Here is a 114,464-nt window from a genome sequence, read left to right on the forward strand (position 1 = left end):
AGGCGGTGGACATCCTCGAGAGTGCCGCGCAGGCCTTGCAGCGCTGGCTCAGTGCACCCGACAGCCTGGCGCCGCTGCCGGTACGCGGACCGTTCTGACGGCCACCGGTACGACCCGCTGGCGCAGCGCCAGTGCCTGCGCCCTGGGCCGGAGCCCCCGGACGACGGCCACGGCTCTAGTTGTTCTTGTTCTGGTACGGGCTGACGTAATCAGCGCGGTTACCAAAGTTATCCACATCGTCATCACGGAACTCGTCCGGCGCACGATTGGCGTCGGCACGCGGAGCAGGCTGACGCTGTTCACGGGCAGGCTGAGCTTCGCGCGGCTTTTGCTCACGAGCTGGACGCTCGCTGCGAGCAGCTGCCGGCTTTTCTTTGCTCTTTTCCTTGCCCTTGTCTTTACGACCGCCGCCACCGCCCGGGTTACCCGGACCGTCGCCCCGCGGGCCGCGCGGCGGGTTGCGCGGGTTACGCACATCCGGACGCTCGCGTACTTCAGGCTTTTCAGCTTCAACCGTGCTCGAGTCAAAACCCATCAGGTCGCCATCGGCGATTTTCTGTTTGGTCATGCGCTCGATGCTTTTCAGCAGTTTTTCTTCGTCCGGCGCTACCAGCGAGATCGCCTCGCCCGAACGACCGGCACGGCCAGTACGGCCGATACGGTGAACGTAATCTTCGTCGACGTTTGGCAGCTCGAAGTTGACCACATGCGGCAGCTGGTCGATGTCCAGGCCACGCGCGGCAATGTCGGTCGCTACCAGAATGCGTACGGTACCGGCCTTGAAGTCGGCCAGGGCTTTGGTGCGCGCGTTCTGGCTCTTGTTACCGTGGATGGCCACAGCGCTGAGGCCGTGCTTGTCCAGGTACTCGGCCAGGCGGTTTGCACCGTGCTTGGTACGGGTGAAGACCAGAACCTGTTCCCAGGCGCCAGCGGTGATCAGGTGCGCCAGCAAGGCACGCTTGTGCGTGGCAGGCAGACGGAACACGCGTTGCTCGATACGCTCGACCGTGGTGTTAGGTGGCGTTACTTCGATGCGTTCCGGGTTGCGCAGCAGCTTGCCGGCCAGATCGGTGATGTCCTTGGAGAACGTCGCCGAAAACAGCAGGTTTTGACGCTTGGCCGGCAGACGAGCGAGGACTTTTTTCACGTCATGGACAAAGCCCATGTCGAGCATACGGTCGGCTTCGTCGAGTACCAGGATTTCAACGTGGGACAGGTCAACACTGCCTTGACCGGCCAGGTCGAGCAAACGACCGGGGCAGGCAACCAGTACGTCAACACCACGGGCCAGGGCCTGAACCTGCGGGTTGGTGCCCACACCGCCAAAAACACAGGCGCTCACGAACTTCAGGTCGCGGGCATAGAGCTTGAAGCTCTCATGCACCTGGGCGGCGAGTTCGCGGGTAGGCGTCAGGACCAGCACGCGTGGTTGGCGTGGGCCGTGGCGCTGGGATTTGTCCGGGTGGCCATTGGGAAACAGCTTTTCCAGAATCGGAAGAGCGAAGCCACCGGTTTTACCAGTACCTGTCTGTGCCGCAACCATCAGGTCGCGACCTTGCAACACGGCGGGAATGGCCCGCTGTTGCACCGGAGTAGGCTCGGTATAGCCCGCAGCTTCAATGGCGCGGACTAAAGCCTCGGAGAGACCGAGGGAAGCAAAGGACATGAGAAATCCTGTTCTAGTTAGGGCTTGGCCCAAAGGGATAGTCTTGCCTGGCGTGAATGGCGTTTAAGATGACGCAATCCCGTCCGGTCCTGCTCCAGTCCTGAAGGCCCATTCATGCCGCTCGCGCTGGCTGAGAGCTGCGCCGTAACGGGAGGTTGAATGCCTTGTACAAGGACGAGCGGCCGGGCGTAAGCCTGGCGGAAAAACCGGAGTATAACAGAGCAATCACGACGCGCCGATTTCATGCTGCCCAACGGCTTTAAACCCATGTGGGAGCGGGCTTGCTCGCGATGCATACGACGCGCATCCCTTGACGGACCGCAGCGATGCCATCGCGGGCAAGCCCGCTCTTACAAAGGCAGATCAGCGCGGCAGCTTGAGGTTGTTCCAGATCGCCAGGCTCGGATCAGCCTGGTTCAGGGTGTAGAAGTGCAACCCCGGGGCGCCGCCGTCGAGCAGGCGTTCGCACATTTCGCTGATGACCTGCTCACCAAATGCCTGGATGCTCTGCGTGTCGTCGCCGTAGGCTTCAAGTTGCTTGCGGATCCAGCGCGGGATTTCAGCGCCACAGGCGTCAGAGAACCGCGCCAGCTTGCTGTAATTGGTGATCGGCATGATGCCCGGCACCACAGGAATCATCACTCCCGCTGCTTGTACGCGCTCGACAAAACGGAAGTAACTGTCGGCGTTGAAGAAGTACTGGGTGATGGCACTGTCAGCGCCAGCATGGGCCTTGCGCACGAAGTTGTTGATATCGTCTTCGAAGTTGCGCGCTTGCGGGTGCATTTCCGGGTAAGCCGCCACTTCGATATGGAAGTGGTCACCGGTTTCTTCACGAATGAAGCTCACCAGGTCATTGGCATAGCGCAGTTCGCCGCTGGCCATGCCCATGCCCGAAGGCAGGTCGCCACGCAGCGCAACGATGCGCTTGATGCCCGCGGCCTTGTACTGGGCCAGCAGGCCGCGCAAATCGGCCTTGCTGTCACCCACGCAGGACAGGTGCGGAGCAGCAGGTACTTTTACTTCGCTCTCCAGTTGCAGCACGGTATTGATCGTGCGGTCACGGGTCGAGCCACCGGCACCGTAGGTGCAGGAGAAGAAATCCGGGTTGTAGGTCGCCAGCTGGCGAGCCGTGTTCATCAGTTTTTCATGTCCAGCATCGGTCTTGGTCGGGAAGAACTCGAAGCTGTAACGACGGTCTTGAGACATGGGAATACCCTGGCGTGCGCGAGGGGGGCATGGACAACCCCTGACGCTGAACTTTCACACAAAAAAAAGGCGGTCAGTGCAAGCCTGACCGCCTTTCTTTAATCAGTAACGGTAGGTTTCTGGCTTGAACGGGCCTTCGACGGTGACGCCGATGTAGTCAGCCTGTTGCTTGGTCAGTTGCGTTACAACGCCACCGAAACCACGAACCATTTCCAGGGCCACTTCTTCGTCCAGCTTCTTCGGCAGCACTTCTACGGTCAGACGCTCGGCTTGAAGCTCGGCTGGCAGGTCAGCGTACTTCTGGGCGAACAGGAAGATCTGCGCCAGCACCTGGTTGGCGAACGAACCGTCCATGATGCGGCTTGGGTGACCTGTGGCGTTGCCCAGGTTAACCAGACGGCCTTCAGCCAGCAGGATCAGGTAGTCATCGTTCTGTGGGTCGAATTCGCCCAGGCCAGTACGGTGAACCTTGTGAACCTGTGGCTTCACTTCTTCCCATGCCCAGTTTTTGCGCATGAAAGCGGTGTCGATTTCGTTGTCGAAGTGACCGATGTTGCACACCACAGCGCGTTTTTTCAGCGCGGCCAGCATGTTCTTGTCGCACACGTTGACGTTACCGGTGGTGGTCACGATCAGGTCGATCTTGCCCAGCAGCGCAGCGTCGATGCTGGCAGCGGTGCCATCGTTCTGGCCGTTGATGAACGGCGAAACCACTTCAAAACCGTCCATGCAGGCTTGCATGGCGCAGATCGGGTCAACTTCGGACACTTTAACGATCATGCCTTCCTGACGCAGGGACTGGGACGAACCCTTGCCCACGTCACCGTAGCCGATAACCAGTGCCTGCTTGCCGGACAGCAGGTGGTCAGTACCACGCTTGATGGCATCGTTCAGGCTGTGACGGCAGCCGTACTTGTTGTCGTTTTTGCTTTTGGTGACCGAGTCGTTCACGTTGATCGCAGGGATCATCAGCTCGCCTTTGGCCAGCATGTCCAGCAGACGGTGAACACCGGTGGTGGTTTCTTCAGTCACGCCGTGGATCTTTTTCAGCATGGCCGGGTATTTCTTGTGCAGCAGCTCGGTCAGGTCGCCGCCGTCGTCGAGGATCATGTTGGCATCCCATGGCTCGCCATCTTTAAGGATGGTTTGCTCCAGGCACCACTCGTACTCTTCTTCGGTTTCGCCTTTCCAGGCGAAGACCGGGATACCGGCAGCAGCGATAGCGGCAGCAGCCTGATCCTGAGTCGAGAAGATGTTGCACGACGACCAACGCACTTCGGCACCCAGGGCAACCAGGGTTTCGATCAGTACGGCAGTCTGGATAGTCATGTGGATGCAACCCAGAATCTTCGCGCCCTTGAGCGGTTGTTCTGCTGCATAACGGCGACGCAGGCCCATCAGGGCAGGCATTTCGGACTCGGCGATAAAGGTTTCGCGGCGGCCCCATTGGGCGAGGGACATATCGGCGACTTTAAAGTCGTTAAAACCTGCAGGCGTGTTTACAGCGCTCATCAAGAGCCTCCATTCGTTTAATCGCGAATGGGCGCCGTTGTGCGTTTAGTGCCTGCCCAGGGAGCCCTGAACAAACAACGCCCCATCCGAGCCTGACAGGTTGAACCTGCTGCAGCGCCCCTCGGACAGGTGGCGGGAACGGTACCGGGTAAAAATGACCGTTTTGAAGCGAGGGGCATTATAGCCATCCGCGCCGATGTTCCCAAGGATTTATCCACGGCATTTTGATTTGCCTAATCGAGACCATAGTCGAAGCTTAATAGAGCTGAGTGCCGTGGTCTGACATCATGGTCGGCATCTAAGGCAAGACGGTCAGGAGCGAATATGAATTTTCACACCCGCAAATGGGTTAAACCCGAAGACCTCAACCCCAACGGCACCCTGTTCGGTGGCAGCCTGCTGCGCTGGATCGACGAAGAAGCCGCGATTTACGCCATCGTCCAGCTGGGCAACCAGCGTGTGGTGACCAAGTACATCTCCGAAATCAACTTCGTCAGTGCCTCGCGCCAGGGCGACATCATCGAACTGGGCATCACCGCCACCGAGTTCGGCCGCACCTCGATCACCCTGACCTGCGAAGTGCGCAACAAGATCACCCGCAAAAGCATCCTGACTGTGGACAAGATGGTTTTCGTCAACCTGGGTGAAGACGGCCTGCCGGCGCCGCACGGGCGTACCGAGATCAAATACGTCAAGGACCAGTTCCAGGATGACAGCCAGGCTTGATTAGCCGCGTTGTTGCACGGTACCTGTAGCAGCTGCCGAAGGTCTGAAGGGAATTTTAACTGTGGGAGCGAGCCTGCTCGCGAACGACTTTCGCGAGCAGGCTCGCTCCCACAGGGAGGGTTGACCGGCAACAGAGTATCTACAGGTCAAGAGTGAACAGCTACAGTCCATGCGTGTCGTACCTTCACACGCCCACGGTTCTGGAGCCTTATGGACACTCAAAATTCAGGCAAAACCCCCAACCTGACGGCTGAAGAAAAGCACGAGGTCAGCAAAAACCAGCCACCGCGCGCCGCGGTGCTGCACGAAATCATCCGCCAGCAGGGCGATCTGGAACTGGAGCGCAGCATCGCCGCCCTGTTCTGGTCGGCACTGGCCGCCGGGTTGACCATGGGCCTGTCCCTTATGGCCATGGGCCTGCTCAACTCACGCCTGCCCGACGGCGACGGGTTCAAGGTCATCGCCAGCTTCGGTTATTGCGCAGGCTTTCTGGCGGTCATTCTCTCCCGCCAGCAACTGTTCACCGAAAACACCCTGACTGCCGTTCTGCCGATCATGAGCAAACCCACACTCAACAATTTCGGGCGGCTGCTGCGGCTGTGGGCGGTGGTGCTGGTGGGCAACCTGATGGGCACCCTGCTGGTGGCCTATGTGATGCTGCATTTGCCGATTTTCGACACGCAGACCGACAAGGCCTTTCTGGAAATCGGCCGCAAGGTCATGGAAAACGACGCCAGCCAGATGTTCGCCAAAGGCATTATCTCGGGCTGGATGATTGCCACCATGGTGTGGATGATCCCGTCCATGGAAAGCGCCAAGATGTGGATCATCATCCTCATCACCTACCTGATGGCCCTGGGTGACTTCACCCATATCGTGGTCGGTACGGCCGAGGTGTCGTATCTGGTGTTTGCTGGCGAGTTGCCCTGGAAGGACTTCTGGCTGATCTTTGCCGGCCCCACCCTGGCCGGCAATATCATTGGTGGCAGCTTTATCTTCGCCCTGATCAGCCACGCGCAGATCCGCAGCGACACCCAGAAGCCCAAGCAGGAGGTTCAGTAGCCCCGAGTCAGATCACATAATGGGCGATGGCCACAAAGTGCAGCAGGCTGCCGGCGATCACAAACAGGTGCCAGATGCCGTGGGCATGGCGCAGACGGTGGTCGAGGGCAAAAAAGATGATCCCCACGGTGTACATCACCCCGCCGGTGGCCAGCCATACAAAGCCTGCGGTACCCAGCGCTGCCAGCAAGGGCTTGACGGCCACCAGTACAATCCAGCCCATGACCGCGTAGATAACGATGGACAGGATGCGGGCTTCGGAGCGCGGTTTGATCTCTTGCAGCATGCCGATCACCGCCATTCCCCACACGATGCCAAACAACGACCAGCCCCAGGGGCCGTGCAGCGTGACCAGGCAAAACGGCGTGTAACTGCCGGCGATCAGCAGGTAAATGGAGAGATGATCGAACTTCTGCATGATCACCTTGGAGCGCCCGCGCACGCTGTGGTACACGGTGGATACGCTGTACAACAGCACCAGCGTGACACCATAAATGGCCACACTGACAATCTTCTGCGGACTACCGTCCAGGCAGGCCATTACCAACAACCAGATACTGCCTATTGCTGCCGCCACGGCACCCACCAGATGGGTCCAGGCGTTGAGTTTTTCCCCGTGATACATGTGCAAGATCCTCAAGAGCCGATAGTGCGACTGTGTCACCTGGTTATGAGATAAGGGTCAAGGTTGCGAGGTTAAAGGGCAATGCGGCGTTCGTCGAGCAGGGCAACCTGCACCCACAGGTTTTGCAGTGTTCACCGAATTCGGGGCCTGCCACTGAACTCTGTGGGAGCGGGCTTGCTCGCGATAGCAGCACCGCGGTTTATCTGACTGAGCGCATCGCCTGCATCGCAGGCAAGCCAGCTCCCACACGTTTTGCAGTGTTCCCAGAATTCGGGGCCTGCCACGAAACTCTGTGGGAGCGGGCTTGCTCGCGATAGCAGCACCGCGGTTTAACTGACTGACCGCATCGCCTGCATCGCAGGCAAGCCAGCTCCCACAGGTTTTGCAGTGTTCCCAGAATTCGGGGCCTGCCACGAAACTCTGTGGGAGCGGGCTTGCTCGCGATAGCAGCACCGCGGTTTAACTGACTGACCGCATCGCCTGCTCGCGAGCAAGCCAGCTCCCACAGGTTTTGCAGTGTTCACCGAATTCGGGGCCTGCCACTGAGCTCTGTGGGAGCGGGCTTGCTCGCGATAGCAGCACCGCGGTTTAACCGACTGACCGCGTCGCCTGCTCGCGAGCAAGCCAGCTCCCACAAGTGCTGCTTAATCCGCGCTGCCCCGCACCAACCGTTCCAGCGCCAGCAAGTCCGGGATTTTCGCCACATGATCGCCCACCTGTACCGCCGCGCGCTCCAGCGGGCACAGCGGCACGTCGACAAAGCTCAACTGGCTGTCGACCTTGTAGGAGCGCGGGATGCCCTGAATCACCATGGCCATGAATTTGAAATCCGGGTCACCACCCAGCGTGTTGAGGATGACGATCCGCGCCCGCTCACCGATCACCAGTGGCCCGCCGCATGCCGCTTCAAAGCTGATCAACGGCAGTTGGTGGTCGCGCCAGGTAATCTGGCGCAGGTGCCAGGGCGGGGAGTCGCTGCTGGGCTCGCCGCGCTGCCAGCCGATAAGCTCGGCAATGGCCACATTGGGCAGCAATAGATAGCGATCTGCTAGCGGCAGCAGCAAGCCGGTCAGGCTGCCCACGCGATGGTCAAGCATGGAAGTTGCTCCAGTAGGCAATGCGCTCCAGCAGCACGGACTCTTGATAAGGTTTGCCCAGGTAGTCGTTGACGCCAATGGCCATCGCCCGGTTCTGGTGTTTTTGCCCGGTGCGCGAGGTGATCATGATGATCGGCAGGTCCTTGAGGCGCGGGTCGTTACGCACGCGGGTAGCCACTTCGAAGCCGTCCATGCGCGGCATTTCAATGTCCAGCAGCATCAGGTCAGGGGTGTGCTCTTCCAGTACGCTCATGGCGTCGACCCCGTCCTTGGCCGTGATGACGTTCATGCCGTTGCGCTCCAGCAGGCGGCTGGTGACTTTGCGCACGGTGACCGAGTCGTCCACCACCAGTACCAGCGGCGGGCGCACGGCCGGGGTGAATTCCAGGGCGCCCACCGCCTCGTGCTGCGCCCGCTGCAACGGCTGACGCGCCTGATGGGCACGGATATAGGCCGGCAGGTCGAGGATCAGCACCACCCGCCCGTCCCCCAGAATGGTCGCGCCCGACAGGCCCTGTACCCCGGTAAATTGCGGGCCGAGGCTCTTGACCACAATCTCCCGCGAACCCAACAGCGCATCCACCTGCAACGCCACGCGCTGGTCCTGGCAATGCACCAGCAGCACCGGCAGCGAATGGCTTTCGCCCACCAGCTTGGGTTTGCCCACGGTTTGCAGCAACTCGCCCAGGTAACGCAGCTCGTAGGTTTGCCCACCGTAGTGATAAAGCGGCGGGTTGAGCTGGTAGTAGCCTTCCAGCTCGTTGGGCATGACGCGCACCACACCTTCAACGGTGTCGAGGGCAATGGCGTATTGTTCGTCTGCGCACTGCACCATCAGAGCCCGGTTGAGCGACACGCTGAAGGGCAGGCGAATCTGAAAATGCACGCCCTGGCCCGCCACCGAATCGATGGTCATGCTGCCGCCCAACTGGCGCACCTCTTCATGTACCACGTCCATGCCGACGCCACGCCCGGAGATCTGGGTGATTTTTTCGGCCGTGGAAAACCCGGGCTGCAGGATGAACTGCAGCACCTCACGATCGCTGATGCTTGCTTCAGGGTTCAGCAAGCCACGCAGGATGGCTTTGCGGCGCACGGCTTCCAGCGGCACTCCCGCGCCATCGTCGTGCATGTCGAATACTACGTCGCCGCCTTCATAGGACAGTTCCAGGCTGATCAGCCCCTGCTCCGGTTTGCCGCTGGCATGGCGCACGTCGGCCGGTTCCAGGCCATGGTCGACGGCATTGCGCAGCATATGCTCCAGGGGCGCAACCATACGTTCCAGAACGTTGCGATCGATCTCGGCTTCGGCATTGATCACGCTGAATTCAACCTGCTTGCCCAGCTCGCTGGCAACCTGGCGCACCACCCGCTTGAGGCGCGGCAATACGCGCTCGAACGGCACCATGCGCGTGCCCATCAGGCCTTCTTGCAATTGCGTGTTCACCCGCGCCTGTTTTTGCAGCAGCCCGTGGGCGTCCTGGTAGCGGGCCGTCAGGGTCGCCTTGAGGTCTAGCAGATCGGAAGCTGATTCGAACAGGGCTCGGGACAGCTGCTGCAGCAGGGAATGGCGGTCCATTTCCAGCGGGTCGAATTCGTCGTAGGCCACGCCATCGGCTTCGGTGTGCGCGCGGTTGTGCAGGCGACCCTGGGTTTCGATGTCGAGGCGCCGCAGTTGATCCTGCATCCGCTCAAGGGTGGTCTGCATCTCGTTGAGGGCGACCTGACCGTCGTTGACCTGCTGTTCCACACGCCCCCGAATGATCGAGGCTTCACCCGCCAGGTTGACCAGGTCTTCGAGCAGCTCGGCCGGAACCTTGAGGGTGTCCAGCCCGGTGCGCTCACCTTCGGGCACCGGTGCAGGCGCAGGCTCGGGCTTGACCGGGGTGGCAGGTGTCGGCCGGGCGTTACGCTCAATCTGGCGGATTTTCTCGATCAGCACCTGGGGCGAAGGCAGCGCCTGACCACTGCGCAGCGCGTCAAGCATTTGCGCAAGCTGGTCGTGGCAACGCTGCAGCAACACAAAGAGCCCATCACTGGGCGTGATGGCACCTACCGAAATATCCTCGAAAAGGGTTTCAAGCTCATGGGAAAAATCGCCAATCGCGGCGACCTCCACCATCCGCGCCCCACCCTTGAGGGTATGCAGGTCGCGCAGCAGGTTTTCCACTTCAAGGTGGCTTTGCGGCTCGGCTTGCCAACGCGCCAGGGCCGCACCCGAGCTTTCGAGAATATCGAAGGCTTCTTCGAGGAAGATTTCCTGTAACTGCGGATCTTCATTGCTCGGTGGCGCTTGCGGGGCAACGCTGCCAGCATCAGGCAGGGCTGCACTGTAAAGACGAAAGCCGCGAATCGCCTCGATCAGTTCATAAGGCTCGCTCAACGTTTGCTTGTGCAGCAATTTCTCAAGCATCAGCGCCAGTTGCTCGTGGCTGCGCTCCAGCAGGCGAGCCAGTGCCGGACTGTCACTCAGGCGCCGGTCCAGCAAGCCTTCATACAAGTGTTCAAGCTCATGGGCCAGTTCAGCGATCGGTTCAATACCGGCCATGCGCGCCCCACCCTTGAGGGTGTGCAAATCGCGCTGCAAGGACGACAGCGGCGCCAGGCTGTCGGGTGCACTGAGCCAGCGCTGCAAGGCCTGCGCGGCACTCTCGAGGATGTCCACCGCCTCTTCGAGAAAAATCTCGACGATTTCATCATCGATGTCCTCGTCCTGGCCTCCACCCAATTGCCTGGTGGCGGCCCCCAGCTCGGTAACCCGCCCGCCATCACCGCGAATCAGCCCTGTGGCGTCAGGCGCGAGCCCTTCGTGCAGCAGCGCGTGCAGGGTCTGGACCAACTGCGGCTGCGGGGTGATTTCCTGCCCTGCCGCCAACTGGTCGAGCATGTTGATCAGGGCTTCCTGGGCATCATCGGCCGCTTCGAAAAAACGCTCGCTGGGTGCCAGGCTGCTTTCTTCGACCGCGCCATAGAGGTCAAGCAGGGCTTCGCACAGCGCATCCATGGGCTGCAAGTCCAGCAGGTGGGCAGACTCACCCAGGGTGGTCAGCTGATCCAGCAGGCTGTCCAGGCCATCGCGTTCATGGGGGTTCTGATGCCAGGTTTTAAGCAGCTCCTGGGCATCGAACAGAATGTCCATGCTCTCGGCCAGAAACTCGGCAATGCGCTGCGGGTCACGCCTGGCCACCCAACTGCTTGCAGGGCTATTGAGCAGGGTATCCAGGCGGCTGGCGATCAGTTGCTCGGTGCGCTCGATCAGTGAGCGCGCACCCTGGATCTCGGCCAGCGGGTCGCTATCCAGTTGCTTGAGCCCCGCATGCAGCAGGGTGTCAGCTTCCAGCAGCAGGTCGATTTCATCCTCCCCCAGGGCAAGCGTGTGCGCCTTGTATTCACGCACCAGATGGTCCAACGGCGCGGCCAGTTCAGCCATGGGCATCACGCCTGCCATATGTGCGCTGCCTTTGAGGGTGTGCACGGCCAGTTGCAAATCGTCACTGGCCTGCAGCGGCATGTGTGCACGGGCCTGGCCCAGAAAACGGTCAAGGCGCTCAAGGTGGGCTTGTGCTTCCTGACGGAAGATATCCAGCAACTGTGGATCGAAACTGCCGGCGTCCTGGGCAATCAACAGTGGTTGCGGCTCGCCTTGGGCCAGGTGCTGCGCGCGTGCGGCCAGTTGGTCGACGTCTTCGCGTTGACGCTGGCTTTGTTCGGCAAAGGCCTGAATCAGTTCGGGCAGCATGGCCATAACGTCTTCAAGCAGTTGGAAGATCTGCACAGACGGCGCCACGCTACGCTCAATCACCCGGTTGAGCAGGTTTTCGACCGCCCACGCCAGCTCTGCCAGCACCAGCGCACGCACCATGCGCCCGCTGCCCTTGAGGGTATGGAAGCCGCGCCGCAACTCGGCCAGCGCAACACTGTCCGCCGGGTTGGCGACCCATTGCGGCAGGCTGTCGTGCAGGCTGATCAGGACTTCGTCCGTTTCTTCGAGAAAGACTTCCAGCAGTTCTTCGTCCAGCGGCGCTTCATCCACGGGTGGCGGTAGCAAACTGGCAGGCATGTGTTGCGCCGGAGGATTGAGCGCCGACAGCGGGCTGGCCAGTACATCGGCCAGGCCAGGCGCCTGCAGGTCCGGCATCAGCGATTGCTCTTGGCCGCCAGGCCTATCATCGGACAATGGCACGGGATGCGTCGCCGGCGCGTAACCCAGTGCAGCCAGGCTGTTTTCGGCCCGATCCAGCACCTGCTCGCTCGAAGCACCAGGGTCCTGGGCCAGGCGTTCCAGGTAATACTCAATGCTGATCAACGCATCGGCCAAGTGATCAAGTTGCTCGTGCGCGGGGTGATCAGACCCTTGCAGCACGCGCTCACGCAAATATTCATTGCAGGCTTGCAGCAAACTGGCCGCGCGATTCAGGGGAATCATCGCCAGCGCCCCGCGGATTTGCGTCAACAGCGCAGGCACGGACTGCAAGTGCTGGCGGTCGTACTCGGCCGCCAGATAATCGCCGATCAGGTCTTTGACTTCTTCAAGGCCGATGCGGGCTTCCTTGATTACCAACTGGTGAATCTGCATCAGGTCAGTGGTGGGCAACCGGCTTTCTTCACGCAGCGAGGGCTCGACGCTGCCGACCATACCGGCCAGGGTGGCCTCGACATAAAGCAGGGCCGAAGCCACATCCATCAACACCGCATCGGTGGGTTCGCGCTGGCCCTGGGCCAGGCTTTGCAACACCGCCAGTTGATCAATGATGACTTTACGCGGTTGCCCGAACCCCAGTACGGCCAGGGTGTCAGCGATCTGACGCAGTGGCGCCATCAGGCTGCTCAGTTCCGAGACATGCAGGCGATCACTGCGCACAAACAGGTCGAGGCGTTCCTTGACCCGCACCAGTTCTTCGCACAACGCCGCCACCACCGAGCGCATGGCATCCCGGTCAGGGCCGGCCAACCGCGCCCGCTCCTCGTCGACCATCGCCGCATCGGGCATGGCCTGATCCAGTTCGTAGTGGTTTTTCAGCGCGAGCATTTTCGTGGTCGGATGCTCGGCCTTGGCAATATAAAACAGCAGGCTGGTCAGCAGTTCTTCGGGGGCAGGATGGTTGATGGCCTCGATGCCCTGTGCCAGCAGGCGCTTGAGTTCCTTGTCGGATTTTTTCAGCAGGCTGCGCAGGGCCGGGCTGTTGGGCACCCGACCTTTAAGCATGCCGTCGACCAGTGCAGCGGCAATTTTCCACAAGGCGTTGAGCGGTGCTCCCTGGCAAATGCCTTGCAGTTGCGCGAACACCGCGGCCATTTTTTCCAGGTTGGCCTGCACCGCTTCACCGCGGCGCAAAGCCAGGAACGCGGCCTGCAGGGTGTGGCGCATCACGCGCAGCTGGCTCGGCAAGTCAGCAGGTGCCAGCCGGGCCAGGGCGGCCTCATCCAGGGCGGGCAACACCTGCAAGGGCGGGCTGAACAGGCTGGTTTCCGAGAGCAGGGCCTGGCCACGGGCGCTGCGCAAATCGTTGAGCAACGGCAACACCACCAGGGGCCAGTCGCGCCGGGCACTGTGGACGCGGTCCAGATACAACGGCAATTGGCTGAACGCTTGCTGCAGCAGGCGCAGGGCTTCATCGAGCTGGCTGACGCGGTCCTCCTGCAGGGAAATCACCAGTTGCTCCATCTCTTCGGCCAGCAAAGCCGCGCCATAGAATTCCACCATCAGCAAACTGCCATGCACCTGATGAATGCAATCCAGGCACTGTTCCAGCACGTCGGCGGCTGGCCGCTGGGCATAGGCGTCCAGCGCCACTCGGGCCTGTTTCAGGGTATGGGCAATTTCGCCTTTGACCCATTCAAGGGCCACATAGTCGTGCCGGTCAACCATAACGACTCCAGTCAGAATTGCAGCGCATTACTGTGGCTCATGGTCTTTGGACGGAGCAGGCAAAGTAAAACCGGACACCGAGCGCCGCAGCTGGCTGGCCATTTTGGCCAGATTGCCGATGCTTTCGGCGGTCGCCGTGGAGCCGGACGAGGTCTGATTGGTGATTTGCTGAATGACACTCATGGTCAGGGAAATCTGCGCCGCCGAAGTGGTCTGCTTTTGTGCGGCATTGGAGATACTTTGAATCAGGTCTGCCAGGTTTTGCGACACCCCTTCGATCTCTTCCAGCGCCACGCCAGCGTCATGGGCCAGACGGGCACCGCGCACCACTTCGGTAGTGGTTTGCTCCATCGAAATCACGGCCTCGTTGGTATCGGCCTGAATGGCCCGCACCAGGGTTTCGATTTGCCGCGTCGCCGCCGATGAGCGCTCGGCCAGGCGCTGCACTTCGTCGGCCACCACGGCAAAGCCGCGCCCGGCATCACCGGCCATCGAGGCCTGAATGGCAGCGTTGAGCGCCAAAATATTGGTCTGATCGGCAATATCATCAATCAGGCTGACGATATCGCCGATTTCCTGTGAGGACTCGCCAAGGCGCTTGATTCGCTTGGCGGTGTCCTGGATCTGATCGCGAATATTGTCCATGCCGCGAATGGTGTTATGAACCACTTCATTGCCCTTGTTGGCAATCGCTACGGAACGCTCGGCAACCGCCGAAGATTCGGAAGCGTTGGCCGATACCTCGTCGATCGAATGGGCCATTTCCTGGATCGCCCCGGAGGCCTCGGCAATCTGCTGGGCCTGATGCTCGGAAGCTTCGGCAAGCTGCATGGCGGTGGCCTGGGTTTCCTGTACCGCTGCCGCCACCTGGCCTGCTGTGAGGTTGATGGTGGCCACCAGTTCACGCAGCTGGTCGATGGAGTAATTGATCGAGTCGGCGATGGCACCGGTGAAATCTTCGGTCACCGAGGCGGTCACCGTCAGGTCGCCGTCCGCCAGATCGGCAATCTCGTCAAGCAAGCGCATGATCGCGTTCTGGTTTCGCTCGTTCTTTTCCGCCGTCTCGCGCAATTGGCGATTGGTTTCGCGCACCATCACCAGGCCGATCAAGATAATCGATGCCAGTGCCAGCAAGCCCAGAACATAACCGCCGATGATATCCAGCGAGCGCCCGCTGGCGAGGTTTTCAAAACCATTGGCCAGGGTCGAGGCTTCATCGAGGAGGGTTTGCGACAGGCTGAAAATGTTGTTTGCCGCTTCGCGCACATGGAACAGTTGCGGCGAGGTTTCAAGGATTTCATCCACCGTACCGGACACAAACTGGAACAGCTCGGAAATCTCCTGCAAGCGGGCGCGGGCATCCTTGTCTTCAACCTGGGTAATTCTCATCCCTTCGTTGCCTTCGAGCATGCCGTTGAGCACCAGCCCGAAGCGGTTGGCATCACGGCCAAAGGCACCGGCGGCCTGGGCAGCGTTTTCGTCACCGGCCAGCACGGTATTGACCGCACCCAGAATACGCTCGGCCAACAAGGACTGGCGCTGGGCCAGGGCCACCTGGCTGGCTGGGGCGCCACGTTGCAAAAGGATTTCGACGACTTTTTCGTATTCGACCTGCAACTGCGGCACGGTCTCGGCCAGGGTTGCAGCCACCTGATGCAGCGACAGCACGGTTTGTTCGCTGGCCAGAATGGCGTTGACGTTGTTGAGCAGCAGCTCCCAGTCACGTTGCACCGCCTGCATTTCTTTATGTACGGCTGCAGGAGCAGGAGGCAGGCCGGTGGCCGGGTCGCCTTTTCTCAGATAACCCCAGCGCTGGCTGAAATCATTGCGCGCATCAATCAGCAACTTGAATGCGGCGGCTTTGCCGGCAGCGGCCTCGGTGGCGTTTTTGGCGATACGCTGGGACAGCACCCGCAACTCACCTGCGTGGCTGATGTACTGCTTGTCGTAGTTGGACTGGGTATTGAGGTAAGCAAAGTTGGCGAATAACAGCATGATGAACACGATCAGGGCGATAAAAAGCACGATGATCTGCGAACGACTGCGCGACCCTTCCAGTGGTTTAGCGGTATTGGCTGTGGTCATCGATCAGGTCCCGAAATCCCGTTTTAAAGCTGAAAGCCTGCTCATACGGCCACCGCCCAGAACTGTGGCGCCCGGGCCAGGGCAAACGGGCTGAACACCCACCACAGGTGCTCAGCGGCAAAGTGCCCTTGCACATAAGGTGCAAATACCGGGTGGGGCAAGGTTTGCGTATCCGTATTGAGGTCGGCATGGGCGAAGTGCTGCATGCCCTGCACTTCATCGACCTGCAAGCCGACAAACACGTCTTTGTATTCCAGCACCAATACACGGCGCTGTTTACGCAAGGGTGACAGCTCGACCCCGAAAAAACCGCACAGATCCATGATCGGCAGCAGTTGCCCACGCAAATTGGCCACGCCCTTGACCCAGGGTTTTACCCCGGGCAGCAGGGTGAACCGTGGTTCATGCAGGATCTCGGCAATTTCGCCCATCGGCGCCACAAAACAATGCTCGCCGATGCGAAAACCAATACCGCTCCAGGTGTCGAGCTGCGCCTGTGCAGGCGCCAGACCCGCCGCCAGCGAGCGACAACGCTGGTCGATCTCAAGCAGCAGTTCGAAGGCTGTCAGTGCGCCGGGCATAGGGTGACCGTCATTTAGGAGGGTTTTCTTCCAGGATTTGTTTCACCTTGAGGATCAGTTGCTCTTCATCCACCGGTTTGGTCAGGTAGCCCTTGGCACCCTGGCGCTGGGCCCAGACCATGTCGGTTTCCTGATCCTTGGTCGTCACGACGATCACCGGGATGTTGCCGGTTTCCGGATCTTTTGTGAGCTGACGCGTCGCCTGAAAGCCGTTGAGGCCCGGCATCACAATGTCCATCAAGACCACATCGGGCTTTTCCTGACGCGCCAGGGCAACACCGTCTGCGCCGTTTTCGGCCTTGAGCACTACATGGCCGTGCTTTTCGAGCATGCCGGTCAATTTGTACATTTCAGTCGGCGAATCATCGACGATCAGAATGCGAGCCATGGTGTTCCCCATTTATCAGGTGGTTGGCCGGCTGGCCGGTGTTATTGGGCACTTTGGGTGATAGTGAAGGCTGGCACATGTGCCTTGATTGCGCTCAGCAGTTCGTCGCGACTGAAGGGCTTGGTCAAAAATTGATCAGAGCCAACAATCCGCCCCTTGGCCTTGTCGAACAGACCGTCCTTGGACGACAACATGATCACCGGGATCGACTTGAAAGCCCGGTTGCTCTTGATCAGGGCGCAGGTCTGATAGCCATCCAGGCGCGGCATCATGATGTCGACAAAGATAATGTGCGGGTGGTGGTCGACAATCTTGGCCAGCGCATCAAAGCCATCGATGGCGGTAATCACCTCGCAGCCCACGTTTTTCAACAGTGTTTCGGCGGTGCGGCGAATGGTTTTCGAATCGTCGATCACCATCACCTTCAAGGCGCTGGAATGCTTTTCCATATCTGCTCTACCATCGCCAAGGCGACCCGTTTTGTTACAACTGTACGGCCTGAAACCCCAACTCCTTGATGGACAAGGGCTGCAAGCACTGTGCGAGCCTTTTTAGCACAGTCACGACCTTCAATCTATCGAAGGGCTGCGGGCTGACTGGAGCAGGCGGTTTTTCCTTGACCGGGGCCACACTCAGCGCCACTCTGGCGCCACTTTTCAAAGCCTTTGCGCCCACTATTTATTTGAGGAATTTGCCATGAGCGTTCGAGTCGGGATTGTCATGGACCCCATTGCGGGCATCTCCTATAAAAAGGACAGCTCGCTGGCCATGTTGCTGGCAGCCCAGGACCGTGGCTGGACCCTGTTCTACATGGAGCAGCAAGACCTTTACCTGAATGAAGGCAAGGCCCGGGCCCGCATGAAGCCGCTGAAGGTGTTCGCCAACCCGCAAAAGTGGTTTGAGCTGGACGCCGAGACCGACACGGCCCTGAGCGATCTGGACGTGATCCTGATGCGCAAGGACCCGCCCTTCGACATGGAGTTTGTGTACTCCACCTACCTGCTGGAACAGGCCGAGCGCGATGGCGTACTGATCGTCAACAAACCGCAGAGCCTGCGCGACTGTAACGAAAAACTGTTCGCCACCCAGTTCACCCAATGCACGCCGCCAACCGTGGTCAGCCGCCGCGCCGACGTGCTGCGTGAATTTGCTGCCTTGCACGGTGACGTGATCCTCAAACCGCTGGACGGCATGGGCGGCACCTCGATTTTCCGCCACCGAGTGGGCGACCCTAACCTGTCGGTGATTCTCGAAACCCTGACCAACAACGGCACCCAGCAGATCATGGCGCAGGGCTATTTGCCGGCGATCAAGGATGGCGACAAACGCATCCTGATGATTGACGGCGAGCCGGTAGATTACTGCCTGGCGCGTATTCCGGCGCAAGGTGAGACCCGCGGCAACCTCGCCGCAGGCGGTCGTGGCGAAGCCCGCCCGCTGAGCGAAAAGGACCGCTGGATTGCAGCTCAGGTCGGCCCGACGCTGCGTGAAAAGGGTCTGCTATTTGTAGGTCTGGACGTAATCGGTGAGCACCTGACTGAAATCAACGTTACCAGCCCGACCTGCATCCGCGAGATCGATAATGCGTTCGGCACCAATATCGGCGCCCTGTTGATGGATGCGATAGAGCGCAAGCTCGCTGCACGCTGATCTGCAAGCCCTATAAAAGACCAACATTGCGCTATCATGGGCACCCCGTGAAACCCGCGATGTTGGTCTTTTTGCCATGACACTTCCCAACGACCTGCCCCCCGAACTCGGCCATAAAGGCGTGCGTGCGGCCGATCGCCTCGGATTTACCCTGTTTGTCGCGGCACTGCTGCATATTGCAGTGATCGTCGGCGTGGGGTTCAACATGGAAGCGCCCAAACAGATCAGCAAAACCCTGGAAATCACCCTGTCCACGTTCAAAAGCGAAAAAGCGCCGGAAAAAGCCGATTTTTTAGCCCAGGACAACCAGCAGGGCAGCGGCACGCTGGACAAGAAAGCGGTGCCCAAGACGACGGAAATCGCCCCTTTCCAGGACAACAGCGTCAAGAAGGTCACCCCGCCGCCTGCCGCCAAACCCGAACAGACCCAGGCCGCACCCAAGGCCGCCGTGACTACCGTGGCGCCCACGGCAAAAAAAGCCCCGAGCCAGCCGCAGAAGGTCAAGACCCAAGCGGCACCCAAGGCCAGCATTCCAACGTTCGACAGTTCCCAGCTGTCCAGCGAGATTTCCAGCCTCGAAGCCGAACTGGCCAACGAGCAGCAGCTGTACGCCAAGCGCCCGAAGATCTACCGCATGAGCGCGGCTTCGACCATGCGCGACAAGGGCGCCTGGTATAAAGAAGACTGGCGTAAGAAGATTGAACGCATCGGCAACCTCAACTACCCCGAGCAGGCACGCCGGGAAAAGATCTACGGCAAACTGCGCCTGCTGGTGTCGATCAACCGCGACGGTTCGCTGCATGAAGTGCTGGTGCTTGAATCGTCGGGCCAACCGCTGCTGGACCAGGCGGCACAACGCATCGTGCGCCTGGCGGCACCTTTTGCCCCCTTTACCGGTGATCTGGCGGACATCGACCGGCTGGAGATCATCCGCACCTGGAAATTCGCCGAAGGCGACCGCCTGTCCAGCAACTGAAGCACTGTGGGAGCGGGCTTGCTCGCGATTGGATCGCTGCGTTTTAACGTTAAACCGCGCCGCCTGTATCGCGAGCAAGCCCGCTCCCACAAAGACCCAGGAATCTTGAGCTGCAAACTTGTCAGTTCACGCTGCCAGCGCCACACTAAGACTCATGAAAAAACACGCGCCGACTTACCTCAAGCATCAATTCCTGATCGCCATGCCCCATATGGCCGACCCGAACTTTGCCCACTCCTTGACCTACATCGTCGAGCACACGGCCAATGGTGCCATGGGGTTGATGATCAACCGTCCGCTGGAACTGAACCTGGCGGATGTTCTTGAGCAGTTGCGCCCGGAAAAACTTTCTTCACCCCTGTGCCAGCACGTGCCGGTCTTCGGTGGCGGGCCTGTCATGATCGACCGTGGCTTTGTCCTGCATCCGGCCAGCATGAACTTTGACGCTACAGTCGAACTCGACGACGGGCTGGCCCTGAGTACCTCTGCCGATGTGTTGTTCAGCATTGCCGACGGCCGCGGCCCGAACCGCAGCCTGATCTGCCTGGGCTATGCCGGCTGGGATGCTGGCCAGCTGGAGGCCGAATTGGCCGACAACGCCTGGCTGACCTGCCCCTATTCCGCTCATATCCTGTTTGATACCCCAAGCGAGCTGCGCCTCGACGCAGCCGCCAAACACCTCGGAGTGAACCTCAATTTGTTAAGCACCCAAGCAGGCCATTGCTGATGGCCAGCCTTCGTTTACTGCTGGGCTTCGACTACGGCACCCGCTCCATCGGCGTGGCTGTGGGCCAGATGATTACTGGCCAGGCCCGCGAACTGTGCAACCTGAAAGCCGAGAATGGCATCCCCAAGTGGGAAGAAATCGAAAAGCTGATCAAGGAGTGGCAGCCCGACGCAATGGTGGTCGGCATGCCCCTGAACATGGACGGCACCCCGAGCGACTTCTGCGCCCGGGCGCAGAAATTTGCCAATCGTCTGAATGGCCGCTTCAATTTGCCGGTTTTTACCCATGATGAACGCCTGACCACCTTCGAGGCCAAGGGCGAGCGCCGGGCCCAGGGCGGCCAGCGCGGCAGCTACCGCGACAACCCCGTTGATGCCATCGCCGCCAAACTGGTGCTGCAAGGCTGGCTCGACGAAAACCCGGCGCACTCTCAAGACTGACCCGGCGCTTGTACAATTGACCCGCCTCATTGTTTGCGCCCGCCGCCGCACGTTCTGCTGCGCGGGCCTTTTAAGGAGCCACCATGATCCTGCCTGTTCCCGCTGAACTGATCTCCCAGATGGCCCTTGATCTCAAGGCCCACCTGGCCCGTCGCGGTATCACCGAACCACGTTACATCGGTATCCGCACCGGCGGCATCTGGGTTGCCCAGGCGCTGCTCAAGGCGCTGAACAGCGAGGCCCCGCTGGGCACGCTGGACGTGTCGTTCTACCGCGATGATTTCAGCCAGAACGGCCTGCACCCGCAAGTGCGGCCTTCCGAATTGCCATTCGAAATTGAAGGCCAGCACCTGGTGCTGATCGACGATGTGCTGATGAGCGGTCGGACCATTCGCGCAGCGCTGAACGAGCTGTTCGACTATGGTCGTCCGGCCAGCGTGACCCTGGTCAGCCTGCTGGACCTGGACGCCGCCGAGCTGCCGATCCGTCCGGATGTGGTGGGCGCGACCTTGTCGCTCAAGCCGAGCGAGCGGGTAAAATTGTCCGGCCCCGCGCCACTGACACTCGAACTTCAAGACCTAGCCCTCTAAGAGACCATTGCGATGACGCCTACAGACGCCAAGCGCCCGCTGCAGCTCAATGATCAGGGCCAGCTGCGCCACTTTCTGTCGCTCGACGGTTTGCCCCGTGAACTGCTGACAGAAATCCTCGACACCGCCGACTCGTTCCTTGAAGTCGGCGCCCGAGCCGTGAAAAAAGTCCCGTTGTTGCGCGGCAAGACCGTGTGCAACGTGTTCTTCGAAAACTCCACCCGCACCCGCACCACCTTTGAAATGGCCGCCCAGCGCCTGTCGGCCGACGTGATCACGCTGAACGTGTCGACCTCGTCGGCGAGCAAGGGCGAAACCCTGCTCGACACCCTGCGCAACCTAGAAGCCATGGCCGCCGACATGTTTGTGGTGCGCCACGGTGACTCCGGCGCCGCGCACTTCATTGCCGAGCACGTGTGCCCGCAGGTGGCAATCATCAACGGCGGCGACGGCCGCCATGCCCACCCGACCCAGGGCATGCTCGACATGCTGACCATCCGTCGGCACAAGGGCGGCTTCGAAAACCTGTCGGTGGCCATCGTCGGTGACATCCTGCACTCGCGGGTGGCACGTTCGAACATGATCGCCCTCAAGACCCTGGGTTGTAAGGACATTCGCGTTATCGCGCCGAAGACCCTGTTGCCGATCGGCATCGAGCAGTACGGCGTGAAGGTCTACACCGACATGACCGAAGGCCTGAAAGACGTGGATGTGGTGATCATGCTGCGCCTGCAGCGCGAGCGCATGTCCGGTGGCCTGCTGCCGAGCGAAGGCGAGTTCTACCGCCTGTTCGGCCTGACCACTGCCCGCCTGGCCGGGGCCAAGCCTGATTGCATCGTGATGCATCCGGGGCCGATCAACCGGGGGGTCGAGATTGAATCCGCGGTGGCCGATGGCCCGCACTCGGTGATCCTCAACCAGGTGACCTACGGCATTGCCGTGCGCATGGCGGTGTTGTCCATGACCATGAGCGGGCAAACCGCCCAGCGCCAATTCGAACAGGAGAACGCCCAGTGAAGCTCAGCATTCTCGGCGCCCGTGTAATTGATCCGACCAGCCAGCTGGATCAAGTGACTGACCTGCACCTGGAGGCCGGCAAGATCGTTGCCATTGGCGCAGCGCCAGCCGGTTTCACCCCGACGCAAACCATCGAAGCCAAAGGCCTGGTGGCCGCCCCCGGGCTGGTTGACCTCAACGTTGCCCTGCGTGAACCGGGCTACAGCCGCAAAGGCACCATCGCCAGCGAGACCCGCGCGGCTGCGGCCGGTGGCGTCACCAGCCTGTGCTGCCCACCGCACACCAAGCCGGTGCTGGACACCTCGGCCGTTGCCGAGCTGATCCTTGACCGCGCCCGCGAAGCCGGTAACTGCAAGGTGTTCCCGATCGGTGCATTGAGCAAAGGCCTGGACGGCGAGCAACTGGCCGAACTGATCGCCCTGCGTGACGCGGGCTGCGTGGCATTTGGCAACGGCCTCAACAGTTTCAGCAACACCCGCACCCTGTGCCGGGCACTGGAGTACGCCGCCACGTTCGACCTGACGGTGATCTTCCACTCCCAGGACCGTGATCTGGCCGAAGGCGGGATTGCCCACGACGGTGCAATGGCTGCGTTCCGAGGCTTGCCGGGCATTCCGGAAACCGCCGAAACCGTAGCCCTGGCCCGCGATCTGCTGCTGGTTGAGCAAAGTGGCGTGCGCGCACACTTCAGCCAGCTGACCAGCGCCCGTGGCGTGGCCCTGATCGCTCAGGCCCAGGCTCGTGGCCTGAAAGTCACTGCGGATGTGGCGTTGTATCAGCTGATTCTGACTGACGAAGCACTGGTGGATTTTTCCAGCGTTTACCATGTGCAACCGCCACTGCGCACCCGCGCCGACCGTGACGGCCTGCGCGAAGCTGTGAAGTCGGGCGTGGTGCAAGCCATCTCCAGCCATCACCAGCCCCACGAACGCGATGCCAAACTGGCACCGTTCGGCGCGACCGAACCGGGCATGAGCAGCGTTGAAGTGCTTCTGCCGCTGGCGATGACACTGGTAGAAGACGGTTTGCTCGACCTGCCGACGCTGCTCAACCGCCTGAGCGCTGGCCCGGCTGACGCCTTGCGCCTGCCAGCCGGCAAACTGGCAGTGGGTTCGGCGGCGGACCTGGTGCTGTTTGACCCCGCGGCCTCGACCCTGGTCGGTGAACAATGGCACTCCAAAGGCGACAACTGCCCGTTCCTCGGCCATTGCCTGCCGAGTGCCGTGCGTTACACGCTGGTGGATGGGCGGATCAGTTACGAAGGCTAACGCGCTACCAATAACCTGTAGTCGTGGGAGCGAGCCTGCTCGCGAAGATCATTCGCGAGCAGGCTCGCTCCCACAGAGGCAGGATTTGTGTCTTAACGACGCTCTGCGTTCTTGATCGAAATCTGATCGTTCAGAGTCCAGAAGTCATACAGGACGCCGATCAGGAAAAAACCGCCGGTGAACAGGTAAATGATCCCTGTGATCCATTTGCCCATGTACATCCGATGTACGCCCAAGACGCCCAGAAACGTCAGCAGAATCCAGGCCACGCTGTAGTCAGTATTACCTGCGGTAAACCGCAAGTCGGCTTCACGGTCCATGCTCGGGATCAGGAACAAGTCGATCAACCAGCCAATACCCAACAAGCCCAGGGTGAAAAACCAGATCGTCCCGGTTACCGGCTTGCCGTAATAAAAGCGGTGCGCGCCCAGGAAACCAAAAATCCACAGCAAATAGCCCAGCACTTTGCTGTGAGTATCGCGCTGAACATCGTCTCGATAGCCGCTCATAAATGCCCTCTTTGCTGCTGATAGAAAAATATTGTGAAGTTTTTTGTGACTTTTTTACTGTCGTGCAAAAGGTAAAAGTGTCTTACAGAAATTGGCGCAAAGCCTTGTGTTACCTGACCTGCACCCTCGCCATGCGACAATTTGCCATCATCGTTACGGAAATTGACCCTACAGTCCACCTGACAAATGGCCTGAGAAAGGACAAAAAAGCTGTTATAAAGTTTCGCGTTTATAACCATTGAGCCCTGCCGAATGCGTCCTATATTCAAGACATGGCTAACCATTTGCCTATTATTGCCACTGGCCGCCCACGCCACCAATCGTGAGCAACACCTTCCTTCGGGCTTCACTGGCTACACCGCAAAGTCATCTGCGAGTGCGCCTTATGTTGCCTCTACCAGCAAGACCGTAGCACGTCCTGCCTCCAGTAAAGCCCACCGCAAGGCCCCGGGCAAAATTGCGGCCGCTTCCCTGGCCGCCGCCAACAAGCAGAGCAGCACGGTGCTGAGCCGCGCCGTCAACGTGCTGGGCACCCCTTATCGTTGGGGCGGCAGCAGCCCAAGTAAAGGGTTCGACTGCAGCGGGCTGGTCAAATACGCCTTTAATGACGTGGCCGCCGTTGATTTGCCACGCACCTCCAGCGAAATGGCCAGCGGCCATGGCCAAAAGGTCGAGCGCAAGGACTTGAAGCCTGGCGACTTGCTGTTTTTCAACATCAAGAGCCGCAAGGTCAACCACGTTGCCATCTACCTGGGCAACGACCGCTTTATCCACGCTCCGCGTCGCGGCAAGTCGGTGACTATCGACACGCTGCAAAAGCCTTACTGGCAGAACCACTATGTGGTTGCCAAGCGTGTGCTGCCTAAAGAGAAAGGCGCGCTGCAGGTTGTGCAACGCTAAGCGCAGGCAAATCATGCAGCCGCTTCCAGCGGCTGCATGCCAACCAGGTCAGCGATATCCATCCCCCCTCCCAATTCCAGTAGAATGCCGCTGACTTTCACAACAGCGGGCTTACACGAATGTCCACGATAGCAGGCAACATTGCCCGGGTTGAGGCGCGCATCCGTGCAGCCGCACTGGCTGTGCAACGTGATGTAACGAGCATTCATCTACTCGCTGTCAGCAAGACCAAACCTGCTGGCGCGCTGCGTGAAGCCCATGCCGCGGGCATTCGCGACTTTGGCGAAAACTACCTGCAGGAAGCCCGCGCCAAACAGCTCGAATTAGCCGACCTGCCCTTGTGTTGGCACTTCATCGGCCCCATTCAATCGAACAAGACGCGCGACATCGCCGAGCATTTTGCGTGGGTGCATTCCGTTGACCGGCTCAAAATTGCCCAGCGCCTGTCTGAACAGCGCCCGGCAAACCTGCCGCCGCTCAATATCTGCATTCAGGTCAATGTCAGCGGTGAGGCCAGCAAGTCGGGCTGTACCCCGGCAGACCTTCCTGCGCTGGCGGCCGCCATCAGCGCCCTGCCACGCTTGAAACTGCGCGGCCTGATGGCGATACCCGAGCCCACGGAGGACCGCGCCGAGCAGGACGCAGCCTTTGCGACAGTACGCACATTGCAAGAAAGCCTGAACATGGGCCTTGATACGCTTTCAATGGGCATGAGCCATGACCTGGAGTCTGCGATTGCCCAAGGCGCCACCTGGGTACGCATCGGCACTGCATTATTTGGCGCCCGCGACTACGGCCAGGCCTGAAACGGCCTGTCTCATTTTTTATAAGGATCGGTTATGAGCAAAATGCGTATTGCCTTTATCGGCGCCGGCAACATGGCTTCCAGCTTGATCGGCGGCCTGTTGGCCAAAGGCCTGGATGCAGCACAGATCCGCGCCAGCGATCCGGGTGCCGAGACGCGGGCCAAAGTGGCCGCCGAGCATGGCATCGAACTGTTTGCCGATAACGCGCAAGCCATTCAGGACGCCGATGTGATCGTGATCGCGGTCAAGCCACAGGCCATGAAAGCCGTGTGCCAGGACCTGCGCCCGCACCTCAAGCCCCATCAACTGCTGGTATCCATTGCCGCCGGCATTACCTGCGCCAGCCTGCTTGACTGGCTGGGCAACCAGCCGCTGGTACGCTGCATGCCCAACACCCCGGCCCTGCTGGGCAAGGGCGTAAGTGGCCTGTTTGCCACCGCCGATGTTACCGCCGAGCAACGCCAGCAGGCTGAACAACTGCTAAGCGCCGTGGGCATTGTGGTGTGGGTGGACAGCGAAGCGCAGATCGATGCCGTGACTGCCGTGTCCGGCAGCGGCCCGGCGTACTTCTTCCTGTTGATCGAAGCCATGACCGATGCCGGCGTCAAGCTCGGCCTGCCCCGTGACGTGGCCAAGCAGCTTGCCGAGCAGACTGCACTGGGTGCCGCGCACATGGCCGTGGCCAGCGATGTCGATGCTGCCGAGCTGCGCCGCCGCGTGACCTCGCCTGCCGGTACTACTGAAGCAGCGATCAAGTCATTCCAGGCCGACGGCTTTGCCGCCACGGTCGAAAAAGCATTGAGTGCCGCCGCGCACCGCTCGGCCGAAATGGCCGAACAACTAGGTCAATAAAGGAGCACATGATGTCCGGACTTAATGGCGCTGCCATTTTCGTGATTCAAACCCTGGGTAGCCTCTACCTGCTGATCGTACTGCTGCGGTTTATCCTGCAACTGGTGCGGGCGAACTTCTACAACCCGCTGTGCCAGTTCATCGTCAAGGCCACCCAGCCGCTGCTCAAGCCGCTGCGCCGGGTGATCCCGAGCCTGTTCGGCCTGGACATGTCATCGCTGGTACTGGCGATCATCGTGCAGATGGTGATCTTCGCCGTGGTCCTGACGCTCAGCTACATGTCGTTCAACGTCTTTGGCCTGCTGCTCTGGGCGATCATTGGCGTGACTGCGCTGTTTTTGAAAGTGTTCTTCTTCGCCATGATCATCAGCGTGATCCTGTCGTGGGTGGCACCCGGCAGCACCAGCCCTGGTGCTGAACTGGTCAACCAGATCACCGAACCTGCCCTGGCCCCGTTCCGCCGCTTCCTGCCAAGCATGGGCGGCCTGGATATCTCGCCCATCCTGGCGTTTATGGTGATCCAGCTGATCCAGAGCTTCGTGATCCCGCCATTGGCCATGTACGTCGGCATGCCGGTCATCTTGTTCGGCCTGATCTGATGAGCTACTACCGTTGGGACGGCGAGGACCTGATTCTCGACTGTCACCTGCAACCCAAGGCCAGCAGCGACGAGTTCGCCGGCCTGCACGGTGACCGCCTGAAAATCCGTCTCACCGCCCCACCGGTAGAGGGCAAGGCCAACGCCCACCTGATGGCCTTTCTGGCCAAGGCGTTCGGCATAGCCAAAAGTCAGGTCAGCCTGGTGAGCGGCGAGCTTAACCGGCAGAAACGCGTGCGCTTGCATGCACCCAAAAAACTGCCGGACTTGCCGGGGCTGGCCAGGCCCTGAACCTGTGGGAGCGGGCTTGCTCGCGATACTGGCACCGCGCTCGGTCGACAAACTGCGGTGATGCAATCGCGAGCAAGCCCGCTCCCACAGAGTTTGGCTACAGGTCATAAAATCAGCCCAGACCATTGCTTGCTGCTACGCCCCCCGCTCATTAGACTTACGCCTCATTTAAATGAGAGCAGGGTCGATGCCAGCTGCCTTTCCCCCCGATTCCGTTGGTCTGGTCGTGCCGCAAACAGCGCACTTCAACGAGCCCCTGGCGCTAGCCTGCGGTCGCTCACTGCCTGCCTATGATCTGATCTACGAAACCTACGGCCAGCTCAATGCCTCGGCCAGCAACGCCGTACTCATCTGTCACGCACTGTCAGGGCACCATCACGCGGCGGGCTACCACAGCGCCGATGATCGCAAGCCCGGCTGGTGGGACAGTTGCATCGGTCCCGGCAAGCCAATCGACACCAACAAGTTCTTCGTCGTCAGCCTCAACAACCTGGGCGGCTGCAACGGTTCTACCGGCCCAAGCAGCATGAACCCTGAAACCGGCCGGCCGTTTGGCGCCGAGTTCCCGGTGTTGACCGTTGAAGATTGGGTCCACAGTCAGGCTCGCCTGGCGGACCGGCTGGGCATCAGCCAATGGGCCGCCGTGATCGGCGGCAGCCTGGGTGGCATGCAGGCGCTGCAGTGGAGCATCAGTTACCCTGATCGCCTGCGCCATTGCCTGGCGATTGCCTCGGCGCCCAAATTGTCCGCGCAAAATATCGCGTTCAACGAAGTCGCTCGTCAGGCCATCCTTACCGACCCCGAGTTCCACGGCGGTTCGTTCCAGGAAAAAGGCGTGATTCCCAAGCGCGGCCTGATGCTGGCACGCATGGTCGGGCATATCACCTACCTGTCCGATGACTCGATGGGCGAAAAATTCGGCCGTGGCCTGAAGAACGAAAACCTCAACTACGACTTCCACAGCGTCGAGTTCCAGGTCGAAAGCTACCTGCGTTATCAGGGCGAAGAGTTCTCCGGGCGTTTCGACGCCAACACTTACCTGTTGATGACCAAGGCGCTGGACTACTTCGACCCGGCAGCCAACTTTGACGACGACCTGGCCAAAACCTTTGCCGGGGCCAAGGCACGCTTCTGCGTGATGTCGTTCACCACCGACTGGCGCTTCTCGCCGGCCCGCTCGCGGGAGCTGGTGGATGCATTGATGGCCGCGAAAAAAGACGTCTGCTACCTGGAAATCGACGCTCCGCAAGGCCATGACGCCTTTCTGATCCCGATTCCGCGCTACCTGCAAGCCTTCAGCAATTACATGAACCGCATAGAACTGTGAGAACGCCATGAGAGCCGACCTGGAAATCATCCAAGACTGGATCCCCGCCGGCAGCCGCGTGCTCGACCTTGGTTGTGGTGATGGCGAACTGCTGAGCTGGCTGCGCGACAACAAGCAAGTCACCGGTTACGGCCTGGAAAACGACCCGGACAACATTGCCGAATGTGTGGCCAAGGGCATCAACGTCATCGAGCAGGACCTCGACAAGGGCCTGGGCAACTTCGCCAGCAACAGCTTTGATATCGTGGTCATGACCCAGGCGCTGCAAGCCGTGCACTACCCCGACCGGATCCTCGATGAAATGCTGCGCGTCGGTCGCCAGTGCATCATCACCTTTCCGAACTTCGGCCACTGGCGTTGCCGCTGGTACCTGGCCAGCAAGGGGCGGATGCCGGTCTCCGAATTCCTGCCTTACACCTGGTACAACACGCCGAACATTCACTTCTGTACTTTCGAAGACTTCGAGGCGCTGTGCCGCGAGCGCGAAGCACAAGTGATCAACCGCCTTGCCGTAGATCAACAACACCGACACGGGTGGGCGAGCAAGATATGGCCTAACCTGTTGGGCGAGATTGGCATTTATCGTGTCAGCAGTCCCGGCCTTCAGGATCATCAGGTCGCGGTCTAAACCAGCAAGTTCTAAGGAGAGTGACAATGGGTCGTATTGGATTACTACTGCTTTCGATGTGTTTTGGCATGCAGGCTTTTGCCGGTGACGGCACATCTGCCCAGCGTCAACAGACGTTTGGCGACACAACGGTGTATTACAACGCGTTCCCGTCGACTTTCCTGACGCCGGAAATCGCCAACGAATTTGAAGTCACCCGCAGCAAAACCAATGCGGTGCTCAACATCACCCTGAACAAGGGCGGCAAGAACATTGCCGCCAACGTTCAAGGCACGGTCCGGACGGGCGATGCCAAGCCGATACCCTTGACCTTCCGTCAGGTGGGCAAGAACGGCGAAATCAATTATCTGGCCCAGTTCCCGGTGGCCGGGCCGCAGACCTTCACCTTCAAAGTGGATGTGAAGGCAGGCGGCGCTACCTCTGAAACCATCCAATTTTCTCAAATGGTCGCTCCAATCGAATGATGAACCTCACGCAACTGGTACTGGCTAGCCACAACGCCGGCAAACTCAAAGAACTTCAGGCCATGCTCGGCGAGTCGGTGCAGTTGCGCTCGATTGGAGAATTCAGCAGCGTTGAGCCGGAAGAAACCGGCTTGTCGTTTGTTGAGAACGCAATTCTTAAAGCCCGCAATGCCGCACGCCTCTCGGGCTTGCCGGCACTGGCCGACGACTCGGGGCTGGCCGTGGACTTTCTCGGCGGCGCGCCGGGCATTTATTCGGCACGTTATGCAGACGGCAAAGGCGACGCGGCCAACAACGCCAAGCTGCTCGACGCCCTCAAAGACGTGCCCGAGGCAGAGCGCGGTGCACAGTTTGTCTGCGTGCTGGCACTGGTACGCCACGCCGACGACCCGCTGCCGATCATCTGTGAAGGCCTGTGGCACGGGCGCATCCTGCCTGCAGCCAGCGGCGAACACGGTTTCGGCTATGACCCGCTGTTCTGGGTACCGGAGCGCAACTGCTCCAGCGCCGAACTCAGCCCCACGGAGAAAAACCAGCTGAGCCACCGTGCGCGCGCCATGGTTTTGCTGCGTCAGCGTTTGGGCCTGAAATGACCCACGACACACCTCCACAGCCGCTCTATCTGGGCGCGGCTGGCTTTACCCAGCAGGCGCCGCGCGCGCCGCTGAACCAATTGCCCCCTCTGTCGCTGTATATCCATATTCCGTGGTGCGTGCGCAAATGCCCGTATTGCGACTTCAACTCCCACACCGCCAGCCCGGTGCTGCCCGAAGACGAATACGTCGACGCGCTGCTGGCCGACCTCGATCAGGACCTGCACGCTGTTTATGGTCGCGAGCTCAGCTCGATCTTCTTCGGCGGCGGCACACCGAGCCTGTTCAGCGCACACGCTCTGGGGCGCCTGCTAAAAGGCGTTGAAGCGCGCATCCCGTTTGCCAGTGATATCGAAATCACCCTGGAAGCCAACCCGGGCACATTCGAGCAGGAAAAGTTCGTGGCTTACCGCAAGCTGGGCATCAATCGCCTGTCGATCGGTATCCAGAGCTTCCAGCAAGAGAAGCTGCAGGCCCTGGGTCGCATCCACAACGGCGATGAAGCTGTGCGTGCAGCCTCAATGGCGCGACTGGCGGGCTTTGACAACTTCAACCTGGACCTGATGCACGGCTTGCCCGATCAGTCCCTGGAGGACGCCCTGAGCGACCTGCGCCAGGCTATTGCGCTCAAGCCGACGCATCTGTCGTGGTATCAGCTGACCCTGGAGCCCAACACGGTGTTCTGGAACCAGCCCCCCGTGCTGCCGGAAGACGACACCCTGTGGGACATTCAGGAAGCCGGTCAAGCGCTGCTCGCCGAGCACGGCTACACCCAGTACGAAGTGTCGGCCTACGCCCAGCCCGGCCGGCCGGCGCGGCACAATCTCAATTACTGGAGTTTCGGCGACTTTATCGGCATCGGCGCTGGCGCCCACGGCAAACTGAGCCATCCTGATGGCCGTATCGTGCGCACCTGGAAAACTCGTCTGCCAAAGGACTACCTGAATCCAGCGAAATCCTTTCAAGCAGGAGAGAAAGCTCTTACAGCAGAAGAGCTGCCATTTGAGTTTCTAATGAACGCCTTGCGCCTGACCGACGGCGTTGACTCGGCGCTCTACCCTCAGCGCACGGGGTTACCACTGGACAGCTTGAGCACTGGACGCAAAGCAGCCGAACAAAGTGGCTTATTGCAGGTCGAACCGTCACGCCTGGCGGCAACTGCCCGGGGCCAGCTGTTTCTCAATGACCTGTTGCAGCACTTTTTGACCTAAGGAAATCGAATGGACTTGGTACTCGACCTGCTTGCCAACGTATCGCGCTGGAGCCGCAGTCACCTCTCGGAGATCGCTCTGGCCTTGATTGGCTGTGTACTGGTGCTGTTCGGTGCCGACTTCAAGGGCTGGGTCGAACAACGTCTGGGCAGCATTGCGGGCGCCCTGCGCGTGCCGCTGATGGCCCTGCTTTGCCTGATCGGCAGCGGTGCGGCCCTGATCTACGCCACGCCCTGGGTCGAACGCGGGTTGAGCCAGTTCAACAACTACAGCCTGGCACCGGTGCTGTTGGTGGTGCTGGTATTGATCGGGGTGGTGGCGGATCGGCGCTGAAGAACACCCAGGATATCGTGTGGGAGCGGGCTTGCTCGCGATACAGGCTACGCGGTGCATCTGATTCACCGCTGTGATGCCATCGCGAGCAAGCCCGCTCCCACAGATTTCGTACGAACTTCACCGACCCCAAAGCAGGGTGGGGCCGGTGATTGAAAAACCGCTTAAGCCAGTTTTTCGAACTTCAAATCCCACACGCCGTGCCCAAGACGTTCGCCGCGGCGTTCGAACTTGGTCACCGGGCGCTCAGGCGGACGTGGCACGCACTTGCCGTCTTCAGCCAGGTTGCGATAACCAGGCGCGACGTTCATCACTTCCAGCATGTATTCAGCATACGGTTCCCAGTCGGTAGCCATGTGCAACACGCCGCCAACCTTGAGCTTGGAGCGCACCAGTTCGGCGAAGGACGCTTGCACGATCCGGCGCTTGTGGTGACGGCTCTTGTGCCAAGGGTCCGGGAAGAACAGCAGCAGGCGATCAAGGCTGTTGTCTGCCACGCAACGGGTCAGGACTTCGATTGCATCGCAATCGTATACCCGCAAGTTGGTCAGGCCCTGGGTCAACACGCCGTTAAGCAGCGCGCCCACACCCGGACGGTGAACCTCTACGCCGATAAAGTCCTGCTCAGGCGAAGCCGCTGCCATTTCCAGCAGGGAATGGCCCATGCCAAAACCGATTTCCAGGGTGCGCGGCGCAGAGCGACCGAACACCTGGTCGAAATCGACCGGCGCGTCAGCCAGTGGCAGTACATACAGCGGCGTGCCTTGGTCGAGGCCGCGTTGCTGGCCTTCGGTCATGCGCCCGGCGCGCATCACAAAACTCTTGATGCGACGGTGTTGGCGATCGTCGCCTTCTTCCGGGATTGGGGTGTCTAGTGATTCAGTCATCAGTGGCTCTTACTTGATCAGACCATCCAGCGGCGAAGAGGCGCTGGCATAGAGTTTTTTCGGCATGCGCCCGGCCAGGTACGCCAGGCGGCCCGCCACAATGGCGTGTTTCATGGCTTCGGCCATGATGATCGGATGCTGGGCATTGGCGATGGCCGAGTTCATCAGCACCGCTTCGCAGCCCATTTCCATGGCGATGGTCGCGTCGGAGGCAGTGCCCACACCCGCATCGACCAGTACCGGAATTTTCGCTTCTTCAAGAATGATGCGCAGGTTGTAGGGATTGCAGATCCCCAGACCGGTGCCAATCAGGCCAGCCAGCGGCATCACGGCAATACAGCCCATGGCTTCCAGCTCGCGGGCAATGATCGGATCATCGCTGGTGTACACCATTACGTCGAAACCGTCCTTGACCAGAATCTCGGCGGCCTTGAGGGTTTCGATCACGTTGGGGAACAGGGTTTTCTGGTCGGCCAGCACTTCAAGCTTGACCAGCTTGTGGCCATCGAGCAGTTCACGGGCCAGGCGGCAGGTACGTACGGCTTCAACCGCGTCATAGCAGCCTGCAGTGTTGGGCAGGATGGTGTAGCGATCCGGCGGCAACACATCGAGCAGGTTCGGCTCGCCCGGGTTCTGACCGATGTTGGTGCGGCGTACGGCGACGGTGACGATCTCGGCACCCGAGGCTTCAATGGCCAGGCGGGTTTCTTCAAGGTCACGGTACTTGCCGGTGCCCACCAGCAGGCGCGACTGGTAAGTACGGCCGGCCAGGGTAAAAGGCTTGTCGCTGCGAACGTTGCTCATCGGGAATCCTCTTTAATTATGTGCACTTGCGGGTCGAGCATGATGGGCAGGGCAAAAACCTAGCCGCCACCGATGGCATGCACCACTTCGACCTGGTCACCGGCTTTGAGTACCGTCTCGGCATGCTGGCTGCGCGGGACAATGTCCAGGTTCAGCTCGACCGCAACCCTGCGGCCGGTCAGTTCCTGACGGGCCAGCAAGTCGGCGACGGTCTCGCCGTCGGGTAGTTCAAAGGATTCACCGTTCAACTGAATGAGCATGCGCGACGCTGCCTTCATTTTAAGGGGCCAGCATTCTAGCCCGATCAGTCAGGCCGACCCAAGCCATTCATCTTGCAGGCTCAGCTCAGGCGCCAGGCGGCCAGCCCCAAACACAGCCAGCCGGCCAGAAATGCCAGGCCGCCGAAGGGCGTGATGATCCCCAGCTTGCTGATGCCGGTCATGGTCAGCACATACAGGCTGCCGGAAAACAGCACAATGCCGACAGCAAAACAGACACCTGCCCAGGTCACCAGGCGCCCGGGCAGATGAGTGGCCAGCAAGGCCACGCCAAACAGGGCCAGGGTGTGGACCAACTGGTAGGTCACGCCTGTATGAAAAATAGCCAGATACTGTTCAGTCAGGCGGCCTTTAAGGCCATGGGCCGCGAAAGCACCCAAAGCAACACCGGTAAAGCCGAAGAATGCGGCCAGCATCAAAAAAACGCGCAGCATGGGGTTACTCCAGTCAGGATCATGGAATGGCGCAGGGTCTGTATAATGGCCCGCTCAACGGGTTCGGCCAAGTCATCCATGCTGCGTTTTCTTGTTCATCGCTTTCTCAAGGTCCTGCTCTGGTTCGCAGTGGGCAGCGCATTGCTGGTGCTGGTTTTTCGCTGGGTACCGCTTCCCGGCACGGCGCTGATGGTCGAACGCAAGGTCGAGTCATGGCTTGACGGCCAGCCGATTGACCTGCAGCGCAGTTGGCGGCCGTGGGATGAAATATCCGACGAACTGAAAGTTGCGGTCATGGCAGGTGAGGATCAGAAATTCCCCGAGCACTGGGGTTTTGACTTCGGGGCGATCAGGGCTGCGCTGATCCACAACGAACAAGGCGGAACGCTGCGCGGTGCCAGTACGCTGAGCCAGCAAGTGTCGAAGAACCTGTTTTTGTGGTCCGGTCGCAGCTGGCTGCGCAAAGGCCTGGAAGCCTGGTTTACCGCGTTGATCGAGGTGTTGTGGCCCAAGCAGCGGATTCTTGAGGTGTACCTCAATAGTGCGGAGTGGGATGAAGGCGTGTTCGGCGCCGAGGCCGCAGCGCAGCATCACTTTGGCGTGAGTGCCAAAAACCTTACGCGCCAGCAGGCCAGTTATCTGGCGGCCGTGCTGCCCAGCCCGCTGAACTGGAGTGCAAGCCACCCCAGCACCTATGTCAGCCGCCGCGCCGGGTGGATTCGTCAGCAGATGAGCCAGTTGGGGGGCGACAGCTATCTCACCACACTGAACAACTCACGCAAGGCGCCTTGGGCGGGCTAACCTGAAAATCTGCAAGCCCCTCACCCCAGCCCTCTCCCAAAGGGAGAGGGGGCCGATCTCCAGCGAATTCAAAATCCACGTCAACCCCGATCAAGCGGCTGGGGTGAGGGCCAAGCACTCACTCAGCAATCCGGTTTGTCCGCTGTATAGCGCCGCGCCGGGTTTACCGCCGCACCAAACTCACGCAGTGCCTTGGCGCCAATCAACAGCGGGTAGTTGAAGCTGCTCCGGTCGGTGAGGTTGACCTCCACCGTGCGTTTGACATCACCCAGGCACATTTCCAGATCGACCACCGGGCGCTTGGCGCTTTCGGGGGTTTCCCGGTCTTCATCTTCATCGGCGCGGCTTTTGATCTTGCTGATGCGCGCCACCTTATGTTCATACACTTTGCTGCTGGCACCTTCGGTGGCCAGCTGGAAGCGCACCCACTCTTCACCGTCACGGGTAAAGGTCTGGATATTTTTGGCCGACAGCGACGCGGTCAAGGCACCCGTGTCCATCTTGGCTTTAAGGGTCTCGCCGATTTCCGGCAATTTGATGTACTCGTAACGCCCGTAAAGGGTCGGCTCGGCGGCCATCACCGGCAGCGCCAATACAGACAGCAACGCAAGAACAGACTTCATGCAGGCATTTCCTTTGAAAAAGTAAGAGTTAGACCACTTATCCACAGTAGGTTCACACTGGGTGTGTGGGAGCGAGCCTGCTCGCGATACTGGCGACCTGGTGAGTCTGCTTCACCGCGTTGAGGCTATCGCGAGCAGGCTCGCTCCCACAAGGTCCATGGATTTGGCGTTCAGCACCAGTCTGCTTATCATGGCCAGTCCTTAAACGTTCAAGAGTTGCTTATGCGCCGCCTGCTCACCGGCTGTCTGGTTACCCTGCTGTTGCTGTGCAACACCCTGATCCTGTTCGGGCCGTTGATGCTATTTGCCCTGCTCAAACTGGCATCATCGGGGCGCCTGCGCGATTACAATTCGCGGGCGGTGATGTGGATTGCCGAAACCTGGTCCGAAATCGACAAACGCATTTTTGCCCTGTGCCTGCCCACCCAATGGGATATTCGCGGCGCCGAAGGTCTGAGCCGCGATACCTCGTATCTGGTGATCAGCAACCACCAGTCGTGGGTCGATATCCCCGCGTTAATGCAGGGCCTGAACCGGCGCACGCCATTCTTCAAATTCTTCCTGAAAAAAGAACTGATCTGGGTCCCCTTTCTGGGCCTGGCCTGGTGGGCGCTCGACTACCCGTTCATGAAGCGCTATTCCAAGGCCTTTCTGGCCAAACATCCGCAGCTCAAAGGCGAAGACCTGAAGATCACCCGGGCTGCCTGCGAACTGTTCAAGCGCCAGCCGGTGACGATCGTCAATTACCTCGAGGGCACGCGCTTTACCCCGGCCAAACACGCGCAACAACATTCACCCTATACCTGGCTGCTCAAGCCCAAGGCAGGCGGGGTGGCGTTTGTGCTGGCGGCGATGGGCGAACAGCTGGATGCCGTGCTCGACGTGACTGTGGTGTATCCACAGGCAAAGATTCCGGGCTTTTGGCAGTTGATCAGCGGGCAGGTGCCCAAGGTGATTGTCGATATACAGACCCGCGAACTGGATCCGGCATTGTGGCAGGGGGATTACGAAAACGACCCGGTGTTTCGTGAGCAGGTCCAGAGCTGGGTCAACCAGCTCTGGACCCTGAAAGACCAGCGTATCAGCACCTTGCGTGCCGAGCGCGGCTAGCCTTTAAACGCCCCAGGCGCTGCCCAGCTTGCTCAGCAGCGAAGTGCTGACGTTCTGGCCCTTGAAGTAGTCCAGCAGTACCGGAGCAAACTTGGCAACCATACCGTCCTGCATGCCCAGCGCCGTGAATGCGGCGTTCAGCTGGTCAGTGTTGGCCACGTTGCTGACAGCGCTGGTCGCGGTCTCGGAAACACCGCTGGATTTGCCCAGCAGGCCGCCCAACTGGCTCAACTGACCCAGGGCACCGGCGCCAGCCAGCTTGTTCACGCCCGGCACTTGCTGAGTCAGTTCGGAGTAGTCGCTGGAGGTCAGCTGGTTTTTCGCCAGGCTCAACATCGCGCCAATACCGCCCGCTGCCTGCTCAGGCTTGACGCCCAGCTCGTTGACCTTGGTCAGCATCTGCACGGCCTGGGCCGATTTGTCCGTGGTGGCGCCATTACCGTTGCCACCCTGAACCTGCGCGGCCACGTTGGCTACGTCGCTCAGGCTGAAACCTGCGAACACCGGGCTCGCTGCCACGGTCATCAATGTTGCCAGTGCCACGCCGCTCAACTTTTTCATCGCTTCAACCTCTAGAACCAAAAAGCCGCCCGCCAGGGAGCGGTAAAACTATGGGTAAGACCCAAAAACCGGGCAGATGTTCCCAAGTGCCACTATCGGGTCAAACGGTCTGTAATCTTAATTGAAAACGAGTGCATCCGCTGAGCCCTTGCCTGCGTATACAGAGCAGCGAGGTAACTCACATGATTGGAACAACCCTATACCCTGAACTACCCTCAACCGACAACTGGTCTGAAGTCCTGGCTTTTTTTGAGGGGAGAACAGCTATTTTAACCGCCAATACCGATTACCTTGAAAAGCTGTTGGCCCAATGTTCATTGGGTAATCGACGCGCCTTTGAAACCCTCTACCGCAGCGTGGCCCCGCGCTTGTACAGCGTGGCCTTGCGCTGCATGGGCCGACGCGACCTGGCAGAGGATGTGGTGCAGGAAAGTTTTGTGCGTATCTGGCACAGCGCCTCACGTTACGAAGCCCATTTGTCGGCACCGCTGACCTGGATGATCACCATCACCCGCAACCAGGCCATCGACCAGTTGCGCAAACACCGTGAATTGCCCTTGAGTGACCAGCAGCAAGACAACGTGGCCGATGACAGTCCCAGCGCCCTCGACCAACTGGGCAGCGCCCGTGAAGCCTGCGCCCTCAACCAGTGCCTGGAACAACTCGAAGGCATGCAACTCCAGAGCATCACCAGCGCCTACTTCCATGGGCTGAGCGCCAGCGAGCTGGCACAGCAACTGGCGGCACCCCTCGGTTCGGTCAAATCCTGGATTCGCCGGGGTATGCAGCGACTGCGCAGGTGCCTCGAATCATGAACTATCAAACACCCGAGTTACGCCGTGCGCTGACCGCCGATTACGCCATCGGGCTGATGCCGCCCACGGCCCGCAGGCGTTTTGAGCAACTGCTGCAGGGCGACGCGCTCCTGCGCGCCGAACTGGCCCGCTGGCTGGAACACCTCAACCTGCTGACCGAGCCACTGATCGAGCAACCCGTACCGGATCGCGTGTGGCGGGCCATCGTGGCCCGTATCGAGCCGCAAACCCTGCATGTGCCGGCAAAGCGTCCGTTCTGGAACTGGCTGCGTTTGAGTGCACTTGCCTGCTCATTGCTGATCGTCGTGACTGCCGGCCTGCTCTACAACCGCGACAGCGTGCAATACAAAGCCACCCTGCTCAGCGGCACTGCGCAGCCCGGCCTGAGCATCGAGGCCCACAGCGATTATCTGAAAGTAAAACCGCTGGAGCTGTCGGCGGTGGATGGGGGCAGCAGCCTGGAACTGTGGGCGATACCGGTTGAAGGCAAACCGGTGTCCCTTGGACTGATCCCCCGCGATGGCGATGGCCGCATAACCCTTAGCCAAAGTCAGCAGCAACTCATCAGGGTGCCGGTGGTGCTCGCCGTGAGCCTGGAACCGCAAGGCGGCTCGCCCACCGGTCAACCGACGGGCCCCGTGCTGTATCAGGGGCCGCTGGCCAGCCTGTAAAAACAATCCACGCACTTGTGGCAGCGGGCTTGCTCGCGATGCAGACAACTCGGTACATCTCAATAACCGAGGTGCTGCAATCGCGGGCAAGCCCGCTCCCACAGGGTTGGCGCTGGTGTTTATGCCTTGCTGAACATCCGGTGCGGGTCGATCACGAACTTCTTCGGCACACCGGCATCGAACTCGCCATAGCCCCGCGGCGCGTCGTCCAGGCTGATCACTTCAACACCTACGATGTCAGCGATCTTGATTCGGTCCCACATGATCGCCTGCATCAGCTGGCGGTTGTATTTCATCACTGGCGTCTGCCCGGTGTGGAAGCTGTGGGACTTGGCCCAGCCCAACCCGAAGCGGATGCTCAGGCTGCCCTTCTTCGCCGCCGCGTCTACCGCACCCGGGTCTTCGGTCACATACAGGCCCGGAATGCCGATCTTGCCCGCCACCCGCACCACGCCCATCAGCGAGTTGAGCACCGTGGCCGGTGCTTCATGCTTGACCCCGTCATGGCCGTGCCCGCGAGCTTCAAAACCCACTGCATCCACCGCACAATCCACTTCCGGCTCGCCCAGCAGTTCGGCGATCTGTTCGTGCAGGGGCGTATCTTTGGACAGGTCGGCAATTTCAAAACCCTGCGCCTTGGCGTGGGCCAGACGAATCGGATTAACGTCACCGACAATCACCACCGCCGCACCCAGCAAGCGCGCCGAAGCCGCAGCCGCCAGCCCCACCGGGCCAGCACCGGCGATATACACCGTGCTGCCAGGGCCAACGCCAGCAGTGACGGCGCCGTGATAGCCGGTGGGCAGGATGTCGGAGAGGCAGGTCAGGTCGCGGATTTTTTCCATCGCCGCATCGCGATTCGGCAGCTTGAGCAGGTTGAAATCGGCGTAAGGCACCAATACATATTCAGCCTGACCGCCAACCCAGTCGCCCATGTCCATGTAACCATATGCGCCGCCGGGACGGGCCGGGTTGACGGTCAGGCACACGCCGGTGTTCTGTTCCTTGCAGCTGCGGCAGCGGCCGCACGCCACGTTGAACGGCACCGAAACCAGGTCGCCGACTTTCAGGTGTTCCACATCACGCCCGGCCTCGATCACCTCGCCGGTGATCTCATGACCCAGCACCAGCCCGGTTTGCGCCGTGGTGCGGCCACGCACCATATGCTGGTCGGAGCCGCAGATATTGGTCGACACTACCCGCAGGATTACGCCGTGGTGGATGGGCTTGCCCTGAGGGTTCTGCATCTTGGGGAAAGGAATGCTTTGCACTTCAACCTGGCCGTTGCCCAGGTACACCACACCGCGATTGTCAGCCATCGTATTCACCCTTAGTTGTTATTGGCGGGATTAACTTGCTGCTTGCAGCTTAGAAGGTGGCGCGGGCTCACAGCACCACGGTACGACCTCCATTTAGGAAAACGCGCCGCTCAATGTGATAGCCCACGCCTCGCGCCAGGGTTTGCGCTTCGATGTCACGGCCCTTGGCGATCAGGTCTTCGGGGTAGTGGCTGTGGTCTACCACCTCGACGCCCTGGGCAATGATCGGGCCTTCGTCGAGGTCGTTGTTGATGTAATGGGCGGTAGCACCGACCAGTTTGACGCCCTTCTCGTAGGCCTGATGATAGGGCTTGGCGCCCTTGAAGCCGGGCAGCAGGGAGTGGTGAATGTTGATCGCCTTGCCGTCGAGCTTGCGACACAGCTCGGGGGACAGCACTTGCATATAGCGGGCGAGGATCACCAGCTCGGCGCCGGTGTCTTCGATCACCTGCCAAACCTTGGCCTCCTGCGCAGGCTTGTTGGCCGGGTCGAGGGCGAAGTGGTGGTAGGGGATGCCGTGCCACTGCGCCAGAGGCTCCAGATCGGGGTGATTGGAGACCACGGCCACCACGTCCATCGACAACTGGCCAATGCGCTGGCGATAGAGCAGGTCGTTGAGGCAGTGGTCAGCCTTGGACACCATAATCAGCACTTTGGGCCGATGGTGTGGCGGTGTCAGTTCGAACGTCATGCCAAAGGCCTGGCCGCGCTCGGCCAGGCCGGCGCGAAATTCGTGTTCATCGAAGCCGTCGGGCTGGCGGAACTCAACGCGGATAAAAAAACGCGCCGAACGCTGATCGTCGAAGGAATGGTGTTCGGTGACGTAGCAGCGGTGCTCAAACAGATAACGCGTCACCGCGTCGACGGTACCCAGCAGGCTCGGGCAGTCGGCGGTGAGGATCCAGGTGTCGGGGGCGCGGCTCATGGCGGGAGTCCTTGGTTGTTGTTGGAATGCGCACGTACAGGTGTGGGAGCGGGCTTGCCCGCGATGCAAACAACTCGGTGCATCCGGTTGACCGAGGGGCTGCCATCGCGAGCAAGCCCGCTCCCACAGGGGACAGCAGGCGGGTTTACGCCTCCACGCTCAACCCGTATTCAGCCGCCGCATCCTGCAACCATAACCACCAGTAATCCGAAAAACTGCGGCGGATCAGCAGTTCCCAGGTGTCTTCGCCGGTATGACGAATCACCAGCTGCGACTTGGCGAACACCGTGCCCACCGCCTTGCCCACCGGGAAATTGTCGGGGTGTACGTCATAACTGGTGGACTTCATCAGCACCTCGCGCACCTTCGGCCCGCTCAGTTCCAGCAGCTGTTGCCCGCCACTGACGTTGACCACCGAAATATGCAGCCCCGCCAGCGCCGCCCGCAGAGCTTGCTCCACGGCGAACTCCTGGCCACCGGGGACGATCAGCAGCCACTCATCCGGCCCCATCCATTGCAGCGAGGTATCAGCGTTGGCTACCAGGCTCAGGGCCACGGGCAGTTCCAGGCCCAGGGCCTTGTGCACGCCTTCGGCAAAGGCCGGGTCTTTGGCGTCACCGCGCAGGGTCAGGTGGCCCAGCAGTTTTTTCTCGCGTACGGTCACGCCAGGGTTTTTCCGGCCCTTGCCGATCAGGCCGGCCAGGCTGGCATGGTGCAGCGAGGATTCGGCTTTGGCGCCCGACTCCGGGCGCTGTTGGTATACGTTGGCTGTGGTCATGAGATCACCCATTCAAATATTCTGCCGGTCGCCTTTCGGGTCGAAGAACACCGAAGACACAATTTCAGCCTCGATCACGCTGCCGTCGACCTGGGGCGAGAACACCCGTTCGCCGATACGCTTCAAGCCGCCCTTGACCACACCCATGGCAAATGAATAACCCAGTGAGTTGTGGGCATAACTCGACGTCACGTGGCCGACCATGGTCATCGGGATCGACTGCTTGGCATCGAACACCAGTTGCGCGCCTTCGGGCAGCCATTGGGTCGGGTTGATGGGCTTGAGCCCCACCAGCTGCTTGCGCTGGTCACGTACGCAGTCTTCACGGTTCATGCCGCGCCAGCCGATCCACGAGAACGGTTTGGTGCGGCCCACGCACCAGCCCATGTTCAGGTCGTCGGGGGTCATGGAACCGTCAGTGTCCTGACCAACGATGATGAAGCCCTTCTCGGCCCGCAACACGTGCATGGTCTCGGTGCCATAAGGGGTGAGGTTGTACTGCTTGCCCGCCTCGACGATTTTTTCCAGCACGCCCATGGCGTAGTCAGCCTGGATATTGACCTCGTAGGACAGCTCGCCGGTAAACGAGATACGGAACACCCGCGCCGGCACACCGCCCACCAGGCCTTCTTTCCAGGTCATGAACGGGAACGCCTCGCGATCCAGATCAATGTCGGTCACTTCGCTCAGCAACTTGCGGCTATTGGGGCCGGACAAGGTCAGGGTCGCGTAGTGGTCGGTGACCGAGGTGAAGTAGACCTTCAGCTCGGGCCATTCGGTCTGCTGGTAAATTTCCAGCCACTGCAACACACGGGCCGCGCCGCCGGTAGTGGTGGTCATGACGAAATGATTGTCGGCCAGGCAGGCCGTCACGCCGTCGTCGAAGACCATGCCGTCTTCCTTGCACATCAGCCCGTAGCGGGCCTTGCCCACATCAAGTTTGGTCCAGGCATTGGTGTAGATACGGTTGAGAAACTCGCGGGCATCCGGACCCTGGATGTCGATCTTGCCCAGGGTAGAGGCATCGAGAATGCCGACGCTGTCACGCACCGCTTTGCATTCGCGCTTGACCGCCGCATGCATGTCTTCGCCGTTACGCGGGAAGTACCACGGCCGTTTCCACTGGCCGACGTCTTCAAATTCAGCGCTTTGCTTGACGTGCCAGGCTTGCAGCGCGGTGTAGCGCACCGGCTCGAAAATATGCCCGCAATGGCGCCCCGCCACCGCGCCGAAGGTCACCGGCGTGTAGTTGGGCCGGAACATGGTGGTGCCCATCTGCGGGATGGTCACGTTCAGCGAGCGGGCGGCAATGGCCAGGCCGTTGACGTTGCCCAACTTGCCTTGATCCGTGCCGAAGCCCAGCGCGGTATAGCGTTTGACGTGCTCAACCGACTCGAACCCTTCACGGGTCGCCAGTTCGATGGCCGCAGCAGTGACGTCGTTTTGCAGGTCGACAAATTGCTTCGGTGCCCGCGCCGTACCTTTTTCGTGGGGCACATGGAACAGCGCCAGGGTCGGTTCCTGCAGCTGATTCAGGGCTTTGGGCAACACCCCTTCCACGGCCTTGAAACCGGCTTCGCTGGCCGCACGTGCGCCGCCCTCAAAACCATCGGCCAGGCTGTCGCCTAGCGGGTAGACACCATTGATACCGCCCACACATACGCGCTTTTGCGGTGCTTCGCCGGGGACGAAACCGAGAATATCTTCACGCCAGGTCGGCTTGCCGCCCAGGTGCGAGGCCAAGTGAACTACCGGGCTGTAGCCGCCCGAAGTGGCCAGCAAATCGCACTCCAGCCACTCGCCGGGGCTGGCAACGCTGAGAGCCTTGACGTCGATCGCCGCCACTCGTGCACCCGTTACATGCTTGCTGCCACGGGCTTCGATCACCGCACTCCCGGTGAGGATGCGAATGCCTTTGGCCCGAGCTTCTTCGACCAGCGCACCACGGGGGTTGCTGCGTGCATCGGCAACAGCAACCACTTGCTGGCCGGCGTCGAGCCAGTCCAGGGCTACGCGGTAGGCATGATCGTTGTTGGTACTGAGCACCAGTTTTTTGCCCGGTGCCACGCCATAGCGGCGCACATAGGTGGACACGGCTCCGGCGAGCATATTGCCCGGTACGTCGTTGTTACCGTACACCAACGGCCGCTCGCAGGCACCGGTGGCCAATACCACGCGCTTGGCCCGGACCCGGTGAATACGCTGGCGTACCTGACCGATAGGGGCGCGATCGCCGAGGTGGTCGGTGATACGTTCGTGAATAGTCAGGAAGTTGTGGTCGTGATAGCCGTTCACCGTCGCGCGGGGCAACAGGATCACGTCGGGTAGCGTCTTGAGTTCGGCGATCACCTTGGCCACCCACTCCATGGCCGGTTTGCCGTCCAGGCTTTCGCGGCTGTCGAGCAGGCTGCCGCCGAATTCTTCCTGTTCATCGGCGATGATCACCCGCGCACCGCTGCGCGCTGCTGCCAGTGCCGCGGCCAGACCTGCAGGGCCTGCGCCGACAATCAGCACGTCGCAGTGGTGGTTCATATAGTCGTAGGTGTCGGGATCGTTCTGGGTCGGCGAGCGACCCAGGCCTGCGGCTTTGCGGATGTACTTCTCGTAAGTCATCCAGAACGACTGCGGGTACATAAAAGTTTTGTAGTAAAAGCCCGGCGGCATCAGCTTGCCGCCGACCTTGCCGAGGATGCCCATCACATCATTGTTGACGTTGGGCCAGCCGTTGGTGCTGGTGGCCACCAGGCCCTGGTACAAAGCCTGCTGCGTGGCGCGCACGTTGGGGATTTGCGTGGCCTCGGTGGCACCGATCTGCAACACCGCGTTGGGCTCTTCAGCACCGGCAGCGTAGATGCCTCGGGGCCGGGAATATTTGAAACTGCGGCCAATCACGTCAACGCCGTTGGCCAGCAAAGCGGCCGCCAGGCTGTCGCCCTCGTAGCCTTTGTATTGTTGACCGTTGAATGTGAAGCTCAGCACCTTGGTGCGGTCAACGCGGCCGCCATTGGGCAAGCGATGGGTCTGGCTCATACTTTTTCTCCCAGCTCGCGGGTGGCCGTGGTGGCCGCAGGTGCTGCCTGCTCAGTGAACTGCGGCTTGCTGCCGATCAGGTAGGTTTCAAGAATTTCGTAGGTCACGGTATTGCGCGTGGCATTGAAAAACTGCCGGCAACCGGCGACGTGGTTCCACAGCTCGTGGTGCAGGCCGCGTGGGTTGTCGCGAAAGAACAGGTAGTCGCCCCATTCTGCGTCGGTGCAACTGCCAGGGTCGAGCGGGCGCGGGATATGCGCCTGGCCGCTGGCGTGGAACTCCTCTTCGGAGCGAAGCTCGCCGCAATGGGGACAGAAGATATGCAACATGGGTATTTCTCCTGTTAGTGGGCGACAGCGGCAGCGCCGTGTTCGTCGATCAGGGCACCGGTGTGGAACCGGTCAATGGAAAACGGCGCGGCCAGCGGGTGCATCTCGCCCTTGGCCAGACTGGCAGCAAACACGTTGCCCGAACCCGGCGTGGCCTTGAATCCACCCGTGCCCCAGCCGCAGTTAAAGAACAGATTGGGCACCGGGGTTTTCGAGATGATCGGGCAGGCGTCGGGTGTGGTGTCGACGATGCCGCCCCACTGACGGTTCATGCGCACGCGGGACAACACGGGGAACATTTCCACAATCGCCTGGATCGTGTGCTCGATCACCGGATACGAACCGCGCTGGCCGTAGCCGACCCAACCGTCAATACCCGCGCCGATCACCAGGTCGCCCTTGTCGGACTGGCTGATATAGCCGTGTACGGCGTTGGACATGATCACGCTGTCGATAATCGGCTTGATCGGCTCCGACACCAGCGCTTGCAGCGGGTGGGATTCGATCGGCAGGCGAAAGCCGGCCTGACGCGCCATATGCCCCGAGTTGCCAGCCGTGACCACACCGACGCGCTTGGCGCCGATAAAGCCCTTGCTGGTTTCGACGCCGATGCACACGCCGTTTTCCTTGCGAAAGCCGAGCACTTCGGTTTGCTGGATCAGGTCTACGCCCAGAGCATCGGCGGCACGGGCAAAGCCCCAGGCCACGGCATCATGGCGGGCCACGCCGCCACGCCGTTGTACGGTGGCGCCGATGATCGGGTAGCGGGTGTTCTTCGAGCAATCGAGGTAGGGAATCTCGTCCGCTACTTGTTTGCCGTTGAGCAGTTCACCGTCCACACCATTGAGGCGGTTGGCGCTGACCCGACGCTCGGAGTCACGCATGTCCTGCAGGGTGTGGCACAGGTTATAGACGCCGCGCTGGGAGAACATCACGTTGTAGTTCAAGTCCTGGGACAAACCTTCCCATAGCTTCATCGCGTGTTCGTACAGGTGCGCCGACTCGTCCCACAAATAGTTGGAGCGCACGATGGTGGTGTTGCGTGCCGTGTTGCCGCCACCCAACCAGCCTTTTTCAACCACGGCCACGTTGGTGATGCCGTGTTCCTTGGCCAGATAGTAAGCAGTTGCCAGACCATGGCCGCCGCCGCCGACGATGACCACGTCATAGACCTTTTTCGGGGTCGGCGTGCGCCACATCTTCTGCCAGTTTTCGTGGTGGCTGAGGGAGTGCTTGAAGAGGCCGAAGCCTGAATACCGTTGCATAGGATCTACTCCAAAAACGCGCTCAGCGATAAACCGGGAAGTCTTGGCACAGCGAAGTCACCTGGCGGGCCACATCGGCCTCGATATCGGCATCGCCGAGGTGATCGAGAACGTCGCAGATCCAGCCTGCCAGCTCCGTGCATTGCGCCACTTTGAAACCACGGGTGGTCACCGCCGGGGTGCCGATACGCAGGCCCGAGGTCACAAAAGGTGATTGCGGGTCGTTAGGCACGGCATTCTTGTTGACCGTGATATGGGCGCGGCCCAGGGCGGCGTCGGCGTCCTTGCCGGTCAATCCCTGGCGGATCAGGCTGAGCAGGAACAGATGATTGTCGGTACCACCCGAGACCACGTCATAGCCACGCTTGATAAACACCTCGGCCATGGCCTGGGCGTTGTCGATGACCTGCTTTTGATAGGTTTTGAAACCCGGTTCCAGCGCTTCCTTGAAGCACACTGCCTTGGCCGCGATCACGTGCATCAAGGGCCCGCCCTGACCGCCGGGGAACACCGCCGAATTGAGTTTCTTTTCCAGGGCTTCGTTGGCCTTGGCCAGAATCAGGCCGCCACGGGGGCCGCGCAGGGTTTTGTGGGTGGTGGTGGTCACCACATCGGCATACGGCAGCGGGTTGGGGTACAACCCGGCAGCGACCAGACCGGCAACGTGGGCCATGTCAACAAACAGGTAGGCTCCCACCTTGTCTGCAATCTGACGAAAGCGTGGGAAGTCGAGGAATTTTGAGTAGGCCGAGAACCCGGCAATGATCATTTTGGGTTGATGTTCAACAGCCAGACGCTCGACTTCGTCGTAGTCGATCAAGCCGGTGCTGGTGTCGATGCCGTACTGCACGGCGTTGTACAGCTTGCCCGAAAAACTGACGCTGGCCCCATGGGTCAAGTGACCGCCATGGGCCAGGCTCATGCCCAGCACGGTGTCACCGGCGTTGAGCAATGCCAGGTAGACGGCTGCGTTGGCCTGGCTGCCGGAATGCGGCTGCACGTTGGCGTAATCGGCGCCGAACAACTGTTTGGCGCGGTCGATGGCCAACTGCTCAACTTTATCCACATGTTCGCAGCCGCCGTAATAGCGTTTGCCTGGGTAGCCTTCGGCGTACTTGTTGGTCAGACCGCTGCCCTGGGCTTCCATCACCCGCTGGCTGGTGTAGTTTTCGGAGGCGATCAGTTCGATGTGATCTTCCTGGCGCTGATCTTCAGCATTCATGGCCGCCAACAAGGCGTCATCGTAACCCTGGATCTGATCCTGCTTGCTGAACATTGCGTTCTCCCAGCGCCAGCGCGCCTTTTGGTCTCGGTGGGGCTAATGCCCTTTGAGCCAGATGGTAGAGCTGGCGCAGGCAGACCAAATGCCCATGGACGCCACGCAATGGTGCGTTTACGACATGGTTTCCCATAACCCTGTGGGAGCGGGCTTGCTCGCGATACTGGCTGCGAGGTTTGTCTGGCGAAACCGGGAGATGCCATCGCGGGCAAGCCCGCTCCCACATTTTGTTACATGGCTTTTGGTTATTCTTTTGTAGGGCATTTCCGCACTTTAAGTCGCGCCTGTGCACCTGCCGGATTCTTGGATAAAGTGCACAACACTATTCGACCATGGAACCGGGAAATGACTGACAAGAGCCAACAATTCGCCAGCGACAACTACTCCGGTATCTGCCCTGAAGTCTGGTCCGCCATGGAAAAAGCCAACCACGGCCACCAGCGCTCTTACGGCGACGACGAATGGACGCTGCGCGCCTCGAACGATTTTCGCAAACTGTTCGAAACCGACTGCGAAGTGTATTTCGCCTTTAACGGCACGGCGGCCAACTCCCTGGCGCTGTCGTCCCTGTGCCAGAGCTTTCACAGCGTGATCTGCTCCGAGACCGCCCACGTCGAGACGGACGAATGTGGCGCTCCGGAATTTTTTTCCAACGGCTCCAAGCTGCTGATCGCCCGCACTGAAAACGGCAAGATCACCCCCGAGTCAATCCGCGAGATCGCCCTCAAGCGCAAAGATATCCACTATCCAAAACCGCGGGTGGTCACCATCACCCAGGCCACTGAAGTCGGCAGCGTGTACCGCCCTGAAGAAATCCGCGCGATCAGCGACACCTGCAAGGAGTTGGGCCTGTTGTTGCACATGGACGGCGCGCGGTTCTCCAATGCCTGCGCATTTCTGGGCTGCACGCCCGCCGAACTGAGCTGGAAAGCCGGGGTGGATGTGCTGTGCTTTGGCGGCACCAAGAACGGTATGGCGGTGGGCGAGGCGATTCTGTTTTTCGACCATGCCTTGTCAGTGGATTTTGACTACCGCTGCAAACAGGCCGGGCAACTGGCTTCGAAAATGCGCTTTCTGTCTGCGCCCTGGGTCGGCCTGCTGGAAAACGACGCCTGGCTCAAACACTCGCGCCACGCCAACCACTGCGCGCAGTTGCTGAGCCAACTGGTGAGTGACATTCCGGGGGTCGAGCTGATGTTTCCGGTGGAAGCCAATGGCGTATTCCTGCAACTGTCGGAACCGGCCGTAGCGGCACTGACCGCCAGGGGCTGGCGCTTCTATACCTTTATCGGCAAGGGCGGGGCACGCTTCATGTGCTCGTGGGATACCGAGGAAGCACGGGTGCGGGAACTTGCGGCGGATATTCGCGAAGTGATGTCCGCTTAAAGCGCACGTAACATCAATAACACTGTGGGAGCGGGCTTGCTCGCGATTCAGGCAACGCGGTTAGTCTGAACGACTGCGCTGATGCCATCGCGGGCAAGCCCGCTCCTACAGAGGGTGACTGATTTACGAATACTCAGGATTGCCCCAGGGTTCGCTCAATCACATCGACCGTGGCGCTGACTTGCTCTTGATAACGGTCGAGTTCCTGTTTGTGGCTCAGTTGCAACTCAATCTGTTTTGAACACAGATTCAGTGCTGCCAGCACCAGCAGCTTGTCCCCGATCAGGCTCGGGTACTTTCTTTTCGTTTCGGCCAGGGCGGCTTTCAACATGACCGTGGCCGCCATCAGGGTTTTCTGCTCCCCCTCCGGCGCCTTGATCGTGTAGTCGTTACCCAAAATCGAGACGACATTTACTCCGTCTCTGTCCACGCTCATGCGCTGACAGGGCTCGCGCGCTCAACCAATGCCTGGATGCGGGCTGCGGTCGCGCCTTGCTTCTCTTCCTGTTCCATCAGGGTCAGTTGCAGGCTTTCGTTTTCGTCACGGGCCTGAGCCAGTTCGGCATTCAGTTGCTCGTTGGCGTCCAGCAGCTCTTGCTTTTGCTGAACCAGATCGCTGACCAGTTGTTCCAGTTTGCTAAGGGATGACTCAATCATGGTGATGTTCTCAAGCAGTTTCGAAGGGCGCGTACGATAAAGAAAAGTCACCGGCTAAGCTAGCGGCAACCTTGCTTTCAGACCCCTAAAGACTGTGGTTTGCAACCTTTGTTCCCGGCACGGGTTCTGGAGCCACGAAAGCCGGTCAAAACTCGATCCGCACATCCCCTTTCGGCACACTGCAGCACGACAGGATATAACCCTCGGCCACATCTTCGTCGGTGATGCCGCCGTTGTGCTCCATCTCCACCTCGCCGCCCAGTTTCAGCACCTTGCACGTCCCGCAAATGCCCATGCCGCAGGCCTTGGGGATCATCAGCCCGAGTTTGGCCGCAGCGGCGTGCACCGTCTCGCTTGGGCCCACACGAATGCTCTTGCCGGACGCGGTGAATTCCACCTGGTTCAAGTCCGCCACGTCCAGCTCCGGTGCGTCCGCCGCCTGCTCGGCCTGTTCTACCGCTTCAGCCCGCACTTCAGGCGGCGTCGCGCCAAAGGATTCTTCGTGGTAACGGCTCATGTCAAAACCGTTGCTTTCCAGCAGGCGCTTGACCGCGTTCATGTAAGGCGTCGGCCCGCAGCAAAACACCTCGCGCTCCATGAAGTCGGGGGCCATCAGGTCGAGCATTTTATGGTTCAGATAACCGCGATACCCGGCCCAGGGTTCACCCAGCCCGTGCTTCTCGCAGATCAGGTGCAGGCTGAAGTTGTCGATACGCGAGGCCATATGCTCCAGCTCGCGGTGATAAATGATGTCCTTGGGCGAGCGGGCGCTGTGGATAAACACCATGTCGACATTGGCGTTGGTGTCGTAAAACCAGCGTGCCATCGACATTACCGGGGTTATACCTACACCACCGCTCAGATAGAGCACTTTGGGGCTCGGCGCGTCGATGGCGTTAAACAGTCCCACCGGCCCGTGCACGGCCAGTTCCTGGCCTTCGCTCAAGGTGTCGTGCAGCCAGTTGGAAACCCGGCCACCGGGCACCCGCTTGATGGTCACCGAAAAGCTGTACGGCACCGAGGGTGAGCTGGAAATAGTGTACGAGCGCATCACCGGGTCACCGTCGATTTCCAGCTCCAGGGTCACGAATTGCCCCGGTTTGAAAAAGAACAGGATCGGCTGGTCGGCCATAAAACAGAAGGTGCGCACATCCCAGGTTTCCTGAATCACTTTGACGCATCGCACGATGTGTCGGCCATTGGCCCAGGTCTGGGTGGTTACCGGGTTCAGAAAGCTATTGGACATGCGCTTCTCCACGGCCGACAGCCGGCCTCTTGCTGGCGATTCTGCGCATGCCCCGAAGCGGCCATTTATCCATTCGCGACATCCACATACTTATCGCGACCAGCCCCTGAAAACAGCACCTTCAGCGTCGGGAACAGATTGGGCCATGTCGCCCGTAGATATGGCTGCGGCGCACTTCGAACGCACACTCAGCGCCACTACCACTTGTATTGCTTTGCCTTGCGTCGAACCCCTGATCAGCCATTTTTAGGCCACATCCGATGGCCATGAGGACTACAACGATGGACGTCACCGCAAACTTGAGCCTGGGCGATCCACTGGAACCCGCACGCAAGGCCACCGCCGAGATGCTGCAGAACCGCGAGCGGACATTTTCGCTGCCACAGCCGTTTTATAACGACGAGCGTCTGTTCGAAATCGATATGCAGGAGATCTTCCAGAAGGAGTGGCTGATTGCAGGCATGACTTGCGAGATACCGGCCAAGGGCAACTTCCTGACCCTGCAGGTGGGCAAGAACCCGATTATCGTGATTCGCGGCGCAGAAGGTCAGGTGCATGCCTTTCATAACGTGTGCCGCCATCGTGGTTCGCGACTGTGCACCAGCGAAAAAGGCAAGGTCGCCAAACTGGTGTGTCATTACCACCAGTGGACCTATGAGCTGGACGGGCGCCTGCTGTTTGCCGGCACCGAGATGGGTGCGGACTTCGACATGAAGCAATACGGCCTCAAGCCGGTGAACGTCAAAACCGCGGGCGGCTATATCTTTATCAGCCTGGCCGAGAACCCTCCCGCCATCGACGAGTTCCTCGCCACACTGAACCACTATATGGAACCTTACGACATGGAAAACACCAAGGTGGCGATTCAAACCACCCTGGTGGAAAAGGCCAACTGGAAACTGGTGCTGGAAAACAACCGCGAGTGCTACCACTGCAACGCGTCACACCCCGAGTTGCTCAAGACCCTGTTCGAATGGGACGACGTCACCGACCCGCGCGCCGACCAGGCATTCAAGGATCACGTCGCCGCCTCCGCAGCCGCCTGGGACGCCGAGAAAATTCCTTATGCCCACGCCAGCTTCGGCCTGCGTAACCGCATCGTGCGCATGCCACTGCTCAAGGGCACGGTCTCGATGACCCTGGACGGCAAGCAAGGCTGTGCAAAACTGATGGGGCGCATCAAAAACCCGGACCTGGGCTCAATGCGCATCCTGCACTTGCCGCACTCGTGGAACCACTGCATGGGCGACCATATCATCGTATTTACCGTATGGCCGATCAGCGCGCAGGAAACCGTGGTCAGCACCAAATGGCTGGTGCACAAGGATGCGGTAGAAGGCGTGGACTACGACGTGGAGCGCATGCGCAAGGTCTGGGACGCCACCAACGACCAGGATCGCCGGCTGGCTGAAGAAAACCAACGCGGCATCAACTCGGTCGCCTACCAGCCAGGGCCGTACTCGCAAACCTACGAGTTTGGCGTGGTCAACTTTGTCGACTGGTACAGCGAGCGGCTGCTGAACAACCTGGGGGCGGCGCCTGCGGCGTATCTCAAGGGTGTGGTTGCCCAGTAAACCTGCATCTGCGCAGGTGGCGTTTAACTGGGAAGTGGACAATGCATCAAATACGCCTCACCCGTTACGCGGATCAGCGGGTGGGGCGTTATGTGGCAGGTTTTGACGATCTCAAAACCATGGCGCTCATAAAATCGACGGGCACCTGTGTTCGCCGCATAGTCGATCAGGCTCAAACCGTTCAGCCCCAGTTCGCCGCAACGCGCCTTGGCATGCAGCAAGAACCTGGCGCCCAACCCGAGGTTTCGCCAGCCCTTATGCAAAGCCAGGCTTGAGATATACAGCGTGTCCGGGATTTCCATATCCGCATAAGGTGCCAGCACCGGGTCAGTCTCAGGCTGGGCATCCGGGTCGTCGCGCATCTCAAAGCTGTGCATCATGCCGATCACCAGGCCCTCGGCCTCGGCAATCCAGCAGTTTTCATACGAAAATATGACCCCCGCACGGGCATAACGCATCTCCCCGACGTCCAGTAGTTGCTGACCCGGCTGCGCCATCTGACTCCAGATGTAATCGGCGCAGCCTTCGGACGATATCTGAAAAAGACGTGCAATTTCGCGTGCATCGGCACGCACTGCTGGACGAAATGAAACGCTCATTCGTTTTACTCCACGGGGGCACAGGACTCTTTTTAGCTCAAACCGATTCAACTCAACAACACGCAACCCTGGCCTCATTTATGTCCATGTATTGCATGCTAATGATCGTTTTTTAACCACTCCCCTCTAGCCCATGCAGTCAAAGGGCTACAGCCCTTCACCAACATCTTGTCCACAGGCACACCCACAGCAACTGTGGGGAAGTCATGGATCACTACCAGGGCAGACATCTGTACATTTTTTGTGCAAACCTGCACAAGCCACGGTTTTAAAGGCCTGCAGATAACCACACCCACCTTATCCACAGTTTGACCAACTGAATATGTGCGCAACTTTATCCACCCTGTTGAAAACTCCCTTAGCCCTTGTATTGGCTGGTTTTATCCCATCAAAAGACGATGCCAACGTGGATTGAACATTTTTTGATCATCACCTTGGAGCCCTTTAATATAAAGGCCTGCAGGATAGAGCGAACAACTTATCCACACCTTCACCAACAGAGTTTGTGGGTAAATAGAGCAAGCGCTGTGCAAGTGTGATTTCCTGGCAGCGATCATTTTTTGTACAAACCTGCAGGAGCCACGTCAGCCGGGCCCTGCAAGCAAATACAGACAGGTTACCCACAGGCAGGCACACAGAAACCCGGGGTAACTTTGCGCAGATGTCTGGCAGTACCTTGCCTACTAAAATGCTGTCCGCAAACTCGCTCGCGAAGGCAGTGATATCAGACGTTAAAAACACTGGATCGATCACCATCATCTGCCACGTTTCTTAGACTTTTTAGAGATTTGGCATCACGCCAAACATTATATCAATTTCAGCCTGCAAGCCCCCTCCCCCCTATTAAACAACTCTAAACACTCACAAAATGAACAACCCAACAAAAAGACAACCAACTCACTATTAGCCGGTTCATTTCAATGGATCCAATTTTGATTGCAGGATAATTGCCATCAATCGAATAAGTCCTATATTTATTTTTATGCAGCCTGTTCGCTACCCTGTTTATACAGGCACTCAACCACCTACAAAAACTGCAGGTAACACGCCCCTAAAACCCGCCAATACTTATAGTTTAAACGTGAAAATTTTGTGATCTTGCGCGCCACACTTAACACTGCGGATTCCTTATTAATTATCAATAAAACCGTGTAGATTCAACAGGATAAAACAATCTATCGATTAGATTGGCACCTCTGCTTTATCCGTTATCTGAAACGGCGAGGTCTTGATATGAAACATTCATTTTTGATTATACTTGTCATATGTGCCGGACTAACACCGACCTTCGCTCATGCCAATTGCTGGCAGGATGCAGGCAACCGCTATGACATTGATCCGTTGCTGTTACATGCCATTGCCCAAGTTGAATCGAAAATGAATCCGGCCGCACGCAACGTCAATAAAGACGGGACTTACGATATAGGTTTGATGCAAGTCAACAGTCGCCATTTGAAACACCTTGCCACTTTTGGCATTAGTGAATATCAACTACAGACTCAACCCTGCACCAGTGTCATGGCCGGTGCCTGGATCCTCGCCAAATTTGTCAAACAACTGGGTTACAGCTGGGACGCCGTGGGCGCCTATAACGCCGGAACAAAGCCAAATCGTGAACATCTGCGCAATCGCTACGCCCTTCGCGTCAAGGGGTACTACGGGCAGTTAGTCAGCCAGCGCGAGCAAAGACTTCAGGCTAGCGCCCGTAAATCTCAGGCCATATTTGCATCTGGCGGCGAGCGCAAATTCAAATGATGTCGCTGACTCAGGTTCCGGCCGCAAACGCTAGCGCACAACGCCTTCTTCGATCAGGAGCTTGAGAATCACCTCGGCTCCCGCTTGAGCACTGAGCCCTTTGTGAACTTGCCCGGAACCCCCAGCCGCCTTGGCGGTAGCTGCTTTCATGCGATCTGCGCCACTTTTGGCCCTTATCACCTTCAAGCGCTTGGGCCGTGGTCGGGCAGGTTGCAATACGCCGGTTGTGGATAACTCATCGGCAACGATTTCAACTACTTCGGCGTTAACCACACCCCGCGTGGCGGGGCCGTAGGCGCTTTGGCGCGCCTTGGGAGCAGCGTTATCCACAGTAACCATAAATGGCAGTCGCACTTGCAGCCTGCGCCGCTGCCCCCGGGGCAAGGCTTGCAGCACCTGGGCCACGCCATTGTGGATAGATTCGATCTGCGCCACACCTACCAGCAGTGGCCAGCCCAGCTCTTCGGCCAACAGGTACGGCAGCATGCCCGAACCCTCACCGGTTTCGGCCTGGCTGCCGGTGAGCACCAGTTGCACGCCCGCTTCACGGATGTAATCGCGCAACGCTGGCACGGCATCGGCGCCGTCGGGTTGCTCCAGCACATGCAACTCCTCCAGCCCCATGCCCAGATAGGCGCGCAAGGCCGGCTCCCGGGGGTTACCCGCGTGCAGCACGTGCAGGCTGTCTCCGGCAAGTTGCAGGCCCAGTTCGACGGCACGGGCGTCCTGTTCGGCGCGACGGGCGCGGCCTGAAGCAGGATGGGCGCCGATTGAAACCAGTGCAACGGTGGCGATGGTCATTTGCAAATCTCCAGACTGAACTCAATCCTGTGGGAGCGGGCTTGCTCGCGATGGAATCACTGCGGTATATCAGGCTGACCGGGTCGCCCGAATTGCGGGCAAGCCCGCTCCCACAGAGGTTGCGCTGCGCCAGTTATCCACAGCCTCGATCAGTGCCTCAAGCACCGCCGTACCGTCACCAATCACCGACACATCCGCGCGTTTGACCATGTCGCAGCCAGGGTCATGGTTGATCGCCACCACCTTGTCACAGGCACCAATCCCTTGCAGATGCTGGATCGCCCCGCTGATCCCGACCGCCACATACACCCGCGCCGTGACCCATACCCCGCTGGCCCCCACCTGACGCTCGCGACCCATAAAGCCATCGTCCACCGCCACCCGTGATGCACCTTCGGTGGCGCCAAGGGCAGTGGCAGCCCTGTGGAAAAGTCCCCAGTCCTTGATCCCGTTACCACCGCTGAGGATAAATTCGGCTTCAGCCATGGGAATCGCAGCAGGGTCAACTTCAACCGCGCCCAGATCCTCAATACGCGGCAAACAGCTGGCAGCTGCTGTGGATAACTGCACCTCCAGCGCTTCATGCCGGGTTTCACTGACCGGCTCGGCACACTCGGCCGCTGCCAGAATCAACCGCCGCAACGGCTGGACGACATCTTGCTGACCTGCCCCGGCACGGCCGATGCAAACGCCATCCTTGAGTTGCCAGACCCGCGTGGCCGGGCGCTCTCCCAGGCTGGCGGCAAAGCGCCGGCCCAATTCACCGCCACCACTGCGGCTGTCAGGCAATAGCCAGTGGCGTGGCGTGAACTGGTTATCCACAGCCCGTAAACCCAGCACCTGGTGCTCCGGTGCATAACCTTCACTGTCGAGCATCAACAGCCGATCAACCCCGGCCGTGGCAAAGGCGGTCTCCCTGGACTCGCCGAATACCACCGCCAGCACCGCTCCATCGCTGCCCGCCAATTGATGGGCCAGCCCCAGCAGATCGCGGTCGTGGCTGCTCAGGCGGCCCCCGACCATATCCGGCACCACGGCGATATAAAACGCCGGGGCCGCGACCTGATGCAGCGGTAATTGCACCTCGACGCTGGCCGCGCGCCTGCTGGTCCCGCCCTGCTGCGCGCCGCTGCGGTCTATGCGCTTGATGCCGTTGGGCCCGATAAAACCTGCACCATGGACATTTTTGCGCACTACGCCATTGGGCCCCATCCAGCTCTGCTGCACGGGTTGCATGGCCGCGTGCAACGGATGCAGACGGTTACGGGCGATCCACTCGGCCCGTGGGTCGCGGCGGATAATGTCACTCATGCGATCACCTCCGATTCTGGCCGTCGGACAGGTTTGGCCACGACGTCTTCAATCAGCGCATCGGCCACCAGTTCGGCAATGTCCTTGATTTGCGGACGGGGTTCGACCACCCCTTCGAGCATCGCCGTGCATTGCGGGCAACCCACCGCCACACGCTCGGCGCCCGTCTCACGGATATCGTCCATGCGCATGTCGGGGATCCTCTGCTTGCCGGGGATGTCGGTAATCGGCGCGCCGCCACCGCCACCACAGCAACGGGAACGAAAGCCCGAACGCTGCATCTCCTTGACCTCGATGCCCAAGGCGCGCAGTACCGCACGCGGCGCCTCGTATTCGCCGTTATAGCGGCCCAGGTAGCAGGGGTCGTGATAGGTCACGCTGCCGCCCGCATCCGCGGCAAGATTGAGCAAGCCGGCATCGATCAACTCGGCCATATAAGTGCTGTGATGTTGCACAAGGTAGTCGCCGCCAAAGGCGCCGTATTCGTTTTTCAGCACATGAAAACTGTGCGGATCGCAGGTGACGATGCGCTGGAAGCTGTACTGCGCCAGGGTCTGGATATTGCGTTTAGCCAGCGCCTGAAAGGTCGCTTCATCCCCCAGACGCCGGGCCACGTCGCCACTGTCGCGCTCTTCCAGGCCCAGCACGGCAAAGTTGACCCGGGCGGCCTTGAGCACTTTGACAAAGGCACGCAAGGTGCGCTGGTTACGCATGTCGAAAGCCCCGTCACCGACCCAGAACAACACGTCCACGGCGGGCTTGTCGCGCATCAGGTCGAGGTTCAGGTCCGCTGCCCAGTTCATCCGCCCGCCGGGGGCAAAACCGCCGGGGTTATCGGTGGCGATCAGGTTGTCCAGCACCTGCGCGCCATTGTTCGGTGTCGCACCTTTTTCCAGGGTCAGGAAACGGCGCATATCGACGATGGCGTCCACATGCTCGATCATCATCGGGCACTCTTCAACGCAGGCGCGGCAAGTGGTGCAGGACCACAGCGTGTCGGCATCGACCAGCCCGTTGACGATCGGCTGATGCGGGTTGCCGCCATGCTCACCAATAGGTTTACCGGGATAGGGACTGCCAGCAAAGTGAGCATCGGTGCCGCCCGCGAGGCCGACCACCATGTCCTGAATCAGTTTCTTTGGATTGAGCGGCTGGCCGGCGGCGAAAGCCGGGCAGGCGGCTTCGCATTTGCCGCATTGCACGCAGGCGTCAAACCCCAGCAATTGGTTCCAGGTGAAATCCTTGGGTTTTTCCACGCCCAGGGGCGCACTGCGATCGTTTAAATCCAGCGGTTTTAGCCCTGTTGAACGGCCGCCGCCAAAGCGCTCGGCGCGGCGGTGCCAGGCCAGATGCAATGCGCCCGCGAAGGCGTGCTTCATCGGCCCGCCCCAGGTCATGCCGAAAAATAATTCCGACACACCCCACGCCACGCCCACGCTTAAAACCGCCGCCAGCATCCAACCGCCGAAGCCTTCGGGCAACAGCCCTGCAACCGGCAAGGTGAGGATGAAAAAACTGGCGGAAAACACCAGCAAGCTTTTCGGCAGGCGCATCCACGGGCCTTTGGACAGGCGCGAGGGTGGGTTCAGGCGACGCTTGAAGACGAACACAGCACCGATAAACATCAACGCGGTGGCGAACAGCAAGGCATAGCCGAGGATGCGGTTATGCAGGCCCAGGCCATGCACCAGGATCGCCAGCACGGCCGCCAGCACAAAGCCGCCAGCAGTGGCGACGTGGGTGTTGGCCATGTATTTGTCGCGGGCGACCACGTGGTGCAGATCGACCATGTAGCGCCGGGGCATGGCCAGCAGCCCGCCAAGCAGATCGAGCTTGGCCGGGCGACCACGGCGCCACATGTTCATGCGCCGAATGGCGCCCGCAATCGCCAGGACGAGGGCGGCGAACAGCAGGATGGGGAGAACGATATTGAGCATGGTGAAGCTCCCAAAGACCACGCAGGTCTGATGTGAGAGCGGGCTTGCTCGCGATTCAGGCGACGCGGTGCATCAGCAACACCGCGTGATCGTTTATCGCGAGCAAGCCCGCTCCCACATTGGTTCGGTGTCGGGTCAAAAATCCTTGCACAACCGCAGCGCGTCATAGATCGCTGCATGCACGTTGCGCTGGGCCACACAGTCACCGATACGAAACAGCAGGTAGCCGTCCCCCGCCTCGCTCAAGCACGGTTGCGGCTTGATCGCGAACAGCGCTTCGACGTCGATCTGGCCCTTGTTGCGCGAATCCGGCTTGAGCCCGTAATACAGCTCTTCATCCGGTCGCACACCGTTTTCGATGATTACCTGATCGACCACCCGCTCCTCTTTGACACCGGTGTATTCGTTCTCCAGCACAGCAATCACCTTGTCACCCTCGCGGTAGACCTTCTCCAGCATCATGTCGCCGGTCATGACCACTTCCTTGGGATACAGGCTGCGGTAATACGTGGGGAATGACGTGCCGCCAATGGCCACACCGGGCTTGGTGTCGTCGGTCACGATCTCGACCTGCGCTCCCTTGTCCGCCGCAAAATCGGCCACCGACATACCGGTAAATTCGCAAATGGTGTCGTACACCAGCACGTTTTTACCGGGCGCCACTTTGCCGTCGAGTACATCCCAGCTACTGACCACCAGCCCTTCGGCCGCGCCCCAGTGTTCGTTCTGCTCCACAAACGGGTGCCCGCCCACCGCCAGCACCACAATGTCCGGACGCAAGTCCATGATCGTCGCCGCATCCGCTGCGGTGCCCAGGCGCAAGTCAACTTTCAGGCGCGCCAGTTCCAGTTGAAACCAGCGGGTGATGCCTGCCATCTGGTCACGCTGAGGCGCTTTGGAGGCGGTGGTGATCTGCCCGCCGATGGCGTCCTTTTTCTCGAACAGGGTCACGTCATGACCGCGCTCGGCAGCTACCCGTGCCGCCTCCATCCCTGCTGGCCCGGCGCCGACAATCACCACCTTGCGTTTGGCCCCGGTGGATTTTTCGATGATATGCGGCACGCCCATATATTCCCGGGAGGTGGCCGCGTTCTGGATGCACAGCACGTCCAGCCCTTGGTACTGACGGTCGATGCAGTAGTTGGCACCCACGCATTGTTTAATCTGGTCGACCTGGCCCATCTTGATCTTGGCGATCAGGTGCGGATCGGCGATATGGGCACGGGTCATGCCCACCATGTCGACATAACCCCCCTCCAGAATCCGCGTGGCCTGGTTCGGGTCCTTGATGTTCTGCGCATGCAGCACCGGGGCCTTGACCACTTCCTTGATCCCGGCGGCCAGGTGCAAAAACGGTTCCGGCGGAAAGCTCATGTTGGGGATTACGTTGGCCAGGGTGTTGTGGGTGTCACAGCCCGAGCCGACCACGCCGATAAAGTCGAGCATGCCGGTGTCGTCGTAGTACTTGGCAATTTGTTTCATGTCCTCATGGCTCAGGCCATCAGGGTGAAATTCATCCCCGCACAGGCGGATGCCCACGCAGAAATCCGGACCGACTTCAGCGCGCACGGCCTTGAGCACTTCGAGGCCGAAACGCATGCGATTTTCAAAACTGCCGCCCCATTCATCGGTGCGTTTGTTGACACGCGGGCTCCAGAACTGGTCGATCATGTGCTGGTGCACCGCCGACAGCTCAACCCCGTCCAGTCCACCGGCTTTGGCCCGGCCTGCGGCACTGGCGTAGTTACCGATGATCCGCCAGATTTCTTCAGGCTCGATGGTTTTGCATGTGGCACGGTGCACCGGCTCACGTACACCGGAAGGTGACATCAGGGTCGGCCAGTTGAAGCCGTCCCAGCGCGAGCGGCGGCCCATGTGGGTAATCTGGATCATGATCTTGGCGCCATGCTTGTGCATGGCATCGGCCAGGTTCTGGAAGTGCGGGATAATGCGGTCGGTGCTCAGGTTGACCGAACTCCACCACTCTTGCGGACTGTCGATGGCCACCACCGAAGAGCCGCCGCAAATCGCCAGGCCGATACCGCCCTTGGCCTTTTCTTCGTAGTACTGCACATAACGCTCGGTGGTCATGCCGCCATCGGTGGCATACACCTCGGCATGGGCGGTGCTCAGCACACGGTTGCGGATGGTCAGCTTGCCGATTTGAATCGGCTCAAACATTGCTTCGAACGCCATATCCCGATCCTCGACTTACAACGGCTTGACGATAAACAGGCCGTGGTCGTGGCCTTCTTCCGATCCGCTATAAACCTGTTCTGCCACGGTGCGGATATTGCTGCCACGGGCGTGCAGAATCTGGTCCATGGCGCCGGCAAACCAGCCGGTGAACATGTAGTCGACCTTGCGCCCGACCTTGCCGTACACGTACACAAAGCAGGAGTGTTCCAGCTTGATGGTGGCAGTGCCTTTGTCGAGATCGATGTCCTGAATCTTGAACAGGCCCCAGCCGCGCTGGGACAGGCGTTTCATGTAGTGTTCGAACACCGCGACGCCTTCGATGCCGTGGCATTCGGCTTCTTTTTCGCACCAGTGCCAGGCGGATTTGTAGCCGGCCTTGTAAAGAATGTCGGCGTAGGTATCAGCGCCAAGGACTTCTTCAATGCCCATGTGGTTGTTGACGAAAAAGTGGCGCGGCACATAGAGCATCGGCAAGGCGTCGGAAGTCCAGACGCCGGTTTCGCTGTCGACTTCGATGGGTAATTGCGGGGCGATTTTGGCCATGGGTAGCGCTCCAAAAGATGATGAAGTCCCGTGCAGCTGTCGAAGGCTGCGTTCGAGCGCGAAGCGGTCGCAAAACCGCTCACTGCGCCCTGACAGGAAAAATGTGCAATATGGGTTTACGACTGCTTCGCAGCCGGACGCAGCCTTCGGCAGCTGCTACGCAACAAATACGGTGCGGTTACTCGCCCCAGACATCCTTGAGCACGTTGACCCAGTTCTCGCCCATGATCTTGCGCACCACGCGCTCGTTGTGGCCGCGCTTGAGCAGGGTTTCGGTCAGGTTGGGGAACTCGCCCACGGTGCGGATGCCCAGCGGGTTGATGATCTTGCCGAAGCTGGTCAGGCGGCGGGCGTAGCCCTTGTCGTGGGTCAGCATTTCGAAAAAGTCCTGACCGTGGCCCTGGGTAAAGTCAGTGCCGATACCGATCGAATCTTCGCCGACAATATTCATGGTGTATTCGATCGCTTCGGCGTAGTCGTCGATGGTCGAATCAATACCCTTGGCCAGAAACGGCGCGAACATGGTCACCCCGACAAAACCGCCATGGTCGGCAATGAACTTGAGCTCGGCGTCGGATTTGTTGCGTGGATGTTCCTTGAGGCCGGAAGGCAGGCAGTGGGAATAGCAGACCGGTTTTTTCGATTCCAGAATCACCTCTTCCGAGGTTTTCGAACCCACGTGGGACAGGTCGCACATGATCCCGACACGGTTCATTTCAGCCACTACTTCACGGCCAAACCCCGAGAGCCCGCCATCGCGTTCATAGCAGCCGGTGCCCACCAGGTTCTGGGTGTTGTAGCACATCTGCACCACGCCAACGCCGAGCTGCTTGAAGATCTCGATATAGCCCAACTGGTCTTCAAAGGCATGGGCATTCTGGAAGCCGAAGATGATCCCGGTCTTGCCCTGTTCCTTGGCGCGACGGATATCGGCAGTGGTCTTGACCGCAAGCACCAGGTCGCTGTTGTCGCGGATCAGGGTCTGGCTGGCGACGATGTTGTTGATCGTGGCCTGGAAGCCCTCCCATACCGACACAGTGCAGTTGGCAGCGGTGAGGCCGCCCTTGCGCATGTCTTCAAACAGTTCGCGGTTCCATTTGGCAATGATCAGCCCGTCGATAACGATACTGTCTGCGTGCAACTCGGTTGGGCTCATCAGGCGTCCCCTTATTGGCGTTTGCTGCGCCGAATCGTCTGCCGGCGCTATTGGGGCCAGCATAGGCCCGGGGTCAAAACCAGCCGGGTGCAAAAGCGACAGCGCAATTGCCGAAAGCGTCAACACGCGACAAAGCCGCCGACAGCAATGTCATGAGCTATCTGTTCTTTGGCTCACGCATAAGCCAGAATCGGCCCCAACTATGGATTAGGAAGCGGCAATGAAATCGATTCTCCTGGCCTTGGCATTGTTCACCGGCGGCGCTCATGCAGCTGAAAATGCCGACTACAACCCGTGCGACGCGGTAGAAAACGACCGCCAAACCCTGGCGTGCTCGGTGTTCAGCAAGAATGCTGCCGAACAATTGCTGAGCGAAAACTACGAAGCCCTGCAGGAACGCATGACTTCGCTGTACGGCAGTAACGCGACGCAACTCAATAACATCCTGAGCAAGATAAAGACCGCCCAGGCCCTGTGGTTGCACCAGCGCGACGCCGATTGCGCAATTGCCGTGTTCCCCGCCACCGCCGGCACCGAAGCGTTCAACATCGCCCAGAACGATTGCATGGCGCGTATCAGCGATGACCGTTCAGAGTTTCTGGAATCGATCGGGCAGGACTGATCTTCATATTGAATAAACCAGGGTTTTTATGACTATTTGCGGTATCGAGATCAAAGGCAGCGAAGCCATTTTTGCAATGGCAGCCCAAGGCGCCAATGGCCTTGAACACAGGGCCAATGCCACCAAGAAAATCGCCCTGGACGACGATGACGAGAGCGTCAACGTCAAAGCCTTCGCCATGCAAATAGCGGCCTTTGTGAAAGCCAACGGCATCACCCGCATTGCAATCAAGAAGCGCAGCAAAAAGGGTGAATTTGCCGGTGGCCCGACTACCTTCAAGATCGAGGGCATCATCCAGTTGCTGGACGATTGCGAGGTGCAGTTGCTGTCGCCACAGACCCTCAATGCGCAATACAAGAAACACGCCTTCGACTTGCCCGCCTCGCTGAACAAGTATCAGCATGAGGCCTACAAGGCGGCGTGTGCGGCGTTGCTCAAGGGTTAGTAGCGGCAACCCGATCCTGCCTCGGCGCACAGGTAAACCGCGCCCGGTAGCTGCGGGTGAAATACGACGGTGACTCAAAGCCGCAGGCAATGCTGATGTCCAGCACGCTCATGTCGGTCTGACGCAGCAGTTGCCGGGCCTTTTCCAGGCGCAGGCCCAGATAGAAGTTGCGCGGGGTGTCGTTCAGGTGCAAACGGAACAGACGCTCCAGCTGGCGCCGCGTAACGTTGATGCCAAGCGCCAGTTGCGCAGTGCTCAGTGGCGGCTCGCTGTGCTGTTCCATCTCGCCAATCACCTGCACCAATTTCTTGTTATGAATGCCATAACGGCTGGCGACCTGCATGCGCTGGTGGTCTTTGCGCTGACGGATACGGCCAAGCACGAATTGCTCGGACACCTGAATCGCCAACTCAGGCCCATAAGCCTGGGCTATCAGGTCGAGCATCAGGTCGATGGAGGCTGTACCGCCCGCACAGGTGATGCGCTGGCGGTCAATCTCAAACAGCTCTTGAGTCACATGCAGCCTGGGGTATGACTCCTTGAACGCTTCCAGCGCCTCCCAATGCAAGGTCAGGCGATAGCCGTCGAGCAAACCTGCCTGCGCCAGTACCACGCTACCCGTGTCGATGCCACCCAAAGTGACGCCGTCGTTGTCCAGGCGACGCAGCCACTGAATCAGCGCCGGGGTCACGTGGGTCAGCGGATCAAAGCCGGCCACCACCAACAACGTCGCCCCGGCTTCAAGTGCCTCAAACCCGCCTTCGGCATTGACCGACATACCGTTGCTCGCCAACACGGCGCCACCCCCGCAACTGAGCACATGCCAGCGGTACAGCTCACCGCGAAAACGGTTGGCCACCCGCAGCGGCTCGATGGCCGAAATAAAGCCCATTGAGGAAAAGCCGGGCAGCAGAAGGAAGTAGAAATCCTGGGCCATAGGGGGCGCTCTCACGTCGGTTCAGCGGATTGAACCACACTCAGGTCGCTGCAGTGCAAATCCACGTCGCCCCAGTGCGGTTGCGCAGCACGCCGCCTGCGTACCTTGGTATCACGGTGCACAAAGACGCCGATCCCCCAATAACAACCTGCCGAGGCCCTCCCCATGAAACGACTGATCAGCTGTTGCCTGCTGGTACTGAGCCCCTACGCGTTGGCGGCTGAAGATGCTTCGTGCAAGAACGTACGCATGGGCGTGGTCAATTGGACCGATGTAATCGCCACCAGCGCCATGGCGCAAACCCTGCTCGACGGTCTGGGCTATAAAACCAAACAGACCAGTGCCTCACAGCAAATTATTTTCGCCGGCCTGCGTGACAAGCGGCTGGACATGTTTCTGGGTTACTGGAACCCGATCATGAACCAGAGCATTACCCCGTTTGTGGACGCCAAACAGGTCACGGTACTGGCCGAACCGAGCCTTAAAGACGCCAAGGCCATGCTTGCCGTTCCAACCTATATGGCTGACAAGGGGCTCAAAAGCTTTGCTGACATTGCCACATTCGAGAAAGAACTGGGCGGCAGGATTTACGGGATCGAACCGGGCTCCGGCGCCAATACCCAGATCAAGGCCATGATCGAGAAAAACCAGTTTGGCCTGGGCAAGTTCCAGTTGGTGGAGTCCAGTGAAGCCGGCATGCTCTCGGCGGTGACCCGCGCAGTAAAACGCAATGAGCCGATTGTGTTCTTCGGCTGGACCCCACACCCGATGAATATTAATCAGGACATGACCTACCTGACGGGCAGTGAAGATGCCCTTGGCCCTGATGAAGGCCGGGCCACGGTGTGGACGGTCACTGCCCCGGACTACGCCAGCCGCTGCCCGAACGTCAGCCGTTTGCTCAGCAACCTGACCTTCAGCGCCGAAGACGAGAGCCGCATGATGCAGCCGCTGCTTGATCACAAGGATGCTCAAGCCTCAGCCCGGCAGTGGCTCAAGGACCACCCGCAAGACCAGCAGCGCTGGCTTGAAGGGGTGACCACGGTAGACGGCAAACCCGCTGCCGGGAACCTGAAACTCAGCGCTAAATAATTCAACACCGAGCCCGCCCTGCGCAGCCTGCAATGGCTGCGGTGTGGCGCTCTACGCCCCAAGGAAATGCCCCATGAACCACGACGTCATCATCACCTGCGCACTCACCGGTGCCGGCGACACCAGCGGCCGCAGCCCTTTGGTACCGGTCACCCCCAAGCAAATTGCCGAAGCTGCCGTGGAAGCGGCCAAGGCCGGAGCCACAGTAGTGCATTGCCATGTACGCGACCCGAAAACCGGGCAGTTCAGCCGCGATGTAGCGCTGTACCGCGAACTGATGGAGCGCATCCGCGAGGCGGACATCGACATCATCGTCAACCTCACGGCCGGGATGGGGGGGGACTTGCATATCGGCCCGGGTGAGAACCCGATGGAGTTTGGTCCCAACACCGACCTGGTCGGCCCGCTGACCCGTCTGGCTCACGTCGAGGAGCTGTTGCCGGAAATTTGCACCCTGGACTGCGGCACCCTGAACTTTGGCGACGGCGACACGATTTACGTGTCCACCCCGGCACAGCTGCGAGCGGGCGCCAAGCGCATCCAGGAACTTGGCGTTAAAGCCGAACTGGAAATTTTCGACACCGGCCATTTGTGGTTCGCCAAACAGATGATCAAGGAAGGCCTGCTGGATGACCCGCTGTTTCAACTATGCCTGGGTATCCCGTGGGGCGCTCCGGCAGACACCACCAGCATGAAAGCCATGGTCGACAATTTGCCGCCTGATGCGGTGTGGGCCGGTTTCGGCATTGGTCGCATGCAAATGCCGATGGCCGCGCAGGCGGTGCTGCTGGGCGGCAACGTGCGGGTCGGGCTTGAGGACAATTTATGGCTGGACCGAGGAGTGCTGGCCACCAACGGGCAACTGGTGGAGCGCGCCACAGAGATCCTCAGCCGCCTGGGCGCACGGGTGCTGAGCCCGGCTGAAGGCAGGGTGAAGATGGGCCTTAAAGAACGCCGCTAAGCAACTACGCAGCAGCATTGCCTGTGGGAGCGAGCCTGCTCGCGAAGGTCGTCAACGATAACGCCTGTTGACTGAGTTATCGCGGTGCCCTTGGAGCCTTCGCGAGCAGGCTCGCTCCCACACAATCTCATTATTGTTATCCAGGAGCACGCCATGACCTTTATCACCGAGATTAAAACCTTCGCCGCCCTGGGCAGCGGTGTCATTGGCAGCGGCTGGGTTGCTCGCGCCCTCGCCCACGGCCTGGACGTGGTGGCCTGGGACCCGGTCCCCGGTGCCGAAGCGGCCCTGCGCAAACGCGTCGCCAAAGCCTGGCCCGCACTGGAAAAAAGCGGCCTTGCTGAAGGCGCATCCCAACACCGGCTGCGGTTTGTCAGCACCATTGATGAATGCGTGCGCGATGCCGATTTTATTCAGGAAAGCGCCCCGGAGCGGCTCGACCTGAAGCTTGAACTGCACAGCAAAATCAGCGCCGCCGCCAAACCCGATGCATTGATCGGCTCCAGCACCTCGGGCCTGCTGCCCAGCGAATTTTATGAAACCTCCACACACCCCGAGCGCTGCATTGTCGGGCACCCGTTCAACCCGGTTTACCTGTTGCCATTGGTCGAGGTGGTGGGCGGGCAAAAAACCGCTCCCGAGGCCATTCAGGCGGCAATCAAGGTTTATCAATCCCTGGGCATGCGCCCCCTGCATGTGCGCAAGGAAGTGCCCGGGTTTATTGCCGACCGTCTGCTCGAAGCCTTGTGGCGCGAGGCGCTGCACCTGGTCAATGACGGGGTGGCCAGCACCGGTGAAATTGACGACGCCATTCGCTTTGGCGCAGGGTTGCGCTGGTCGTTCATGGGTACCTTTTTGACCTACACCCTGGCCGGTGGCGATGCCGGAATGCGACATTTCATGAACCAGTTCGGCCCGGCGCTGCAACTGCCGTGGACGTATTTGCCCGCTCCGGAACTGAGCGAAAAACTGATCGACGATGTGGTGGAAGGCACCACTGAACAACTCGGCCAGCACAGCATTGCCGCGCTGGAAAGCTATCGGGATGACTGCCTGCTGGCGGTGATGGAAGCGGTGAACGCAACCAGACTCAAACATGGCATGACCATCAACGACTGATCGAACCGCGAGGTACAGCATGCCCACCCTCACCACCTACACCACGCCCATTCTTGAAGAATGGGTCGATTACAACGGCCACTTGCGCGACGCCTTTTATCTGCTGATTTTCAGCTACGCCACGGATGCCCTGATGGACCGCCTGGGGCTGGACAGCCAGGGCCGCGAAGCCAGCGGTCATTCACTGTTCACCCTGGAGGTGCATCTTAATTACCTGCACGAGGTGAAGCTCGGCGCCCACGTTGAAGTGCGTACCCAGCTCATCGGCCACGACAAAAAACGCCTGCATGTCTATCACAGCCTGCACCTGGCAGGTGATGGGCGAGCCCTCGCGGGCAATGAGCAAATGCTGCTGCACGTGGACTTGGCAGGCCCGCGTTCCGCACCCTTTGGCGAGCACACGCTGGCCGTATTGCAGGCCATCGGGGAGCAACAGCGTGATCTGCCGAGACCCGAGTATGTGAGTCGGGTGATTGCCTTGCCTGTGCCTTAAAACGACCTGTTCTTAGGCATATCAGACATATCACCAAACCGCCCTTGCCCACTGGCTAAAGCCCTACCAGAATCAGACTTCGATCGCGCTTTGTAGAAGGATAAAAAGTCATGATGCACGCGGATTTGATTGATGAGCAGGATCTGGTTGGCCAACTGCGCTCGCTGGGCTTTGAAGTGTCAGGTACGGCGGAGCAGGCCTGCACAACGGCAGTCTGTGGGCTGAACGAGACCAATGCCCGCGCCCTCAAGGGGTTGGTCGAAAAGCTCTACACCGGCAGCGCAACCATTTTGCCTGCAGTGCGCGAGGCCATTGACCGGCAGTTGCTGCCGGGCTTGGCGCAGTTCAAGCAGAGCAAGGTCGGGTAAGGCAAAAGCGTCCTCACCCTAGCCCTCTCCCGAAGGGAGGGGGACTAAAAGCAAAAGCAGTTTTGCGCCTCGATACAGATCAAGCGCCCTCCCCACCCCGGGTGAGGGCGCTTTTGATTGTTAAATCCTCACACTGGCAAACGTCGACTCATTGCGCGCCTGATTCAACGCCGACATCGGCCCGGCCAGCGGCGCCAGCAACAGGGACTGCGGGATCTGCACCAGGGTGGTCTGCTGCGCAGTGTTGGAACCCACCCGCTCATCCCGTGGCGGAATGCCGAAGTATTCGCGGTAGCACTTGGAAAAATGCGGCGTGGACACAAATCCGCACACCGCCGCCACTTCAATAATCGACATCGGTGTTTGCTTGAGCAACTGCCGCGCGCGCACCAGCCGCAACTTCAGGTAATAGCGCGACGGCGAACAATGCAGGTACTTCTGGAACAAGCGCTCGAGCTGGCGCCGCGACACAGTCACATACACCGCCAGCTCATCAAGGTCGATGGGCTCTTCGAGGTTGGCTTCCATCAACGCGACGATTTCCTGCAGCTTGGGCTGGTTGGTGCCGAGCATGTGCTTGAGCGGCACGCGCTGGTGGTCCTGCTCGTTGCGGATACGTTCATACACAAACATTTCCGAAATCGCCGCCGACAGTTCACGGCCATGATCGCGGCTGATCAGGTGCAGCATCATGTCCAGCGGTGCCGTGCCGCCCGAGCTGGTAAAACGGCTGCGGTCGAGGGTAAACAACCGCGTGCTCATGGCCACGCGCGGAAAGGCTTCCTGCATCGAGGCCAGGCATTCCCAGTGCACGCTGCAATCAAAACCGTCGAGCAAGCCGGCATAGGCCAGGGCCCAGCTGCCGGTGCACACGGCACCCAGGCGACGGGACTGGCGCGCCTGACTCTGCAACCAGGACACATGCTCACGGGTCACGGTGCGCTGAATGCCGATACCACCACACACGATGACCATGTCCAGCGCCGGAGCCTTGTGCATGCTGGCGTCGGGGGTCACCTGCAGACCGTCACTGGCCCAGACCTGACTGCCATCGGCGCTGAGGGTGCTCCAGCGATACAACTCACGGCCCGACAACTGGTTGGCCATGCGCAAAGGTTCTATCGCGGAAGCCAGGGAAATGAGCGTGAAATTGTCCAGCAGCAGAAAGCCGATGGATTGAGGCGTACGGTTCTGGGGTTGGACCCCGGAGTTGAACGACGTCATCGCGGTATCTCCTCACACAAAGCGGGTGATGGCCTCAGGCACAGGCTCTTGTTATTACCCTCGTTTCACGGGGCTTTGAAATGACAACGCAAATGCCATGCCTAAACTTGAATGGCTATTCAACAAAGCCTGAAAACGACGTCGCAATGTGTCTGGCAGGGTGATGGGAAATGACGGTTAAACACGGATACACAGGTGCTGACCGAGGCTGTTGAGCACATCGGTAGCACTTGTGGGAAGGGTGTAGGAGCTGCTCGGTTACAGAATGTCACCGAAAGTACGAGTGCGCCAAAACGGGTCGGTGTGCGCTGAAAAAGCGCCGAGGCTGTAGGAGCAAGCCCGCTCCCAGAGGTGTTTGGGGGCTCAACATTCCACCGCACTGACTGCCAGGCCGCCGCGCGAGGTTTCCTTGTATTTGTCGTGCATGTCGGCACCGGTGTCGCGCATGGTGCGGATCACCCGGTCCAGGGAAATAAAGTGCTGGCCGTCACCGCGCAAGGCCATCTGCGCCGCATTGATCGCCTTGACTGCGGCAATCGCGTTGCGCTCGATGCAGGGTACTTGAACCAACCCGCCCACCGGGTCACAGGTCAGGCCCAGGTTATGCTCCAGACCAATTTCAGCGGCGTTGCACAGTTGCTCCGGGGTGGCGCCGAGGATTTGCGCCAGCCCGGCGGCCGCCATCGCGCAGGCCGAGCCGACTTCGCCCTGGCAGCCCACTTCAGCCCCGGAAATCGACGCATTCTTTTTGCACAAAATGCCGATCGCCGCGGCGCTCAGCAGGTAGTCGACCACATGCGCTTCGCTGACTTCATCGCTGAATTTCATAAAGTAGTGCAACACTGCCGGGATGATCCCTGCCGCACCATTGGTGGGCGCCGTGACCATGCGCCCGCCGGCTGCGTTTTCTTCGTTGACCGCCAGGGCGAACAGGTTGACCCATTCCATCGCGCTCAGGGTCGAGCCGATCACATTGGGCTTGCCCAGCTCCAGCAGGCTGCGGTGCAGGCGCGCAGCACGCCGACGTACATTGAGGCCGCCGGGCAGGATGCCTTCATGTTTCAGGCCTTGCTCCACGCAGTCCTGCATGGCGCGCCAAAGTTTGATCAGACCGCAGCGGATTTCATCTTCGCTGCGCCAGATGCGTTCGTTGGCCATCATCAATGCCGCCACGCTCAGGTGATGTGTGCGGCACAGGTCCAGCAGTTCGACGGCACTATTAAAATCGTAAGGCAGCTCGGTGCGATCCATGTCCAATACGCCACTGGCCGCTTGCGCCGCATCCACTACAAAGCCACCGCCAACCGAGTAATAAGTATCGCCATGCAATATGCCGTGTCCGCTGTGCGCTACCAGGGTCATGGCATTGGGATGAAATGCCAGGTTCTCGTCTATCAGGCGCATATCCTGCGCCCAGTCGAACGGAATCGGTACATGGCCGTCGAGTAACAGGGTGCGGCTTTCGCGCAGCTGCGCGATACGCGAACCAATGCAGGACGGATCAATCGCATCCGGCCATTCCCCCATCAAACCCATGATGACCGCGTTGTCACTGCCATGACCGATACCGGTGGCCGACAGCGAGCCATAGAGCTGCACTTCGATACGGCTTACCTGTTGCAGTTGATCGCGTTCACGCAAGCCCTGCACAAACAGCGCCGCCGCCCGCATCGGGCCCACGGTGTGGGAACTGGAAGGGCCGATACCGATCTTGAACAGGTCAAACACGCTGATAGCCATGAGCACGAACCTCGGGGGTGAATGCCTTGCATCATGGGGTGTTTGCAGTCGGCAAAAACGTCCAGCTACGACCCGCCTTTGCCTGCCAGCGCCCCCGACGTTTTATAGGGCGCAGAGGTATGAAAAAGACAGTTTTCAAGCCTCATTCGTCCAGATACGACCTCGCAGGTACTAGATACGACCCTGCCTGTACTGGATGCGACGCCCCCTGTAGGCGTTTGATTTTCGCTGTTACATGATCGGTTCTGACTCGATTGCAAGATGCGCTGGCAACACGCCTGCCGGGCATCGCCCGACCGCAACTGATATGTGCGGCTTTTCGATCGAAAACCGCAACCCGGACACACAGGAGTCGCTCCATGACACATTCCTCATCGTTGTTGCTGGCTGCATTGCTGAGTCTGCCCGTCATCGCCCAGGCAGCAGAACCGGCGCAACGCAGTACCGTCAATTTTTCGGATGTCGGCTGGACCGACATCACCGTCACCACCGCCGTTACCAGCGAAGTGCTCAAGGGCCTGGGCTACAAAACCAAAACCACCATGATTTCCGTGCCGGTTACCTACAAGTCGCTGGCCGATGGCAAGAACATGGACGTGTTTCTCGGCAACTGGATGCCGACCATGGAAAACGACATCAAGGCCTACCGCGACGCGGGCACCGTCGAGACAGTGCGCGCCAACCTGGAGAACGCTAAATACACCCTCGCCGTACCCGAAGCTCTCTATGAGAAGGGCCTCAAGGACTTCTCCGACCTGCCCAAATTCAGCAAGGAACTGGACGGCAAGATCTACGGCATCGAGCCGGGCAACGACGGCAACCGCATGATCCAGACCATGATCGACAAAAACGCCTTCGGCCTGAAGGACGCCGGCTTCAAGGTGGTGGAATCCAGCGAGGCGGGGATGCTGTCGCAGGTTGACCGCGCCCAGCGTCGTGGCACCGACGTGGTGTTCCTGGGCTGGGAACCCCACCCGATGAACACTCGCTTCAAAATGAAATACCTCACCGGTGGCGATGAGTTCTTCGGCCCCAACTATGGTCAGGCGACCATCTACACCAACACCCGCAAGGGCTACACCGAAGAATGCAGCAACGTGGGTCAGTTACTGAAGAATCTGGTGTTTACCCTGGACATGGAGAGCACCCTGATGGGCAAGGTGCTGGACGACAAGATCAAACCCGACGCGGCCGCCAAAGCCTGGCTCAAACAAAACCCGCAAGTGCTTGAAAGCTGGCTCGCGGGTGTTACCACGGTGGATGGCAAACCCGGGCTTGAGGCCGTTAAAGCCAGCCTTGCGAAGTAATCGCGGGCGTCGGGCGGCAACTGCGCCCGGCTCCGTTTCAATTCCCCTGCATGCGGACGTTCACTACCATGCTGATTGATCAAAAAATCCCTCTGGGCGATTACATTGCAAACTTCGTCGACTGGCTGACCCAGCACGGCGCCAGCACCTTCGATGCCATCGCCAGCACGCTGGAAGCCATGATCCACGCTGTGACCTTTGCCCTGACCTGGTTCAATCCCTTTGTGTTTATCGGGCTGATTGCACTGTTTGCCCACTTTATCCAGCGCAAGTGGGGGCTCACGGTTTTTGTGGCGCTGTCGTTTCTGCTGATCCTTAACCTGGGGTATTGGCAAGAAACCATGGAAACCCTGGCCCAGGTGCTGTTCGCTACATTTGTATGCGTGATCATCGGCGTGCCGCTAGGAATTCTCGCGGCGCACAAACCCATGTTCTACACCTTTATGCGTCCTGTTCTCGACCTGATGCAGACCGTTCCTACCTTCGTTTACCTGATCCCGACCCTGACCCTGTTCGGGCTGGGCGTGGTGCCGGGGCTGATTTCCACAGTGGTATTTGCCATTGCCGCGCCGATCCGCCTGACTTACCTGGGCATCCGCGATGTCCCCCATGAGTTGCTTGATGCGGGCAAGGCCTTTGGCTGCTCCCGTCGCCAGTTGCTCACCCGTATCGAGCTTCCCCACGCCATGCCGAGCATCGCCGCCGGGATTACCCAATGCATCATGCTGTCATTGTCGATGGTGGTGATCGCCGCCCTGGTGGGTGCCGATGGTCTGGGCAAACCGGTGGTCAATGCCCTCAACACTGCCGATATCGCCTTGGGCTTTGAAGCCGGGCTGGCGATCGTGCTGCTGGCCATCATGCTCGACCGTATCTGCAAGCAGCCGGACGCCAAAGCAGGAGCCGACGCATGAGTATTATCCGTTTCGATAATGTTGACGTGATCTTCGCCAAAGACCCCCGCGCAGCACTCGGCCTTCTGGACCAGGGCTTGTCGCGGGATCAGATCCTGAAAAAAACCGGGCAGATTGTTGGCGTCGAAAAGGCCAGCCTGGACATCGAAAAAGGTGAAATCTGCGTACTGATGGGTTTGTCAGGCTCGGGAAAATCCAGCTTGCTGCGCTGCATCAACGGGCTCAATACGGTCAGTCGCGGCCAGTTGTATGTAGAGCACGAAGGCAAGCAGATAGACATTGCCTCGTGCACCCCTGCCGAACTGAAGATGATGCGCACCAAGCGCATCGCCATGGTGTTTCAGAAATTCGCCCTGATGCCCTGGCTGACGGTGCGCGAAAACATCAGCTTCGGGCTGGAGATGCAGGGCCGTCCCGAAAAGGAACGCCGCACCCTGGTGGATGAAAAACTTGAGCTGGTGGGTCTGACCCAATGGCGCAATAAAAAGCCCGATGAGTTGAGCGGCGGCATGCAGCAGCGGGTTGGCCTGGCGCGGGCACTGGCGATGGACGCCGATATCCTGCTGATGGACGAACCCTTTTCGGCACTTGACCCGTTGATCCGCCAGGGCTTGCAGGATGAGCTGCTGGAACTGCAACACAAGCTGAACAAGACCATTGTGTTTGTCAGCCATGACCTGGACGAAGCTCTCAAGCTGGGCAGCCGCATTGCGATCATGAAAGACGGCAAGATCGTGCAGTACAGCAAGCCTGAAGAAATCGTGCTCAACCCCGCCGATGACTATGTACGCACCTTTGTTGCCCATACCAACCCGCTCAACGTGCTGTGCGGACGCAGCCTGATGCGCACACTGGACAACTGCAAACGCATCAATGGCTCGGTGTGCATCGACCCGGGGGATGACTCGTGGATTGATCTGGCGGAGGGCAACACCATAAAAGGCGTGCGCCAGGGTGCTGCTGTGGTGGACCTGCAACACTGGAAAAGCGGTCAGGCAGTAGAAGGCCTGGGGCGTGGGCCAACCCTGGTGGACAGTGGCATCGGCATGCGCGATGCACTACAGATCCGTTACCAGACCGGCAACAAACTGGTGCTGCACGACGATCACAAAGTGGTAGGGATACTGGGGGATACAGAGCTGTATCACGCGCTGCTGGGCAAGAATCTGGGGTAGGCATTACCCTCACCCCAACCCTCTCCCGGAGGGAGAGGGAGCTGACTTGTGGAGATAGTGAGTCAGCATGCAGTCAGTCCCCTCTCCCTCCGGGAGAGGGTTAGGGTGAGGGGCTTTTGCAGTTCTTAGCTATATACGCGGCCAAGGAGTTGGCGATGGCTTTCAAACTGATCGAGCACGTCACGGCTGATCTGCTCCTGGGTGAAGCCCATCAAGTCGTACTCCTGGTTACCGTTGTGCAAGTACACCTCAGCGCGGTAATAACGGCTGCGCACTTCGTCTTCACCCGACTCGCTCGGTGCGGCCAGGTAGCCATCCAGGCTGACTTCGTAGACAAACGGGTTACCTTCTTCCATTTCAACCCGCACGCCCATGCAACGCTTGGCGCTGCCCAGCAGGGTCTGCACATCAAGCCCCTGACTACGCAATTGTACCGCCGCATCTTCCAGTGCCGGGGTCACGTGTTTGTCCATAAAACGCTGCACCACGGCTTGAGTCGGCTGCAGGTCCTGTGCAGTCAGCCGCTCGCTGAAACCACGACGGCCACGGGCAGCCAGCTCGGCTTGTTCCTGTTCAACCAGAGTATCCTGGCGCATCGCCTTGTGCAGGCCAAACATAAACAGGATCAATACCACCGAAAACGGCAAACCGGCCAGTACCACCATGGTTTGCATCGCCGCAAAGTTACCGGCAAACAGCAGGCCGATAGTCACCAGCGTGATTACCGCCGACCAGAAGATCCGCAGCCAGTGCGGCGCATCTTCGTCCACATCACCGCCTTTGCACGACAGGTTGGCCATCATCACCGCGCCGGAGTCGGCCGGGGTCAGGAACAGCACAAAGCCGACAAAGATCGAGACACCGATAACAACTTTCGACGCAGGGTAATGCTCAAGCAGTTGATAAATCGCCATCGACGGCTGCTCAAGCGCCGTTTTACCCAGCTCCACGGCACCGTGGTTAACCACCAGGTCCAGCGCCGAGTTACCGAAGATCGACAACCAGGCCAAAGTGAAGCCCAACGGAATCAACAGCACGCCCGCCACCAGTTCACGCACCGTGCGACCACGGGAAATACGCGCGATAAACATCCCGACAAATGGGGCCCAGGAAATCCACCAGGCCCAGTAGAACAGAGTCCACAGGCCCAGCCAGCCTTCGGTTTTCCTGCTGTCGCCTTCGTACACGTACAGGTCGAAGGTTTTCATCACGATACCGTTGAGGTAGTCGCCGGTGTTTTGCACAAAACCGTTGAGCAGATGCAGGGTCGGACCGAACAGCAGCACGAAAATCAGCAGGCCACTGAACAGGATAATGTTCAGGTTGGACAGTCGGCGGATGCCGTTCTCAACGCCCGAGACTGCAGCAATGGTCGCCACGGTGCTCATCACGATGATCACGATCAACAGGTTGGTGTTGCTGTGTTCCATGCCGAACAGGTTCTCAAGCCCCGACGACACCTGCATCGAACCAATGCCCAGGTTGGTCACCAGGCCCAGCAGCGTCACGAACATACCGAAGCCGTCCACCGCATGGCCCGCAGCACCTTTGACCCAGCGCTCGCCCATCAACGGATACAGCGCCGAACGCAACGCCAGCGGCTGGTTGTGACGGTAGGCAAAATAGGCCACGGCCAGACCGACCAGCGCGTAAATCGCCCAGCCATGCAGGCCCCAGTGCAGGAAAGTCAGTTGCAACGCCTGGCGCGCTGCTTCATGGCTGCCCGACACGCCTTCAGGCGGGTTGAAGTAGTGATCCAGCGGTTCGGATGCGCCGAAGTACAGCAGCGAAATACCGATACCGGACGAGAACAGCATCCCGGCCCAGGCGCCATAGCTGAAATCCGGGGTGTCCTGTTTCGTTCCCAGTTTCAATTTTCCGTAGGACGAAAACGCCAACCCGACCACAAAGATCAGATAAGCAGCGATGACTACCATGTAGTACCAGCCGAAGCTGCGCGACAGCCATTCCTGGGCCACACCCAGGATACGGCCCGCTTCTTCGGGGGCAATGATCAGGATGGCAGTCAGCAAAAGTATCAAGGCAGTGGAGGTGTAAAACACCCAACCGTTGACCGTCACCTTTTGCGGTGGGGTCTTTATAAGAGAGGCAGAACTCATTGCACGGATGCTCCAGGGAGTGCGAGACAAGGACTTAAGGCAACGCACCACACGACCATTCGCCTAGATAGCGACCAACGGTCGAGTGATATAAAGACACCGCTAAAAAACCGGACCCGCCCAGACCGCGTTCAAAACCTGTGTGCGTCCCCTTGAAATCAAGGGCTGCCCCGCGTGGCCTGATGCGTTGTGCCTGTTTGGATCTCCCGTCAGCGCCTGCGAAAGCCTGCTTCTGCTTGGGTTCCATGGGAATTTACCGTGTCGATTTGCGCCATTCATGCGTAGGAAAACGACATAAATCGCGACGATTTGTCGCAGAGCTTATTCTTTGTTGATTGAACGTTCAATCAAAACAAAATAGACTGGCTGCCGTTCAGTGATGTTTTTGCACTGACCGCCGGCCCAAGGAGATTTGCGAAATGCCCAAGGTCGGTATGCAACCCATACGCCGCCAGCAGTTGATCGAAGCCACATTGACGGCTGTCGATCAGGTCGGGATGGCAGATGCCAGCATTGCGCTGATTGCCCGTCTGGCCGGTGTGTCCAACGGCATCATCAGTCACTACTTCAAAGACAAGAACGGTCTGATTGCCGCCACCATGCGGTACTTGATGAACGTCTTGATCGACAACGTCACCGAGCGCCGCCAGGCGTTGGGCGACGACAGCCCGCGGGCTCATTTACAGGTCATCGTCGAGGGCAACTTCGACGCCAGCCAGGTCAATGGCCCGGCAATGAAAACCTGGCTGGCCTTTTGGGCGGCCAGCATGCACCAACCGTCGTTGCACAGATTGCAGCGGATCAACGACCACCGCTTGTACTCCAATCTGTGCTGCCAGTTCCGCCGGGTGTTGCCCCAGGCCCAGGCCCGCAATGCAGCACGAGGCCTGGCAGCGCTCATCGATGGTCTATGGTTGCGGGGTGCCCTTTCCGGTGACGGCTTCGACACCGACCAGGCACAACGCATCTGCTACGAATATATGGATCTACAACTGGCGAAACAGGTGAGTTAGGCCCAATTAACGCTTAACCCCTGAACTGTCGTGAATCTGCGGTGCCACAGCTAGAGGGCACCCGACTCACGATTAACGCCCACCACTTGTCTGCACTTGCGAGGATTTTATGGCCCGTTTCGAACTGCAAAAACTCTACATCGACGGCGGCTACACCGACGCCGGTAGCGACGCTACTTTCGATGCCATCAACCCGGCTAACGGCGAAGTCCTCGCGCAAGTGCAACGCGCTACCAAAGAAGACGTCGAGCGCGCTGTAGTCAGCGCCGAAAAAGGCCAGAAAATCTGGGCCGCCATGACGTCCATGGAGCGTTCGCGCATCCTGCGTCGCGCCGTGGAAATCCTGCGCGAGCGCAACGATGAACTGGCCGCCCTGGAAACCCTGGACACCGGCAAGTCGTACTCCGAAACCCGTTATGTCGACATCGTCACCGGCGCCGACGTACTGGAGTACTACGCTGGCCTGGCGCCCGCCATCGAAGGCGAGCAAATCCCGCTGCGCGACACTTCGTTCGTGTACACCCGTCGCGAGCCGTTGGGCGTTGTGGCCGGTATCGGCGCGTGGAACTACCCGATCCAGATCGCCCTGTGGAAATCCGCACCGGCCCTGGCTGCCGGCAACGCAATGATCTTCAAGCCAAGTGAAGTCACTTCCCTGACTACCCTGAAGCTCGCCGAAGTCTTCACCGCAGCGGGCCTGCCGGACGGCGTGTTCAACGTTCTGACTGGCAGCGGCCGTGAAGTGGGCACCTGGCTGACCGAGCACCCGCGCATCGCGAAAATCTCGTTCACCGGCGGCACCGATACCGGCAAGAAAGTCACCGCCAGTGCTACCCAGTCGTCGCTCAAAGACGTGACCATGGAACTGGGCGGCAAATCACCGCTGATCATTTTCGACGACGCCGACCTGGATCGCGCCGCGGATACCGCGATGATGGCTAACTTCTACAGCTCGGGCCAGGTGTGCACCAACGGCACCCGCGTATTTATCCCGACGGCCATGAAAGCGGCGTTTGAAGCCAAGATTCTGGAGCGCGTAGCGCGCATCCGTATCGGCAACCCGCAAGACGAAAACACCAACTTCGGCCCGCTGGTCAGCTTTGCTCACATGGAAAGCGTGCTGGGCTACATTGCCAAGGGCAAAGAAGAAGGCGCCCGCCTGCTGTGCGGCGGTGAACGCCTGACCGAAGGTGATCTGGCCAAGGGCGCATTCGTGGCACCGACCGTGTTCACCGACTGCACCGATGACATGACCATCGTCAAAGAAGAAATCTTCGGCCCGGTCATGAGCATCCTCACCTACGACAGCGAAGAAGAAGTGATCCGCCGCGCCAACGACACCGAGTTCGGCCTGGCTGCCGGCGTCGTGACCAAGGACCTGAACCGCGCTCACCGCGTGATTCATCAGCTGGAAGCGGGCATTTGCTGGATCAACGCCTGGGGTGAGTCCGACGCAAAAATGCCGGTGGGCGGCTACAAGCAATCGGGCATTGGCCGTGAAAACGGTATCAGCTCGCTGGCTCAGTACACCCAGATCAAATCGGTACAGGTAGAGCTGGGCGACTACGTTTCGGTGTTCTAAACCGACAGGCCCGCATAAACCCTGTGGGAGCGGGCTTGCTCGCGATACAGGCGACGCGGTGCATCAGTTGCACCGCGCTGATGCAATCGCGAGCAGGCTCGCTCCCACAAGCTCTGCCACAACTTCAAAGAGGGTGCATTTATGTCCCAAGAATTCGATTACATCATCATTGGTGCCGGCTCTGCCGGTAACACCCTGGCGACCCGTCTGACTGAAGACCAAGGCGTCACCGTGCTGCTGCTTGAAGCAGGCGGCCCGGACTACCGTTTCGACTTCCGCACGCAGATGCCTGCGGCGCTGGCATTCCCGCTGCAAGGGCGTCGCTACAACTGGGCGTTCGAGACCGATCCAGAGCCACACATGGATAACCGTCGCATGGAGTGTGGCCGCGGCAAGGGCCTGGGCGGTTCGTCCCTGATCAACGGCATGTGCTACATCCGCGGTAACGCGATGGACTACGACGGCTGGGCGAAATACCCGGGCCTCGAAGACTGGTCGTACCTGGACTGCCTGCCGTACTTCCGCAAAGCCGAAACCCGCGATATCGGCCCCAACGACTACCACGGTGGCGATGGTCCGGTCAGCGTGACCACGCCTAAAGCCGGGAACAACGTGTTGTTCCACGCCATGGTTGAAGCCGGTGTACAGGCCGGTTACCCGCGCACCGAAGACCTGAACGGCTATCAGCAGGAAGGTTTCGGCCCGATGGACCGTACCGTGACGCCGAACGGCCGTCGCGCCAGTACCGCCCGCGGCTACCTGGACACGGCCAAGCAGCGTTCGACCCTGAAAATCGTCACCCACGCCCTGACCGACAAGATCCTGTTTGAAGGTAAACGCGCCGTTGGCGTTTCCTATATGGTCGGCGACAGCGACACCCGCATCCAGGCCAAGGCCCGCAAGGAAGTGCTGCTGTGCAGCGGCGCAATCGGCTCGCCAACCGTGCTGCAACGCTCCGGCGTCGGCCCGGCCGAACTGCTCAACAGCCTCGATATCCCGGTGGTGCACGACCTCCCGGGCGTTGGCCAGAACCTGCAGGATCACCTTGAGTTGTACCTGCAATACGCCTGCACCCAGCCGGTGTCGCTGTACCCGTCGCTGCTTTGGTACAACCAGCCGGCCATTGGTGCCGAGTGGCTGTTCCTGGGCAAAGGCATCGGTGCCAGCAACCAGTTTGAAGCCGGTGGTTTTATCCGCACCCGCGAAGAATTCGAATGGCCGAACATCCAGTACCACTTCCTGCCGGTAGCGATTAACTACAACGGCAGCAACGGGGTGAAAGAGCACGGTTTCCAGGCGCACATGGGCTCCATGCGTTCGCCGAGCCGTGGCCGGATCAATGTGAAGTCCAAGGACCCGCGCGAGTATCCGAGCATCCTGTTCAACTACATGGCCAGCGAGCAGGACTGGCAGGAATTCCGCGACGGCATCCGCCTGACCCGTGAAATCATGCAGCAGCCAGCACTGGATGCATTCCGTGGCCGTGAAATCAGCCCGGGCATCGACAAGCAGACCGACGAAGAGCTGGATACCTTTATCCGCGAACACGCCGAGACCGCGTTCCACCCGTCCTGCTCGTGCAAAATGGGCACCGACGAAATGGCTGTAGTCGACGGCGAAGGCCGTGTGCATGGCATGCAGGGCCTGCGTGTGGTCGATGCCTCGATCATGCCGCTGATCACCACCGGCAACCTCAACGCACCGACGATCATGATCGCCGAGAAAATTGCCGACAAGATCCGTGGCCGCCAGCCGGAGCCGCGCAGCACTGCCGACTACTACGTCGCAGGCGACGCGCCGGTACGCGGCAAGCCGCTGCGTGAAGTGAGCCGTACTGCGCAGTAAGCACTATCCGTAGCAGTTGACGAGCGGAGCGAGGCTACGTCCGGCGGCACAGCCGTCGTAAATTCAGGTTACGCGGTTCTTCGGATGAATCGCGTCATCTGGTTTCACGGTCGCTTCGCAACCGGACGCAACCTCGCTCCTTCGGCAGCTGCTACGAATTTTGTGTAACTCTTGAGTTTCATCTTGCCCCGCTTGCCCCCGCTTCAGCGCAGGCCTAATCTAGTGCCTCGCTTCGCGCCACACCCCCCCGCCCCACCCGACATGCCAGCCTTGCCTGGCCAAGAGGTTTTCTATGTTTGATGTTGTCTCTTCGAGCAAATGGCCGACCGGCTTCCTGATTAATCCAAACGCAGAACCTCTCGATCCAAAATGGCTCACCGAATTCAGCAAGATCCCCGCAGCCGCAGTCAGTGACTGTCTGGGCCGCAACGTGGGTGGTCTGGGCCTCAAGCCGTTCCACGGTACCCGCCCGATGCTGGGCAGCGCGCTGACCGTCCGTGTACGCCCGGGCGACAACCTGATGATCCTCAAAGCCATGCAAATGGCCCGCCCCGGCGATGTGCTGGTGATCGACGGCAGTGCCGACCTGACCCGTGCCGTGTTCGGCGGCATCATGCGTGCCATGGCCCTCAAGGCCGGGATTGTCGGCGTGGTGATCAACGGCGCCCTGCGCGACCTCGACGAGTGGCAGACCGGTGAACTGCCCGCCTATGCCATCGGCGGCGTACATCGCGGCCCGAGCACTGACGGCGGCGGCGAAATCAACGTCCCCATCTCGTGTGCCGGTATGCTGGTAATGCCAGGCGACCTGATGATCGGCGACGGTGACGGCGTGGTTGCGGCTTCGCGCAGTGAACTGCCGGAATTGCTGATCCGTTGCCACGATCTGCTGGCCCGTGAACAGGCAACGCTCAAGGCAATCAAAGAAGGCACCCTGGACCCGGACCGTTTTGACGCCATCCTGCGCGCCAAGGGTTGCCCGGTTTAACACGCTACGCGCGCCCCTGTGGGAGCGGGCTTGCTCGCGATGGCATCACCGCGGTCCAGCGGGTTAACCGCACTGCCTGCATCGTGAGCAAGCCCGCTCCCACAGACCCACCAAGTCCAAGGAGGTCTGTGCATGTTCGATTTCTACCCTCAGCTCAAGCTGCGCTTTGCCGCGCTGCGCACCCGGGCCGAGTTCTTTTCGTTACGCTATGTACGCGAGTCCGGGCAATACCTGTCGGTACGCAAGAACGTCGCAGAGCCTCCCTCATTCAGTCACGACCAGGGCGCCATGCTCACCGTGCGGTTGCGCGGTATCGAAGCCTACGCCGCCACCAACGACCTGTCCCAGGCCGGCCTGCAGGCCGCGCTTGATCGCGCCGAAACCCAGGCCCAGCTGATCGCCGGGCATGCCCTGCTCAACCTGAGCCAGGAGCCGGTGTGCCATGAGCGCGCCGACTTTTTCTCACCCGATCTTGACCAGGCATTCCCCTCACTCAGCGAGTGCTTTGCCCTGCTGGGCGCCGAATCAGCCGCCGTGCCCAAAGACGAGCGGCTGGTGAGCTGGGTGGTTTCGCTGGGCCTCAATCACGTCGAGCAAATCTACCTGAACAGCGCCGGCGCCGAGTTGCGCCGGGCGCAGCGCTTCGTTTACCCGGGCATGGGCGTCACCGCCTATGACGGCAACGATAGCCAGAGCCGCAGCCTGGGCCGCGAAAACTTCGGCCAGCAAGGTGGCGCCGATGTGATCAGCCGCTGCGGGCTGATCGGTGCCGCACCCCAGGTCGCCGATCAGGCCCTGCAATTGCTGCTGGCACCCAATGCTCCGGTCGGCAAACGCGATCTGCTGCTGATGCCCGACCAGATGATCCTGCAAATCCATGAGTCCATCGGACACCCGCTGGAACTGGATCGCATTCTCGGTGACGAGCGCAATTACGCCGGTACCAGCTTCGTCAAGGCCAGCGACTTCGGCAGCCTGCAATATGGCTCAAAGCTGCTGAACGTGACCTTCGACCCAACCATCCCCGAGGAGCTCGCCAGCTACCGCTTCGACGACGACGGCACCCCGGCCTACAAGGAGTTCCTGATCCGCGAAGGCTTGCTGCTACGCCCGCTGGGAGGCGCATTGTCACAGTTCCGCTCGGGCCTCGAAGGCGTGGCCAACAGCCGCGCCTGCGGCTGGAACCGGCCACCGATTGACCGTATGGCCAACCTCAATATCGAGCCAGGCGATCAGTCGCTTGAGCAAATGATCGGCGGTATCGAAAGCGGCATTCTGATGGCCACCAACCGGTCCTGGTCGATCGACGACGCGCGCAACAAGTTCCAGTTCGGTTGCGAGTGGGGCCAGTTGATCGAGGGGGGTGAACTCAAGGGCGTGGTCAAGAACCCCAACTACCGGGGCATTTCCGATCAGTTCTGGCGCAACCTCAGCGCCGTGGGCGACGCCAGCACCTTCAAGGTGCTGGGCACCCCGAACTGCGGCAAGGGCGAACCCAACCAGGTGATCCGCGTGGGCCATGCGTCCCCCGCCTGCGTGTTCAGTCAAATCGATGTGTTTGGAGGTGATGCCTGATGAGTACCCCATTGAGTCAGGCCGAGCAGTTCAAGGGGTTGGTCGAGTGGTTGGGCAAAGCGATCCTTGCGCCTGAGCAGTTCACCCTGGGCTATAACGGCGAAGCATCGGAATTTATCCGTTTCAACAAGGGCAAGGTGCGTCAGGCCGGACAGGTGCAACAGGCCAGCCTGAGCCTGAAGCTGATCCACGACGGCCGCCACGCCGATGTGAACCTCACCCTGGCTGGCGAGCCTAATGTCGACAAACAGCGCCTGGCCGATGCCCTGCGGCAACTGCGCGACACCTTGCCATTGTTGCCCGCCGATCCGTATTTACTGCTCAACCCGCAGCCGTGGAACAGCCATAACGTGCAGAACCAGCCCCTGCCGGACACGGCCCGGGTTCTGGAAGAAATCCGCAGTGCATCCAAAGGCGTAGATCTGGTCGGATTTTATGCCAGCGGCCCGATCAGCTACGGCTATGCCAGCTCCGAGGGCGCGTTTGGCTGGCATCAGGCCAATAGCTTCAATTTCGACTGGAGTTTGTTCCACAGCAACGGTCAGGCGGTCAAGGCCAGCTACGCCGGCGCCGACTGGGACAGCGAACGTTTCGCCCGGCGCATGCAACTGGCCCGCGAGCAACTGAGTTTCCTCGATCGCCCGCTGCATGCCCTGGCGCCCGGTGAGTACCGAGCCTACCTGGCGCCGGCGGCGCTGGAAGAAGTGATGAGCATGCTGTGCTGGGGCGGTTTTTCGGCCCAGGCACTGGCCAGCAAATCCAGCCCGCTGCAAAAGCTCTACGCGGGCGATGCGCAACTGAGCCCGCTGGTGTCGTTTGACGAGCAGGTCAGCCAGTCCCTGAGCCCGGCGTTTTCCGGCGAGGGGTATCCGCGTCAGGACTTGTCGCTGGTCAAACACGGCAAGGCCGAGCAGCAACTGGTGAGTTCTCGCAGTGCCGCCGAGTATGGCCTTGAGGTCAACGGCGCACCGGAGGGCGAAGCCCCGAGCGCACTGGCGATGGCGGCAGGGAGCCTGGTGCAGGCCGACATCCTCAAGCAGTTGGGCACCGGGTTGTATATCAGCAACCTGTGGTACCTGAACTACTCGGACCAACCGGCCGCCCGCCTGACCGGCATGACCCGCTTTGCCACTTTCTGGGTGGAAAACGGCGAGATAAAGGCCCCGGTCAACACCATGCGCTTTGATGACAGCGTCTATAGTCTGCTGGGTTCACAACTGGAAGCGCTGACAGCCGAGCGTGAGTTGTTGCTGTCGGCCAGCACCTACGACCAACGCCAGACGGCGTCAAATCTGCTGCCGGGGGCATTGGTCAAAAAGCTCACGCTGACGCTGTAACACCTGTGGGAGCGGGCTTGCTCGCGATTGCGTCGCTGCGGTTTACCTGAAAAAACCCGGGCCTCTGCATCGCGAGCAAGCCCGCTCCCACAGAGGATTATCGACAATCCATAAAAAGAGGTCCTATGCCCGTACGCCCGGTTCTAAGCCCTGAAACCCTGCGCTGGTTGCCGTGGGTGGTGGCCATCGCGTTTTTCATGCAGTCGCTCGACGGCACCATCCTCAACACCGCCCTGCCCGACATGGCCCGCGACCTCGACGAAAACCCGCTGCGCATGCAGGGTGTGATCGTTGCCTACATGCTCACCGTCGCCTTGCTGATCCCGGCCTCGGGGTGGATCGCCGACCGCTTCGGCACCAAAAAAATCTTTTTCAGCGCCATCCTGCTGTTCAGTTTCGGCTCGTTGCTCTGCGCCCTGTCCGGCACTCTCAACGAGCTGATCGGCGCACGGATCGTCCAGGGCCTGGGTGGTGCCCTGATGCTGCCCATCGGCCGGCTGGTGGTGCTCAAGGCCTATCCGCGCTCGGAGCTGGTGCGGATCATGGGTTTTATCACCATTCCCGGCCTGCTCGGCCCGCTGATCGGCCCCACGATGGGCGGCTGGATGGTGCAGTACCTGAGCTGGCACTGGATTTTCCTGATCAACCTGCCCGTGGGCGTTCTCGGTTGCTGGGCCGTCTGGCACTTCATTCCGGATTTGCGCGGCAGCGAGCGCACCCGTTTTGACGGGTTGGGTTTTGTGCTGTTTGGCGCGGCGATGGTGTTTATCACCATTGCCATGGAAGGCCTGGGCGAGCTGCATATGCCGCACCTGCGGGTGATGTTGCTGCTGTTTGCGGGCATGGCCTGTCTGGCAGCGTACTGGTTACGCGCGGGCAATATCAGCAACCCGCTGTTCTCTCCGGTGCTGTTCAAAACCAAAACCTTCGCAGTGGGCATCCTCGGTAACCTGTTCGCCCGCCTGGGCAGCGGCGCCCTGCCGTTTCTGGTGCCCTTGCTGTTGCAGGTCGCGCTGGGCTATTCCCCGTCACAGGCCGGGATGAGCATGCTGCCACTGGCCGCGGCCGCCATGCTGGCCAAATGGGTGGCCAGGCCGTTGATCGAGCGCGTGGGATATCGCACCGTGCTGACGGCCAACACCTTCGCCCTGGGCCTGATGCTGGCCAGCATGGGGCTGGTTACCGAACACACGCCATACCCGTTGTTGCTGTCAATGCTGGCCGTTTTGGGAGCGATCAACTCATTGCAGTTCACCGCCATGAACACCGTCACCCTGATCGACCTCGACGACGCCAGTGCCAGCAGCGGCAACAGTTTGCTGTCAGTGGTGGCGCAGCTGTCCCTGAGCCTGGGCGTGGCTTGCGCCGGGGCATTGCTTGGCGGCTTTACCGGGGATGGCGGCAACGATGGGGTGGACACGGTGCTGGGCGCGTTCCAGCTGACCTTCCTCACAGTAGGGATCATGGCGATGCTGGCAGCGGCGATATTCCTGCAACTGTCACCCCAGGATGGCCGCAAACCCAAGGCCAACTCGGAACATGAGCTGGAACATTAAGCTACTTTTCGCCAAGAACTGGATGACATCTCGTCCAGAATGTTCAGGCAAAGGGCATGGGACTGGTACACTGCGCGACATTTTGTTTTGCAGGCCAGTCCCGTGACCACCATTGCCACCGCTTTTAACACTCTGCCTCTGTCCGCCGCCATGCTGGCTAACCTCGACTCCCTCGGTTATGCCCAGATGACGCCGATTCAGGCGCAGAGCTTGCCGGTGATCCTCAAAGGCATGGACCTGATCGCCCAGGCCAAGACCGGTAGTGGCAAAACTGCCGCCTTCGGCATCGGCCTGCTGAACCCGATCAACCCGCGCTTCTTCGGCTGCCAGGCCCTTGTGATCTGCCCGACCCGCGAACTGGCTGACCAGGTCGCCAAGGAAATCCGCCGCCTGGCCCGCGCCGAAGACAACATCAAGGTGCTGACCCTGTGTGGCGGCGTGTCGTTCGGCCCGCAGATCGGTTCGCTGGAGCACGGCGCGCACATCATTGTCGGCACTCCGGGGCGTATCCAGCAACACTTGCGCAAAGGCTCGCTGGTACTGGACGGTCTGAACACCCTGGTACTGGACGAAGCTGACCGCATGCTGGACATGGGCTTCTATGACGCCATCGAAGACATCATTGTCAAAACCCCGGAGCGTCGCCAGACCTTGCTGTTCTCGGCCACTTACCCGGCCGGTATCAAGCAGTTGTCGTCCAAGTTCATGCGCAACCCTCAGCAGGTAAAAGCAGAGGCGCTGCACACTGACAGCCAAATCGAGCAGCGTTTCTACGAAATCTCGCCTGAAGAGCGCATGAGCGCCGTGACCAAGGTACTGGGCCACTTCCGCCCGCAGTCTTGCGTGGCGTTCTGCTTCACCAAGCAGCAGGTGCAGGAAACCGTTGATCACCTGACCTCCAAGGGCATTTCGGCCGTCGGCCTGCACGGCGACCTGGAGCAGCGCGACCGTGACCAGGTACTGGCCATGTTTGCCAACCGTTCGACTTCGGTACTGGTTGCCACCGACGTAGCCGCCCGTGGTCTGGACATCGACGCGCTGGACATGGTGCTCAACGTTGAGCTGGCCCGCGATTCGGAAATCCATATTCACCGTGTTGGCCGTACCGGCCGTGCGGGCGAAAAAGGCGTGGCCATCAGCCTGGTTGCACCGTCCGAAGCGCACCGCGCCCAGGCCATCGAGCAGTTGCAGAAAGCTCCGCTGAACTGGGAAACCCTGGACACCCTCACCTCTCAGGGCGGCGCACCGTTGCTGCCGGCCATGAGCACACTGGTGATCGGCGCAGGTCGTAAAGACAAGGTTCGCCCAGGCGATATCCTTGGCGCACTGACCGGCGACGCAGGCATCCCGGGTGCCCAGGTTGGCAAGATCGCCATCTTTGACTTCCAGGCCTACGTGGCGGTTGACCGCACCATTGCCAAGCAGGCTGCACAGCGCCTGAGCGAAGGCAAAATCAAAGGCCGCGTATTGCGCGTGCGGGTTTTGTAAGACGCTTCAAGAGCCCCCTCACCCCAACCCTCTCCCGGAGGGAGAGGGGGCAGATTTGCATAGAATTCGAAATCACCCTGGTCAAGCTCCCTCTCCCTCAGGGAGAGGGCTGGGGTGAGGGCTGCTTTTACCGAGGACACCGCTTTGCGCTCTACCGACGTTGTGATTATTGGCGCTGGCGCCGCAGGCCTGATGTGCGCACTGACCGCCGCCAACCGTGGGCGCAAGGTGATGCTGATCGACCACGCCAACAAGGCAGGCAAAAAGATCCTGATGTCGGGCGGTGGCCGCTGCAACTTCACCAACATGTACACCGAGCCCAACAATTTCCTGTCGCAGAACCCGCACTTTTGCAAGTCGGCCCTGGCCCGCTACACCCAGTGGGACTTTATCGAGATGGTCGCCAAACACGGCGTGCCCTACCACGAGAAAAAACTCGGCCAGCTGTTTTGCGACAACAAATCCAGCGACATCCTCGAAATGCTCCTCGACGAGTGCAAACAGGCCGGCGTCAGCCTGCACCTGGACACTTCAGTCGAACAGATCGAAAAAACCGACAACGGCTACAGCCTCAATACAACGCTGGGGCCGGTTGACTGCCAGTCTCTGGTGGTCGCCACCGGCGGGCTGTCGATCCCGACCCTGGGCGCCACAGGCTTCGGCTATCAAATCGCCAAACAGTTCGGCCACACCTTGCTGCCAACTCGCGCAGGCCTGGTGCCGTTCACCATCACCGATCAGCTCAAAGAGATCTGCACCGAGCTGTCGGGCACGTCGGTGGATTGCCTGGTGAGCTGCAACGACCAGAGCTTTCGCGAAAATATCCTGTTCACCCACCGTGGTTTGAGCGGGCCGGCGATCTTGCAGATTTCCTCGTTCTGGAACCCCGGCGATACGGTTGAGATCAATCTGCTGCCCGACCTCGACGCCCTGAGCTGGCTGCAAACACAGCAGGCTGAACGCCCCAACAGCGAGTTGAAAACCCTGCTGGGTGAAATCTTCACCAAGAAGATGGCCAATCTGCTGGCCGAGCACTGGTTCGAGTCCAAGCCAATGAAGCAGTACACCCCGGCGGAGCTGGCGCAGGTGGCGGACAAACTGGCGTGCTGGAAGGTGGTCCCCGCGGGCACCGAAGGTTATCGCACCGCTGAAGTGACCCTGGGTGGGGTCGATACCCGCGAAGTGTCGTCCAAGACCATGGAATCGCTGAAAAGCCCCGGCCTGTATTTTGTCGGCGAAGTGCTGGATGTAAGCGGCCATCTTGGCGGCTTCAACTTCCAGTGGGCGTGGGCTTCGGGGTATGCAGCGGCGCAGTACGTCTGACCTGCCCCCCTGCAGTCGCTGCTGCAACCTGCAGCAGCGACTGCAGGGGCGCATGAAAAATATTTTTGGTTCGATGTGACAGCCCCATTGCACTGTCGTCTTATCTGGCTCAAGTTAGCGAATCACGAGCCAGGCACCGCCACTTCATGTCATCGAAAAGCTTTCAGCATTCCCTGCGCCGCCTGTGGGCACTGGACAAGTTCAGTTACAGCGTGCGGGTATTTGTCGCCCTGACCGGCAGCATGGCTTTTTGCTGGTATCAGGATGAGATGTCACTGCTGATCCCGTTGTTTCTGGGGGTTATCGCCAGTGCGCTGTCTGAAACCGATGACAGCTGGCAAGGCCGTCTCAACGCCTTGCTGGTGACGCTGGTGTGTTTCACCGCCTCAGCCCTGAGTGTCGAGTTGCTTTTCCCCTACCCCTGGCTGATGGTCTGCGCGCTGGCCCTGGCCAGTTTCGGCCTGACCATGCTCGGCGCGCTGGGCGAGCGCTACGGGGCGATTGCTTCAGCCACACTGATTCTGGCCGTGTACACCATGATCGGCGTGGATCAGCGCGGCGGCGAAGTCACCAACTTCTGGCATGAACCCTTGCTGCTGGTGGCCGGTGCCGCCTGGTACGGGATACTGTCGGTGCTGTGGCAGGCGCTGTTTTCCAATCAGCCGGTGCAACAGAGCCTGGCCCGGTTGTTCTGGGAACTGGGGCTGTATCTGAAGATCAAGTCGGCGCTGTTCGAGCCGATCCGCAAGCTGGACGTGGAAGCGGGCCGGCTGGAACTGGCCCGGCAAAACGGCAGGGTAGTGGCGGCGTTGAACACCGCCAAGGAAATCATCCTGCACCGGGTCGGCAATACTCGGCCAGGTTCCAAACTCAGCCGCTACCTCAAACTGTATTTCCTCGCCCAAGACATCCACGAACGTGCCAGCTCTTCACACTACCCGTACAACGCCCTGGCCGACGCCTTCTTCCACAGTGATGTGATGTTCCGCTGCCAACGTCTGCTGCGCCAGCAAGGCGTGGCCTGCCAGCGCCTGTCGGAGTCGATCAAGCTGCGCCAGCCATTCGTCTATGACGACAGCTTTGCCGAGGCTCTGGGAGACCTGCACGCCTCCCTCGAACACTTGCGCATCCAGAGCAACCCGGCCTGGCGCGGACTATTGCGTTCATTGCGGGCACTGGCCGCCAACCTCGGCACCCTCGACCGCCTGCTGAGCGATGCAAGCAACCCCGACACCCTGGCCGATGCCACTGATAGCAGCCTGCTCGACCGCTCGCCACGCAACCTCAAGGATGTCTGGTCACGCCTGCGCCAGCATCTGACACCTACCTCGCTGATCTTCCGCCACGCCTTGCGCCTGCCCCTGGCGCTGAGTATCGGTTTTGCGATGGTGCACTGGATTCACCCAAGCCAGGGCTACTGGATCATCCTCACCACGCTGTTCGTGTGCCAGCCAAGCTACGGCGCCACGCGGCGCAAGTTCAGCCAGCGGATTATCGGCACTGCCATCGGCCTGGCCGTGGGCTGGGCGTTGTTCGATCTGTTCCCCAACCCGCTGGTGCAGTCGATGTTTGCCGTCGTGGCCGGGGTGGTGTTCTTTATCAACCGCACCACGCGCTACACCCTGAGCACGGCGGCCATCACCCTGATGATTCTGTTCTGCTTCAATCAGGTGGGCGATGGTTACGGACTGTTCCTGCCGCGCCTGTTCGACACCCTGGTGGGTAGCGTGATCGCGGCAGCGGCGGTGTTCCTGTTCTTGCCTGACTGGCAGGGTCGTCGCCTGAACCAGGTGCTGGCCAATACCCTAAGCTGCAACAGCCAGTACCTGCGCCAGATCATGCAGCAATATGCCCAGGGTAAAAGCGACAGCCTGGCCTATCGGTTGGCACGGCGTAACGCACATAACGCCGATGCGGCGCTGTCGACCACCCTGGCCAATATGCTGATGGAACCCGGGCATTTCCGTAAGGATGCAGACATGGGCTTCCGCTTTTTGGTGCTGTCCCACACTTTGCTCAGTTACCTCTCTGGCCTGGGCGCCCACCGCGACACCCAATTGCCTGCCGAAGTGCGCGAGCAGTTGATTGAAGGGGCCGGGAGCAAGATTGCCGACAGCATCGACCAGATTGCCCAGGGCCTGGCCACCAAGCAGGCGGTTGCAGTGCAAAGTGATGAGGAAGAGGCCCTGGCCGGCGAACTTGAACAAATGCCCGATGAAATAGATGAAAACCAGAGGCTGGTACAAACCCAACTGGCGCTGATTTGCCGCCAGCTCGGGCCACTGCGCACCCTGGCCGCGCATTTGGTCAAGGCACCTTAGGCCTTGGCGCCAGTCGGCATCACGCCTACTATCGAGACATGAACTCGCCAACAAGGACAAGATCGTGACCACCGACTGGCTCTGCAAACACCACAACGACCTGGGCAAGGAACAGCTCTACGCAATCCTCGAATTGCGCTCAAAAGTATTTGTCGCCGAGCAGAAATGCGCCTATCAGGACGTCGACGGGCAAGACCTGACGGGCGATACGCTGCATGTGATGGGCTGGCAAGACGACCAGCTGGTGGCCTACGCCCGCATCCTCGACCCCGAGTCCCAGGGAGGTGACGTAGTGATCGGCCGCGTAATCGTTGCCGTCGAAGGCCGCGGGCAAAAGCTTGGGCATACCCTGCTTGAACAGGCCCTGAAAAATATCGAAGAGTACTGGGCGGGGCAGCCCGTATTCCTGTCCGCCCAAGCGCACCTGCAACCCTTTTACGAGCAACACGGGTTCAACACCCAGGGCGAGATCTACCTAGAAGACAACATCCCGCACATCGGCATGCGCCTGACATCTCAGGGGTAACCCAGCACCTGCTTGATCTGCACCAGATGCCCAGCGACCCAGTTTTTGTCCACTGGCCCCCAGTTGCGGATCAGGTAGCGTCCGGCATGGTTGCGGGCGCCATCCTGCTGTTCAAATTCGCAGATGATGTCCAGATCGGCCAGGGCAGCAATGGTGTCCTGGGCGGTACGACGCGGCATGCCGGTGACTTCGGTCAAGGCAGGCACGCTGCTGGCGATCTGGCTATCGATCAACCAGGCCACATACAAGCGCCGGTAAAAGCTGCTTTTGGTTTTGCTGACTTCCATTCAGAACTCCTGCCCGTCTATACGGGTCCGCTCCCACACATAAAGTAAGTGTCAGGTTTTGCCCTGCATATCCCGCCACGTGAGGTACACCCGCAGGTCGAACTCCAGCTGGTGATAACCCGGCAACATGTGCTCACACAGCTTGTAGAACGCCTTGTTGTGGTCTGACTCTTTCAAGTGGGCCAGCTCGTGGACCACGATCATCTTCAAAAACTCGGGCGCCGCTTCCTTGAACAGCGAGGCCACGCGCAGTTCCTTTTTAGCCTTGAGCTTGCCGCCCTGAACCCGTGAAATAGCAGTATGCAAACCCAGCGCACGGTGGGTCAGGTCGAGCCGGTTATCAAACAGCACCTTGTCAAAGGATGGCGCATTGCGCAGGTATTCCTGTTTGAGCTCCTGAGCGTAGGCATACAGGGCCTTGTCGCTTTGCACGGCATGACGCTGTGGATAACGCTCGCTCAGGTAACTGCCCAGCTGGTTGCGCTCGATCAATTGGCGCACCTGCTCTTGCAAGGTCTGGGGGTAAGCCTGGAGGTATTTGAGCACAGTCATGGGGCGCCAACGCACAGCGTAAAAGTGCGCCAGTGTAGCGAATTCGATCCCCGGGCGCCCACGTCAGACTTTTACGCTGCCAAAAGGCAGACGCTTCCGAGAAAACACGATGCACACAAGCGCTGCTTGCGACCCGCAAACTCACAGGGCTATCTTCACCAGTCGCCGATGCTCCCCCGTGGAAGAAACATGAAAAAGCCGACGCCCGACGATCCCAAAGCCATTCACACTCCCCGGGATGATCATCAGCACGATGAAACCACCCGGCTTATTCTCGACGCCCTGCTTCAGGCCCCGCCCGTTTGCCTGGAAAACCTCAAACCCACCCGTGCACTAAGGGCAGGCAAGCAATCACCCTTTGCCGTGCTGCCTGATATCCGTGCAATCGAAGCGCTGTCCCATGTGTCGCTGATGCTCAAAAGCGCAGAAGAGGTCTCGGATGAAATCACCGCATACGCCAGCGGCATAGAGCGTGGGCTGGTGTGGTCGCTGGTGCATTCGGTGGAGATGTCCCGATCACTGGTGGACTCACTGCTCAGGGCCAATGGTGTTGATCCAGAGTTGCTAAAGGCACAACCGTCAAACTGGCCCTGCGCGAAGCAGGCTGGCAAGGGGGGGCTTTAATTCCTCCAAAAAAAAACGCCCCGATCAGATCGAGGCGTTTTTTGGTCGGGCCGGTCAGGCGGCAATCGACAGTTTGAGCTTGTTCATCGCGCTTTTTTCCAGCTGACGAATCCGCTCGGCTGACACGTTGTACTTCTGCGCCAGGTCGTGCAGCGTGGCTTTTTCTTCAGCCAGCCAGCGCTGATACAGAATGTCACGGCTGCGGTCGTCCAGCACTTCCAGCGCTTCGTGAAGGTTGCTGGTGGAGTTGTCGGTCCAGTCAGCATCTTCCAGTTGGCGTGCCGGGTCATACCGGTGGTCTTCCAGGTAGTTGGCTGGCGACTGGAACGCACTGTCGTCGTCAGCTTCGGCTGCCGGGTCGAACGCCATATCATGACCGGTCAGGCGGCTTTCCATCTCGCGCACTTCGCGAGGCTCTACGCCGAGGCTTTCAGCCACACGATGCACTTCATCGTTGTTCAACCAGGCCAGACGTTTTTTCTGGCTGCGCAGGTTGAAGAACAATTTGCGCTGAGCCTTGGTGGTCGCGACTTTCACGATCCGCCAGTTGCGCAGGATAAATTCGTGGATCTCTGCCTTGATCCAGTGCACCGCAAAAGATACCAGACGCACACCCATTTCAGGGTTGAAGCGTTTGACCGCCTTCATCAGGCCGACGTTGCCTTCCTGGATCAGGTCAGCCTGAGCCAGGCCATAGCCCGAATAACTACGGGCAATGTGTACAACAAAACGCAGGTGGGCGAGCACCATCTGCCGAGCCGCCCCCAAATCCTGCTCATAATAGAGACTCTCGGCCAGTTCACGCTCCTGCTCCGGTGTCAGCAATGGAATGCTGTTCACCGTATTGACATAGGCCTCGAGGTTCGCACCAGGGACCAACGCATACGCAGGTTGCAAAGAAGTGGTCATACGAAAAAACCTCCGTCTCACATAACTCGTGCAGTTCAGCACTGCGAAAGTTGACCGGAAACCTGGAAAAAAGTTCCCAAAAAAAGCTGAAAAGGTCAACAGGCAAAAAGAAAACTATTTAGGCGAAAGCTCACGTAAGTGACGCGCAACTGCAATCCATGCACCGATATACCCTAACAGCACCGCGCCAAGCAAGAGAGACAGACCATCGGCTACCGGCACACCCGCCAAGGCAAAATTGCTGCCGTACAAGCCAGCCAGCCCCACCACCGCGTCGTTAAGCCAGTTCAGGCCGAATGCCAAAACGCCCCAGGATAAAACTCCCGCACCAAAGCCATAGAGCGCACCCATATAAAGAAAGGGCCTGCGCACATAGCTGTCAGTACCGCCGACCAGCTTGATGACTTCGATTTCGATGCGACGATTCTCGATATGCAAACGAATCGTATTACCGATAACCAGCAGCAAAGCTGAAACCAGCAACACCGTCAAGCCAAACACAAAACGGTCACCCAATTTCAGGATTGCCGCCAGACGTTCGACCCAGACTAGATCAAGTTGCGCCTGTTGCACCTTCGGCAACTGCGCAAGGCGTTCGCGAAGGGCTTCAAGCGTCGCTTTATCGACTTCTGCCGGGGTTACCAGGACCACACCGGGCAACGGGTTATCGGGCAACTCTTTAAGCGCTTCGCCCAGCCCTGACTGCTGCTGGAACTCTTCGAGTGCCTTTTCGCGGCTGATAAATTCCGCGTCAGCCACCCCTGCCATACCTTTTATCTGATCGCTGAGATTTTCACCCTGCTGGCTGCTGGCATCCATCTGCAGATACAGCGAAATCTGTGCTGCACGCTGCCAGGAACCACCCAGGCGCTCGACGTTGTTAAGCAACAACGACAGGCCCATCGGCAGACTCAAGGCAACCGCCATCACCAGGCAGGTAAAAAAGCTGCCAATCGGCTGCTTGCCAAGGCGCTTCAGGCTGTCGAGCAGACTGGCCCGGTGAGCCTCAACCCAGGCGTGAAACAACATGGCGAAGGTCGGGCCATCGTCATCATCGTGTTTTTTCTTCGGCGGCTGCGGGTCGGCAGCCTTTGGAGCTACGCGCTCGGATACTTTGGAACTGCGGGTGGCACTCATTGCGCGGCCTCCCCGTCACCGATCAGACGTCCGCGCTGCAAGGTCAGCATGCGATGGCGCATGCGTGCGATCAGCGCCAGGTCATGACTGGCAATCAGTACGCTGGTGCCCAAGCGGTTGATGTCTTCAAATACGCCCATGATTTCCGCCGCCAGACGCGGGTCGAGGTTACCGGTGGGTTCATCGGCCAGCAGCAAGGCCGGGCGATGCACGATGGCGCGGGCAATGCCTACACGCTGTTGCTGACCCGTGGATAAGTCACCCGGGTACAGGTCGGTCTTGTCCGACAGCGCTACGCGCTCCAGCGCCGAGTCGACACGCTTGGCGACTTCAGCCTTGGACAGGCCGAGAATTTGCAGCGGCAGGGCGACGTTGTTGAACACTGTGCGGTCAAACAGCAACTGGTGGTTCTGGAAAACCACACCGATCTGGCGACGTAAAAAAGGGATCTGCGCGTTGCTGATTTGCCCCAAGTCCTGCCCCCCCAGTAGCAATTTGCCGCTGGTCGGGCGTTCCATCGCCAGCAACAGGCGCAACAGCGTGCTTTTACCTGCGCCGGAGTGGCCGGTCACAAAAAGGAATTCGCCTCGACGGACCCGAAAGCTCAGCTCGTGCAGGCCCACGTGTCCATTTGGATAGCGCTTACCGACCTGCTCGAAACGAATCATGGACGCTCCCGCTCCGCAAACAGAGCCTGGACAAAGGGTTCGGACTCAAAATCACGCAAATCATCGATGCCTTCACCCACACCGATAAAGCGGATAGGAATATTGAATTGCTTGGCCAGGGCGAAAATCACCCCGCCTTTGGCCGTGCCATCGAGCTTGGTCAGTGCCAGACCCGTGAGGGCAACGGTCTGATCAAACTGCTTGGTCTGGTTGATAGCGTTCTGCCCGGTACCGGCATCGAGCACCAACAGCACTTCGTGGGGAGCGTCTTCGTCAAGCTTGCCCATGACCCGGCGAACTTTCTTGAGTTCTTCCATCAGGTTGTCTTTGGTATGCAGGCGACCAGCGGTATCGGCGATCAATACGTCGATGCCACGGGCCTTGGCAGCTTGCACAGCGTCAAAAATCACCGACGCCGAATCCGCGCCAGTGTGCTGGGCAATCACCGGGATATGGTTGCGCTCGCCCCACACCTGCAACTGCTCGACGGCGGCCGCACGGAAGGTATCACCGGCAGCCAGCATGACTTTCTTGCCTTCAAGCTGCAGTTTTTTCGCCAGTTTGCCGATGGTGGTGGTTTTACCCGCGCCGTTGACGCCTACCACCAGAATCACGAATGGCTTGTTTTGCGATTCGATTTTCAGCGGTTGCTCCACCGGCTTGAGCATGGCCGCCAGCTCGTCCTGCAGCGACTTGTAGAGTGCATCGGCATCGGTCAGTTGCTTGCGCGCGACCTTCTGCGTCAGGTTCTTGATGATCACCGAGGTTGCTTCAACACCCACGTCGGCGGTCAACAGTCGGGTTTCGATCTCTTCGAGCAGATCGTCATCAATGGCTTTTTTGCCCAGAAACAGGCTGGCCATGCCTTCGCCAATGCTGGCGCTGGTCTTGGACAAGCCTTGCTTGAGACGAGCGAAAAAGCCTGTTTTTTGCTCGGGGGGCGCAACTGGCGCGGGGGCCGGGGCCTCGACCAATGGGGCTGGGGCAGCCACCACAGGTGCAGGTGCAGGTGCAGGAGCGACTACAGGCGCGACGACGGCAACTGGCTCTGGCTCTGGCTCTGGCTCTGGCTCTGGCTCTGGCTCTGGCTCAACAACAGTCTCGACCACCGCAAGCGCTTCAACAACAGGCTCGGGCTCGGGGATCGGCGGCACGATATGCGGTGCCTGCACATCCTCGACAAGCGCCACCGGTTCTTCGGCGACAGGCAAGTGCGGCCACGGTGCCGGCTCGGGGGCCAATTCAACCGCAGGCTCGGCGGCAACCACGACCACTTCGGGCGCGGCCTCGACCTCCACCGGAGTGGCCTCAACCAGCGTCTCAGGGATGATTTCGGGCGCAGGCGCGGGTTGTTCCACGACGGTTTCCTGCGGCTTTCTGCGCAGCCATCCGAACAGGCCTTTTTTCTCGCCAGCCGCAGCTGGGGTCTTCTTGTCGTCGTTGGAACCAAACATGGAGGACGGCTATCTCATCGTAGCGACGCGCCACTGTGGCGCCCCGGCAAATAATATTCGGTGTGAAACAGACTGTAATTTTGTCAGCTTGTTCGCACGCAACTGTATTCAGAGGGTAAAACACACCTCGTAAACTTCGTCTTAACTCGGGTCTGTCACGGGAAAGTCGGCAAAAATGCGAAATTTACCGGTATACATCCACACTTCCAAGCGGGCTCCTATACTGCCCGATCAAACGTCGTCTGATCGTCAAAGGCCTGATAGGCGTGGCCGCCAGTAAAACGGATCAGTATCCTAGCACCTCCTCACCCGCAGACGCTAAGGCCGAGCGGGTAGCCCAACAGGTTAAAAAACGAATGAATCTAGCCCGCCGCGCTGCTGGCCTGTTGCTCAGCACAGTTTTATTACCGCTTTCGGCCCTGGCGGCCGAACCGCAGCCCACCCACGAGTTCCGCCTGGACAACGGCCTCAAGGTCATCGTGCGCGAAGACCATCGCGCCCCGGTGGTGGTCTCCCAGGTCTGGTACAAAGTGGGTTCCAGCTACGAAACCCCTGGCAAGACCGGCCTGTCCCACGCGCTTGAGCACATGATGTTCAAGGGCAGCAACAAGGTCGGTCCCGGCGAAGCCTCGTTGATCCTGCGCGACCTTGGCGCCCAGGAAAACGCCTTCACCAGCGACGACTACACCGCCTACTACCAGGTACTGGCCCGTGACCGCCTGGGCGTGGCCTTTGAGCTTGAGGCCGACCGCATGGCCAGCCTTCGCTTGCCGCCCGAAGAATTCAAGCGCGAGATCGAAGTCATCAAGGAAGAGCGCCGCCTGCGCACCGACGACCAGCCCATGAGCAAAGCCTACGAGCTGTTCAGCGCCATGGCCTTCCCTTCCAGCGGCTACCACACCCCGACCATCGGCTGGATGGTCGACCTGGAGCGCATGAGCGTTGGCGAACTGCGCGCATGGTATGAAGAGTGGTATGCCCCCAACAACGCCACTTTGGTGGTGGTCGGTGACGTCACCCCGGATGAAGTCAAAGCCCTGGCCCAGCGTTACTTTGGCAAGGTGCAAAAACGCGAGATACCTGTCGCCAAAATCCCGCTGGAACTGCCGACCCCTGGCGAACGCCTGCTCAAGATCCACGTCCAGACCCAACTGCCAAGCTTGATGCTGGGCTTTAACGTGCCCAGCGTTGCCACGGCCAAGGACCCGATCACCGCCAATGCCCTGCGCCTGATTTCCGCGCTGCTGGACGGCGGCTACAGCGCACGCATGCCGACACAGCTGGAGCGGGGCGAAGAACTGGTCTCCGGTGCATCGTCCAGCTACAACGCCTTCACCCGTGGTGACAGCCTGTTCATGCTTTCGGCGATGCCCAACAGCCAGAAGAAAGTCACCATGGCCCAGGCCGAGGCAGGCTTGTGGCGCTTGCTCGATGACCTGAAAAAGACCCCGCCGACCACTGAAGAGCTTGAACGTGTGCGTGCCCAGGTAATTGCCGGACTGGTCTACGAGCGCGACTCGATCACCAGCCAGGCCACTTCGATCGGCCAGCTGGAAACCGTCGGCCTGTCGTGGAAGCTGATGGACTCAGAACTGGCCGACCTGCAGAAGGTCACCCCGGCCGATATCCAGCAGGCTGCCCGCACCTATTTCACTCGCGACCGTCTCAGCGTTGCCCATGTACTGCCCGAGGAGAAAACCCATGAGTGAGCGTAAAGGCCCCCGCTACGCCCTGCTTGGTCTGAGCGCCGCCATACTGGTGGGTGCACTCGGCTACTTTTTTACCAACCCGCAGCAATCGGTCGCCAGCCAGGCACTGGACCAGGCCAAGAGCGAGCACAAGCTCGAATCCCTGGCCGAGCTGGACGGCAAGGCGCCCAGCCACCGTGCGCTGAACGTGCAAACCTGGAAAACCGCCGAAGGCTCCAAAGTGCTGTTCGTCGAAGCACGGCAATTGCCGATGTTCGACCTGCGCCTGACCTTCGCCGCTGGCAGCAGCCAGGACGAAAACACCCCGGGCCTGGCCCTGCTGACCAACGCCATGCTCAACGAAGGTGTAGCGGGTAAAGATGTGGGCGCCATCGCCCAGGGCTTTGAAGGCCTGGGCGCGGACTTCGGCAATGGCGCATATCGCGACATGGCCGTGGCCTCGCTGCGCAGCCTGAGCGATGTAGATAAACGCACACCTGCGCTCAACCTGTTCGCCGAGGTGGTGGGCAAACCCACCTTCCCGGCCGACTCCCTGGCGCGGATCAAGAACCAGTTGCTCGCCAGCTTCGAGTTTCAGAAACAAAACCCCGGCAAACTGGCCAGCGACGAACTGTTCAAGCGCCTGTACGGTAACCACCCGTATGCCCACGCCAGTGATGGCAATGCCCAAAGCATCGCCGCGATCACCATTGACCAGCTCAAGGCCTTTCACAACAAGGCCTACACCGCAGGCAACGCCGTGATTGCGATTGTTGGCGACCTGTCGCGTGCCGAAGCCGAAGCCATTGCAGCCCAGGTATCTGCCGCACTGCCCAAAGGCCCTGCAGTGGCCAAGACCGTGCAACCAAGCGAGCCCAAGGCTGGCCAAACCCATATCGAGTTCCCGTCCAAACAAACCCACCTGCTGCTGTCGCAGCTGGGCATTGACCGTGACGATCCCGACTATGCCGCACTGGCATTGGGCAACAGCATTCTGGGCGGTGGCGGTTTCGGTACGCGCCTGATGACCGAAGTGCGTGAAAAGCGCGGCCTGACCTACGGCGTGTACTCCGGCTTCAGCCCGATGCAGGCTCGCGGCCCGTTCATGATCAACCTGCAAACCCGCGCCGAACTGAGCGAAGGTACGCTCAAACTGGTGCAAGACATTTTGGCCGACTACCTGAAAAATGGTCCGACGCAAAAAGAACTCGACGATGCCAAGCGTGAACTGGCTGGCAGCTTCCCGCTGTCCACGGCCAGCAACGCCGCCATCGTCGGCCAACTTGGCGCAATGGGCTTTTATGATTTGCCCCTGGATTACCTGGAAACCTTCATGCAGAAGTCCCAGGACCTGACCACCGATCAGGTCAAGGACGCCATGAACAAGCACCTGAGCGCCGACAAAATGGTCGTAGTGACCGCCGGCCCGACCGTGCCGCAAAAACCACTGCCACCTCCTACCGACAAACCTTCAGAGCAACCTCTTGGGGTTCCGGAGCATTAATGGCAAAGCCAAAAAACACATCGCACTCAGGTGCTGGTCAGTTACGCATCATTGGCGGGGAATGGCGCAGCCGCAAGCTGGACTTCCCCCATGTAGAGGGCCTGCGCCCGACGCCAGATCGCGTGCGTGAAACCCTGTTCAACTGGTTGGCCCCCTATATCGGCGGCGCCAGGGTACTGGACGTTTTCGCCGGCAGCGGCGCACTGTTCCTTGAAGCCATGTCCCGCGGCGCAGCCAAGGGCGTGGCACTGGACAGCAACCGCGATGCGATCTCCAACATCCGCGAGAACATGGGCATTCTGCGCTGCACTGTCGGCGAAGTTCAGCAGACTGACGCCCTGCGTTATCTGGACACCACGCCAAGCACAACCTTTGACGTGGTATTCCTCGACCCGCCGTTCAACAAGGACCTGCTCAAACCTGCTTGTGATCTGCTCGAGCAACGCGGCTGGCTGGCTGAAGACGCCTGGGTTTACACCGAAAGCGAGCTGCGCCCGTCAGAGCTGGGCTTGCCTGCCAACTGGCGCCTGCACCGCGAGCAAAAAGCCGGCGGCGTGAACTACGCCCTGTGGCAACGCGAAGCCACTCAAGCCTGACGAACCTGTAGTCGCTGCCGCAGGCTGCGATCAAGCCCGGAGGGGTCGCTTTTTCAAAAGCGAAGGCCCTTCGGTCCTTATCGCAGCCTGCGCCAGCGGCTACAGATTTTTGCGGTACAAGGTATCTATGTACCGCCCGCCTCTCCCCTCTCAAGCCCAATCTGTTCTGACGATAAACAGTCAGGACACCCACCATGAAACACCCCCTTGCCGGGCTGGCTCTCGGCTTTATGTTGCAACCGCTGATGGCCCTGGCCAGCAGCCAACCCTCCACTCAACATTTCACCCTGGATAACGGCCTCAAGGTTATCGTTCACGAAGACCACCGTGCAGCCGTGGTTCACTCACAGCTCTGGTATAGGGTCGGCTCAAGCTATGAGCCCCCAGGCCAATCCGGGTTGTCCCACGCCCTTGAACACATGATTTTCAAAGGCAGCAGCAAACTATGTCCGGCCGAGTCAGACCACATCTTTCAAAGCCTGGGCGCAACGGACAATGCGGCGACGCAAAATGACGCCACCATTTTCTTTCAAACCCTGCCCCCCCATGCCCTGGCAGTCGCACTTGAAGTGATGGCAGACCAGATGAGCACTGCACACCTGTCCGCTGCTCATTGGGCCGGTGAGCGCGAAGTCATCAAAAGCGAACGCAGCGAAAGCGTCGACAACGACCCCCATCAGCGCGCACTTGAACTGCCACGTCGCCTGGCATTCCTGACCAGCGCTTCCGGCAGCCCGGTCATCGGCTGGATGCACGACCTCGAACGCATGCACATCGATGAACTCAAGCACTGGTATAGAAGCTGGTATGCGCCCAATAACGCCACCCTGATCATCGTCGGCGATATCGACACCGAGCAGGTCAAGGCCCTGGCCACACGCTACTTCGGCCCGATTGCCTCACGCGAGCTACCTGTGATCAAGGCCCCGCTCGAACTGGCAGCTCCCGGTGAGCGCACCATGACTCAGTACATCGATCATCAAATCCCGAACCTGAGCATGACGTTCAACGTGCCAAGCCTGCACACCCAGACCGACCCGCGTTCAGCTCCAGCACTGGAGCTGCTCAGCGAGTTGCTCGGTGGCGGCGACAGTTCAGAACTCAAAAGCAGATTGTGGCGCGGCGAGGAATTGCTGATCAGCGTCGGCTCACATTACAGCAGCATCAGCCGCGGTGATGAGCTGTTCAGCATCGACGCCACCCTCAACCTTAAAAAGATGAAACCGCTGAGCGAGGTTCAAGAACGGATTTGGGCCGTGATCGACTCAGTGAAAAAAACACCCCCCTCCGGCAGTGACCTTGAACGCGCCCGTACGCGGATCATTGCACGGCATGTTTTCAGCCGTGATGACCTGCAAAGCCTGGCTCTGTATCTCGGTGAACTGGACATTGCGGGCTTGTCGCCAGAGGACGACGAAAAGCGCATGCAGATATTGGCGAAAATCACCCCTGAAGATATCCAGCTCGCCGCTCAAACGTTCCTGACCCACGACCGCTTGACCCTCAGCTATGTACTGCCCAAGGAGGCGCGCCATGAATAAGCCTCACGCAATCGCAGCCAGCCGCGCCTTGCGCGTCGCTACGCTGCTGTTCACCCTTGCCTGTGTCTGCGTGCAAGCCCGAGCACAAGAACCACAAGCACGACTGCAATCGCTGCTTGAGTTGAGCACTGCCGTGCCTGCCACCCGCCTGCCGACAATCAAGGCCTGGAAACTGAGCCAAAACACCAAAGTCCTGTTTGTCGAAAGCCACACCTTGCCCATGATCGATGTGCAAATCACCTTTGCCGCGGGCAGCAATCAGGATGGCGATACACCCGGCCTGGCAGCGACTGTACTGAGCCTGTTTAACGAAGGCTCGACGCTCAAGGACGCCAACGCACTGGCCAAGGGGTTTGATAGCCTGGGCGTGGATCTGGGTAACGGTATCGATAAAGAGCGGAGTTTCTTCACCCTGCGCAGCTTGAGCGCCCCGCACATCCGCGAACCCGCCATGCAGTTGTTCACCGAGATGCTCGCCCAACCGGGCTTTACCGTCGAAGGCCAGCGACGGGTCAAAAACGAACTGTTCACCAAACTCAAAATAAACCACGAAGACCCACACGCTCTTGCACGGATGCAGATCTACAACGAACTCTATCCGGGGCAACCTTACACCCGCTCCGACTTTGGCTCGGTCGAGAGCCTGGAGCGCATAGATGAATCACACCTAAGGGCCTTTTACCGTCGCGCCTACACTGCTGCCAACGCACAGATCGTGATCGTCGGCGACCTGACCCTGCAACAGGCGCAGAGCCTCAGCCGCTCACTGGCCAATGCCTTGCCCGCCGGGCCAGCACTCGCTGAAAGACACTCGGTGCCTGCCCCGCTGCCCCATGGCAAAACCCTGCATATCGAAGATGAAGCAACCCATACCGTACTGATGCTGGCACAGAATGCCTTGCCCAATCAGCACCCTGACGGGGTAGCGATCCGGGCCGGGCATATTATTTTCAGCCATATCCTCAACAGGCAGTTAAGGGAGGAGCGCAGCATCACCTATGGCGTGCTATCGCAAATTCCCCATGCGCAGGGACCAACCCCCTGGATCATCAGCCTCAATACCCCCTCGCGCTACAGCCAAAGCGCCCTGGTTCATATCAAAGCCCTGTTTGCCCAGTACCTGCAGGACGGACCCAGCGAAACCGAACTGGACGACATCAAGCAGTTCCTGCTGCGGGCGCTGCCACAGCTCACGGCCAGCAACCTGGATATGCGCAACGAACTGTCCATCATCAACCGCTTTAACCAGCCCCTGGCCTTCAACTACAAGATCCAACAGATTCAAGCCTTGACCAGAGAGCAAATCAAAGCGGCGATGAACCGTCACTTCACGGCTGACGGCTGGGTCGGCGTAACCGTCGGCCCCAGTGTTGCTCAACTGCCCCTGCCCAAGGTGATGGTGCCAGAAACGACGATGGCACAAAGTTGTATGCCTGCCATCAGATAACCCCGGCACCCGCACGCAACACTTGGGTGTCGGGCCCTGATGTGGCAATTTAGACATCCGCCGTACCTGTTACTCGATGAGAACCTCCGTGCCTTTTCCAGCCAGTCATGCTTCACCCCTCAAGCCTTTTACTCCGGCTACGGGTCTGGGCAACCCCCATGTCCAGACGCTATGGGGGCCGTTGTGGCGTACCAAGCCTGCCATTGAACATCGACGTGAACGTATCTGGCTAAAGGATGGCGATTTTCTCGATCTGGACTGGCACGGCACACCCTCAGACCATGCGCCGGTGGTACTGGTGCTGCACGGCCTGACCGGCTCGTCGGGCTCTCACTATGTGCTGGGCCTGCAAACCGCCCTCGCCGCACGCGGCTGGACCAGCGCCGCACTGAACTGGCGAGGGTGCTCCGGCGAACCCAATTTACTGGCCCGCAGTTATCACTCAGGGGCCAGCGAAGACCTGGCCGAGGCAGTGGCCCATTTACGTGCCGCACATCCGCTGACCCCCTTGTATGCCGTAGGCTATTCGCTGGGGGGCAATGTGCTGCTCAAGTATCTGGGCGAAAGCGGCAGCGACAGCGGGTTGCACGGCGCTGTCGCGGTATCGGTGCCGTTCCGGCTTGACCAGTGTGCCGACCGGATCGGTATGGGATTTTCCAGGGTCTATCAAGCTCACTTCATGCGCGAGATGCTGGCTTACGTCAAAGACAAAAAACATCGATTCCAGCTCGATGCCCAACACGAAGGTCTGGCCAGCCTGACCAGGCTTGGCTCGGTCGAAGCCCTGAGCAAAATGCGCACCTTCTGGGAGTTCGATGACCGCGTAACGGCACCTCTTAACGGCTATCTGAATGTCGATGACTACTACCGTCGCGCCTCCAGCCGCTACTTCCTCGGCGCCATCCACACGCCGACGCTGATTATCCAGGCCATGGACGATCCGTTCGTGTTCAAGCACAGCATCCCCGACACCAGCGAGCTGTCAGCCTGCACGCAACTGGAGTTGCACACCAGGGGCGGGCATGTCGGATTTCTGGAGGGCTCCCCAAGAAAACCGGGCTATTACCTTGAACGAAGAATTCCGCAATGGCTGGCCGCACTGCGGCTTGAATCTGCGTAATGGACGTAGAACAGGGTGAGTCGATCCGTTTCTGGCAAACACCCCCCCTGACGGGTGTCGAACTGCTGACGGCACGTTATATCGAACATCGCTTTGTGCCCCATGTGCATGATGGTTTTGTGATCGGCATGATCCTCGAAGGCGCCCAGCGCTATCGCTATCGCGGCGCCGAGCATCTGGCTGCCACCGGTACGCTGGTGCTGATCAACCCGGACGAAGTCCATAACGGTCACAAAGGTCATGATGCGGGCTGGCGTTACCGGGCTTTTTACCCGGACAACGTGCAAATTCAGCAGTTGCTGGAAGAACTGGAACTGCCCGCCACCCACTTGCCGACCTTCAATGACACATTGCTGTACGACTGCGACCTGTTTCGCGGGTTATTCCAGCTACATCAATTGCTCGAAGGGCCGGAGACTGCGCTGCAGCAGCAAACCGCATGGCGTCAGATGATGCTTGCCCTGCTCAACCGCCATGCCCGCCTGCCACTACCAGCCAAGCCCGGGGTCGAACACCGCGCTGTAAGCCGTGCCAAGGAAGTACTGCAAGCCCGGCTGGCAGAGCCACCATCACTGGAAGAACTCGCCGCCGCAGTCAATCTGTCGCCATTCCACTTTGCCCGCGTATTTCAGCGCGCCACCGGCATGCCACCGCACACCTGGTTGATGCAACAGCGTATCGCCCATGCCAGAGCCTTGCTGCAACAAGGCTGTTTGCCACTCCAGGTGGCGACGCAACTGGGCTTTGCCGACCAGAGCCACCTGAACCGGCAATTCAAGAAAGTCTATGGTGTTGGCCCCGGTGCATACCGGTTGGCCAGTGTCGGCACCCCTTAAGCCAACTGGCTCAATCGCCAGTAGCAATGCCCCGCGCAGGATCATTGATCCACTCGCTCCACGAACCCGCATAAAGCTTGCCTAGCGGATAACCCGCCAAGCCCAATGCAAAAAGGTTGTGACACGCCGTCACCCCGGAGCCGCAATAGGCAACCAGCTCCTCGGGAGAGCGGCCGGCAAGTTTTTCGGCAAAGCGCTGCTTGAGCTGCGCCGCAGGCAAAAAGCGCCCCGTAGGATCCAGGTTTTCGCTGAAGGCGGCACATTGCGCGCCCGGAATATGCCCGGCGATCGGGTCAATCGGCTCGACCTCACCTCGAAAGCGCGGCTGGGCACGGGCATCGATCAGGGTCAGCCCCGGCTTGGCCAGACGCTTTTGCAATTGTTCTGCGCTCAGCAGCATATGGCTGTCGGGTTTGCCTTCGAAAGTGCCACGCAAGGTCGGTGACGCATCCAGGCTCAGCGGGAAGCCCGCGGCATGCCAGGCCTTGAGACCACCATCAAGGATAAATACACCCTCGCGCTTGCCCAGCCAGGTCAGCAACCACCATGCCCGGGCCGCAAAAGCACCCGGGCCGTCGTCATACAACACCACATCGCTGTCGGCATTGATGCCCCAGGCCTGCAGACGCTCAACCAGAGTACGTGGATCGGGCAATGGATGACGACCGGTCACACCTTTGATTACAGGCCCGCTCAGGTCGCGTTCGAGATCGGCAAATTGCGCGCCGGCAATATGCCCCTCGGCATAACTGCAACGGCCGTAGTCCGGGTCTTCGAGGGCAAAGCGGCAATCCAGGATAACCAGGCCGGGCTGCGCCTGACGTTCATTCAGGGCATGAGGGCTGATCAGTTGCGCAACGGGCATAGTGAACTCCTGTGAGGGGGTGAAATGCAGTTATTGAACGTACAACGCGTGTTCCAGAGGGACGTAGTATTCCTTGATCAACTCATCGATGGCTTCACGTGCCTGGTCGGTAACAAAACCTGATTCCAGCACCAGCAGTTGGTACACACCGCGCTTGATGGCCTGCTCGCTGAGCTGGTCACTGTTTTCACGGGTGGCGCATAAAAAACCTACCCAGGAGGTGAGAATAATCCATGCATTCAGGCTCAGGGATTCAATTTGCCGGGGGCTCATGCACAAGATTTCGGCCTCGACAAAGCCAGCGTATATGGCCTGGGCCTGTGTGAGGCAGTGCTGGGAAAAACGTCGATAGCGGATGGCCAGTTCCGTGTCGCTGTGCAATAAATGCTCGATATCTCGATACAAAAAACGGTAGCGCCACATGGCATCCAGCAGTTGCTGCAGGTAGTGGTGCTTGTCGGCAACGGTTGGCAAACGCCCTTGGGGTGGGTGCAAAAAGCTCAATACCAGCGCTTCGTACTCGCTGAACAAGACCGCGATAATCGCCTGCTTGTTGGGGAAGTGGTAGTACAGATTACCGGGCGAAATTTCCATATGGGCCGCAATGTGATTAGTGCTCACACTGCGTTCGCCCAACTGGTTGAAAAGCTCCAGGCTGCTGTTGGCGATGCGCTGACTGGTTTTTAGTCGTATGGCCATGGGCTTGCGCTTAAATTAAAAACGAAAGGCATCTTACGGCCTAACCTTGAATCGATAAACAACACGGGGCAGGCCTTCAATTGACAGGTTAGAGCACAAGCTCTAAAAACATAGTGCTCTTCTACGATAAATACCGATAAAAACCGCCTGGAGCCATCATGCCTGTCGACAGCACTCACACTCACGACGCCCCGGTTCAACCGGACGCTCTCCAGTCCCTGCTCGACAAGCAGCGCCAGGCCTATGCCGCTCATCCATTCCCGCCACTTGCGCAGCGCCAGCAATGGCTCAAAAGCCTGCGCCAGCTGTTGAGCCGCGAGCGCGAGGTGCTGATCGATGCCATCAGCCAGGATTTCAGCCATCGCAGCCCGGACGAGACCCTGTTTGCCGAATTGATGCCGTGCTTGCACAGCATTGATTATGCCCTCAAACACCTTAAGCGCTGGATGAAACCTTCCTCACGCAGCGTAGGCATGATGTTCGCGCCCGCCAGTGCCAAAGTGATGTATCAGCCGCTGGGGGTTGTGGGAATTATTGTGCCGTGGAACTACCCGCTGTATCTGGCCATCGGCCCGTTGGTTGGCGCATTGGCTGCCGGCAACCGGGTCATGCTCAAGCTCAGCGAGTTCACCCCGGTCACCGGGCACTGGCTCAAGGATTTGCTGGGGCGGATCTTCCCCGAAGACATGGTTGCGGTGGTACTGGGCGAGGCAGATGTGGCGGTGGCGTTCTCCGGGCTGGCGTTCGATCACTTGCTGTTCACCGGTTCCACCCATGTGGGCAAACGGGTGATGCGTGCAGCTTCTGAAAACCTGACGCCCGTAACACTGGAGCTGGGTGGTAAATCTCCCGCTATCGTGTCGGCCGATGTACCGCTCAAAGACGCTGCCCAGCGCATCGCCTGGGGCAAAACACTCAACGCCGGGCAAACCTGTATCGCTCCGGATTATGTGCTGGTACCCCAGGATCGGGTAGACGGCTTCGTCGATGCCTACCGCCAGGCCGTTCACAGCTTTTATCCGACCCTCATCGACAACCCGGACTACACCGCAATTATCAATGACCGGCAGCTGGCGCGCCTTGAACGGCTGCAAACCGACGCCACCCTCAAGGGCGCACGGTTGATCCCGCTGTATGAACAGGGCCAGGGGCGGCGCATGCCCCATACGCTGGTGCTGGATGTAAACGACGAGATGCACGTCATGCAGGACGAAATCTTCGGCCCTCTACTACCCGTTGTGCCCTACTCCAATCTGGATCAGGCAATGGCCTACATCAACCGTAGACCCCGCCCTCTGGCACTGTATTACTTCGGCTACAACAAAGCCGAGCAACAGAGGGTTATCCACACCACTCACTCGGGCGGGGTCAGCATCAACGAAACGTTGTTGCATGTGGCTATCGACGACCTGCCTTTTGGCGGCGTCGGGCATTCAGGCATGGGGCATTACCACGGCCACGAAGGTTTCCTGACCTTCAGCAAAGCCAAGGGCGTGCTGTGCAAACAGCGCCTGAACAGCTCGCCGATGATCTATCCGCCTTATGACCGGCAACTGGTACGCATGATCCAGAAGCTGTTTATCCGCTAACGGGCTTTATCGAAAAACTGGCGAGCCTACTGGGCCAACGCCTGAAAAAATCATGAAAAAGCAGTAAATTCGTCGCGTCTATAGTGCTTTCTTCTGCGAATGGCGACTTGGCCGACCGGGAATGCTGCGATACCATCCGACTCCCCAACGGATTCCCGCCAGGACGACGCGATGAACCGAGTGTTGTACCCAGGTACATTCGACCCTATTACCAAGGGCCATGGCGATCTGGTCGAACGCGCTTCGCGCCTGTTTGACCACGTGATCATTGCTGTCGCTGCCAGCACCAAGAAAAACCCGCTATTCCCTCTGGAACAGCGGGTGGAGCTGGCTCGTGAAGTCACCAAACACCTGCCCAATGTTGAGGTGGTCGGTTTCTCGACGCTGCTCGCGCACTTTGCCAAAGAACAGAATGCCAATGTGTTCCTGCGTGGCCTGCGTGCCGTGTCGGACTTCGAATACGAGTTCCAGCTGGCGAACATGAATCGCCAACTGGCCCCCGATGTCGAGAGCCTGTTCCTCACGCCGTCAGAACGTTATTCGTTTATATCCTCGACGTTGGTGCGCGAAATCGCAGCATTAGGCGGTGATATCAACAAATTCGTACACCCGGCCGTGGCTGATGCCCTGACCGAGCGTTTTCGCAAGAAATAACCACTGAAGCGGCGTCCGCGTGCACTGCGGGCGCCAATGCGGCACAATTGCCGCATTCGATTTCAGTTGCCCGGGCCGAGCGCCCCGGCCGGAGTACCCATGTCCCTGATCATCACCGACGATTGCATTAACTGCGACGTCTGCGAACCCGAGTGTCCGAACGCCGCCATTTCCCAGGGTGAAGAGATCTACGTGATCGACCCCAACCTGTGCACCCAGTGCGTTGGCCATTACGATGAGCCGCAATGCCAGCAGGTGTGCCCGGTTGACTGCATCCCGCTGGATGAAGCCCACCCGGAAACCGAAGAACAGCTGATGGAAAAGTACCGGGCAATTACCGGGAAGGCCTGATTCATCGTCTATGCGATGTGTGTGGGAGCGGGCTGCTCGCGATAGATTCACTGCGATCGACCCGTTCGACCGAGGTGGTTGCATCGCGAGCAAGCCCGCTCCCACAAGAGTTCAGTGCAGGACTGGTGGCTACGTCTGGCAACGCGGGCAAAACACGCTCGCACGCTGGCCCAGTTTGACGTCACGCAGTTCCGTGCCGCAAATCTTGCACGGTTCATAACCACGCCCGTATACAAACAGCTCCTGCTGAAAATAACCGGGCTGGCCATCGCCACCAATAAAGTCGCGCAATGTGGTGCCGCCCCGCTCGATAGCGGCCGCCAGAATCCGCTTGATCTCAATCGCCAGCTTCAAATAGCGTGCCCGGGAAATACTCCCGGCAGCGCGACGCGGGTCAATACCTGCGGCAAACAGCGCTTCGGTCGCATAAATATTACCCACGCCCACCACCACCGCGTTGTCCATGATGAACGGTTTGACCGCCATCGAACGTTTGCGCGACAGCTGAAACAGCCGCTCACCATCAAACAGGTCGGTCAGCGGCTCCGGCCCCAGGCGCACCAGCAGCTCATGGTTCAGAGGGTCAAGGCTCCAGAGCATCGCCCCGAACCGGCGCGGGTCGGTATAACGCAGGGCCAGCCCGGATTCCAGCTCGATATCCACATGCTCATGCTTGGCCGCAGGTAACCCGGCCTCCACCAGCCGCAGGTTGCCCGACATGCCCAAGTGGCTGATCAGTGTCCCAACCTCGGCATTGATCAGCAAATACTTGGCCCGGCGCTCGACCAGCACAATACGCTGCCCCGACAACCGCACATCGAGATCCTCAGGGATCGGCCAGCGCAAACGACGCTCGCGCACAATCACCCGACTGACCCGCTGCCCTTCAAGGTGCGGGGCTATGCCGCGGCGGGTGGTTTCGACTTCAGGTAATTCAGGCATGGGGGCTCCGCACTCTGGAATAGCTGGCGATTCTAGCGGAAATTTCAGCGCCACTGAGCCCGTGATCCGACGCAATGCGGTGAATCAGCCAAGCCTCAGGGTTGCGTCTAAGGCTATAATCGCGCCCTTTTCAATACCCGGAGCGACGTCATGTCCCTGCCAAGCCTGCGCCTTAAAGCCAATGCCGATCGACGCCTGCGCGCCGGCCACCTGTGGGTCTACAGCAACGAAATCGATGTAGCTGCCACACCACTGAACGGTTTTAAGGCCGGCGACCAAGCGGTACTCGAAACCGCCGGCGGCAAGCCGCTGGGCATCGTTGCCATGAGCCCCAACAACCTGATCTGTGCACGCCTGCTGTCGCGCGACATCAAGCTGCCACTGGACAAGTCGCTGCTGGTACACCGCCTGAACGTGGCCCTGTCCCTGCGTGAGCGCCTGTTCGACAAGCCTTACTACCGCCTGGTCTACGGCGACTCCGATTTGTTGCCGGGCCTGGTGGTTGACCGTTTCGGCGACATTCTGGTGGTTCAACTGGCCTCGGCCACAATGGAACACCACAAAGAAGACGTGATCGCAGCCCTGGTGCAAGTCATCAAGCCAAGCGGCATCCTGTTCAAGAACGACTCGGCTGCCCGTGATGCCGAAGGCCTTGAACGCTATGTTGAAACCGTCTTCGGCCTGGTACCGGAGTGGGTTGCCCTGGAAGAAAACGGCGTGAAGTTCGAAGCACCGGTGATCGCCGGGCAAAAAACCGGCTGGTTCTATGACCACCGCATGAACCGTGCGCGTCTGGCCCCGTACGTCAAAGGTAAACGCGTACTGGATCTGTACAGCTACATCGGCGGCTGGGGTATTCAAGCCGGTGCGTTTGGCGCCAGCGAAGTGTTCTGCGTTGACGCCTCGTCCTTCGCCCTTGACGGTGTTGAGCGCAACGCTGCGCTGAACGGCTTTGCCGAGAAAGTCACCTGCATGGAAGGCGACGTGTTTGAAGCTCTCAAGGAGCTTAAAGCCAACGAAGAGCGTTTCGACGTGATCGTGGCCGACCCGCCGGCGTTCATCAAACGCAAAAAAGACCTGAAAAATGGCGAAGGCGCTTACCGCCGCCTGAACGAGCAAGCCATGCGCCTGCTCAACAAGGACGGCATTCTGGTCAGCGCATCGTGCTCGATGCACCTGCCCGAAGACGACCTGCAAAACATCCTGCTGACCAGCGCCCGCCATCTGGACCGCAACATGCAGCTGCTGGAGCGCGGCGGCCAGGGCCCGGACCACCCGGTGCACCCGGCCATCCCGGAAACACGCTACATCAAGAGCATCACCTGCCGTTTGCTGCCTAACAGCTAAGACGCACAGCACCTCGTAGCAGCTGCCGAATGAACGAGGCTGCGTTCGATTGCAAAGCAATCGTAAAACCTGAACTCCCGGTCTGTTAATTAAACCGCGGGCTCAGGTTTTACGACGGCTGCGCCGCCGAACGCAGCCTTCGTTCCTCGGCAGTTGCTACGGGGGGCTCAAGGCTTGCGAGGCTTCTCCAGCTTCGGCGTCAGCTCAACCTCGCCAATCTGCAACGATTGATAAGTCGGCTTCACCACCTTCACATTGCCCTGGCGGATCTTCTCGATCAGCTCCAGCGCACTCTCATCCCCCAGGTAAGTCCCGGCTCGCCGCCATTTGCCCTGAGCATCACGCTTGAAGAAGTGCAACGGTTCGGACCACTTGTTCTTGGGTAATTGCAGGACCTCCGGCTGCCCGTCCTGATCCAGATCCACGGCCCACAGGGCGCAACCTGGCGCCAGGCACAACTGCCCGTCAAACCCCTTGTCTTCAAACTGCTCACTGCCCTCGACCTTGGGC

The 114,464-nt window shown here is 59.7% G+C and carries 107 protein-coding genes, 1 pseudogene and 1 riboswitch (1 of these 109 running past the window's edge); of the genes and pseudogenes, 60 read left to right on the plus strand and 48 right to left on the minus strand.

From position 1 onward, the window contains the following. Positions 1-178: 178 nt before the first annotated feature. From GHN92_RS08015 to ahcY, 3 genes and pseudogenes are all read right to left on the minus strand, one after another. Positions 179-1,666, minus strand: a pseudogene (locus GHN92_RS08015) (DEAD/DEAH box helicase); the annotation flags it as partial. Between the two features lie 363 nt (positions 1,667-2,029). Then, on the minus strand, positions 2,030-2,875 hold the full coding sequence (metF, locus tag GHN92_RS08020; RefSeq protein ID WP_094999872.1) for a methylenetetrahydrofolate reductase [NAD(P)H]: 846 nt from the start codon (positions 2,873-2,875) through the stop codon (positions 2,030-2,032). A 102-nt stretch (positions 2,876-2,977) separates the two neighbouring features. After that, positions 2,978-4,387 (minus strand): adenosylhomocysteinase, encoded by a 1,410-nt coding sequence (gene ahcY / locus GHN92_RS08025; RefSeq protein ID WP_088378781.1) that lies wholly within the window; start codon positions 4,385-4,387, stop codon positions 2,978-2,980. Positions 4,388-4,409: 22 nt separating this feature from the next. Next, positions 4,410-4,516: riboswitch (S-adenosyl-L-homocysteine riboswitch) on the minus strand. A gap of 195 nt (positions 4,517-4,711) precedes the next feature. On the opposite strand from ahcY, the gene GHN92_RS08030 reads away from it, so the two are divergent. Both GHN92_RS08030 and GHN92_RS08035 read left to right on the plus strand, forming a co-directional pair. Next, positions 4,712-5,113: an acyl-CoA thioesterase gene (locus tag GHN92_RS08030; RefSeq protein WP_016782518.1), complete on the plus strand. Its 402-nt coding sequence runs from the start codon at positions 4,712-4,714 to the stop codon at positions 5,111-5,113. A gap of 210 nt (positions 5,114-5,323) precedes the next feature. After that, positions 5,324-6,175, plus strand: coding sequence for a formate/nitrite transporter family protein (locus GHN92_RS08035; protein ID WP_094999871.1), 852 nt, complete (start codon positions 5,324-5,326; stop codon positions 6,173-6,175). A gap of 7 nt (positions 6,176-6,182) precedes the next feature. Here GHN92_RS08035 and GHN92_RS08040 read toward each other — a convergent pair whose 3' ends face one another. The 7 genes from GHN92_RS08040 to pilG all read right to left on the minus strand — a co-directional run bounded on the left by GHN92_RS08040 (position 6,183) and on the right by pilG (position 17,269). After that, the gene (locus GHN92_RS08040; protein WP_094999870.1) at positions 6,183-6,800 is read right to left on the minus strand and encodes a hemolysin III family protein; all 618 of its coding nucleotides are present in this window, start codon (positions 6,798-6,800) and stop codon (positions 6,183-6,185) included. 644 nt (positions 6,801-7,444) lie between these two features. Then, positions 7,445-7,897 (minus strand): chemotaxis protein CheW, encoded by a 453-nt coding sequence (locus GHN92_RS08045; RefSeq protein ID WP_094999869.1) that lies wholly within the window; start codon positions 7,895-7,897, stop codon positions 7,445-7,447. After that, a complete protein-coding gene (locus tag GHN92_RS08050; protein ID WP_153379857.1) occupies positions 7,890-13,766 on the minus strand; it encodes an Hpt domain-containing protein in 5,877 nt (1,958 codons plus the stop codon). The genes GHN92_RS08045 and GHN92_RS08050 overlap by 8 nt, the downstream gene beginning before the upstream one ends. A gap of 27 nt (positions 13,767-13,793) precedes the next feature. Then, complete coding sequence (locus GHN92_RS08055) at positions 13,794-15,851, minus strand: methyl-accepting chemotaxis protein (RefSeq protein WP_094999867.1); 2,058 nt, start codon at positions 15,849-15,851, stop codon at positions 13,794-13,796. Between the two features lie 41 nt (positions 15,852-15,892). Further along, positions 15,893-16,432 (minus strand): chemotaxis protein CheW, encoded by a 540-nt coding sequence (locus GHN92_RS08060; protein WP_094999866.1) that lies wholly within the window; start codon positions 16,430-16,432, stop codon positions 15,893-15,895. 10 nt (positions 16,433-16,442) lie between these two features. Further along, positions 16,443-16,820 (minus strand): twitching motility response regulator PilH, encoded by a 378-nt coding sequence (gene pilH / locus GHN92_RS08065; protein WP_095019611.1) that lies wholly within the window; start codon positions 16,818-16,820, stop codon positions 16,443-16,445. A gap of 41 nt (positions 16,821-16,861) precedes the next feature. Further along, positions 16,862-17,269, minus strand: coding sequence for a twitching motility response regulator PilG (gene pilG / locus GHN92_RS08070; protein WP_095019610.1), 408 nt, complete (start codon positions 17,267-17,269; stop codon positions 16,862-16,864). Between the two features lie 247 nt (positions 17,270-17,516). On the opposite strand from pilG, the gene gshB reads away from it, so the two are divergent. From gshB to GHN92_RS08105, 7 genes are all read left to right on the plus strand, one after another. Beyond that, positions 17,517-18,470: a glutathione synthase gene (gene gshB / locus GHN92_RS08075; protein ID WP_094999863.1), complete on the plus strand. Its 954-nt coding sequence runs from the start codon at positions 17,517-17,519 to the stop codon at positions 18,468-18,470. A 76-nt stretch (positions 18,471-18,546) separates the two neighbouring features. Continuing rightward, positions 18,547-19,446: an energy transducer TonB gene (locus tag GHN92_RS08080; protein ID WP_095039056.1), complete on the plus strand. Its 900-nt coding sequence runs from the start codon at positions 18,547-18,549 to the stop codon at positions 19,444-19,446. Positions 19,447-19,600: 154 nt separating this feature from the next. After that, positions 19,601-20,173: a YqgE/AlgH family protein gene (locus GHN92_RS08085; protein WP_094999861.1), complete on the plus strand. Its 573-nt coding sequence runs from the start codon at positions 19,601-19,603 to the stop codon at positions 20,171-20,173. Next, the gene (gene ruvX, locus GHN92_RS08090; protein ID WP_088378774.1) at positions 20,173-20,613 is read left to right on the plus strand and encodes a Holliday junction resolvase RuvX; all 441 of its coding nucleotides are present in this window, start codon (positions 20,173-20,175) and stop codon (positions 20,611-20,613) included. The genes GHN92_RS08085 and ruvX overlap by 1 nt, the downstream gene beginning before the upstream one ends. 83 nt (positions 20,614-20,696) lie before the next feature. Beyond that, positions 20,697-21,203, plus strand: a complete 507-nt coding sequence (gene pyrR, locus GHN92_RS08095; RefSeq protein ID WP_094999860.1) for a bifunctional pyr operon transcriptional regulator/uracil phosphoribosyltransferase PyrR — start codon at positions 20,697-20,699, stop codon at positions 21,201-21,203. 12 nt (positions 21,204-21,215) lie between these two features. Continuing rightward, on the plus strand, positions 21,216-22,220 hold the full coding sequence (locus tag GHN92_RS08100; protein WP_094999859.1) for an aspartate carbamoyltransferase catalytic subunit: 1,005 nt from the start codon (positions 21,216-21,218) through the stop codon (positions 22,218-22,220). Beyond that, a complete protein-coding gene (locus GHN92_RS08105) occupies positions 22,217-23,488 on the plus strand; it encodes a dihydroorotase (protein ID WP_094999858.1) in 1,272 nt (423 codons plus the stop codon). The genes GHN92_RS08100 and GHN92_RS08105 overlap by 4 nt, the downstream gene beginning before the upstream one ends. A gap of 92 nt (positions 23,489-23,580) precedes the next feature. Here GHN92_RS08105 and GHN92_RS08110 read toward each other — a convergent pair whose 3' ends face one another. Then, positions 23,581-23,997: a TM2 domain-containing protein gene (locus GHN92_RS08110; protein ID WP_094999857.1), complete on the minus strand. Its 417-nt coding sequence runs from the start codon at positions 23,995-23,997 to the stop codon at positions 23,581-23,583. Between the two features lie 252 nt (positions 23,998-24,249). On the opposite strand from GHN92_RS08110, the gene GHN92_RS08115 reads away from it, so the two are divergent. The 11 genes from GHN92_RS08115 to GHN92_RS08165 all read left to right on the plus strand — a co-directional run bounded on the left by GHN92_RS08115 (position 24,250) and on the right by GHN92_RS08165 (position 32,000). Then, positions 24,250-24,897, plus strand: coding sequence for a C40 family peptidase (locus GHN92_RS08115; protein WP_094999855.1), 648 nt, complete (start codon positions 24,250-24,252; stop codon positions 24,895-24,897). Positions 24,898-25,016: 119 nt separating this feature from the next. Then, positions 25,017-25,703, plus strand: a complete 687-nt coding sequence (locus GHN92_RS08120) for a YggS family pyridoxal phosphate-dependent enzyme (RefSeq protein WP_095019608.1) — start codon at positions 25,017-25,019, stop codon at positions 25,701-25,703. Positions 25,704-25,736: 33 nt separating this feature from the next. Next, positions 25,737-26,555, plus strand: a complete 819-nt coding sequence (gene proC / locus GHN92_RS08125) for a pyrroline-5-carboxylate reductase (RefSeq protein ID WP_094999853.1) — start codon at positions 25,737-25,739, stop codon at positions 26,553-26,555. A gap of 11 nt (positions 26,556-26,566) precedes the next feature. Continuing rightward, complete coding sequence (locus GHN92_RS08130) at positions 26,567-27,154, plus strand: YggT family protein (RefSeq protein ID WP_094999852.1); 588 nt, start codon at positions 26,567-26,569, stop codon at positions 27,152-27,154. Next, complete coding sequence (locus GHN92_RS08135) at positions 27,154-27,444, plus strand: DUF167 domain-containing protein (RefSeq protein ID WP_095019607.1); 291 nt, start codon at positions 27,154-27,156, stop codon at positions 27,442-27,444. The genes GHN92_RS08130 and GHN92_RS08135 overlap by 1 nt, the downstream gene beginning before the upstream one ends. Positions 27,445-27,631: 187 nt before the next feature. After that, complete coding sequence (locus GHN92_RS08140; protein WP_094999850.1) at positions 27,632-28,771, plus strand: homoserine O-acetyltransferase; 1,140 nt, start codon at positions 27,632-27,634, stop codon at positions 28,769-28,771. Positions 28,772-28,778: 7 nt separating this feature from the next. Then, positions 28,779-29,399, plus strand: a complete 621-nt coding sequence (metW, locus tag GHN92_RS08145; RefSeq protein ID WP_016782543.1) for a methionine biosynthesis protein MetW — start codon at positions 28,779-28,781, stop codon at positions 29,397-29,399. Between the two features lie 26 nt (positions 29,400-29,425). Then, on the plus strand, positions 29,426-29,863 hold the full coding sequence (locus tag GHN92_RS08150) for a DUF4426 domain-containing protein (RefSeq protein WP_094999849.1): 438 nt from the start codon (positions 29,426-29,428) through the stop codon (positions 29,861-29,863). Continuing rightward, positions 29,860-30,456 (plus strand): RdgB/HAM1 family non-canonical purine NTP pyrophosphatase, encoded by a 597-nt coding sequence (gene rdgB, locus GHN92_RS08155; RefSeq protein WP_094999848.1) that lies wholly within the window; start codon positions 29,860-29,862, stop codon positions 30,454-30,456. The genes GHN92_RS08150 and rdgB overlap by 4 nt, the downstream gene beginning before the upstream one ends. Next, a complete protein-coding gene (gene hemW / locus GHN92_RS08160) occupies positions 30,453-31,667 on the plus strand; it encodes a radical SAM family heme chaperone HemW (protein WP_153379859.1) in 1,215 nt (404 codons plus the stop codon). Before rdgB ends, hemW begins: the two co-directional genes overlap by 4 nt. Positions 31,668-31,676: 9 nt before the next feature. Then, entirely contained in the window at positions 31,677-32,000 is a 324-nt protein-coding gene (locus tag GHN92_RS08165) for a DUF3392 domain-containing protein (RefSeq protein WP_016782547.1), read from the plus strand. A 164-nt stretch (positions 32,001-32,164) separates the two neighbouring features. Here GHN92_RS08165 and trmB read toward each other — a convergent pair whose 3' ends face one another. From trmB to GHN92_RS08185, 4 genes are all read right to left on the minus strand, one after another. Beyond that, positions 32,165-32,887: a tRNA (guanosine(46)-N7)-methyltransferase TrmB gene (gene trmB, locus GHN92_RS08170; protein WP_094999846.1), complete on the minus strand. Its 723-nt coding sequence runs from the start codon at positions 32,885-32,887 to the stop codon at positions 32,165-32,167. A gap of 9 nt (positions 32,888-32,896) precedes the next feature. After that, entirely contained in the window at positions 32,897-33,691 is a 795-nt protein-coding gene (locus tag GHN92_RS08175; RefSeq protein WP_019828053.1) for a thiazole synthase, read from the minus strand. Positions 33,692-33,750: 59 nt separating this feature from the next. Then, positions 33,751-33,951 (minus strand): sulfur carrier protein ThiS, encoded by a 201-nt coding sequence (gene thiS, locus GHN92_RS08180; protein WP_016782550.1) that lies wholly within the window; start codon positions 33,949-33,951, stop codon positions 33,751-33,753. 80 nt (positions 33,952-34,031) lie between these two features. After that, the gene (locus GHN92_RS08185) at positions 34,032-34,403 is read right to left on the minus strand and encodes a DUF423 domain-containing protein (RefSeq protein ID WP_094999845.1); all 372 of its coding nucleotides are present in this window, start codon (positions 34,401-34,403) and stop codon (positions 34,032-34,034) included. 45 nt (positions 34,404-34,448) lie between these two features. Between GHN92_RS08185 and mtgA the strand changes: the two genes are divergently transcribed. Next, complete coding sequence (mtgA, locus tag GHN92_RS08190; RefSeq protein ID WP_370688633.1) at positions 34,449-35,204, plus strand: monofunctional biosynthetic peptidoglycan transglycosylase; 756 nt, start codon at positions 34,449-34,451, stop codon at positions 35,202-35,204. Between the two features lie 122 nt (positions 35,205-35,326). On the opposite strand, the gene GHN92_RS08195 is transcribed toward mtgA, so the two are convergent. After that, a complete protein-coding gene (locus tag GHN92_RS08195; RefSeq protein ID WP_095019604.1) occupies positions 35,327-35,827 on the minus strand; it encodes an ATP-dependent zinc protease in 501 nt (166 codons plus the stop codon). Positions 35,828-36,049: 222 nt separating this feature from the next. On the opposite strand from GHN92_RS08195, the gene GHN92_RS08200 reads away from it, so the two are divergent. After that, entirely contained in the window at positions 36,050-36,937 is an 888-nt protein-coding gene (locus tag GHN92_RS08200; protein WP_094999843.1) for an acyltransferase, read from the plus strand. Positions 36,938-36,940: 3 nt separating this feature from the next. On the opposite strand, the gene GHN92_RS08205 is transcribed toward GHN92_RS08200, so the two are convergent. Then, positions 36,941-37,498, minus strand: coding sequence for a DUF2780 domain-containing protein (locus GHN92_RS08205; RefSeq protein ID WP_094999842.1), 558 nt, complete (start codon positions 37,496-37,498; stop codon positions 36,941-36,943). Between the two features lie 182 nt (positions 37,499-37,680). Between GHN92_RS08205 and GHN92_RS08210 the strand changes: the two genes are divergently transcribed. Then, entirely contained in the window at positions 37,681-38,313 is a 633-nt protein-coding gene (locus GHN92_RS08210) for a sigma-70 family RNA polymerase sigma factor (protein WP_232527652.1), read from the plus strand. Beyond that, complete coding sequence (locus GHN92_RS08215; protein ID WP_094999841.1) at positions 38,310-38,984, plus strand: anti-sigma factor domain-containing protein; 675 nt, start codon at positions 38,310-38,312, stop codon at positions 38,982-38,984. The genes GHN92_RS08210 and GHN92_RS08215 overlap by 4 nt, the downstream gene beginning before the upstream one ends. 119 nt (positions 38,985-39,103) lie before the next feature. On the opposite strand, the gene fdhA is transcribed toward GHN92_RS08215, so the two are convergent. From fdhA to glyA, 7 genes are all read right to left on the minus strand, one after another. Next, complete coding sequence (gene fdhA, locus GHN92_RS08220; RefSeq protein ID WP_153379861.1) at positions 39,104-40,303, minus strand: formaldehyde dehydrogenase, glutathione-independent; 1,200 nt, start codon at positions 40,301-40,303, stop codon at positions 39,104-39,106. 67 nt (positions 40,304-40,370) lie between these two features. Next, positions 40,371-41,228 (minus strand): formyltetrahydrofolate deformylase, encoded by an 858-nt coding sequence (purU, locus tag GHN92_RS08225; RefSeq protein WP_016782559.1) that lies wholly within the window; start codon positions 41,226-41,228, stop codon positions 40,371-40,373. Between the two features lie 145 nt (positions 41,229-41,373). Next, entirely contained in the window at positions 41,374-42,006 is a 633-nt protein-coding gene (locus GHN92_RS08230) for a sarcosine oxidase subunit gamma (protein WP_094999980.1), read from the minus strand. A 12-nt stretch (positions 42,007-42,018) separates the two neighbouring features. Further along, positions 42,019-45,036: a sarcosine oxidase subunit alpha gene (locus GHN92_RS08235; RefSeq protein ID WP_153379863.1), complete on the minus strand. Its 3,018-nt coding sequence runs from the start codon at positions 45,034-45,036 to the stop codon at positions 42,019-42,021. Next, positions 45,033-45,365, minus strand: a complete 333-nt coding sequence (locus GHN92_RS08240) for a sarcosine oxidase subunit delta (RefSeq protein ID WP_016782562.1) — start codon at positions 45,363-45,365, stop codon at positions 45,033-45,035. Before GHN92_RS08240 ends, GHN92_RS08235 begins: the two co-directional genes overlap by 4 nt. 14 nt (positions 45,366-45,379) lie before the next feature. Beyond that, positions 45,380-46,630 carry a sarcosine oxidase subunit beta family protein gene (locus GHN92_RS08245; protein WP_016782563.1) on the minus strand — a complete coding sequence of 417 codons (1,251 nt, stop codon included), beginning with the start codon at positions 46,628-46,630 and terminating at the stop codon, positions 45,380-45,382. Positions 46,631-46,652: 22 nt separating this feature from the next. After that, positions 46,653-47,906: a serine hydroxymethyltransferase gene (gene glyA, locus GHN92_RS08250; RefSeq protein ID WP_094999837.1), complete on the minus strand. Its 1,254-nt coding sequence runs from the start codon at positions 47,904-47,906 to the stop codon at positions 46,653-46,655. A 348-nt stretch (positions 47,907-48,254) separates the two neighbouring features. Between glyA and GHN92_RS08255 the strand changes: the two genes are divergently transcribed. Beyond that, positions 48,255-49,295, plus strand: coding sequence for a low specificity L-threonine aldolase (locus tag GHN92_RS08255; RefSeq protein WP_094999835.1), 1,041 nt, complete (start codon positions 48,255-48,257; stop codon positions 49,293-49,295). A gap of 133 nt (positions 49,296-49,428) precedes the next feature. Here GHN92_RS08255 and GHN92_RS08260 read toward each other — a convergent pair whose 3' ends face one another. The 3 genes from GHN92_RS08260 to gbcB all read right to left on the minus strand — a co-directional run bounded on the left by GHN92_RS08260 (position 49,429) and on the right by gbcB (position 51,198). Then, positions 49,429-49,731 carry a cell division protein ZapA gene (locus GHN92_RS08260; RefSeq protein WP_133075246.1) on the minus strand — a complete coding sequence of 101 codons (303 nt, stop codon included), beginning with the start codon at positions 49,729-49,731 and terminating at the stop codon, positions 49,429-49,431. Beyond that, entirely contained in the window at positions 49,728-49,952 is a 225-nt protein-coding gene (locus tag GHN92_RS08265) for a hypothetical protein (protein ID WP_095027527.1), read from the minus strand. Before GHN92_RS08265 ends, GHN92_RS08260 begins: the two co-directional genes overlap by 4 nt. A 145-nt stretch (positions 49,953-50,097) precedes the next feature. After that, positions 50,098-51,198, minus strand: a complete 1,101-nt coding sequence (gene gbcB / locus GHN92_RS08270) for a glycine-betaine demethylase subunit GbcB (RefSeq protein ID WP_153379866.1) — start codon at positions 51,196-51,198, stop codon at positions 50,098-50,100. A 281-nt stretch (positions 51,199-51,479) separates the two neighbouring features. Between gbcB and gbcA the strand changes: the two genes are divergently transcribed. Continuing rightward, positions 51,480-52,772 (plus strand): glycine-betaine demethylase subunit GbcA, encoded by a 1,293-nt coding sequence (gbcA, locus tag GHN92_RS08275; RefSeq protein ID WP_153379868.1) that lies wholly within the window; start codon positions 51,480-51,482, stop codon positions 52,770-52,772. 23 nt (positions 52,773-52,795) lie between these two features. Here gbcA and GHN92_RS08280 read toward each other — a convergent pair whose 3' ends face one another. Continuing rightward, a complete protein-coding gene (locus GHN92_RS08280; protein WP_153379870.1) occupies positions 52,796-53,371 on the minus strand; it encodes a GNAT family N-acetyltransferase in 576 nt (191 codons plus the stop codon). Positions 53,372-54,604: 1,233 nt separating this feature from the next. On the opposite strand from GHN92_RS08280, the gene GHN92_RS08285 reads away from it, so the two are divergent. Then, positions 54,605-55,126, plus strand: coding sequence for a transglycosylase SLT domain-containing protein (locus GHN92_RS08285; RefSeq protein WP_094999830.1), 522 nt, complete (start codon positions 54,605-54,607; stop codon positions 55,124-55,126). A gap of 30 nt (positions 55,127-55,156) precedes the next feature. On the opposite strand, the gene GHN92_RS08290 is transcribed toward GHN92_RS08285, so the two are convergent. The 6 genes from GHN92_RS08290 to GHN92_RS08315 all read right to left on the minus strand — a co-directional run bounded on the left by GHN92_RS08290 (position 55,157) and on the right by GHN92_RS08315 (position 63,073). Beyond that, positions 55,157-55,927 carry an electron transfer flavoprotein subunit beta gene (locus tag GHN92_RS08290; RefSeq protein WP_095026635.1) on the minus strand — a complete coding sequence of 257 codons (771 nt, stop codon included), beginning with the start codon at positions 55,925-55,927 and terminating at the stop codon, positions 55,157-55,159. Between the two features lie 69 nt (positions 55,928-55,996). Then, positions 55,997-57,238 (minus strand): electron transfer flavoprotein subunit alpha/FixB family protein, encoded by a 1,242-nt coding sequence (locus GHN92_RS08295; protein WP_153379872.1) that lies wholly within the window; start codon positions 57,236-57,238, stop codon positions 55,997-55,999. Next, on the minus strand, positions 57,235-59,175 hold the full coding sequence (gene dgcB / locus GHN92_RS08300; protein WP_153379874.1) for a dimethylglycine demethylation protein DgcB: 1,941 nt from the start codon (positions 59,173-59,175) through the stop codon (positions 57,235-57,237). Before dgcB ends, GHN92_RS08295 begins: the two co-directional genes overlap by 4 nt. Before the next feature lie 135 nt (positions 59,176-59,310). Next, a complete protein-coding gene (gene dgcA, locus GHN92_RS08305; protein ID WP_094999826.1) occupies positions 59,311-61,371 on the minus strand; it encodes a dimethylglycine demethylation protein DgcA in 2,061 nt (686 codons plus the stop codon). 15 nt (positions 61,372-61,386) lie between these two features. Beyond that, positions 61,387-61,917: a 4-vinyl reductase gene (locus tag GHN92_RS08310; protein ID WP_094999825.1), complete on the minus strand. Its 531-nt coding sequence runs from the start codon at positions 61,915-61,917 to the stop codon at positions 61,387-61,389. Positions 61,918-62,095: 178 nt separating this feature from the next. Then, entirely contained in the window at positions 62,096-63,073 is a 978-nt protein-coding gene (locus tag GHN92_RS08315) for a dipeptidase (protein WP_094999824.1), read from the minus strand. A gap of 220 nt (positions 63,074-63,293) precedes the next feature. Between GHN92_RS08315 and GHN92_RS08320 the strand changes: the two genes are divergently transcribed. Together GHN92_RS08320 and GHN92_RS08325 are read left to right on the plus strand one after the other, a co-directional pair. Beyond that, positions 63,294-63,695: a lysozyme inhibitor LprI family protein gene (locus GHN92_RS08320; RefSeq protein WP_094999823.1), complete on the plus strand. Its 402-nt coding sequence runs from the start codon at positions 63,294-63,296 to the stop codon at positions 63,693-63,695. 28 nt (positions 63,696-63,723) lie between these two features. Beyond that, on the plus strand, positions 63,724-64,140 hold the full coding sequence (locus GHN92_RS08325) for a DUF3010 family protein (RefSeq protein ID WP_094999822.1): 417 nt from the start codon (positions 63,724-63,726) through the stop codon (positions 64,138-64,140). Here GHN92_RS08325 and GHN92_RS08330 read toward each other — a convergent pair. Further along, on the minus strand, positions 64,130-65,077 hold the full coding sequence (locus GHN92_RS08330) for a GlxA family transcriptional regulator (RefSeq protein ID WP_095019593.1): 948 nt from the start codon (positions 65,075-65,077) through the stop codon (positions 64,130-64,132). The two genes, GHN92_RS08325 and GHN92_RS08330, sit on opposite strands and share 11 nt — an antisense overlap. Positions 65,078-65,242: 165 nt before the next feature. Between GHN92_RS08330 and choX the strand changes: the two genes are divergently transcribed. From choX to GHN92_RS08355, 5 genes are all read left to right on the plus strand, one after another. Further along, positions 65,243-66,169 carry a choline ABC transporter substrate-binding protein gene (gene choX / locus GHN92_RS08335; protein WP_094999820.1) on the plus strand — a complete coding sequence of 309 codons (927 nt, stop codon included), beginning with the start codon at positions 65,243-65,245 and terminating at the stop codon, positions 66,167-66,169. Positions 66,170-66,242: 73 nt separating this feature from the next. Then, on the plus strand, positions 66,243-67,130 hold the full coding sequence (locus tag GHN92_RS08340) for a 3-keto-5-aminohexanoate cleavage protein (RefSeq protein ID WP_094999819.1): 888 nt from the start codon (positions 66,243-66,245) through the stop codon (positions 67,128-67,130). Positions 67,131-67,283: 153 nt separating this feature from the next. After that, a complete protein-coding gene (locus GHN92_RS08345) occupies positions 67,284-68,249 on the plus strand; it encodes an L-carnitine dehydrogenase (RefSeq protein WP_153379876.1) in 966 nt (321 codons plus the stop codon). Positions 68,250-68,268: 19 nt separating this feature from the next. Beyond that, positions 68,269-68,742: a thioesterase family protein gene (locus GHN92_RS08350; protein WP_094999817.1), complete on the plus strand. Its 474-nt coding sequence runs from the start codon at positions 68,269-68,271 to the stop codon at positions 68,740-68,742. Positions 68,743-68,852: 110 nt separating this feature from the next. Continuing rightward, entirely contained in the window at positions 68,853-69,110 is a 258-nt protein-coding gene (locus GHN92_RS08355; RefSeq protein WP_094999816.1) for a hypothetical protein, read from the plus strand. 120 nt (positions 69,111-69,230) lie between these two features. On the opposite strand, the gene GHN92_RS08360 is transcribed toward GHN92_RS08355, so the two are convergent. Beyond that, positions 69,231-70,334, minus strand: coding sequence for a GlxA family transcriptional regulator (locus tag GHN92_RS08360; protein ID WP_088378748.1), 1,104 nt, complete (start codon positions 70,332-70,334; stop codon positions 69,231-69,233). A 363-nt stretch (positions 70,335-70,697) separates the two neighbouring features. Further along, positions 70,698-72,074: an L-serine ammonia-lyase gene (locus GHN92_RS08365; protein ID WP_095019591.1), complete on the minus strand. Its 1,377-nt coding sequence runs from the start codon at positions 72,072-72,074 to the stop codon at positions 70,698-70,700. 359 nt (positions 72,075-72,433) lie between these two features. Here GHN92_RS08365 and GHN92_RS08370 point away from each other — a divergent pair, with 359 nt between their 5' ends. From GHN92_RS08370 to choV, 3 genes are all read left to right on the plus strand, one after another. Then, positions 72,434-73,381 carry a choline ABC transporter substrate-binding protein gene (locus GHN92_RS08370; RefSeq protein ID WP_153379878.1) on the plus strand — a complete coding sequence of 316 codons (948 nt, stop codon included), beginning with the start codon at positions 72,434-72,436 and terminating at the stop codon, positions 73,379-73,381. A gap of 68 nt (positions 73,382-73,449) precedes the next feature. After that, positions 73,450-74,295 carry a choline ABC transporter permease subunit gene (gene choW, locus GHN92_RS08375; protein ID WP_094999813.1) on the plus strand — a complete coding sequence of 282 codons (846 nt, stop codon included), beginning with the start codon at positions 73,450-73,452 and terminating at the stop codon, positions 74,293-74,295. Beyond that, the gene (gene choV, locus GHN92_RS08380; RefSeq protein WP_094999812.1) at positions 74,292-75,470 is read left to right on the plus strand and encodes a choline ABC transporter ATP-binding protein; all 1,179 of its coding nucleotides are present in this window, start codon (positions 74,292-74,294) and stop codon (positions 75,468-75,470) included. The genes choW and choV overlap by 4 nt, the downstream gene beginning before the upstream one ends. Before the next feature lie 125 nt (positions 75,471-75,595). Here choV and GHN92_RS08385 read toward each other — a convergent pair whose 3' ends face one another. Next, entirely contained in the window at positions 75,596-77,533 is a 1,938-nt protein-coding gene (locus GHN92_RS08385) for a BCCT family transporter (RefSeq protein WP_232527653.1), read from the minus strand. 476 nt (positions 77,534-78,009) lie between these two features. On the opposite strand from GHN92_RS08385, the gene betI reads away from it, so the two are divergent. The 11 genes from betI to GHN92_RS08440 all read left to right on the plus strand — a co-directional run bounded on the left by betI (position 78,010) and on the right by GHN92_RS08440 (position 93,144). Further along, the gene (gene betI / locus GHN92_RS08390) at positions 78,010-78,603 is read left to right on the plus strand and encodes a transcriptional regulator BetI (RefSeq protein WP_094999810.1); all 594 of its coding nucleotides are present in this window, start codon (positions 78,010-78,012) and stop codon (positions 78,601-78,603) included. 109 nt (positions 78,604-78,712) lie between these two features. Beyond that, on the plus strand, positions 78,713-80,185 hold the full coding sequence (betB, locus tag GHN92_RS08395) for a betaine-aldehyde dehydrogenase (protein WP_094999809.1): 1,473 nt from the start codon (positions 78,713-78,715) through the stop codon (positions 80,183-80,185). 141 nt (positions 80,186-80,326) lie between these two features. Continuing rightward, complete coding sequence (gene betA, locus GHN92_RS08400) at positions 80,327-82,030, plus strand: choline dehydrogenase (RefSeq protein WP_094999808.1); 1,704 nt, start codon at positions 80,327-80,329, stop codon at positions 82,028-82,030. A 292-nt stretch (positions 82,031-82,322) separates the two neighbouring features. Next, complete coding sequence (locus GHN92_RS08405; RefSeq protein WP_094999807.1) at positions 82,323-83,018, plus strand: RraA family protein; 696 nt, start codon at positions 82,323-82,325, stop codon at positions 83,016-83,018. A gap of 132 nt (positions 83,019-83,150) precedes the next feature. Further along, positions 83,151-84,593: a TldD/PmbA family protein gene (locus GHN92_RS08410; RefSeq protein ID WP_153379880.1), complete on the plus strand. Its 1,443-nt coding sequence runs from the start codon at positions 83,151-83,153 to the stop codon at positions 84,591-84,593. Then, positions 84,593-85,930: a TldD/PmbA family protein gene (locus tag GHN92_RS08415; protein WP_094999805.1), complete on the plus strand. Its 1,338-nt coding sequence runs from the start codon at positions 84,593-84,595 to the stop codon at positions 85,928-85,930. The genes GHN92_RS08410 and GHN92_RS08415 overlap by 1 nt, the downstream gene beginning before the upstream one ends. 125 nt (positions 85,931-86,055) lie before the next feature. Next, positions 86,056-87,486: a multidrug transporter subunit MdtD gene (mdtD, locus tag GHN92_RS08420; protein WP_095017825.1), complete on the plus strand. Its 1,431-nt coding sequence runs from the start codon at positions 86,056-86,058 to the stop codon at positions 87,484-87,486. 150 nt (positions 87,487-87,636) lie between these two features. Further along, entirely contained in the window at positions 87,637-88,974 is a 1,338-nt protein-coding gene (dbpA, locus tag GHN92_RS08425; RefSeq protein ID WP_228795946.1) for an ATP-dependent RNA helicase DbpA, read from the plus strand. Between the two features lie 144 nt (positions 88,975-89,118). Beyond that, positions 89,119-90,297: an NAD(P)/FAD-dependent oxidoreductase gene (locus GHN92_RS08430; RefSeq protein WP_016782593.1), complete on the plus strand. Its 1,179-nt coding sequence runs from the start codon at positions 89,119-89,121 to the stop codon at positions 90,295-90,297. 146 nt (positions 90,298-90,443) lie between these two features. Continuing rightward, positions 90,444-92,618 carry a YccS family putative transporter gene (gene yccS, locus GHN92_RS08435; protein ID WP_095020479.1) on the plus strand — a complete coding sequence of 725 codons (2,175 nt, stop codon included), beginning with the start codon at positions 90,444-90,446 and terminating at the stop codon, positions 92,616-92,618. 64 nt (positions 92,619-92,682) lie between these two features. Then, positions 92,683-93,144 (plus strand): GNAT family N-acetyltransferase, encoded by a 462-nt coding sequence (locus GHN92_RS08440; protein WP_094999802.1) that lies wholly within the window; start codon positions 92,683-92,685, stop codon positions 93,142-93,144. Here GHN92_RS08440 and GHN92_RS08445 read toward each other — a convergent pair. Together GHN92_RS08445 and GHN92_RS08450 are read right to left on the minus strand one after the other, a co-directional pair. Next, positions 93,135-93,431, minus strand: coding sequence for a helix-turn-helix domain-containing protein (locus GHN92_RS08445; protein ID WP_094999801.1), 297 nt, complete (start codon positions 93,429-93,431; stop codon positions 93,135-93,137). The genes GHN92_RS08440 and GHN92_RS08445 overlap by 10 nt on opposite strands. A 51-nt stretch (positions 93,432-93,482) precedes the next feature. Continuing rightward, positions 93,483-93,983: a YgjP-like metallopeptidase domain-containing protein gene (locus tag GHN92_RS08450; RefSeq protein WP_095017827.1), complete on the minus strand. Its 501-nt coding sequence runs from the start codon at positions 93,981-93,983 to the stop codon at positions 93,483-93,485. 189 nt (positions 93,984-94,172) lie between these two features. Here GHN92_RS08450 and GHN92_RS08455 point away from each other — a divergent pair, with 189 nt between their 5' ends. Next, the gene (locus tag GHN92_RS08455) at positions 94,173-94,607 is read left to right on the plus strand and encodes a hypothetical protein (RefSeq protein ID WP_094999799.1); all 435 of its coding nucleotides are present in this window, start codon (positions 94,173-94,175) and stop codon (positions 94,605-94,607) included. 54 nt (positions 94,608-94,661) lie between these two features. On the opposite strand, the gene rpoH is transcribed toward GHN92_RS08455, so the two are convergent. The 4 genes from rpoH to ftsY form a co-directional block, all read right to left on the minus strand. Further along, a complete protein-coding gene (gene rpoH, locus GHN92_RS08460) occupies positions 94,662-95,516 on the minus strand; it encodes an RNA polymerase sigma factor RpoH (RefSeq protein WP_004419731.1) in 855 nt (284 codons plus the stop codon). Positions 95,517-95,630: 114 nt separating this feature from the next. Continuing rightward, on the minus strand, positions 95,631-96,653 hold the full coding sequence (gene ftsX, locus GHN92_RS08465; protein WP_094999798.1) for a permease-like cell division protein FtsX: 1,023 nt from the start codon (positions 96,651-96,653) through the stop codon (positions 95,631-95,633). Further along, positions 96,650-97,321: a cell division ATP-binding protein FtsE gene (ftsE, locus tag GHN92_RS08470; RefSeq protein WP_153379884.1), complete on the minus strand. Its 672-nt coding sequence runs from the start codon at positions 97,319-97,321 to the stop codon at positions 96,650-96,652. The genes ftsX and ftsE overlap by 4 nt, the downstream gene beginning before the upstream one ends. Beyond that, complete coding sequence (gene ftsY / locus GHN92_RS08475; protein WP_153379886.1) at positions 97,318-98,775, minus strand: signal recognition particle-docking protein FtsY; 1,458 nt, start codon at positions 98,773-98,775, stop codon at positions 97,318-97,320. Before ftsY ends, ftsE begins: the two co-directional genes overlap by 4 nt. 356 nt (positions 98,776-99,131) lie before the next feature. Between ftsY and GHN92_RS08480 the strand changes: the two genes are divergently transcribed. The 7 genes from GHN92_RS08480 to GHN92_RS08510 all read left to right on the plus strand — a co-directional run bounded on the left by GHN92_RS08480 (position 99,132) and on the right by GHN92_RS08510 (position 107,507). Continuing rightward, positions 99,132-100,484 (plus strand): pitrilysin family protein, encoded by a 1,353-nt coding sequence (locus GHN92_RS08480; RefSeq protein ID WP_094999796.1) that lies wholly within the window; start codon positions 99,132-99,134, stop codon positions 100,482-100,484. After that, positions 100,477-101,967 (plus strand): pitrilysin family protein, encoded by a 1,491-nt coding sequence (locus GHN92_RS08485; RefSeq protein WP_153379888.1) that lies wholly within the window; start codon positions 100,477-100,479, stop codon positions 101,965-101,967. Before GHN92_RS08480 ends, GHN92_RS08485 begins: the two co-directional genes overlap by 8 nt. Continuing rightward, positions 101,967-102,563, plus strand: coding sequence for a 16S rRNA (guanine(966)-N(2))-methyltransferase RsmD (rsmD, locus tag GHN92_RS08490; protein WP_094999794.1), 597 nt, complete (start codon positions 101,967-101,969; stop codon positions 102,561-102,563). The genes GHN92_RS08485 and rsmD overlap by 1 nt, the downstream gene beginning before the upstream one ends. Positions 102,564-102,757: 194 nt before the next feature. Continuing rightward, on the plus strand, positions 102,758-104,104 hold the full coding sequence (locus GHN92_RS08495) for a pitrilysin family protein (protein WP_095020483.1): 1,347 nt from the start codon (positions 102,758-102,760) through the stop codon (positions 104,102-104,104). Next, a complete protein-coding gene (locus tag GHN92_RS08500) occupies positions 104,097-105,551 on the plus strand; it encodes a pitrilysin family protein (RefSeq protein WP_178102613.1) in 1,455 nt (484 codons plus the stop codon). The genes GHN92_RS08495 and GHN92_RS08500 overlap by 8 nt, the downstream gene beginning before the upstream one ends. A 76-nt stretch (positions 105,552-105,627) precedes the next feature. Beyond that, complete coding sequence (locus tag GHN92_RS08505) at positions 105,628-106,671, plus strand: hydrolase (RefSeq protein ID WP_153379892.1); 1,044 nt, start codon at positions 105,628-105,630, stop codon at positions 106,669-106,671. Then, positions 106,671-107,507 carry an AraC family transcriptional regulator gene (locus GHN92_RS08510; RefSeq protein ID WP_095020485.1) on the plus strand — a complete coding sequence of 279 codons (837 nt, stop codon included), beginning with the start codon at positions 106,671-106,673 and terminating at the stop codon, positions 107,505-107,507. The genes GHN92_RS08505 and GHN92_RS08510 overlap by 1 nt, the downstream gene beginning before the upstream one ends. Positions 107,508-107,517: 10 nt before the next feature. Here the strand turns inward: GHN92_RS08510 and GHN92_RS08515 are convergent, their stop codons facing one another. Both GHN92_RS08515 and GHN92_RS08520 read right to left on the minus strand, forming a co-directional pair. Beyond that, the gene (locus GHN92_RS08515) at positions 107,518-108,372 is read right to left on the minus strand and encodes a sulfurtransferase (protein WP_095023210.1); all 855 of its coding nucleotides are present in this window, start codon (positions 108,370-108,372) and stop codon (positions 107,518-107,520) included. 30 nt (positions 108,373-108,402) lie between these two features. Continuing rightward, on the minus strand, positions 108,403-109,071 hold the full coding sequence (locus GHN92_RS08520) for a TetR/AcrR family transcriptional regulator (protein WP_094999788.1): 669 nt from the start codon (positions 109,069-109,071) through the stop codon (positions 108,403-108,405). Positions 109,072-109,229: 158 nt separating this feature from the next. Here GHN92_RS08520 and GHN92_RS08525 point away from each other — a divergent pair, with 158 nt between their 5' ends. The 3 genes from GHN92_RS08525 (at position 109,230) to GHN92_RS08535 (ending at position 111,665) form a co-directional block, all read left to right on the plus strand. Then, entirely contained in the window at positions 109,230-110,660 is a 1,431-nt protein-coding gene (locus GHN92_RS08525; RefSeq protein ID WP_094999787.1) for a coniferyl aldehyde dehydrogenase, read from the plus strand. Between the two features lie 171 nt (positions 110,661-110,831). Further along, positions 110,832-111,314, plus strand: coding sequence for a pantetheine-phosphate adenylyltransferase (gene coaD, locus GHN92_RS08530; RefSeq protein ID WP_004419754.1), 483 nt, complete (start codon positions 110,832-110,834; stop codon positions 111,312-111,314). Positions 111,315-111,413: 99 nt separating this feature from the next. Beyond that, the gene (locus tag GHN92_RS08535; RefSeq protein ID WP_016782613.1) at positions 111,414-111,665 is read left to right on the plus strand and encodes a YfhL family 4Fe-4S dicluster ferredoxin; all 252 of its coding nucleotides are present in this window, start codon (positions 111,414-111,416) and stop codon (positions 111,663-111,665) included. A 129-nt stretch (positions 111,666-111,794) separates the two neighbouring features. Here the strand turns inward: GHN92_RS08535 and mutM are convergent, their stop codons facing one another. Continuing rightward, complete coding sequence (gene mutM, locus GHN92_RS08540) at positions 111,795-112,607, minus strand: bifunctional DNA-formamidopyrimidine glycosylase/DNA-(apurinic or apyrimidinic site) lyase (protein ID WP_095017834.1); 813 nt, start codon at positions 112,605-112,607, stop codon at positions 111,795-111,797. A 150-nt stretch (positions 112,608-112,757) separates the two neighbouring features. Between mutM and GHN92_RS08545 the strand changes: the two genes are divergently transcribed. Then, positions 112,758-113,954 carry a class I SAM-dependent rRNA methyltransferase gene (locus tag GHN92_RS08545; protein WP_094999786.1) on the plus strand — a complete coding sequence of 399 codons (1,197 nt, stop codon included), beginning with the start codon at positions 112,758-112,760 and terminating at the stop codon, positions 113,952-113,954. 167 nt (positions 113,955-114,121) lie between these two features. On the opposite strand, the gene GHN92_RS08550 is transcribed toward GHN92_RS08545, so the two are convergent. Continuing rightward, positions 114,122-114,464: the 3' portion of a DUF4153 domain-containing protein gene (locus GHN92_RS08550; protein ID WP_095020488.1), read on the minus strand. Its footprint extends 1,349 nt past the window's final position; only the last 343 of its 1,692 coding nucleotides appear in the window; the start codon falls outside the window, past its right edge; its stop codon occupies positions 114,122-114,124.

This window comes from Pseudomonas sp. FSL R10-2964 (assembly GCF_009600035.1).
GTDB classification, from domain to species: Bacteria; Pseudomonadota; Gammaproteobacteria; order Pseudomonadales; family Pseudomonadaceae; genus Aquipseudomonas; species Aquipseudomonas bubulae.

Bases quoted from the DNA above. Each gene is read 5' to 3' on its own strand.
- metF (WP_094999872.1), bottom strand. From the start codon at position 2,875: ATGTCTCAAGACCGTCGTTACAGCTTCGAGTTCTTCCCGACCAAGACC.
- ahcY (WP_088378781.1), bottom strand. From the start codon at position 4,387: ATGAGCGCTGTAAACACGCCTGCAGGTTTTAACGACTTTAAAGTCGCC.
- GHN92_RS08030 (WP_016782518.1), top strand. From the start codon at position 4,712: ATGAATTTTCACACCCGCAAATGGGTTAAACCCGAAGACCTCAACCCC.
- GHN92_RS08035 (WP_094999871.1), top strand. From the start codon at position 5,324: ATGGACACTCAAAATTCAGGCAAAACCCCCAACCTGACGGCTGAAGAA.
- GHN92_RS08040 (WP_094999870.1), bottom strand. From the start codon at position 6,800: ATGTATCACGGGGAAAAACTCAACGCCTGGACCCATCTGGTGGGTGCC.
- GHN92_RS08045 (WP_094999869.1), bottom strand. From the start codon at position 7,897: ATGCTTGACCATCGCGTGGGCAGCCTGACCGGCTTGCTGCTGCCGCTA.
- GHN92_RS08050 (WP_153379857.1), bottom strand. From the start codon at position 13,766: ATGGTTGACCGGCACGACTATGTGGCCCTTGAATGGGTCAAAGGCGAA.
- GHN92_RS08055 (WP_094999867.1), bottom strand. From the start codon at position 15,851: ATGACCACAGCCAATACCGCTAAACCACTGGAAGGGTCGCGCAGTCGT.
- GHN92_RS08060 (WP_094999866.1), bottom strand. From the start codon at position 16,432: ATGCCCGGCGCACTGACAGCCTTCGAACTGCTGCTTGAGATCGACCAG.
- pilH (WP_095019611.1), bottom strand. From the start codon at position 16,820: ATGGCTCGCATTCTGATCGTCGATGATTCGCCGACTGAAATGTACAAA.
- pilG (WP_095019610.1), bottom strand. From the start codon at position 17,269: ATGGAAAAGCATTCCAGCGCCTTGAAGGTGATGGTGATCGACGATTCG.
- gshB (WP_094999863.1), top strand. From the start codon at position 17,517: ATGAGCGTTCGAGTCGGGATTGTCATGGACCCCATTGCGGGCATCTCC.
- GHN92_RS08080 (WP_095039056.1), top strand. From the start codon at position 18,547: ATGACACTTCCCAACGACCTGCCCCCCGAACTCGGCCATAAAGGCGTG.
- GHN92_RS08085 (WP_094999861.1), top strand. From the start codon at position 19,601: ATGAAAAAACACGCGCCGACTTACCTCAAGCATCAATTCCTGATCGCC.
- ruvX (WP_088378774.1), top strand. From the start codon at position 20,173: ATGGCCAGCCTTCGTTTACTGCTGGGCTTCGACTACGGCACCCGCTCC.
- pyrR (WP_094999860.1), top strand. From the start codon at position 20,697: ATGATCCTGCCTGTTCCCGCTGAACTGATCTCCCAGATGGCCCTTGAT.
- GHN92_RS08100 (WP_094999859.1), top strand. From the start codon at position 21,216: ATGACGCCTACAGACGCCAAGCGCCCGCTGCAGCTCAATGATCAGGGC.
- GHN92_RS08110 (WP_094999857.1), bottom strand. From the start codon at position 23,997: ATGAGCGGCTATCGAGACGATGTTCAGCGCGATACTCACAGCAAAGTG.
- GHN92_RS08115 (WP_094999855.1), top strand. From the start codon at position 24,250: ATGCGTCCTATATTCAAGACATGGCTAACCATTTGCCTATTATTGCCA.
- GHN92_RS08120 (WP_095019608.1), top strand. From the start codon at position 25,017: ATGTCCACGATAGCAGGCAACATTGCCCGGGTTGAGGCGCGCATCCGT.
- proC (WP_094999853.1), top strand. From the start codon at position 25,737: ATGAGCAAAATGCGTATTGCCTTTATCGGCGCCGGCAACATGGCTTCC.
- GHN92_RS08130 (WP_094999852.1), top strand. From the start codon at position 26,567: ATGTCCGGACTTAATGGCGCTGCCATTTTCGTGATTCAAACCCTGGGT.
- GHN92_RS08135 (WP_095019607.1), top strand. From the start codon at position 27,154: ATGAGCTACTACCGTTGGGACGGCGAGGACCTGATTCTCGACTGTCAC.
- GHN92_RS08140 (WP_094999850.1), top strand. From the start codon at position 27,632: ATGCCAGCTGCCTTTCCCCCCGATTCCGTTGGTCTGGTCGTGCCGCAA.
- metW (WP_016782543.1), top strand. From the start codon at position 28,779: ATGAGAGCCGACCTGGAAATCATCCAAGACTGGATCCCCGCCGGCAGC.
- GHN92_RS08150 (WP_094999849.1), top strand. From the start codon at position 29,426: ATGGGTCGTATTGGATTACTACTGCTTTCGATGTGTTTTGGCATGCAG.
- rdgB (WP_094999848.1), top strand. From the start codon at position 29,860: ATGATGAACCTCACGCAACTGGTACTGGCTAGCCACAACGCCGGCAAA.
- hemW (WP_153379859.1), top strand. From the start codon at position 30,453: ATGACCCACGACACACCTCCACAGCCGCTCTATCTGGGCGCGGCTGGC.
- GHN92_RS08165 (WP_016782547.1), top strand. From the start codon at position 31,677: ATGGACTTGGTACTCGACCTGCTTGCCAACGTATCGCGCTGGAGCCGC.
- trmB (WP_094999846.1), bottom strand. From the start codon at position 32,887: ATGACTGAATCACTAGACACCCCAATCCCGGAAGAAGGCGACGATCGC.
- GHN92_RS08175 (WP_019828053.1), bottom strand. From the start codon at position 33,691: ATGAGCAACGTTCGCAGCGACAAGCCTTTTACCCTGGCCGGCCGTACT.
- thiS (WP_016782550.1), bottom strand. From the start codon at position 33,951: ATGCTCATTCAGTTGAACGGTGAATCCTTTGAACTACCCGACGGCGAG.
- GHN92_RS08185 (WP_094999845.1), bottom strand. From the start codon at position 34,403: ATGCTGCGCGTTTTTTTGATGCTGGCCGCATTCTTCGGCTTTACCGGT.
- mtgA (WP_370688633.1), top strand. From the start codon at position 34,449: ATGGCCCGCTCAACGGGTTCGGCCAAGTCATCCATGCTGCGTTTTCTT.
- GHN92_RS08195 (WP_095019604.1), bottom strand. From the start codon at position 35,827: ATGAAGTCTGTTCTTGCGTTGCTGTCTGTATTGGCGCTGCCGGTGATG.
- GHN92_RS08200 (WP_094999843.1), top strand. From the start codon at position 36,050: ATGCGCCGCCTGCTCACCGGCTGTCTGGTTACCCTGCTGTTGCTGTGC.
- GHN92_RS08205 (WP_094999842.1), bottom strand. From the start codon at position 37,498: ATGAAAAAGTTGAGCGGCGTGGCACTGGCAACATTGATGACCGTGGCA.
- GHN92_RS08210 (WP_232527652.1), top strand. From the start codon at position 37,681: ATGATTGGAACAACCCTATACCCTGAACTACCCTCAACCGACAACTGG.
- GHN92_RS08215 (WP_094999841.1), top strand. From the start codon at position 38,310: ATGAACTATCAAACACCCGAGTTACGCCGTGCGCTGACCGCCGATTAC.
- fdhA (WP_153379861.1), bottom strand. From the start codon at position 40,303: ATGGCTGACAATCGCGGTGTGGTGTACCTGGGCAACGGCCAGGTTGAA.
- purU (WP_016782559.1), bottom strand. From the start codon at position 41,228: ATGAGCCGCGCCCCCGACACCTGGATCCTCACCGCCGACTGCCCGAGC.
- GHN92_RS08230 (WP_094999980.1), bottom strand. From the start codon at position 42,006: ATGACCACAGCCAACGTATACCAACAGCGCCCGGAGTCGGGCGCCAAA.
- GHN92_RS08235 (WP_153379863.1), bottom strand. From the start codon at position 45,036: ATGAGCCAGACCCATCGCTTGCCCAATGGCGGCCGCGTTGACCGCACC.
- GHN92_RS08240 (WP_016782562.1), bottom strand. From the start codon at position 45,365: ATGTTGCATATCTTCTGTCCCCATTGCGGCGAGCTTCGCTCCGAAGAG.
- GHN92_RS08245 (WP_016782563.1), bottom strand. From the start codon at position 46,630: ATGCAACGGTATTCAGGCTTCGGCCTCTTCAAGCACTCCCTCAGCCAC.
- glyA (WP_094999837.1), bottom strand. From the start codon at position 47,906: ATGTTCAGCAAGCAGGATCAGATCCAGGGTTACGATGACGCCTTGTTG.
- GHN92_RS08255 (WP_094999835.1), top strand. From the start codon at position 48,255: ATGACTGACAAGAGCCAACAATTCGCCAGCGACAACTACTCCGGTATC.
- GHN92_RS08260 (WP_133075246.1), bottom strand. From the start codon at position 49,731: ATGAGCGTGGACAGAGACGGAGTAAATGTCGTCTCGATTTTGGGTAAC.
- GHN92_RS08265 (WP_095027527.1), bottom strand. From the start codon at position 49,952: ATGATTGAGTCATCCCTTAGCAAACTGGAACAACTGGTCAGCGATCTG.
- gbcB (WP_153379866.1), bottom strand. From the start codon at position 51,198: ATGTCCAATAGCTTTCTGAACCCGGTAACCACCCAGACCTGGGCCAAT.
- gbcA (WP_153379868.1), top strand. From the start codon at position 51,480: ATGGACGTCACCGCAAACTTGAGCCTGGGCGATCCACTGGAACCCGCA.
- GHN92_RS08280 (WP_153379870.1), bottom strand. From the start codon at position 53,371: ATGAGCGTTTCATTTCGTCCAGCAGTGCGTGCCGATGCACGCGAAATT.
- GHN92_RS08285 (WP_094999830.1), top strand. From the start codon at position 54,605: ATGAAACATTCATTTTTGATTATACTTGTCATATGTGCCGGACTAACA.
- GHN92_RS08290 (WP_095026635.1), bottom strand. From the start codon at position 55,927: ATGACCATCGCCACCGTTGCACTGGTTTCAATCGGCGCCCATCCTGCT.
- GHN92_RS08295 (WP_153379872.1), bottom strand. From the start codon at position 57,238: ATGAGTGACATTATCCGCCGCGACCCACGGGCCGAGTGGATCGCCCGT.
- dgcB (WP_153379874.1), bottom strand. From the start codon at position 59,175: ATGCTCAATATCGTTCTCCCCATCCTGCTGTTCGCCGCCCTCGTCCTG.
- dgcA (WP_094999826.1), bottom strand. From the start codon at position 61,371: ATGGCGTTCGAAGCAATGTTTGAGCCGATTCAAATCGGCAAGCTGACC.
- GHN92_RS08310 (WP_094999825.1), bottom strand. From the start codon at position 61,917: ATGGCCAAAATCGCCCCGCAATTACCCATCGAAGTCGACAGCGAAACC.
- GHN92_RS08315 (WP_094999824.1), bottom strand. From the start codon at position 63,073: ATGAGCCCAACCGAGTTGCACGCAGACAGTATCGTTATCGACGGGCTG.
- GHN92_RS08320 (WP_094999823.1), top strand. From the start codon at position 63,294: ATGAAATCGATTCTCCTGGCCTTGGCATTGTTCACCGGCGGCGCTCAT.
- GHN92_RS08325 (WP_094999822.1), top strand. From the start codon at position 63,724: ATGACTATTTGCGGTATCGAGATCAAAGGCAGCGAAGCCATTTTTGCA.
- GHN92_RS08330 (WP_095019593.1), bottom strand. From the start codon at position 65,077: ATGGCCCAGGATTTCTACTTCCTTCTGCTGCCCGGCTTTTCCTCAATG.
- choX (WP_094999820.1), top strand. From the start codon at position 65,243: ATGAAACGACTGATCAGCTGTTGCCTGCTGGTACTGAGCCCCTACGCG.
- GHN92_RS08340 (WP_094999819.1), top strand. From the start codon at position 66,243: ATGAACCACGACGTCATCATCACCTGCGCACTCACCGGTGCCGGCGAC.
- GHN92_RS08345 (WP_153379876.1), top strand. From the start codon at position 67,284: ATGACCTTTATCACCGAGATTAAAACCTTCGCCGCCCTGGGCAGCGGT.
- GHN92_RS08350 (WP_094999817.1), top strand. From the start codon at position 68,269: ATGCCCACCCTCACCACCTACACCACGCCCATTCTTGAAGAATGGGTC.
- GHN92_RS08355 (WP_094999816.1), top strand. From the start codon at position 68,853: ATGATGCACGCGGATTTGATTGATGAGCAGGATCTGGTTGGCCAACTG.
- GHN92_RS08360 (WP_088378748.1), bottom strand. From the start codon at position 70,334: ATGACGTCGTTCAACTCCGGGGTCCAACCCCAGAACCGTACGCCTCAA.
- GHN92_RS08365 (WP_095019591.1), bottom strand. From the start codon at position 72,074: ATGGCTATCAGCGTGTTTGACCTGTTCAAGATCGGTATCGGCCCTTCC.
- GHN92_RS08370 (WP_153379878.1), top strand. From the start codon at position 72,434: ATGACACATTCCTCATCGTTGTTGCTGGCTGCATTGCTGAGTCTGCCC.
- choW (WP_094999813.1), top strand. From the start codon at position 73,450: ATGCTGATTGATCAAAAAATCCCTCTGGGCGATTACATTGCAAACTTC.
- choV (WP_094999812.1), top strand. From the start codon at position 74,292: ATGAGTATTATCCGTTTCGATAATGTTGACGTGATCTTCGCCAAAGAC.
- betI (WP_094999810.1), top strand. From the start codon at position 78,010: ATGCCCAAGGTCGGTATGCAACCCATACGCCGCCAGCAGTTGATCGAA.
- betB (WP_094999809.1), top strand. From the start codon at position 78,713: ATGGCCCGTTTCGAACTGCAAAAACTCTACATCGACGGCGGCTACACC.
- betA (WP_094999808.1), top strand. From the start codon at position 80,327: ATGTCCCAAGAATTCGATTACATCATCATTGGTGCCGGCTCTGCCGGT.
- GHN92_RS08405 (WP_094999807.1), top strand. From the start codon at position 82,323: ATGTTTGATGTTGTCTCTTCGAGCAAATGGCCGACCGGCTTCCTGATT.
- GHN92_RS08410 (WP_153379880.1), top strand. From the start codon at position 83,151: ATGTTCGATTTCTACCCTCAGCTCAAGCTGCGCTTTGCCGCGCTGCGC.
- GHN92_RS08415 (WP_094999805.1), top strand. From the start codon at position 84,593: ATGAGTACCCCATTGAGTCAGGCCGAGCAGTTCAAGGGGTTGGTCGAG.
- mdtD (WP_095017825.1), top strand. From the start codon at position 86,056: ATGCCCGTACGCCCGGTTCTAAGCCCTGAAACCCTGCGCTGGTTGCCG.
- dbpA (WP_228795946.1), top strand. From the start codon at position 87,637: ATGCTGGCTAACCTCGACTCCCTCGGTTATGCCCAGATGACGCCGATT.
- yccS (WP_095020479.1), top strand. From the start codon at position 90,444: ATGTCATCGAAAAGCTTTCAGCATTCCCTGCGCCGCCTGTGGGCACTG.
- GHN92_RS08445 (WP_094999801.1), bottom strand. From the start codon at position 93,431: ATGGAAGTCAGCAAAACCAAAAGCAGCTTTTACCGGCGCTTGTATGTG.
- GHN92_RS08450 (WP_095017827.1), bottom strand. From the start codon at position 93,983: ATGACTGTGCTCAAATACCTCCAGGCTTACCCCCAGACCTTGCAAGAG.
- GHN92_RS08455 (WP_094999799.1), top strand. From the start codon at position 94,173: ATGAAAAAGCCGACGCCCGACGATCCCAAAGCCATTCACACTCCCCGG.
- rpoH (WP_004419731.1), bottom strand. From the start codon at position 95,516: ATGACCACTTCTTTGCAACCTGCGTATGCGTTGGTCCCTGGTGCGAAC.
- ftsX (WP_094999798.1), bottom strand. From the start codon at position 96,653: ATGAGTGCCACCCGCAGTTCCAAAGTATCCGAGCGCGTAGCTCCAAAG.
- ftsE (WP_153379884.1), bottom strand. From the start codon at position 97,321: ATGATTCGTTTCGAGCAGGTCGGTAAGCGCTATCCAAATGGACACGTG.
- ftsY (WP_153379886.1), bottom strand. From the start codon at position 98,775: ATGTTTGGTTCCAACGACGACAAGAAGACCCCAGCTGCGGCTGGCGAG.
- GHN92_RS08480 (WP_094999796.1), top strand. From the start codon at position 99,132: ATGAATCTAGCCCGCCGCGCTGCTGGCCTGTTGCTCAGCACAGTTTTA.
- GHN92_RS08485 (WP_153379888.1), top strand. From the start codon at position 100,477: ATGAGTGAGCGTAAAGGCCCCCGCTACGCCCTGCTTGGTCTGAGCGCC.
- rsmD (WP_094999794.1), top strand. From the start codon at position 101,967: ATGGCAAAGCCAAAAAACACATCGCACTCAGGTGCTGGTCAGTTACGC.
- GHN92_RS08495 (WP_095020483.1), top strand. From the start codon at position 102,758: ATGAAACACCCCCTTGCCGGGCTGGCTCTCGGCTTTATGTTGCAACCG.
- GHN92_RS08500 (WP_178102613.1), top strand. From the start codon at position 104,097: ATGAATAAGCCTCACGCAATCGCAGCCAGCCGCGCCTTGCGCGTCGCT.
- GHN92_RS08505 (WP_153379892.1), top strand. From the start codon at position 105,628: ATGAGAACCTCCGTGCCTTTTCCAGCCAGTCATGCTTCACCCCTCAAG.
- GHN92_RS08510 (WP_095020485.1), top strand. From the start codon at position 106,671: ATGGACGTAGAACAGGGTGAGTCGATCCGTTTCTGGCAAACACCCCCC.
- GHN92_RS08515 (WP_095023210.1), bottom strand. From the start codon at position 108,372: ATGCCCGTTGCGCAACTGATCAGCCCTCATGCCCTGAATGAACGTCAG.
- GHN92_RS08520 (WP_094999788.1), bottom strand. From the start codon at position 109,071: ATGGCCATACGACTAAAAACCAGTCAGCGCATCGCCAACAGCAGCCTG.
- GHN92_RS08525 (WP_094999787.1), top strand. From the start codon at position 109,230: ATGCCTGTCGACAGCACTCACACTCACGACGCCCCGGTTCAACCGGAC.
- coaD (WP_004419754.1), top strand. From the start codon at position 110,832: ATGAACCGAGTGTTGTACCCAGGTACATTCGACCCTATTACCAAGGGC.
- GHN92_RS08535 (WP_016782613.1), top strand. From the start codon at position 111,414: ATGTCCCTGATCATCACCGACGATTGCATTAACTGCGACGTCTGCGAA.
- mutM (WP_095017834.1), bottom strand. From the start codon at position 112,607: ATGCCTGAATTACCTGAAGTCGAAACCACCCGCCGCGGCATAGCCCCG.
- GHN92_RS08545 (WP_094999786.1), top strand. From the start codon at position 112,758: ATGTCCCTGCCAAGCCTGCGCCTTAAAGCCAATGCCGATCGACGCCTG.